Raw genomic sequence first — 115343 nt, 5'->3', positions numbered from 1 at the left:
GCTGGGCTTTTTCGTCAACAAGGACGCACTCGAAGGCAAGCCCGTGCCGCGCTCGTGGGCCGACCTGCTGAAGCCCGAGTACAAGGGCATGATCGGCTACCTCGATCCGTCGAGCGCCTTCGTCGGCTATGCGGGCGCCGTTGCCGTGAATCAGGCGCTGGGCGGCAGCTTCGACAACTTCAAGCCAGGCCTCGACTGGTTCGCGAAGCTGAAGGCCAACCAGCCGATCGTGCCGAAGCAGACGGCCTATGCCCGCGTGCTGTCGGGTGAGATTCCCATCCTGCTCGACTACGACTTCGACGCGTACCGCGCGAAGTACAAGGATCACGCGAACGTCGAGTTCGTGATTCCGAAAGAAGGCACGATCGAAGTGCCCTACGTGATGAGCCTCGTGAAGGGTGCGCCGCACGACGCGAACGGCAGGAAGGTGCTTGATTTCGTGTTGTCGGACGAAGGCCAGAAGCTGTGGGCGAACGCGTATCTGCGCCCCGTGCGCGCCGGCACGATGACGGCCGATGCCGCTTCGAAGTTCCTGCCCGCCAGCGACTATGCGCGCGCGCGTGCCGTCGACTTCGCAAAGATGGCCGAGAAGCAGCAGGCCTTCGGCGAGCAGTATCTGCAGGTGATGCATTGAACGACATCACGTTCCCGCTGCGCTGGCGCATCGCGTTGATCGCGCCGGCGCTCGCCGTGTTCATCGCCTTCTGGCTGCTGCCGATGACGGCGCTCGTGCAGGTCAGCGCCGACGGTCATCTGCTGAAGACGTACGGCGCGATGCTCGCCAACGCGCGCTACATGAAGAGCCTGTTCGCGACGGTCGTGCTGTCGACGGCCGTGACGGCGACGACGCTAGCGCTCTCGGTGATCTCGGGTCTGCTGCTCGCGCGCCGCGAGTTTCACGGCAAGCGCACGCTGCTCGCGCTACTGACGTTTCCACTCGCGTTTCCGGGCGTGGTGGTCGGCTTCATGGTGATCATGCTGGCGGGCCGTCAGGGTTTGATCGGCGCGCTGTCGCTCAAGCTCACGGGCGACAAGTGGGTCTTCGCGTATTCGATGACGGGTCTCTTTATCGGCTACCTGTATTTCTCGATCCCGCGCGTGATCGTCACGGTGATGGCGTCGGCGACCAAGCTGGATGCGTCGCTCGAAGAAGCCGCGCGCTCGCTCGGCGCGTCGCCGTGGCGGATCATGCGCGACATCGTGCTGCCCGCGCTCTCGCCCGGTCTGATCGCGGCGGGCGCCGTGTGCTTCGCGACGGCGATGGGCGCGTTCGGCACCGCGTTCACGCTCGCCACCGACATCGACGTGCTGCCCATGACCATCTACACCGAGTTCACGCTCAACGCGAACATGGTGACGGCGGCGGGACTGTCGATCGTGCTCGGGGCCGTCACGTGGGGCGTGCTGTACGTCGCGCGCAGCGTTACCGGCTCGGCCGTGGCCGCGACGGCATGATCGGACTGATCGTGCCGATTCCTTTCCATGTCGAATGAAGACACTCGCATGAATTCCGTTGCTCAAACCACGAACACGCCTCAGATGCAGCACAAGCGCGTGTTCACCCTGCCTTCGCTGCGCGCGTGGCTCGCGGCGGGTCAATGGCTCGTCACGCTGCTGTTGTGCGCGTTTCTGATCGTGCCCGTCGTGATGTCGATTGTCGCGGGCCTGACGGTGAACTATTTTCAGGGCATCGCAAGCGGTCTCACGTTGCGCTGGCTCGGCGAAGTGTGGACGCAGTATCACGGGTCCGTGTTCCTGTCGCTCGAAATCGCCCTCGCGACGCTCGTCATCACGCTGCTGACGGGCGTGCCCGCCGGCTACGTGCTGGCGCGCAGCGAGACGCGTCTCTCGCGCATCATCGAAGAATTTCTCGTGCTGCCGATCGCCTTGCCCGGCCTCGCGTCCGCGCTCGCGCTGCTGGTCGTGTATGGCGGCTTCACGATGTTCCGCACGAGCGCCGCGTTCATCGTCGTCGGGCATGTGGTGTTCACGCTGCCGTTCATGGTGCGCGCCGTCGCCGCCGTGTGCGCGAGTGCCGGGCTGCGCACGCTCGAAGAAGGCGCCGCGAGCCTCGGCGCGAGCTTCTTTCAGCGCTTCATCACGATCGTGCTGCCGAACGTGCGGCCCGGCATCGTGGCGGGCGCGCTGGCTGTGGTCACGCTGTCGATCGGCGAATTCAATCTCACGTGGATGCTGCACACGCCCGAGACGAAAACGCTGCCCGTGGGTCTCGCCGATACCTATGCTTCGCTGCGCATCGAGATCGGCAGCGCTTACACCATTCTCTTTTTCATCATGACGATGCCGCTGCTCGTCGCGATGCAATGGCTCGGCGTCGATGCGACGGGTCAGCGCAACACGCGGCAGAAGAAGGCACGCGCCGTCGATACCTCGTCATCCTCAGAAGACCAGCCATGAAACTCGCTTCCATTCCCATCACACTGACGCGCTGCGCGAAGACGTTTCGCGGCACGCGCGTGCTCGAGCCGCTCGATCTGTCGATTGGCGCGGGCGAGACGCTGGTCTTGCTTGGACCTTCGGGTTGCGGCAAGACGACGACGTTACGCATGATTGCCGGTCTCGAACAGCCGGATACAGGCGGGCGCGTTGCGTTTGGCGACGAGGATGTCACGGCGCTGCCCATCGAGAAACGCCAGGTCGGCATGGTGTTCCAGAGTTACGCGCTGTTTCCGAATCTGACCGTGCGCGGCAACATTCACTATGGTCTGAAGATCAAGCGCGTGGCGGCGGACGAGGCGCGGCAGCGGGTGGACGAGTTGCTTTCGATGATGCGGCTCACCGGTCATGCTGACAAACCGATCGATCAACTGTCCGGCGGCCAGCGGCAGCGTGTCGCACTGGCGCGGGCGCTTGCGCCGCAGCCGCGGGTGTTGTTGCTCGACGAGCCGCTGACTGCGCTCGATGCGCGTTTGCGCGACACGTTGCGCGGCGAGATGAATGCGCTGCTGCGCGAGCTTGGGATGACGACGATATATGTGACGCACGATCAGGCTGAGGCGATGGAACTGGGCGACCGCATCGTGGTGATGAGCGCGGGGCGCATCGAGCAGATCGGGACGCCGCGGGATATCTATTACCGGCCAGCGAACCGGAATGTTGCGCAGTTTGTGGGGACTATTAATCGCGTGGCGGGGCAGGCGCGGGATGGAATGCTTGCCACGACGGGTGGCGCTATTCCATTGCCGCCGACGTATGCTACGCGCGTCACGCCTGACGGCGATGAGGTGTTTTTCCGGCCTGAAGATGCGTGGATTTCTGAGCTTTCTGCTGCGCAGTTGCGAGGGGTGGTTCAGAGTGCTGCTTTTTTGGGTGAGCGCACGCGGCTCACTATTCGCGATGCGGCGCCTGAGGTGATCGTGGTTGATGTGCCTGGGAGGGTTGAGCTTGCTCGTGGCACGGTTGTTGGGGTTTCTGTCGCGAGGGATGGGTTGATTGCGTTGTCGTAGGTTTGGGTTTGGGTTTGGGTTTGGGTTTGGGCTTGGCTTGGCTTGGTTTGGGCTTCGCGCTGGCATCCGCGTTACGTTAGCTTGCTTCACACGTCGCCCCTGTGCGGGGCGGCACCTACTTTTCTTTGCCGCCGCAAAGAAAAGTAGGCAAAAGAAAGCGGCTCACACCGCCAATCCTTGACGTTTACCCACGGGCCCCCAACGTCCCCACGCTTCACACGGCAACATACCCGTCGATGCCCGTTGCCAACGCTTCAAACAAATGCCTCACCCGCTTCAATTACCCGTACCCGGGCCAGCGGCGGCGAATGGTATGTGCCGCCCAGGTGGCAAACTGTGTGTAGGGTGTCGCGTCGTATAGGTTAGAGCTCTTACAGGGTGGGACGCGTGCGCTATCGGTCCGGAGTGAAGCATGCGAAGCTCTACGGCCTACACACAGTTTGCCACCTGGGCGGCCGTGGACTGTCTGGCGCGGCATGCTGCGCTGCGGGTGCGTGAAGTGGGTGAGGCGCACCGCAAGAGCGTTGGCAACTGACGTCGGTCACGTGGTTGCCGTGTGAAGCGTAAGAACCTTTGGGGGCCCTCAGGCAAACACAAGAACTGGCGGTGTGAGCCGCTTTCTTTTGCCTACTTTTCTTTGCGGCGGCAAAGAAAAGTAGGTGCCGCCCCGCACAGGGGCGACGTGTGAAGCAAGCTAACGTAACGCGGATGCCAGCGAAAAGCACAAAGCACAAAGCACAAAGCACAAAGCACAAAGCAAACCCCAACAGCGTCGCAGACACAAACATCAAAGAGGAACCTCATGTTAATAGCCCAGATCAGCGATCTCCACATCAAACGCCCGGGCGCGCTGGCCTACCGCCGCGTGGACACGGCAGCGTATCTATCGCGCTGCGTAGAACGCCTGAACGCACTCGCCCCAGCGCCGGACGCGATCATCATCACCGGCGATCTCGTCGACCAGGGCGAGCCCGAGCAATACGAACATCTGAAGTCCCTGCTAGCACCGCTAAAAATCCCCTACTACCTGCTAGTAGGCAACCACGACGACCGCACGGCGCTGCGCGCCACCTTCATCGACCACAAAGAACTCCACACCAACAGCGAATTCATCCAATACACAGTCGACATCGGCCCGCTCCGCCTGATCGCACTCGACTCAATGGTCCCCGGCCAAAGCGCCGGCCTGCTCTGCGACGCGCGCCTCGCCTGGCTCGAAGCGCAACTACAGACAGCCCACGATAAACCCGTGATCGTCGCGCTGCATCATCCCCCCTTCGTGTCCGGCATCGGCCACATGGACGCGCTGCGGCTCGACCCGGCCTCGGCAAAAAAACTCGCAGCCCTCATCGCACGTCATCCGAACGTCGAACGCGTCATCTGCGGCCACGTACATCGCCCGATGTTCGTCCGCTTCGGCGGCACCATCGCATCGGCGGTGCCCGCGCCCGCGCATCAGGTCGCGCTCGATCTGCGCGACGACGCGCCATCCGCCTTCATGATGGAGCCGCCCGCGTTCGCGCTACACCGCTACGACAGCGTGAACGGCCTCATCACGCATCACGCCTATGTCGATGCAGCCGACGGCCCCTATCCCTTCTATGAACCGGAAGGATCGTTGATCGATTGAGTCCGCGCCGGGCGTGCCATCCAGCAGAATCCGCCCCACTCCGGTATCATCGGCACGCTCGACTCTCTCGCGCCGGCGCTACGCCGGCCGCCGCATCATGTCCACACCCGCCTCCGACGACACCGCCACCGGCAGATCGCTGAGCGGCCTTCTGCTGCTGCTCGCAACGATCGCAGGCGTCTCCGTCGCGAACATCTACTACAACCAGCCGTTGCTCGACGACTTCCGCCTGTCGTTTCCGCACAGCGCATCGTGGATCGGCGTGGTGCCGACCATGACCCAGTTCGGCTACGCGGCAGGCATGCTGCTGCTCGCGCCGCTCGGCGACCGCTTCGACCGTCGCAGGCTGATCCTGCTGCAGATCGCCGCCCTCTGCATCGCACTGCTGTTCGCGGCCGCCGCGCCGAATCTGTCGGTGCTCGTGGTCGCGAGTCTCGCGATCGGCATTCTCGCGACCATCGCGCAGCAAGCCGTGCCGTTCGCCGCCGAACTCGCACCACCATCGCAACGCGGCCATGCAGTCGGCACGGTCATGAGCGGACTGCTGCTGGGCATTCTGCTCGCGCGCACGGCGGCCGGCTTCGTCGGCCAGTACCTCGGCTGGCGCGCCGTGTTCGGTGCGTCCATCGCCGCGCTGCTGGTGCTCGCCGCCGTCATCATCGCAAGGCTGCCGCGCAGCAGGCCGACCTCGACGCTTGCCTACGGAAAGCTGCTCGCCTCCATGTGGCATCTCGCCGTCGAACTGCGCGGCCTGCGTGAAGCGTCGATCACGGGCGCCGCACTGTTCGCCGCGTTCAGTCTGTTCTGGTCGACCCTCGCGCTGTTGCTGGCGGGCGCGCCGTTTCACTACGGGCCGCAAGCCGCGGGTCTGTTCGGGATCGTCGGCGCGGCGGGTGCCATGGCCGCGCCGCTCGCAGGCAAATTCGCCGACCGGCGCGGGGCGCGCGCGATCGTCTCGCTGTCGATCGCGCTCGCGGCACTGTCGTTCGTCGTGTTCGCGCTGTCGGGCACGAGCCTCATCGGCCTCGTGATCGGCGTGATCGTGCTCGACGTCGGCGTGCAGGCAGCGCAGATCTCCAACCAGTCCCGCATCTATGCACTGAAACCCGAAGCGCGCAGCCGCGTGAACACGGTGTACATGGTCTGCTATTTCATCGGCGGCGCGGTCGGTTCGGGCGTCGGCGCATTCGTGTGGCCGCTGTTCGGTTGGGTTGGCGTGAGTATCGCCGGCCTGCTGTTTACCGCGCTTGCCGGACTCAATCACCTGCGTGGGCGTCCCGAGCCGCTGGGCGCTTCAGGTGCGACGGAGTGACGGCGAACTGAAATCGCCGCGCCGAAGCCGCTATCGCTCTTCCAGCCGCCCCTGCGCATAGTCGTGCAGCGCGTCGATCACGCGATCGAACTCGAACGACTTGTCGTAGAAATGCCGCACGCCGTATTGCTGGCAGCGCTCGCGGTAAGCGGGCAGCGCGTGGTTGGTCAGCACGGCGGCGAACGTCGACTCGATCAGCCCTTCCTTCTGCATATACGCAAGCACGGGCACGCTCGATCCACCCTTCAACTGCAGATCGACGATCACCGCGTCGAACGCTTCGCCATCCAGCAGCGCGATCGCCTCGTCGGCAGACTCGGCCTGCGCGGCTACCTGCATCACGCCCGAAGCGTCGATCGCTTCGACGATGCTGCGCCGGATCAGCGGCGAATCCTCGATCAGCAGCACACGCAACGGCGCGCGGCCGGGATCGGTGTGTGCGGTGACGGAGTCGGCGTTCATCGGTTGCGTTCCATGCTCGCGGGGAATCACAGGTTCATTCGATCAGGCCGTTCTTGATCGCGTAGTACGTCATGTCCGCGTTATTCGTCATGTGCATCTTGTCGAGCACGCGCGCGCGATACGTGCTGACCGTCTTCACCGACAGATTGAGTTCGTCGGCGATGTCGGTCGGAATCTGCCCTGACGCGAGCTTGCAGAAGATCTGAAACTCGCGCTCCGACAACTGTTCATGCGGATGCGTCGCAGCGGGTTTGTCGAGACTGTTCGCGAGCGTATCGGCGACGGCTTCCGACAGATACCGATGCCCGCGCGCGACCGAGCGGATCGCGCGCACGATCTCGTCGGGCTCGCAATCCTTGTTCAGATAGCCGTTCGCGCCCGCGCGCAGCAGGTTGATCGCATACTGGCTCTCGGGATAGCCGGACAGGATCAGCACGCCCTGCCCGGGCCGCATCTGCCGGATTACGCGCAACGTGTCGATGCCGTTCTTGTCGGGCATCGCGATGTCGAGCAGCACGACATCGAAGGGCTCGTCGTCCGGCTGCTCGCGCACGAGGCGGATCGTCTCGTCGCCCGTCGATGCTTCCGCCGCGACGCACATGTCCGGCTCGTCCGCGACGAACTGCCTGAATCCGCCCCGGACGATCGCGTGATCGTCCGCTATCAGCACTCGAATCATGGATGTGGTTTTCCGCCGTGCAAGTGCATCTGTATGTGCATGTGCTTCATGGCCCGCAGGACCGGCCGCAGCGGCGCGAACCGCACGCTACCCGTATTCGCGCCGCGCCGCCCGCCGCCCTCACTCCCGGCCCGACAGCAGGTCGGCCATATCGTCCGCGTGCTCCTCCTCGACAGCCAGAATCTCTTCGAACATCCGGCGCGTCGTGACGTCGCCGTCACCCAGATAGCGGATGATCTCGCGGTAGGTGTCGATCGCAATGCGCTCCGCGACCAGATTCTCGCGAATCATGTCAGTCAGGTTGTTGCCTTCCTTGTATTCCGAGTGCGAGCGTTTCGACAGGCTGTCCGGCGCGAAGTCCGGCTCGCCGCCCAGTTGCACGATACGCGCGGCGAGCGTGTCGGCATGGCCCTGCTCCTCGTTCGCGTGCTCGAGGAACTCCTGCGCGACCGCTTCCGAATTGATGCCCTTCGCCATGAAGTAGTGGCGCTTGTAGCGCAGCACGCAGACCAGTTCCGTCGCGAGCGCGCCGTTGAGCAGCTTGAGCACCGTCTCGCGGTTCGCGCCATAGGTCTGCGTGACGGGACCGTCGTCCATATCCTTGCGCGCCTGCTCACGAATGCGCTTGAGGTCCATCACGAATTCGCCTTTCGTTTCGTTCGACATTGATCGACTCCTTGTTCCGGTATTGTGGGAAACGCACACGCGGCCGTCGTCCGTTCAGATGCGGCGGCGCAGCGTGCGCCATGCGGGCTTTGCGTCAGGTTCGGAACACGCCGAGCAGCAGCGTGACGACGAACACCACCAGGAAGATGTAAAACAGGATCTTCGCTATTTCGGCGGCGCCGGCGGCAATGCCCGTGAAGCCGAACACAGCGGCGATGATCGCGATCACGAAGAACACGAGTGCGTAATGCAGCATGACAACGCTCCTTCCTGTTAAGCGATGAATGGAGGCGAACCGTCAAGGCGGTCCGCCGTTTTATCCTGACTGGTCTGGGTTGCCTCTACGGCTTCGCTAATCGACGATCTTCTTCGTGATGACGAAGCCGAGCACGAGGAACACGACGCACAGGACCAAGAACACCACGAACAGGAACTTCGCGATAGCCGCCGCGCCCGCCGCGACGCCTGTGAATCCGAGCAGCCCCGCGATCACGGCAATCACGGCGAAGAACAATGCCCACTTGAGCATGATGGCAACCTCCCTGACTAATGTGGCTAATGTGGCAAATGGATCTCCTGCACTCATCGTACGGAGCACGTTGCGTACCCGCATTCGGGCGCAGGCTGTTTTTCATGTGGGAATCCGCCGACATCCGCTTTCGGGGAGGCTTCTGACGGCCCGCCGCCACGCCCAGGCAAACGCGTGCTCAAGCGCAAACGCGCCGCGCGACGCTACACTGTCGATGACTTCATCGCATGGAGACGGCAGTGTCGGACGGGGCGCAAGCGGGACTCACTACCAGGCTGACGGACTGGATGCATCAGCGCAGCTGGGCCATCGCGATGACGGTCGCGATCGTCATCACGTGCGGTGGCCTCGTCATTCTGGAATCGGCGCGGCAACGCATCGCGTCGGAATACGAAGCGGCGCTCGAAGCCCGCAACGCGAGCGTGCAGCTCAGCGACCTCGCCGGGCAACTCGCGCTGTTGCAAGCAGATGAAAGCCGCTTTCTTCTGACACGGGACGATGCCCAGGCGCGCAGCTATTGCGCGCGCGCCGCCGGCATCCGCCGCGGCATCCGTTCGCTCGACACGTATTTCAAACGCGCCGCCGACAGCGCGGAACTGTCCAGCTTCACGCAGATCGCCGCGCTCATCGGCGCGCGCATCGGCAGCGGCGCGCTTGCGCTTCAACAGGCTGCGCAGCAGCCACTCGATCTCGCCGCATGCGGCGGCGCGGCGGCCAGCAGCAACGTCGATGCGGCGCTCGTGACGGGCACGTTATCGTTACTGCGCGACAACGAAGAGCGCCGCGCGCAGCGCGCGCTCGACGCAAGCCGCGCCGACCAGCGCGTCTCCACCTTCGTCGCGGCGGGCCTATCCGCGCTCAACATCGTGTTGTTCATTCTGCTGTTCCGCAATCTCGGCATCCAGATCGACAGTCAGGCACGCGTGCAAAAGCAATTGATCACGCAGCAGGAAGAACTCGATCAACTCGTCAACGAGCGCACGCGGCAACTCGAAGCACTCGGCTGGCACTTGCAGGCCGTCAGCGAAAACGAAAAAACCCAGCTGGCGCGCGAACTGCACGACGAACTCGGTGCGATTCTCACGGCGAGCAAGATGGACGTCGCGTGGGCGCGGCGCAAGCTTCAGGGCACCGACCCCGCGATCGCCGAGAAACTGGCGCGCGCGCTCGAGACGCTCGATCAGGGCATCGCGCTCAAGCGGCGCATCATCGAGGACATGCGTCCGACCGTCCTCGCGAACTTCGGCCTCGTCACCGCGCTGCGCACACTCGCCGACGAAGCCGCCCAGCGCAACGGCTGGGCGCTCGACCTGCACCTGCCCGACGACGAACTGCAACTCGACGAGCAAACCGAGATCGCACTTTTTCGCGTCGCGCAGGAGTCGCTGACCAACGCGGCGAAGTACGCTCGCGCGACGCAGGTCACGATCGCGCTGAGCAAGGCCGCTGGCGAGGTGTCGCTGCATATCGCCGACAACGGCGTCGGCATCATGCCCGCCGACCTGACCCGCACGCATACGCATGGGCTGATGGGCATGCGCCAGCGCGTGGCCGCGCGTGGCGGACGTTTCGATATCCGGCGCGGCGAACTGCACGGCACCGACATACGCGTCGTGCTGCCCGTGCCGACTGTCGGCGCGGCCAGGCAAGCAGATCAGGGCATCGATCAGATCGTCGAGCAGGCGCCGCGCCCCGCCCCAGACGACACGAGCGCCCAAGGCCACGCGCCCGTCGATCGCCTTTGATGTCCGCGTAGGATTGCGCCGACAGAAAAATCATGGCGCCGCCGACAGCATCGCGGCCATGCGCCACTTAACATGGAATCAGACCGGATCGGCTGGCGCGACGCCGGTCGGGCGACAGGGCGCGCACGCCGGGCGATGTCGAACGAAATACCTGACCAGACCGGCGCGCGCGAATCGATCGAAGCATCAGTCGAAAGATTCCTGACTATTCCAGATAGGGAGAAAACTCATGACACGACTCATCGCACTTCTGCTGCTCGCGGGCACGACACTGCTTGCCGCCTGCAATACGATGGCCGGCGCCGGCCAGGACATCTCCAAGGGCGGCAACGCGATCACCAATTCAGCTGAGAAGCACTCGGACTGATACCGCACGGCTCATCGCATCCGCTGTCGATTCGATCTTCATCTGTCTTCAATCGCCGCCGCGCACCCACGCGGCGGCTTTTTTTTTGCGCCTGTGCCTGGGCATTCGGGAGGCTCGCGCGGAGGCTCACGAGCAAGCGAGCACGCAAAAACAGAACGGCGGCCCATTCGCATGAGCCGCCGTGCCGTCCCCCCGCTACCGCCTCGTCATCAGGCCATGCCGTCGTTGTTTTATTGGCCGTTCAGCGTATTGGTCAGTTCGATCGCCGGTTGCGTGGTATTGCCGCCCTGCGCGACGAGCAGGTGTATCTGGTTCGGCAGCAACTGGCTGAGCACGCCGCCGATCGGCACCGACGTCACCAGCCAGTCGGCGTTGTTCGCGAGATTGAACGAACTCGACTGGAAGATCGGCGTCTTGCTGCCCGCCGTCGTCGCGATCAGCACATACGTGCCGCCCGATACGTAGACCGAGTCCTGGCCGCTCGCGGGCACCGCGTTCTTGAAGGACACGCCCGCCAGCGTCGGACTGGCGCTCGAAATGTTCGTGTTGTTCGCAGGCACCAGATACAGGTCGAGATTGGATGCGTTCAGCGACGCGTTGAAGCCCCGCAGGCGCGCGCTGTTCGACAGCAGCCCCTTGTCGAACGGATCGTCGATCAGACCGATGTCCGCGCCCGACGAGCCCGGCACCGCGATCACCGTATACTCGTGGCCCTTCGCGACATCGGGGAAGGTGCCGCTCGCCAACGCGGTCGTGGTCCCCGTCGCTGCATACGCAACCGATGTCTGTCCCGTGTTGATGTTCGCGAAGTTCGTCACGTTCTTGTACGAGATGTTCTTCTGCAATGCGCCGCCGTTGACGAGGAAATCGACGGCCGGGCCGCTTGGAATAGCGTGCACGAAGTGGATCAACGGATTCTGCAACCCGAGTTCTTTGCCGACGTCGTTCGAGCCTCCACCGCACGCCGACACGAGCGCGGCCGCTCCGATGAGCGCCGCCATGGTCCTGATAACCTTCATTTGCCACCTCTCCCTGATTGGGCTTGAGCCCGTTGATCTGCGGCTAGCCGCCTGCGCCTTTACCGGCACTCGTGTTGGCGGCGAGCCTTGTTATCCACGATGGCGGGCAGTGCTCGTCGGCACATGCTCTGCGTCGATTGGACGACTGTCGACAGCAATCGCTGTGCCGCGACGCTTATTTCCGACGAATCGCAAATAAAATTGCCGCGAGATTCGAGGGTTGGAGGGCATTTAGAATTTTCCCTCGGAGGTTTTATACGGGCGCGCGTGTATCGTTCGAGCGCGTCCCAACTTTACACGGTGCCTTGCATGTCTTACCCGCGGCTCTTGTCCGAACTCGATCTGGGCTTCACGCGCCTGCGCAACCGCGTCGTGATGGGTTCGATGCACACGGGCATGGAGGACCGCTTCTGGCATTACCCGAAGCTCGCAGAGTATTTTCGGGAGCGGGCAAAGGGCGGCGCGGGCCTCATCATCACGGGCGGCATCTCGCCGAATCGCGAAGGCTGGCTGCTGCCGTTCGGCGGCACGTTGAACTCGGTCTTCGATCTGCACAATCATCGCAAGCTCACCCGGGCCGTCCACGAAGAAGGCGGCAAGATCGCGCTGCAGATCCTGCACGCGGGGCGCTACGGTTATCAGCCGCTCGTCGTGTCGGCGTCGGCGCTGAAGTCGCCCATCTCGATGTTCAGGCCGCGCGCGCTGACGCTGGCGGGCATCGCGCGAACCGTGCGCGCGTACGCCCGTTGCGCGCGGCTCGCGCAGCGCGCCGGCTATGACGGCGTCGAGATCATGGGCAGCGAAGGCTATCTGCTGAACCAGTTTCTATGTCCGCGCACGAACCGGCGCGACGACGCCTACGGCGGCAGCATCGACAACCGGCTGCGGATTGCGCGCGAAGTCGTGCAGGCCGTGCGCGCCGCTTGCGGCGAGCGCTTCATCGTCGTGTACCGGCTGTCGCTGATCGATCTCGTCGAAGGCGGCAACACGTGGGACGAAACCGTGCAGATCGCGAAAGCGCTCGAAGCGGCGGGCGTCACGATCTTCAACACGGGCATCGGCTGGCATGAGGCACGCGTGCCGACCATCGTCACGTCGGTGCCGCGCGCCGCCTTTGCACCGCTGGCGGCACGCCTGAAGACGGCCGTGAGCGTGCCCGTGATCGTATCGAACCGCATCAACACGCCGGAGGTCGCCGAAGACCTGCTCGCGCAAGGCGCGGGCGATCTGGTGTCGATGGCGCGTCCGCTGCTCGCCGACCCCGAGTTCGTCGTGAAGGCAGCCCAAGGACGCGCGGATGAAATCAACACGTGTATCGCGTGCAACCAGGCGTGTCTCGATCACACGTTTCAGAACCAACGCGCGACGTGCCTCGTCAACCCGCGCGCTGGCCGTGAGACGGAACTCGTGTACCGGCCGCTCGCTTCGCATCAGCCGCCGCGCGCCGTGGCCGTGGTAGGCGCGGGACCGGCGGGATTGTCGGCGGCGACGGTGGCGGCCGCGCGGGGCCATCGCGTGACGCTGTTCGATGCGGCGGCAACCATCGGCGGCCAGTTCAATCTCGCGATGCGCGTGCCAGGCAAGGAAGAATTCAGCGAGACGATCCGCTATTTCGGCAGCCAGTTGCGCAGGCATGGCGTCGAGGTGCGCCTCGGCACGCGTGTCGATCCGGCGCTGCTCGCGGCTTGCGCGTTCGACGACGTGATCGTCGCGACGGGCATCGTGCCGCGCCGCCCCGCCATTGCCGGGATCGACGGGCCGAACGTGCTGTCGTATGTCGACGTGTTGCGCGGCGCGCAGGTCGGGCGGCGCGTCGCCGTGATCGGCGCGGGCGGCATCGGCTTCGACGTCAGCGAATTCCTGCTGCATCCGGCGGACGAGCCGCTGCCGTTATCGCGCGAAAGCTGGACGGCCGAATGGGGCGTCGATCTGTCCGTCGCCGGGCGCGGCGGTCTCACGGCGCCGCGCGCCTGCGTGCCCGTGCGCGAGATCTGGCTGTTGCAGCGCAAGGCCGGCAAGCTCGGCGCGAGCCTCGGCAAGACGTCGGGATGGGTGCATCGCGCGGCGCTCGCGCGCAACCAGGTGAAGATGCTCGATGGCGTGACGTATCGGCAGATCACGGAGCGCGGGATGCTGATCGAGCGTGAGGGCAGCGAGCAGTGGCTCGATGTCGATACGATCGTGGTGTGCGCGGGACAGGAGTCGTTACGCGATCTCTATCCTGCTACGCCCCGCTCGTCCGCTGCCGATGGGCCGCGCTTTCATGTGATCGGCGGGGCTGCCCTGGCGGCCGAACTCGACGCGAAACGGGCGATCCGTGACGGCGCCGAGCTTGCCGCGCGGTTGTAGCCGCGGTTGTAGCCGCCGTTTTAGCCGGGCTTTTGACCACGCTTGACCACCCTTCCAGGCGCTGTCATAGCTTGCCGGGCTGGCGCCGCTCACGCGGCGCCGCGCCGCCGGTAATCGAACCAGAACGACAGCCCGACGCTCACCAGAATCACGCCCGTGGCGACGACCGTGGCGCGCGTCACCGGCTCGCCGAGCAGTAGCGCGCCGAGCGCAACCGCGACCACCGGGTTCACGTACATGCAGCTGCTGGCGATGATCGGGCTCGTGTGCCGGATCAGAAAGCCGTACGCGACATACGCGGCCATCGTGCCGATCAGCATCAGATACAGGAACGCGACGACGGGCAGGAAGTGAATGTCCATCATCCGCTCGCCCGAGAGCCAGGCGACCAGCGTCGACATCGCGCCGCCAAGCCCGATCTGCAGCGAAGTCGACAGAAACAGATCCGACGGCAGCTTGAGGCGCGACGCCAGATGCGCCCCACCCGCCCAGAACAGCGCGCCGCACAGAATGGCGAGGCTGCCGCCCGCCGAGCCCGAGCTCTGGTCGCCGTGACTGAGAATCGCGATGCCGACGAGTCCCAGCCCGACCGCGAACCACTCCCCCCTGCCGACCTTGCGCCCCGCGATCGCCGCGATGACCGTGGCGAACAGCGGCACAGTCGCAACCATCACGGCCGCCGTGCCCGTGCCGACGGTGCGCATGCCGTAGGCGAGCATCCCGCTCGACAGGCCGACCAGCATCGTGCCGACCAGCCCCGCATTGCGGATTTCCGTCAGCGGCGGCCAAGCCGGTTTGCGGCGCATGGCGAAGATGAACAGTCCGACGCCCGCGAAAAAATTGCGCAGCCCCGACATCAGCAGCGGCGGAAACGAGCCGAGCGCGACGTGGACGGCAAGGTACGTCGAGCCCCAGACGATATAGACGACGCCGAGCGCGAGCGCGATCTGTCCGCCGTGGGATTGCGGCAGGCGGAACGGGAAACGGTCAGGGAGATTCAGCGCCACGCCTGGCCCGCCCGTGCCGGCGATCGCGCCGCGGCCCCGCTGAACACCCATGAACGGGACGGCAGGCGCCGCATCGGCGACGCGGCAGGAAGGGCAAAGCGGGCGGGCATGGCAGTAGAACGGATGTCGAACGGCAAGGGAAGCACCGGGTCAATGGTGCGAATTGATGGCCTACGCGATGCAGAATGCAACAACAGCAGCCAACGGACGCGAATCGCTCGCGCCGCCGAGCATTATGCAATATCTGGGCAATCCGCCGGCAAGAGAATCGTAACTTTCGTTGCAAGCGGGATGAAAAGGCGAGCGTGGGTGTCAATTGCGACACCACTGGAATTCGCCCCGGTCAGTCGTAGCTCACCAGCACCGTCACGGCATTTTCCGTTGGCGCGCCGCCCATGATCGACAGCGTGCCGCCCGCGCGGCCCACGCTGTACTCCGCGCGCGCTGCCTGCGTGACGCGATTCGCGTTGTCGGTGAATCGTGTCTTGAGCGTGCGCGGCGCGGCGACGCCCGCGTCCGTATTGACGAGCACGGCAATATGCGCGGCCGGCGAGGTATCGGATGCGGGCGTGAACGTCAAATCGATCGTCGATTCATGCTTCACGCTCAAATCTTCCGTATGGAATCCTCGATAATTATCCAGAACATTACGCTCGATAGCGTACGGCGGCGCGACGATCGCCCCCTTGAACGTGATGGTTCCTCCCGGCTCGAACGACGCCGCGGCGAGCGCCATCGGCGGCCAGAGCCCCGCCATCGCGACACAGGCGGCCACCATCCCGGGCGCCCGATTCGATGCTTTCATTGCACGATCCTTTCAAACTGGTTTTATTTAGGCTGACTGATCAATGATTTGCCTCGAAGGGTGTATCGGCCCGGATCGGGCAAACTTGAACAGAGCGGACGAATGTTTGCCCGGGGACAAAAATCCTTTCTCCACCGCATTGATGACATAACCGCCTGAGTGGCACGCGTGCCGCACGCGGGCGATGCAATCGCCAGCACACCGAATGCAGCGCGGCTTTCCCGCCCGCCATGGCACGCGCAAATCGTGCGCGGCGCCTGCGCGTTTCGCCAATTTCGAGACAAGTTGCCAAACCCGGCCCGGCCAGGGTATCGTGTGCGCTGCTAACGCGGGGGTCCTGCGTTGTGCGTCGCCTGAAAGACAACGGGCACCGCATGGCGTGGGTGAGAAATACCCTTTGAACCTGATCTGGATAATGCCAGCGCAGGGAAGCGTTCGGGCTCGCCGCTTCACCTGCTGTAGTGTTTCACCCTCCTCGCGCGAACCCGGTCCACTTCCCCACCGTCTCGTTCTCCTGCGTAGCTGTAACGCCCCACATTTGCATGGAGAGACGCATGAACGCCAACCCGAAATTCATTTCTGCGAACGCCCACGTCGACGAAGCCGCCGTCGCGCCGCTGCCGAACTCGCGCAAGGTCTACGTGACGGGCTCACGACCCGATATCCGCGTGCCGATGCGTGAAATTACGCAATCGGATACGCCGACGGGCTTCGGCGGCGAGAAGAATCCGCCCATCTACGTGTACGACACATCGGGCCCGTATACCGATCCCGACGCAAAGATCGACATCCGCGCCGGCCTGCCCGCGCTGCGTCAGGGCTGGATCGAGGCACGCGGCGACACGCAATCGCTGGACGGTTTGTCGAGCGAATACGGCCGCGAGCGCGCCGCCGATCCCGCCACCGAGCAACTGCGCTTCCCCGGCCTGCATCGCACGCCGCGCCGCGCGCAGCCCGGCAAGAACGTCTCGCAGATGCACTACGCGAAGCAAGGGATCATCACGCCGGAAATGGAATACATCGCGATTCGCGAGAACCAGCGCCGCGCCGAGTATCTGGAGAGCCTGAAGACCAGCGGCCCGACGGGCGCGAAGCTGGCCGCGATGATGGGCCGCCAGCATCCCGGCCAGGCATTCGGCGCCAGCGCGTTCGGCCCGAACGGACTGACGGAAATCACGCCCGAGTTCGTGCGCGAGGAAGTCGCGCGCGGCCGCGCGATCATCCCGGCGAACATCAATCACCCGGAAAGCGAGCCGATGATCATCGGCCGCAACTTCCTCGTGAAGATCAATGCGAACATCGGCAATTCCGCCGTCACGTCGTCGATCGGCGAGGAAGTCGACAAGATGACGTGGGCGATCCGCTGGGGCGGCGACACGGTGATGGATCTGTCCACGGGCAAGCACATTCATGAGACGCGTGAATGGATCATCCGCAATTCGCCCGTGCCGATCGGCACCGTGCCGATCTATCAGGCGCTCGAAAAGGTCAACGGCAAGGCCGAGGACCTGACGTGGGAAATCTTCCGCGACACCCTCATTGAACAGGCCGAACAAGGCGTCGACTACTTCACGATCCATGCGGGCGTGCGTCTGCAGTACGTGCCGCTCACTGCCAACCGGATGACGGGCATCGTGTCGCGCGGCGGCTCGATCATGGCGAAATGGTGTCTCGCGCATCACAAGGAAAGCTTCCTGTACGAGCACTTCGAGGACATCTGCGAAATCATGAAGGCGTACGACGTGAGCTTCTCGCTCGGCGACGGCCTGCGTCCCGGCTCGATCTACGACGCGAACGACGAAGCGCAGCTCGGCGAGCTGAAGACGCTCGGCGAACTCACGCAGATCGCGTGGAAGCACGACGTGCAGGTGATGATCGAAGGTCCCGGCCACGTTCCCATGCAGCTCATCAAGGAGAACATGGACCTGCAGCTGGAATGGTGCGACGAAGCGCCGTTCTACACGCTCGGGCCGCTGACGACGGACATCGCGCCCGGTTACGACCACATTACGTCGGGCATCGGCGCGGCGATGATCGGCTGGTTCGGCACGGCGATGCTGTGCTACGTGACGCCGAAGGAGCACCTGGGCCTGCCCAACAAGGACGACGTGAAGACGGGCATCATCACCTACAAGCTCGCCGCGCACGCCGCCGATCTGGCGAAGGGCCATCCCGGCGCGCAGGTGCGCGACAACGCATTGAGCAAGGCGCGCTTCGAGTTCCGCTGGGAAGACCAGTTCAACATCGGTCTCGATCCCGACAAGGCGCGCGAATTCCATGACGAAACCTTGCCGAAGGATTCCGCGAAGGTGGCGCACTTCTGTTCGATGTGCGGTCCGCACTTCTGCTCGATGAAGATCACGCAGGACGTGCGCGACTACGCGGCGAAAGAAGGCATGAGCGACACCGAGGCGCTGAAGAAGGGTATGGAAGTGAAGGCCGTCGAGTTCATCAAGAACGGGGCGGAGATTTATCAGCGGCAGTGAATGTGAATCAGCGAGCGTTGTGATGCCGCTGGATGTGAAGCCCGCCCGCAGTTCAGGCGGGCTTTTTTGCGCGCGTTTTTTACCGCATCGCATGGCGTCTGCATGTGCTTTTTACGTTATGGCGTGATTGTTCGATGCGTCGAAACATTTGATTACCAAACCGACACTTTGCTGACAAGCCCATACAAACAGAAACGGCCCCCGGCGATACCATCGATTCACCAGATCGGGATCGCGATTTGCGAGTCCCGTCGATAGAAACGTCAGGGAGACGCAATCATGAAAACCTTCCATCGAATCGGTGCGCTGGCTACGCTCGTGGCCGTGGTGGCAAGCCTCTCCGCATGCGACGGCATGACCCGGCGGCAGCGCGACACGGCTATCGGCGCGGGCGTCGGCGGAGCTGCGGGCGCGGCGATCGGCGGCAACGCGCTGTCGACACTGGGTGGCGCGGCCGTCGGCGGCGTGATCGGCAATCAGGTCGGCAAGTGACGCGTGTGACACGTCGAGCCGTTGATTCAAGCGCCGGCTCTTTAACAGCGACGCGCGCATAAGGGATATCAGTAATACGACAAATCGCCGTCGAAGGCGATGCAGGCAAACGGCTTCGAATTCCGAGTCCGCGCGGTTGCGGGCTCGGGATTTCAAGGCCGAAGGGAGATGGGCAAAGTCCGGCGCGCACGTACGCGCCGGACATGTCCTTTGACTGATCGCGCATGAAATACGCGGTTACCACTTTGTGACGTGCGGGTTGAAACGCTGGCGTAAGCTCCATAAATAAAGCGCGCGAAAGGCGCGCCGCGAGATAACGAGGAGCACGTCATGAAACCGCTCGATGCAACGCTGCGCGCCGCCAGCGCCGTTGCAGCGCTGGCACTGTCGGGCGTGCTGTCCGGCTGCTACTACTATGCGCCGTACGGCTACTATCCCGGCTACGGGTACTACCCCGCTTATCCCGCCGTGCCCACGGCGGCAACGCAGCAGGAGATGCCCGTCGGACCTGGCGATCCCGCCCAGGCCGCTGCGCAGACGCAATTCACGATGCCTGGCGACAACGCGTCCTATCCGGCAGCACCCGGCTACGACACCACCGTCGCTTACGCCGCCGCGCCTGCGTACTACCCCGTCGCCTATCCCGTCTATCCCTACGGTTACCCCTACTACGGCTGGCCCGGCTGGTGGGGACCGTCGATCTCGCTGAGCTTCGGCTATTGGGGCGGATGCTGCGGCGGCCACTATGGCTACTGGGGACATCGCGGCTACTGGGGCGGCCATGGCTACTGGGGACACGGGCACGGCTACTACGGCGGAGGTCATGGCGGCTGGGGTGGCGGCCATGGCGGTTGGGGCGGAGGTCACGGCGGCTGGGGCGGCGGCAATGCATGGGCCGGCGGGGGCCACGGGCGCTCGCACTGACCGATCCGAACCGTATCGAATCCGGCAGGCGTTGGCGGTGACGATGACGTTCGCGGTCCTGTCCCGCGAACGCAACCGAACGCGCCGCTACGAATCAGCAGCCACTTCTATTCCCGCAACAACCTTCTTCGTTTTCCCTGCTTGACGGGAATCGCCAGCGCTCTATGCTGGCGGTTGCTTCTGCAACATCTGTTTAATTGCGTGATCCGACGTCGCGCGTACTCCTGCCTCCCTATTTGCGCGCGCTACGCCGCTTTCATCCGTCCAGCCCTGCCGCTTCGCCGCGTAGGTCCAGTCTCCGCGTCGAATCGAACAACGATCATGGAGACGTGATGTTCCACCAGTTTCTGACTCCCATCGGCAATTCGCTGTTGCCCTCGTTCCTCGTTGCCGCATTGCCCATTCTCGTCGTGCTGGTGCTGCTCGGCTGGGCACGTCGTCCGGCGTGGCAGGCTTCGCTGGCCGGCCTCGTCGTCGGATTGCTGATTGCGATCGTCGGCTGGCACTTTCCCGTCGGCCTCGCGCTCGATTCCGTCGCGGCGGGTGCGGTGTTCGCCTGCTGGCCCGTGATGTGGATCGTCGTCACCGCGATCCTGCTCTACAACATCGCGCAGCATTCGGGCCGCTTCGCCGCTTTCCGCATGTGGATGATCGACAATCTGCCCAACGACCGGCGCATCGTGCTGGTCGTGATCGGCTTTTCGTTCGGCGCGCTGTTCGAGGGCATTTCGGGCTTCGGCACGCCGATCGCGATCACCAGTTCGCTGCTGATCCTGCTGGGCTTCCCGCCGCTCGAAGCGCTGACCTTCACGCTGATCTTCAACACGGCGCCCGTGGCATTCGGCGCGCTCGGCGTGCCCATCACGGTGCTCGGCGCAGTCACCCACCTGCCCACCGACGCGCTCGCCAAAATGGTCGGCCGCCAGTTGCCGTTCTTCGCGCTGCTGCTGCCGTTCTACGTGATCGGCGTGTATGCCGGCTTTCGCAACATGCTGCGTGTGTGGCCCGTGCTGCTGGTGTCGGGCGGCAGCTTCGCGCTGACGCAGTTCTTCACGTCGAACTTCATCAACTACAGTTTGACGGACGTGCTGTCGTCGCTGGTTTCGCTGATCCTGACAATTGCCTTCCTGCGCGTCTGGCGCCCCGCCGCCGATCCCGCGTTCGCCGTCAACGTCGATCGCGTGAACGAGACGCGCGGCAAGATCACGGGCGCGGAAGGCTGGTATCCGTGGCTGATCGTGTCGGCTGTCGTAATCATCTGGACGATCGCGAAGATCTTCATGATCGGCGACGTGAAAGTGCCTTGGCCGGGTCTCGACAAGGCTGTCTTCATCACGCTGTACAACGCGCCGTACGGCGCGATCTGGGACTTCCAGCCGCTCGCGACAGGCACCGCGATTCTCGTCGCGGCGATCATCACGGCGTTCGTCGTCAAGCTGAAACCCGGCGACTTCGGCCGGGCGATCGTCGATACATGGGTGCAGACGCGCATCGCCATTCTGACGGTGGCGACCATCGTCGGCCTCGCGTACCTGATGAACTATTCGGGCATGAACTACACGCTGGGTCTCGGCGTGGCATCCGTAGGCGCGTTCTTCCCGCTGGTGTCGGCATTCCTCGGCTGGGTCGCCGTGTTCCTGTCGGGCAGCGATACGTCGGGCAACGCGCTGTTCGGCAACCTGCAGGTGGTCGCAGCGAATCAGCTGAACCTGAACCCGGTGCTGATGGCCGCGACCAACTCGTCGGGCGGCGTGATGGGCAAGATGATCTCGCCGCAAAACATTGCCACAGGCGTCGCGACGACCGATCTCAAGGGCAAGGAAGGCTATGTGTTCGCGAAGACCTTCAAGCATTCGATGCTGCTGACCGTCCTGCTCGGCATTCTCGTGTGGCTGCAGCAGAACGTGCTGCAATGGATGATTCCGCACTGACGCCTGTGTATGGCAACGCGGTCGCGACACGCTTCGCGCCCGCGTGATAGCGCCGATTCCTGACGGCGAATTGTCGATTCTTGCTGTTTCATCTCAACGTGAAACGACGCGCGTAATCCCGGTGTTAGCATGCGTACGCATCGCGACTCAACTGCGCGCGACACCTTCACGATGAATCCAGTCAACATCTTCCAGCTTCTCATCCTCGCCGCACTCTGGGGCGCGTCGTTCCTGTTCATTCGCGTCGGCGTGAGCGACTTCGGCGTCGCGCCGCTGATGGCGCTGCGTGTGGGCATCGGCGCGCTGTTCCTGCTGGCCGTGCTCGTCGCGCGGCGTCCGTTGCGCGAGTCGGCGGCGACGTTGCGCACGCGCGCACTGCCGTTGCTCGTCGTCGGCATTCTCAATTCGGCCGCGCCGTTCTGCCTGTTCGCGTATGCGGAGATCACGCTGTCGGCGGGCGTCACCTCCGTGATCAACGCCACCACGCCGCTGTGGGGCGCGGTCGTCGCCTTCCTGTGGCTCAAGGACCGTCTGAGCGTGCTGCGCACTGTCGGTCTCGCGATCGGCTTCGCGGGCGTGCTGATGCTCGTCTGGGATCAGATCGCCACGCCGGGCGGCGCGAACATTTCGCCTGCGACGACGGCGCTCGCGGCCGCCGCCGCGCTCGGCGCGACGCTGCTATACGGCATCGCCGCCAGCTACACGAAAAAGCATCTGACTGGCGTCGACGCGCTGACGGTCGCGACGGGCACGATGATCGGCGCGACGATCGTGCTGTTGCCGCTCGCCGTGTCGTCGTGGCCCGCCGCTGCGCCGTCCATGAAGGCGTGGGGCTCGGTGATCGCGATGGGCGTCGCGTGCACGGGCATCGCCTACATGCTGTTCTTCCATCTGATCGCCGTCGCCGGTCCCGCGCGTGCGATCACTGTGACGTTCGTGATCCCCATCTTCGGCATCCTGTGGGGCGCACTGTTTCTCAGCGAGCATGTGTCGATGGGCATGCTCACGGGCTGCGCGGTGATTCTCATCGGCACCGCGCTCTCGACGGGTGTCATCAAGCGGATTCCTGGCTTTGGCGGACGCCGCGTGAGCGAGCGCTGCTGATTCGCCGACCTGCCCTGCGTTGGACCTGCTGGTAACGCTAGCGGCAACACAAAAAATGGCCCGCGCTCCAACCATGGAGCGCGGGCGAAACCGCCGCCCTACGAGGATAGGCGACGGGGCCACCGAGACGGGCGCGCCCAGACGCCCGTCCATATCCCGCGATAAGCACATCGATGCGCAGCGGGCGCAAAGCCTGAGCAAGTTCACGGTCAGACTTCCCGCGAATCCCGTTGCCTCAGGCTCAATCTCGGGGCAATTAAAAGCAGCTAGCGTGCCAAACACGCGCGCTGCAGCTTGTCTCGCGCAAACGCTTGATAGGGTGTGGAGAATCGAAATGGATAGCGTTGCCGGCCGCCGTGTGCGGCGCATGTTACGGCGTAACGTCACGTTACGCGCCGGCGCGACGGGTGCGGCCCAGCGTTGTCATGGTCAATGGGTGTTGCGCGGTCCGTGAAGTCCGCGCCGCGCCACGTAGCACATCACAGCAAGCAATCAGGCTCACAATCCACATCCGGCAAGGCATGACGTCGGACCGGCTCATTTTTTGAATGTTGGCCTGATCGACAACGCGACGGCGATAAAAAAGCCCGCGTGACGATATCCGTCACGCGGGCTTTTTTCAGGCGGCCGCGCGCGGGGCGCAGCCATCGGCGTCAATGCAGCTGATCGACCATCAGCGACATGATCTGCTTTGCTTGCGGCGACGAATCGACATCGCCCTTGTCGTCGACGACGGCGACGCGCGTCTGGTTCGGCGTCACCGCGCGCACGTTCACGCGATACTGCTTGGCGACCTTCTCCTTGCGGCCGTGGAACACCTGGCTCCAGAAGCCCTGCTCGGCCGACGTCATGTCCTTCGGGTCGACATAGCGGACAAAGTAGAGGCCGCGCGTGAGATCGCGGTCGTCGACCGTAAAATTGCTGCGGTCGAGTGCGAGACCGACGCGCAGCCATGCGCGGTCATACGGCTCGCCAAGCGTCAGCTCGGTCGACGAGAACTGCGCCGACGTATCCGCCGACGACGGATCGCGCATGGGCGTCTGTCCGGCCAGCGCGACGTTCTGCGCAGCCGTTGCGGCCGCCGCCGATTTCGCGCCGCTCGTCGCCGCATTGGGCGACGTTTGCGAGCCGGCCGGCGATACATCTGCCGCCGCATTCGCAGTACGCGTGCCCGTGTCGTTCTTGGCGAGCGTCGCCATCAGGCGCTTCAGGTATTCGGTTTCGAGCGCGGGATCATTCGGCTTCGGTTCCCACTTGCTGGTGTCGTTGTTCACGCCGCTGAGCGCTTCGCGCAGGCCCTTCTGGCTGATGAACACATACGTGCCGCCGTTCGGCGCCGCTTCCAGACGGGTGCGGTATTTGTTGCGCTCGGCCGTCACGTACGAGTTGCCCATCGCCTTCGACAGCGTGCTGCGGATCAGGCCGTCGTTGATGGACGGATGCGTTTCGTTCCAGTCCGTCTCCATCACGCCCTTGTCGCGCTGGTCGACGACGAGCAGAAAGCCCTGCTCCTGCCAGAAACGGCGGATTTGCGGCCACGCCTTGTCCGGGCTCTGATTGTCGAGGACGAGCCAGCTTTCCGTGCCGTCACGCTGGATGTGCATGCCGGCGACGGCGGGTGCGACCACTGCCGTGTTCGGCGCATCGCTTTGCACCTGCTGCAACGTGGACAACGAGGTCTGACCGCTTTGCGGCGGCAGCGAACGCTGGTCCGCGGTTTCCTCGAGCATGTTCGGCGGAACAGCGAGTGACACTTCCTTCGATTTCGAGTCGCTCTTGTAGTCGATCTTGGTCGGCGACGACGTGCCGCAGCCGGCGACCAGACCGCCTGCCATCAGCAATGCTGCAAACCGCTTGGTAAGACGAAGTTCAGTCATGTTCCAGGAATCCTTCCTATAAGCCACGGAAGCCACGGCAAGTCCGTGGACTAACCCATCATTTTACCGGCCCGGCGACGCGAAGTGCAAAAAGCGCGGCTTACCGCGCCTCATTTAGCCGTTCGGTCGAGGCCCGATTGACCCGTCCGCTCGCTTGCGACAGGAGTTCGAATGACGAACTTTCGCGTAGGGGCCCCGCGCCGCAAAAAAACCGCACGCATCATCTCACAATGAGCCGGGAAGTCTCCATTTTGGCCAGGTCTTCGGCTCGATATTTAACGTTTCGCCACAGTGTTTTGCGCGGCTGGGAGGCTCGATCGCCTTGCGCTATGTCATTGATTTTCATGAATGAAATGTGCGCGGTCGAGAGGTTGTATGGCGAGGCACGCACGTAACGTTTCTGCGCTCGCAAATCGCATCTCAAAACCTCGGTGTTATCTTGAAATAACGATCTCAAAAATAAATCCGAGGGTCCGAGGGAGTTGCACATGTCGTTCACCACTACTCATCCGGCGACCGCCATCGCCGCATCCGTCGTATTCGCCCTGTGCGCTAACGGACTCGCTACCGAGGACGCACGCGCCCAGCTCGGCGGCACGATGCCCGCGTCCCAGGTCACCGGCAATCCGGCACAGCGGGTGTTGCCGGGCAGCGCGGCGCGGGTACGCTCGACCGTCGATGCAGGCGGCACGACCATCAACGAGTATGCAACGGGCGACGGTTTGATCTTCGCCTACGCGTGGCAAGGCCCGACCATGCCGGATCTCACGCGAATGCTAGGCCCGTATTCCGAGCGTTATCGCGCGCGGGCAGCGGCGCAGTTCGACGCGACGGGACATCTTCATGCATCGCGCGTCGAGCAAGCGGACGTCATCGTTGAATCGGGCGGACAGATGCGCAGTTATGTCGGTCGGGCGTGGCTGCCGGCGGCCCTTCCAGCCGACGTTTCGCTCGCCGATCTGCGCTGACGGGATGTCCCATGAATACCGTACTAATAGACGCAGCTCGCTTTGCGCAGGGAACGATCGTCGCGCTCGCCACACTGGTCATAGTAGCGGGATGCGGCGGCGGCGGTTCCAGCACGACGAACACCGCCGCGAATTCGCCCCAGTCGACACCCGCTTCGCCTGGCGCGACGGCCAGCAGCCCGGCATCGGCCAGCGTGCCCGCGCCCGCGAGCGCGCCCGTCGCGACAGTGCCGCAATCGACGATCCCCAATGTTCACCCCGTCGTCGTCACGTCGACGCCCACGCAGACCCGTAACATGCTCACGACGAGCGTGACGGTATGCGTGCCCGGCACGTCGAATTGCGTGACGATCGACAACGTGCAGGTGGATACGGGTTCGCAGGGCCTGCGCGTGCTTGCCTCACAATTGCCGGCGAGCCTGGTGCTGCCAGCCGTGCCCGCCACACCACCGGCGGGCACGGCAAACACGGTCAACGGGGAATGCAGCGTGTTTGGAACGGGCTTCACCTGGGGCGCCGTGCGCACCGCCGATGTCCGCATGGCCAGCCAGCTCGCGCCCGGCATCCCGATCCAGGTGATCGCCGATCCTTCCGTCCCGACGGTGCCCTCCGATTGCGCCGCTTCGGGCCTGCCAATGATGACGCCCAGCGCGCTGCGCGTGAACGGCATTCTTGGCGTCGGCCTATTTTCCGCCGATTGCGGCGGCGGCTGTATCTCGTCGGCCTTGCCCCGTTGGTATTACGCGTGCGACTCGACGGGCTCGTGCACATCGACCAGACAGCCCCTTGCTCAACAGGTGGCCAACCCCATCAGCCAGTTTGCGCTCGACAACAACGGCATCGTGCTCGACCTGCCCGCCGTGGGGCCGAACGGCGCGGCGACGTTGGCTGGATCGATGATCTTCGGCATTGGCACGCAGGCCAACAACACGCTCGGCAACGCGACTGTGCTGAAGGCCAACACGACGAGTGGCTATGTGACAACCTCCCTCAACGGACAACCCTATTCACAAAGCTTTTTCGACAGCGGTTCGAACGGCCTATTCTTCCCGAGCACGACACTCGCGCGTTGCGGCTTCTGGTGGTGCCCCGCGTCGACGCAATCGATGACGGCGACGGTGACGGGCACCAACGGTGCATCGGCTTCACCGGCATTTTCGATTGCCAACGCGCAAGCGCTGTTCGCCACCCAAAACAATGCGTTCAATAACCTTGGCGGCCCCTCGAACGCGTTCGACTGGGGGCTGCCGTTCTTCTTCGGACGGCGGGTCTACACTGCGATCGAATCGCGCCTGACTTCCGCCGGCAAGGGACCGTTCTACGCGTTCTGAACCTTCCGCTCAGGCGCGGTGATGAACGGTCGTGTCGCGGTGGATGGCACGGGTGTCAAAGAAACGGACCCCGTGCCAGATCACCGGCGTCAGTTGCCGAGCACGATGCCGACACCAGCACGCACAATCGTGCTGTTACTGCCCGACGACGCTACGCCAGCATTGAGGTTGATCGTCCCCTTCTCGTTCCAGCGCGACACGCCCAACCCGAATGCGGCCTGGCCGCGATAGCCGGCGACACCAGCGTTGAGCGTCGTGCGTCCGGGCAGATACGGCGTAACGATCTGCAAGGCAGAAGCGGAGGCAATGCCTTTTCGCGTGCTTCGGTCGAGATCGTTGATCGACTGATAGGTCTGGTCGACGGCCGTATTCAACTGGTTCAGGTTGACCGCGTCCGTGCCGAGCGTGCCGGGCGCGACGTTGACGATCTGCCGCTCGCTGCCGGCCTGACCCACCGAGACGGTATTCGCCCGATCCGCAACCGAGCCTGCCCCGAGCGCAACCGAACCGCTGGCGGTGGCCTGGCTCCCCGCGCCAAACGCCGACGCGTTCGCGCCACTGACGACGGCCTGCGCGCCGATGGCCGTCGCCGCGGCGGCATTGGCTCGCGCACCGCCGCCGATCGCAGTTGCCTGAACGCCATTAGCGAGCGCGGCTGCGCCTACCGCCGTAGCATGGGTACCTGTCGCGGAAGCGGCTTCCGTCGCGGCATCTCCATTCGCGCTCACGAATGGCGTGGACGCCGTTTGAACGTTGATGACGCTGTTCAGTGCGTCGTTCAACTGACTGAGGTTGACGGCGTCGCCAGCAAGCACGCCATTCGCCAGATTGTGAATGACAGTGCCGCCCGCCACGCCTTGCCCGAGCGTCACGCTCGCGTAATCGACCTGGCCGCCCGCGTTGTCATAGACCACCGCGCTCGCCATATGACCATTGCCGTCAACCAGCCCCGCCTGCTTCAACTGGGCGACGTTGACTGCGTCGGTGTCGGCCGTACCTGCGGCGACATGCGTGATCTGCCGCTCGTTACCCGCCGATCCCACCGACACCGAATTGGCGCGATCCACCACCGCGTTCGAACCGAGCGCGACCGAATTCGAAAACGCAGCCTGCGCGCCGCCGCCGATCGCGACGGACTCCACGCCTGTTGCCAGCGAGTCGGCAAGTGTCGAATTGGCATGGAAGTAGCGCGGTTCCACGCCGTTGTTGATCACGTTGCCGAGTGCGATGTTGAGGTCATTGATCGCGCTGGTGTTGGTCGTCACCCGGGTATCGAGATTGCCGAGCGCGTCGCCGACATTGCGAAACACGCTGCCGCCGACGCGGTAGGTCGGTGCCACGACCGTGCCATCGGGAGACACCGACGCGCCGCCACCGAGTGCCGACGCAACACTTGCGCTCAGCCCGTACAGTTGGCTACCGTTGATCGCGTCGCGGCTGGCAGCATCGACAGCACCGTTGGCCACGTTGCCGAGCCGCACGGGCGCACTTGCCGTCACGCCGCCCAGCGTGACGGCGTCGTGTGCGGGCGAGTCGTACATGACGGCATCGGCCAGACCCGACGACACAGCATCCCGCAATTGTCCGACGTTGACCGCGTCCGTGGTGGCCGTGCCCGCTGCGACATTGACGATCTGGCGTTGCAGCGTTGCATTGCCCACCGACACCGTGTTCGCCCGGTCAGCCTTCGCGTTCGCGCCCAACGCGACAGCGTTGTCCACGAGGACGACGCTGTTCGCCCCCAGCGCCAGGCTGTCTGTGGCGTTCGAACCGGTGAAGGCGTTGAAGCCGAAAGCGAGCGAGCGCTGCCCCGTCGCAACTGAAAACGAACCGAGCCCGAGCGAGTCGCTGCCGTCCGCCGCCGCCATATAGCCGATCGACACCGCCCGGTCCGCATTGAAGCCTGTCGACGCGCCATAGCCGATCACCGTCGAGTTCATAGCCAATGCTGCCGACAGCGAGCCGACCGCAGTTGATCCGGTGCGCGCCGCGCCCGCCCCTGCTCCGACGGCCAGCGCGTTGTCGCCCCACGCATCCGCGGACGGCCCAACGGCCATTGTGTTCAGGGTGTTCGCGGCCGTGGTGGGCGCGCCCGTCATGACGTTATTGCTCACCGCGATGTAGTCGGTGACGGGGGCAGCGCGCGCCGCCAGCGGCGCCCCTACCATCGTGCCGACACTGATCGCGACGGCCACCCCTGCATACCCGCGGCGGTCGAAGCGCCCTTTCCCGCGGCGAACCGGCGAAGAAGCCCGCTCACGTCCAACATCTGTTCCACTTTGCAAATTGCTCATCCAAAACCTTGGTACGAGTAACAACCTCTCCCCTAGAACGCGGCAACGTACGGGGCGCGGCGCATTTGCTTCGCATACCGAATCAATGTAATTACAGTATTCGAAAAACAGTTGCGCCTACGCGTCCGCAAGGATGCCTCCTACGTACCGCCACTTCTTCGATGTCGGTTACGACAGGCAAATCCTACGGAGACGCTTCATCCGTCAATACAAGAAAACTCCCAAAGTCGGAATTATTCGATGGGGGGACGCGACGCGCGTCGAGCGGCCACGCCAGCCGCACGACGCGCGTCCGATGATGAGCAAGGGAAAGTGAGCAAACCAGCCGGACCAAAACCGGCGAGACAGAAGCGGGGTTACGCGCCCCGATGGCGATGAAACCTAGCCGCGCTACGAGCCGCCGCCCGCCAGCACCTGTTCGAGCGCCATAGAACGTGCGGCTTCCTCGGCTGCTTCAGGGGTATCGAACACGCTGCCGGACACATGGACCTGATGCCATTCGGGTTTATCGGCGGCGTCGCGGAAGATGCGAAAGCGCGCGCAGTAGCCGCGCGGCGTGACGGGCACTACGTCGATATCGACGGATGCGCCTTCAATCTGATGTCTGACGAAGCCGTCCATGCTGCCCTCCTGACATCTGCGTTGCACGCGGAAATCCTAGCATGGCGGGAGTGCGTGCGTTGCAGCATGGCCGAACTGCGGAGGGACCGCCCGCATCACTCGTCGGCGTGCGATCCGTCGTCCGGCGACGTGTCTTTCGCGAGGCGTGCCGGCGCCAGCCAGCGGAACCCGCTCTGCTGGCCGTTGGCGTCGTACGTGCACTCGGCAGCGGCGGGCACCGCTGTCGTTGGCGGCTGAGTCCTGGCGATCGCGGCCACGACGGGCGCGAGCAGCCCGGCTTCCAGGATATTGGTGTTGGGCGGCTTGGCGACGGCGGCTTCCGAAGCCGTCTGCGGATGCACGAGCGTGCCTTCGACGACCACGCGGCTGCCATGAATGCCCGAACCCGCGTGCACCACCTTTAACGTGTCGCTGCCTGAAAGCTCGCTCGCCGACTGCCGCATGGTCTGCTCGCATGCGCTCGTGTTTTTATACACGTCCGCGCAACCCGCGGACAAAGCGGCGGCAACCATGCAGCAGGCGATAACAGGCGTACGGGTCTTCATCGATCTTCCATCATTCGGGGCGACGGCCATTGTAGCGTAGCTGTCCGCAGCCGGCATGAAGCGCGGGCGCCACAACGAAACAAGGGCGCCCGCAGGCGCCCTTGCAGCGATGCATCGAGCCCGCGTTCAGTCTTCCCAGCTATCGGGCAGGCTCTGCGTGAGCGTCGACACGAAGCTCGCAGTTTCCGGCTGCTTCGGCCGCGTGAAGATGTCGCGCGAATGACCCTGCTCGACGATCGAGCCGTTGCTCAGAAACACGACATTGCGCGCGATCGATGCCGCAAGCCGCAAGTCATGCGTCGCCATCAGCATCGTCATGCCTTCCTTCGCGAGCTGGCGCAGCACTTCCACCACTTCGGCGGCAAGGCCCGGATCGAGCGCGGAGGTCGGCTCGTCGCACAGCAGCACTTCCGGCGAAGGCGCAAGCGCCCGCGCAATCGCGACGCGCTGCTGCTGGCCGCCCGACAGCGTGACCGGCCACGCATCGGCCTTATGCGCGATGCCGACCTTTTCCAGCAGTTCGAGCGCGCGCACCCGCGCGCGTTCGCGGTCCCACTTCTGCACGGTGAGCAGCCCTTCCATCACGTTCTCGATCACCGTGCGATGCGGGAACAGCTGGAAGTTCTGGAACACCATGCCCGTGCGGCGGCGAATCGCCAGCACTGCTTCTTTCGACGGCTTCTCCGTGCGGCTGAACTGGATGCGCTGGTCGCCGAGTTCGAGCGAGCCGGCTTCGGGAATTTCGAGCAGGTTCACGCAGCGCAGCAGCGTGCTCTTGCCGCTGCCCGAAGGCCCGATCAGCGCCGTCACGTTGCCTTGCGCGAGCGCGAGATCGACGCTGTTCAGCACGCGATGATCGCCGAAATACTTTTCGATCTTTTCGAGGCGGATCATCGTTCAGTTACCCGATGTGAAAAGCGCGTGACGGCCGAAGCGGCGTTCGAGGCGCACCTGCGCGGACGACAGCACCGAACTGAACACCAGATAGATCAGCGCGGCTTCCGTATAGAGGATCAGCGGCTCGTAAGTCACCGAGGCAATACGCTGCGCGGCCTGGAAAATTTCCGGCACGGTCAGCACGGCGGCCAGCGACGTGTCCTTCACGAGCGCGATAAACGAGTTCGACAGCGGCGGCAACGCGACGCGCGCCGCCTGCGGCAGGATCGCGCGGCGCAGCGCCTGGCCGCGCGTCATGCCCATCGAATACGCGGCTTCCCACTGGCCTTTCGGGATCGACTCGATCACGCCGCGTATCACTTCCGAGTTATACGCGCCGACGTTCAGCGAGAAGCCGATGATGGCCGCCGTCAGCGGATCGAGCACGATCCCCACGTTCGGCAGGCCATAGAAGATGACGAACAGCTGGACCAGCAGCGGCGAGCCGCGAAACAGCCACACGTAGAACCGCACGACCGCCACCGACCAACCCGGCCCGAACAGCCGGATCAGCGCGACGACGAACGCGAGCACGATGCCGATCGCAAACGACACGAGCGTCAACGGCACGGTGAATACGAGGCCCGCGTACAGCAGCGGCCACAGCGATTCACCCATCAGGTGCAACCATGCAGGCATGATTCAGACTCGCCTTGTCGCTTACTTGGAAACGTCTTTGCCGAAGTACTTTTCGGAGATCTTCGCGTACGTGCCGTCGGCCTTGATCTCGGCCAGCGCCTTGTTGATGGCGGCCTGCAGTTCAGGATTGCCCTTGCGGATCAGCACGGCCGAATGGTCCGAACTGTCCGACGAGGTATCGATGGCGGCGATCTTCACCTTCGCATCCGGCTTGTGCTTCTTGAAGTCGAGGAACGACAGCGAGTCGTTGACCGTCGCGTCGACGCGGCCCGATGTCAGCAGGTCGATCGATTCGTTGAAGCCCTGCACGGGGATCACTTCGGCGCCGTGCGAGGCGGCGATCTTGCCGAAATTGCTGGTCAGCGTGTTGGCCGACTTCTTGCCCTTCAGGTCGTCGAAATTCTTGATCGTGGTGTTGTTCGATGCCACGATCAGCGCCGCGTGCGACACGATGTACGGGTCCGAGAAGTCGTACTTCTGCTTGCGCGCGTCGGTCACGGCCACTTCGTTGATGACCGCGTCGTAGCGGTTCGCGTCGAGACCGGCGATCAGGCCGTCCCATTTGCCTTCGACGAACTCTGCCTTCACGCCCAGCTTGGCCGCGATCGCGCGGGCAATATCGACGTCGAAGCCCGTCAACTGGTTCGACGAGTCGTGGTACGTGAACGGCGCGTACGTGCCTTCCGTGCCGACCTTGAAGGCGCCGGCGGACTTGATCCTGGCGAGGTCGTCAGCGGCGAATGCGGCCGTCGCCGTTGCGACTTGCAACAGGCCGATCAGCAGAAGGGATCGAATCGACTTCATAGAGTGTGCTCCGAGGTTCGTTTTGTCCGGTTTTGCGCGTTGTCTGCAGGAACACCCGTCCGGCAGCGTGGGCGGACTGTAGCAAACGGTCCTTATTTCCACAACGCATTTGAAGGCTTATATATATGCCGGACGGGAATAACCGGGCCGAAATATTGGGGTTGGGCAATGCGGGAGTATACGGTGGCAGGCCAAACCCCTGCAGGCCATGGGGCCTTACGCATGCCTGCAACGCGGCGCGAAAGCATACCCGAAAACGAAAACGGCCGCTCCCGCTGCGAAAATGCGGGGCGGCCGCGTGTGCTGCGACGCGAAGAGGCGGCTGCGGCAACGCCGCTACCGCTCGACGGGATGTGGCTCCTTCAGTTTGTTCGCGACCCGCACGGCGTCGTAATAGGCGGCGTTCGGCGGACGCTTCAGATATTGGCCCGCGCCGCGTTGCGCGCGCAGATCGCCGTCGGCCCACGCATGCGCGCCGCGCGTGAACGTGTGCATTGCCACGCCCTGCACCGTCATTCCTTCGAACACGTTGAAGTCGACCTTCTGATGATGCGTCTTCACCGAGATCGTCCTGGTCGCCGCCGGGTCCCAGATGACGAGATCCGCATCCGCGCCGACCTGCACCGCACCCTTGCGCGGGTACAGGTTGAAAATCTGCGCGGCGTTCGCCGACGTGATGCGCACGAACTCGTTCGGCGTGATGCGCCCCTGGTTCACACCCTCATGCCACAACACCGACATCCGGTCCTCGACGCCGCCGCAGCCGTTCGGAATCTTCGTGAAGTCGTCGCGGCCCATCGCTTTCTGCGACGCGCAGAATACGCAGTGGTCGGTGGCCGTGGTGTGCAGCTGGCCTGATTGCAGCCCGCGCCACAATGCCTCGCGATGCTCGCTCGTGCGGAACGGCGGGCTCATCACGTGCGCGGCGGCGCGCGTCCAGTCGGGATCGCGATACACCGATTCGTCGATCACCAGATGCCCCGGCAACACTTCGCCGAACACGCGCTGCCCTTCGTTGCGCGCACGCGAAATCGCCTCGACGGCCTCTTTCGACGACACATGCACGATGTACACGGGCACGCCGAGCACCTGCGCAATACGGATCGCGCGATTCGCGGCCTCCCCTTCCACTTCGGGCGGACGCGACAACGGATGCGCCTCCGGTCCCTTGAAGCCCTTCGCGAGCAACTGTTTCTGCAACTGGAATACGAGCTCTCCGTTTTCCGCATGCACGGTCGGCAGCGCGCCGAGTTCGAGCGAACGCGAGAAGCTGTTCACGAGAACTTCGTCGTCGGCCATGATGGCGTTCTTGTAGGCCATGAAGTGCTTGAAGCTCGACACGCCATGCTCGTGCACGAGCGTACCCATGTCGCGATACACGGAATCGTCCCACCATGTCACGGCCACATGAAAGCCGTAGTCTGACGACGCCTTCTCGGCCCAGCCGCGCCATTCCCTGAACGCATCCATCAGCGGCTGCTTCGGGCTGGGAATCACGAAGTCGATGATGCTCGTCGTGCCGCCCGACAGGCCCGCCGCCGTGCCCGTATAGAAGTCGTCGCTGGCCGTCGTGCCCATGAAGGGCAGCTCCATATGCGTGTGCGGATCGATGCCGCCCGGCATCACGTACTGATCGTGCGCATCGACGATGTTCGCGCCCGCGGGCGGATCGATCGTGCGTTCGATCTGCAGGATCGTGCCGCCGTCCTGCGGGTCCGCGATCAGCACGTCGGCTCTGTGCGTGCGGTCCGAATCGATTACCGTGCCGCCGCGAATCAGGGTTGTCATCGGTTGCCTCCTCTATTAATTCGTCAGAACCGCGTGTTTTACGCGCTCGCCATGCTCGCGCCGGGACTGCGGCGCATCTTCATCCACGTGCCGTACACAATGGATGCGAGCGCCAGTCCCACGAACCATGCGTACGTGTAAAGCGTGTTGAAGAACGCAGGCACGTTCGGGAACGATGCGGGAACCGCGGTATGCAGAAAGCCCGGCAGATTCGGCAGCACGCCGATCACGAGCGCCACGACAGCGGCGATGTTCCAGCCGCCCGTGTAGCTGTATTCGCCGTTCTCGTCGAACAGTTCGCGCTGGTCGAGCCGCGTGCCGCGAATGAAGAAGTAGTCGACCATCAGGATGCCCGCAACAGGCCCGAGCAAGGCCGAATAACCCACTAGCCACGTGAAGATATAGCCCTGCGTAGTTGCGAGAATCTTCCACGGCATCATCACGATGGCGATGGTCGCGGTAATCATCCCGCCCGCGCGATATGAAATACCCTTCGGCCACAGGCTCGAAAAGTCATACGCGGGGCCGACCAGGTTGGCCGCGAGGTTGCAGCACATCGTATCGAGCGTGAGAATGATCAGCGCGACGCCGACGCCGATGCCCGTCATGCGGCTGGTCAGATCGATCGGGTCCCAGATTGCCTTGCCGTAAATCACGACCGTCGCCGACGTGACGACCACCGAGATCACCGACAGCAACGCCATCGGCACAGGCAGCCCGATCGACTGGCCGACGATCTGGTCGCGCTGCGTCTTCGCAAAGCGCGTGAAGTCGGGAATGTTGAGCGCAAGCGTCGCCCAGAAGCCGACCATTGCCGTGAGGCCCGGCCAGAACGTGACCCAGAACAGCCCTTCTTTCTTGCCGCCCGGCGCGAATTGCGAAGGCGCCGACAGCATCGAGCCGACACCGCCCGCTTTCGACGTCGCCCACCAGACCAGCGCGATGCACATCACGACCTTGATCGGCGCGGACCAGCTTTCGAGCCAGCGTATCGAGTCGGTGCCGTGCACGATGAAGTAGATCTGCAGGGCCCAGAACGCGAGGAAGCACGCAAGCTGCCCGATCGAGATGTCGAGAAACGGCAGCGCCGCGCCGTGCAGCGCGTTGCCCGTGAGGATATTGAGCAGCGTATAGATCGCGCTGCCGCCGAGCCATGTCTGGATGCCGTACCAGCCACACGCGACGATCGCGCGCAACATCGCGGGCAGTTTCGCGCCCTGCGTGCCGAACGACGATCTCACCAGCACCGCGTACGGAATGCCGTGCTTCGCGCCCGCGTGGCCGATCAGCAGCATCGGCACCAGCACGATCAGGTTGCCGAGCAATACCGTCAACACCGCCTGCCACGGCGACATGCCCTCTTCCGTCAAACCAGCCGCTAGCATGTACGACGCGATGTTCATCACCATGCCGACCCATAACGCGGCGAAGTGATACCACTTCCACGTGCGCTGCGCGGGGCCCGTCGGCGCAAGGTCTTCGTTGTAGAGACTGCTGCCGGCGTGAGTCGCATCGGCGGATTGCGCTGTCTGCTTCATCGATGGATCTCCACTTGACCGCTCGTTGATTGTTGAAGTTCAGGCCGCTTTGACCGCGTGTTCGTGCGCGTGCGTTTTTTCAGGTGCGTCTGCAACGACTCGCGCCGGATTGTTCGGATGCGTGGTCCAGTTCGCGTACTCGCCGCTGTCGACACGCTCCATCGTGATGCATTGCTCGACGGGACACACATGCATGCAAAGATTGCACCCGACGCATTCCGCATCGACCACTTCGAAATGACGCTTGCCGTCCTTCTCGCGCGTGATCGCCTGATGCGATGTGTCTTCGCAGGCGATGTGACAGAGGCCGCACTGGATGCACTTGTCCTGATCGATGCGGGCCTTAATGTCGTACTTCATGTTCAGATACTTCCAGTCCGTGACATTCGGCACCGCACGGCCGCGAATGTCGTCGAGCGTCGCGTAGCCTTTTTCGTCCATCCAGTTCGACAGGCCGTCCGCGAGATCGGAGACGATGCGAAAGCCATAGTGCATGGCGGCCGTACACACCTGCACGCTGCCCGCGCCGAGCACCATGAACTCGGCCGCGTCGCGCCACGACGAAATGCCGCCGATACCGGAGATCGGCAGATTCGGCGTTTCAGGGTCGCGCGCGATCTCGGCGACCATGTTCAACGCGATCGGCTTCACGGCCGGGCCGCAGTAGCCGCCGTGCGTGCCCTTGCCGTCGACGGTCGGCATCGGCGCCATCTGGTCGAGATCGACGGCGACGATCGAGTTGATCGTGTTGATCAGCGACACGCCGTCCGCGCCGCCCTTGAAGGCCGCGCGCGAGCCCATGCGAATGTCGCTGATGTTCGGCGTGAGCTTGACGAGGCAGGGCAGCTTCGAGCCTTCCTTCACCCAGCGCGTGACCATCTCGATGTACTCCGGCACCTGACCGACTGCGGAGCCCATGCCGCGTTCGCTCATGCCGTGCGGACAGCCGAAGTTGAGTTCGACGGCATCGGCGCCCGTGTCTTCGACGAGCGGCAGAATCCACTTCCAGTCGCGCTCGTTGCACGGCACCATCAGCGAAACGATCATCGCGCGGTCGGGCCAGTCGCGCTTGACCTGCGTGATTTCGCGCAGATTGACGTCGAGCGGCCGGTCGGTGATCAGCTCGATGTTGTTCAGGCCCGCGATACGCTGACCGTTCCATTGCACCGCGCCGTAACGCGAACTGACGTTGACCACATGCGGATCGAGCCCAAGCGTCTTCCATACGACGCCGCCCCAGCCCGCTTCGAATGCGCGGTTCACGTTATAGGCTTTGTCGGTCGGTGGCGCAGACGCGAGCCAGAAAGGATTCGGCGACGTGATGCCGGCAATCGTGCAGCGAAGATCAGCCATGTTCGGCTCCGTGGGGATTCGGTTTTGTCGTTTTCGCGTGATGCGTGCTTGCGTTCTCGCTTCAGGCCGCTTTGACGGCAGCGAGCGCGAATGCGGCGTCGATCGATGCCGCCGCGAGCTTGCCGTCCTGCACCGCCTGCACGGTCAGATCGATGCCGCCCGATGCCGCGCAATCGCCGCCCGCCCAGACCTTGTCCAGCGACGTGCGCAGGTCCGCGTCGACCGCGATGCGGCTTTGATCGAGCGTCAACAGTTCGTGATCGAGCCCGACGCTCACGAGCGTCTGACCGATTGCCTTGAGCACCATGTCGGCTTCGAGCGTGAAACGCTCGGCGCTGCCATCGCTCGCCGTGCGCTCGAACTCGACGCCCGTCACATTTCCGTCGCGGCCCGTCAATCGCACGGGCCGCGCATGCGTGACGAGCGTCACGCCCTGCGTCTGCGCGAAATCGCGCTCGGCCCACGTCGCGCTCATCGACTCGACGCCGCGCCGGTACACCATCGTGACGCTCGTCGCGCCGAGCTTGCGGCTTTGCACGGCAGCATCGACAGCCGTATTGCCGCCGCCGATCACGATCACGCGGCGACCCACGGGCACGGTCGCGAGATCGCTCGCCTGACGTACCTGCTCGATGAAATCGACGGCGTTCATCACGCCGTTCAGCGCTTCGCCTTCGAGTGCGAGCGCGCGCACGCCTGCAAGGCCGATCGAAAGAAACACCGCGTCGTGTTGTTGACGCAGTAAATCGAGCGACATGTCATGTCCCAGCGTCATGCCCGTCTTCAATTCAATGCCGCCTACCGACAACAGCCACTGCACTTCACGCTGCGCGAAGTCATCGACCGTTTTGTATGCGGCAATGCCGTATTCGTTGAGGCCGCCGCCTTTGTCGTGCGCGTCGTAAATCGTCACGCGATGACCCGCCACGGCGAGACGATGCGCGCATGCCAGCCCCGACGGACCCGCGCCGACGACGGCCACATGCCGCCCGCTTTCCGGCGCGCGCGTGAACTTCACGGCATCGCGCGCCATTGCCCAATCAGTTGCATGACGCTGCAATGCGCCAATCGCGACGGGCTTCGCATCCTGGTGATTGCGCACGCATGCGCCTTCGCAAAGAATTTCAGTCGGGCACACGCGCGAGCACATGCCGCCTAGTGGATTCGCCGACAGAATATCGGTGGCGGCGCCCTTCAGATTGCCATTGCCGATCTTGCGGATGAAGCTCGGAATGTCGATTTGCGTGGGACACGCCTGCACGCACGGCGCGTCGTAGCAGTAATGACAGCGGCTCGCGGCCGCGGCCGCGGCAGTGGGATCGAGCAGCGGCGCAATGTCGGCGAATTCGCATGAAAGCTGTTCGGACGACAGGCGCTGTGCCGCGATGTCGCCCGTTTGCCTGATAGCCATAGCTATTCCTTGATCAAAGTGAGGACGTAGCCGTGCCTGCCGGCTTCGCGTGAGCGAAGCCGGGACGGCGTGTTGTGTGGGACCAGCGTTACAGCGCGATCAGCCTCTTACGATGCCGGTTCGCATGCGCGCTCCAGCATCGCGTGCAGCAACACGTTCGCGCCCGCTTCAATCCACTCGGGCGTTGCGTCTTCGATTTCGTTGTGACTGATGCCGTCCACGCACGGCACGAACACCATCGATGTCGGCGCCACCTGCGACAGATAGCACGCGTCGTGGCCCGCGCCCGACACCATGTCGCGATGCGGATAGCCGAAACGCTCGGCGGCGGCGCGCACGGACTTCACGCATGCCGCGTCGAACCTGACGGGCTCGTAATAGAAGATCTGTTCGAGCTGTGTTTCGAGGCCAATGCCGCCCGCGATCTTCGCCACGCCTTCGCGCAGCGCGGCGTCCATCCTGGCGAGCACGGCATCGTCGGGATGACGGAAATCGACGGTGAAAAACACGCGGCCCGGAATCACGTTGCGCGAGTTCGGATGCACCTGCATCATGCCGACCGTCGCGCAGGCGAGCGGCGCATGATCGAGCCCGATACGGTTGACGAGATCCACCACGCGCGCCGCGCCGAGCAACGCATCCTTGCGGCGCGGCATCGGCGTCGGGCCGGCGTGCGCCTCCTGGCCCGTCAGCGTGATTTCGTACCAGCGTTGCCCTTGCGCATCGGTGACGACGCCAATCGTCTTGTCTTCCGCTTCGAGTATCGGCCCCTGTTCGATGTGCAACTCGAACGCGGCATGGAGCGGCCGGCCGCCGCACGGCACATCGCCCGCATAGCCGATGCGCTTCAGTTCCTCGCCGATCGTCTTGCCGTCGACGTCCTTGCGCGACAGACCATAGTCGAGCGTGAACACGCCGGCGAACACGCCGGACGCCACCATCGCAGGCGCGAAGCGCGAGCCTTCTTCGTTGGTCCAGATCACGACTTCGATCGGATGCTCGGTTTCGATGCCGCGATCGTTGAGGCTGCGGATCACTTCGAGACCGCCCAGCACGCCGTAGATGCCGTCGAAGCGGCCGCCTGTCGGTTGCGAGTCCGCGTGCGAGCCCGTCATCACGGGCAGCGCATTCGGGTTCACGCCCGCGCGCCGCATGAACACATTGCCCATCTGATCGACGCTGATCGTGCAACCTGCTTCCTTCGCCCAGCTCACGATCAGGTCGCGCCCCTCCTTGTCGAGATCGGTCAGCGCGAGGCGGCAGACACCGCCCTTCTGCGTCGCGCCGATCTTTGCCATCGTCATCAGGCTGTCCCACAGACGTTTGCCGTTGACGGTGATCGACGTATCGAGTCCTCGCTTCAACGCTTCGGATACCGCATTCATTCGTCTTGCTCCTCTGGATCAACCCGCTTTGCAGTTCAACCGCGAGCGGCTTTGCTTGCGCTCGCGACGAAGTGAAACTGGTGCATCGGCGGTGCGTTCGAATTCGCTTTGGGGCACGCGTGCACAGCTTGCGTGCAGGTCTTTCAAGCCCGCGTTCTAGCGGTAAACCCTCGATACCGGCCGCTTCGCGAATCCTGTCCGATTGGACAGGTTGTAGCCGATTAAAAACATCAAATCAATGTCTTTCGTGCGGACAGGAACAGATGAACCTGAGAGCGAGAACCATGCCATTGCAACGCAGCATGACCTTTCCGCACGCGCAATGAAACGGTGCATACGTTGATGTCGATCGCGACACGAGCGGCTAGAATGAAGCGCGACGCGGCACAAAGGCTAACGATGAGACACGACGACACAATAGTGAGCGAGACCGGAAACGACGAAGCGCCCGCACCTTTGCGGCGGCGCAAGGCTCATATTCGTGAGAGCAATGAAGCGCATCTGCTGGCCTGTGCGGAAGCCGTTTTTGCGGAGCGCGGCTTCGAAGGCGCCAGCACGGCGATGATCGCGGAACGCGCCGGCTTACCGAAAGCCAACGTCCACTACTATTTTCCGACCAAGCTGGCGCTCTACCGGCGCGTGCTCGAAGACCTGTTCGAAGACTGGCATCGGGCGGCGAATACCTTCGAAGGCAGCGACGATCCCGTCGAGGCAATCGGTGGCTATGTGCGCGCGAAGATGGCGTTGTCGCGGCGGCGGCCGCTCGGCTCGAAGGTGTGGGCGAACGAGATCATTCACGGCGCGGACCACATGCTCGACATTCTCGAACAGCGCGTGAAGCCGTGGCTCGATACGCGCGTGACCGTCATCGACGACTGGATCGCACGCGGCCTGCTCGCGAATGTCGACGCGCAAACGCTGATGTATATGATCTGGGCCACGACGCAGCACTACGCGGATTTCGACGCGCAGATACGCGCGCTGGGCGGCAAGCGCGCGTTGTCGCAAAAGGCCTTCGACGCAACCACGGAGCAGGTCGTGCAGCTCGTGATTCGCGCGTGCGGGGCGAGGTCTCCGTCGGAGAAGCGCTGAGGGCCCCGCGCGCTCAGTATGTTTCCAGGTGCAGGCGCCCTTCGCGCTTGAGCCGCTGCCACAGCACGTCCCAGTCGAGACCATGCTGATCGGCGATGTCCTTCAGCGACTGCAACACGCCGTCTTCCATCCCTTTCAGTCCGCACACGTAGAGGTAGGTATTCTCGTCGCGCAGCAGCTGCGCAATGTCGGCGGCACGCTCTCGCATGGCATCCTGCACGTAGCGCTTCGGCTCGCCCGGCGTGCGTGAAAACGCGAGATTCGTGTCGATGAAGTCTTTCGGCAGATTCGTCAACGGTCCGAAATAAGGCAACTCTTCTTTCGTGCGCGCGCCGAAGAACAGCATCAGCTTGCCCGTTGCGCCCTTCAGCCTGCGCCTGCGCCGGTACTCGGTCATCGCGCGCATCGGTGCGGAACCTGTGCCTGTGCAGATCATCAGCAGATGCGAGTTCGGATGGTTGGGCATCAGGAACGTGCTGCCGAACGGGCCGATCACGTTGACCACGTCACCCTTCTTCAGGTCGCACAGATAGTTCGAGCACACGCCGTTCGTTGGGTCGCCCCGATAGTCCTGGGTGACACGCTTCACGGTCAGCGAGACATTGTTGTAGCCGGGCCGCTCGCCGTCGCGCGGACTGGCAATCGAGTACTGCCGCGCATGATGCGTGCGTCCATCGGCGGCGCTGCCCGGCGGCAGAATGCCGATCGACTGCCCCTCCAGTACAGGGAACGGCATCGAGCCGAAATCGAGCACGATGTGATGGATATCGCTTTGCGTCGTCTCGTCCGTCAGCCGGTAGTTGCCGACGACCGTGGCCGTCGTCGGGTTCTTGTGCGTGTACAGATTCACGTAGGGACGCGCGGCCGACCACGGCGGCACCACGGCGCCGCGCACCGTATCGACGTCGATGCCTTGCGCTTCGCTGGTCATGTCGCTGCTCGCGGCGTTTTCTTGCACCGGTGTTTCCGTCGATGACGGCAACGCCATCGTACCCTGCTCCGGCAACACGTCCCACGTGTATTGCTCATCGATGCTGTAGGCGTCTGCCTTCAGCACCGAGCGCCAGTTGTCGATCGCGCCCGTCGGGCACGGCGGCACGCATGCCATGCAGCCGTTGCACACGTCCGGCATCACGACGTAATTCGTGCCGTCGTGCGTGATCGCATCGATCGGACAGGTCTCTTCGCAGGTATTGCAGCGAATGCAGATCTCCGGATCGATCAGGTGCTGCCTGAGAATGTCGACCGGTACGGGCGCGTTCATAATGGTTCCGCCTTTTGCTGACGTTGCGTTCCGTTGCGTTCAGTTGAAGCGCACGTATTCGAAGTCGACGGGCTGGCGATTGATGCCCATCGCGGGCGGCGCGATCCAGTTCGCAAACTTGCCGGCCTCGACGACGCGCCCCATCAACGAGGCGACGAACGCGCGATCTTCCGCACCCGGCAGCCATGTCGCTTCGTTCGCGGCCCATTCGGTTTCGCTGATCACGCGGCCATCGGGCGACACGCGCGTGCCCGCAAACGTGCCGATCTGCCGGTTGAACGCCTTGTGCGGCACAGTCAGGCGAAAATCGATACCGGCCTTCTCGAGCACCTTGTTCCAGCGTCCGACACCCGCCACGGAATCCTTGATGTAGTCGTCGCGCAGCACTTCGTTCATGGCGTTGAGCATCGGCACCTCGCGCTCGACCAGCTTGCCGTCCGCGACGTCGAGCAGCTTGTAGCTCTGGCCGTTCAGTTGATGATCGTCGTCGCGCTTCGTTTCCTCGTAGCGGCCCTTGAGGCCCGAGCTGTAGAACGTCGCGGCATTCGACGAATGATCCGCGCCGAACAGGTCGATCGTCACCGAGTAGTGGAAGTTCAGATAGCGCTGGATGGTGGGCAGATCGATCACGCCCGCTGCGCGAATCCTGCTTGCGTCGTCCGTCTTCAGTTCGTTCATCACCTGCGCGGTGCGCTGCACGACACGCGACACGCCCGATTCGCCGACGAACATGTGATGCGCTTCTTCCGTCAGCATGAACCTGGTGGTGCGCGCGAGGGGATCGAAGCCGGATTCGGCGAGCGCGCTCAACTGGAACTTGCCGTCGCGGTCCGTGAAGTACGTGAACATGTAGAACGCGAGCCAGTCGGGCGTTTTCTCGTTGAACGCGCCGAGAATGCGCGGGTTGTCGTCGTCACCCGAGCGGCGGCCCAGCAGCGCTTCCGCTTCCTCGCGCCCGTCGCGGCCGAAATGGCGATGCAGCAGATACACCATCGCCCACAGATGCCGGCCTTCTTCGACGTTCACCTGAAAGAGGTTGCGCAGGTCGTACATCGACGGCGCCGTCAGACCGAGGTGACGCTGCTGTTCGACGGAAGCAGGCTCCGTATCGCCTTGCGTGACGATGATGCGGCGCAGATTCGCGCGATGCTCGCCGGGCACGTCCTGCCACGCCGCTTCGCCCTTGTGCTCGCCGAAGTTGATCTTGCGATCCTGATCACCAGGCGCGAGAAAAATGCCCCAGCGATAGTCGGGCATTTTCACATAGTCGAAATGCGCCCAGCCGCCGGGATCGACGCTGGTCGCCGTGCGCAGATAGACATCGAAATCATGCGAACCGTCGGGGCCCATGTCACCCCACCATGACAGGAAGTTCGGCTGCCATTGTTCGAGAGCGCGTTGCAGCGTGCGGTCGTCGGCGAGGTTGACGTTGTTCGGAATCTTGTCGGTGTAATTGATCGTGGACATGTCGGTTCCTTGAGCGCGGTGCGATGGTGTGATGCAGGCGTGATATGGGCCTACACGCGTGGGCCTACACGCGCGATACGTCGAATTGCGCCTTGCTGCCCTTGCCGTACACCTTGAGCGCGCCCTTCTCGCCCACCGCGTTCGGCCGGTTGAAAATCCAGTTCTGCCACGCCGTCAGACGGCCGAAAATGCGCGTCTCCATCGTCTCGCGGCCGTTGAAACGCAGATTCGCTTCCATACCCGTCAGCGCATCCGGCGACATCGCCGCGCGTTCTTCGAGCGCGATGCGGATTTCGTCGGCCCAGTCGATGTCATCCGGCGATGCCGTGACGAGACCCAGACGCTCCGCTTCCACGGCTCTCACGGGCTGGCCGATCTTCGCGCGCGCGGCATCGAGCGGTTCCGTCTCTTCGTAGAAGCGCCGCGCGAGCCGCGACTGCTGCGTGATCATCGGATACAAACCGAAATTGACTTCCGACAGCGTGATAGCCGGTTCTTCGTCTTCGTTCGCGGGCAGCGCGGCCATGTAGGTGCGGTCGGCAGCGAACGCGAACTCGGCGAACGTGCCCGCAAAGCACGAACCCGGCTCGATCAGCGCAAACAGCGAACGCGACGACACATCGATGCGTGCGAGCGTGCGGCGCAACAGGCCAATCGTCTCGCGCACCAGCCAATGGTCCTTGTGCTGCAGCAGCGTGGCGTCGACGGCGAGCACCGCGCGTGCATCGCCTTGGGTCTTCAGAATCCACGTGCCGATATCGAGTTCGTTGGTACGCATCGACAGGATCGCGTCGTCGAGTTCTCGCGCGAATTGCAGCGGCCACCAGTTCGCGCCCATCGCGACGATGGCGTCGATGTTCGCCGGTTGCTCAGTCGCGGGCGCTTTGGCCGTGAAAGTGGCTGTGCGCTTCGCCCGGTCGATGGTCACGTCGAGCGTCGCATACGTGAGGCCGTCGTCTCGATCCGTGCGTTCGATGCGTGTCAGCGCCACGCCTTGCGCATCGGCTGGACGATCGCTTTGCTGCGCGAGTTCCAATGCACGTGCAGCGATCGCCTGCTCGAACTGGTTCGGCTTCACGACTTCATCGACGAGACGCCACTCCTTCGCGCGCGCGCCGCGAATACCTTCGACCACGGTGCAGAAAATGTCGGCGCGATCGTGCCGCACCTTGCGTTTGTCGGTGACGCGCGTGAGGCCGCCCGTCCCCGGCAGCACGCCGAGCAAGGGCACTTCCGGCAGCGCCACCGACGACGAACGGTCGTCGACCAGATAGATTTCATCGCACGCGAGTGCCAGTTCATATCCGCCGCCTGCACATGCACCGTTGACGGCTGCAAGAAACTTCAGGCCCGAGTGACGCGACGAGTCTTCGACACCGTTGCGGGTCTCGTTGGTGAACTTACAGAAGTTGACCTTCCATGCATGCGACGACAGGCCGAGCATGAAGATGTTGGCGCCCGAGCAGAACACCCGGTCCTTCAGGCTGGTGAGGACGACCGTCCGCACTTCCGGATGCTCGAAGCGGATGCGCTGGAGTGCATCGTGCAGTTCGATATCGACGCCCAGGTCGTATGAATTCAGCTTCAGTTTGTAGCCGTCGCGGATGCCGCCGTCTTCGGCGATGTCGATACCGAGCGTGGCCACCGGACCATCGAACGAGAGGTTCCAGTGCTTGTAGTGCGAGGGATCGGTGCGGTAATCGACTCGCACGGCGGCGGTCTCTGACGGGAACATGGCGGCGGACATGGGGCGTCTCCTGAGACGAATGCAAATTGTTTGAACGAACAATAGTGCACCGTCACAGCCATGTAAAGCACTTTACTTCATGTTTTCGGGTTATCCCCTACCCCGATCTGCGCCGGCCAGATTTCGACACATGCATCAGGTTTCATCGCCCAGTTCAGCGGCAAGACGCGCGGCGAGGCGGTCGCGCAGTTGCAGATAGGCGTCGGCCAGCGTGCGTTCGCTGGTATCGAAGGTCATGTCGGCGCGGCCGTACAGTTCACTCCGGCCAGCGAGGATGCGCTTCAGGTCCTCCATCGCCTCCTTGTTGCCCGACATCGGCCGCAAGTCGCCTTGCGCGACGACGCGGCGCATGTGCTCTTCCGGCGTGGCCTGCAGCCACACTGTGAAGCAGTGCGCGAGCAGCGCATTGAAGGTGGCGGGCTCCGACACCAGCCCGCCCGGCGAGGCGATCACGGCGCGCTCATGCTCGCCGATCACTGCCTCGAGCGCACGCTGCTCGTAGCGGCGGTACGCGCTCGCGCCGTACAGCGAATGGATTTCTGCCGGCGGGCAGCCCGCCATCTGCTGGATCACCTTCGTAATTTCAATGAACGGCACCTTGCGCTCCTGCGCCAGCATGCGGCCGAGCGTCGATTTCCCCGCGCCGCGCAAGCCGATCAGCGCGATACGGTCCTTGCGATGCGGGTCGCGCGGCGCCTGCGCGAACATCTCCGACAATGCGACGCGCGCGCGTTGCAGCGCGGCCTGATCTCGCCCGTGCAGCAGTTCGCGGATCAGCAGCCATTCGGCGGAAGACGTGGTTTCATCGCCGATCACTTCGGCGAGCGGGCAGTTCAGCGTGGCCGCGATTTGCCGCAGCACCAGCACCGACGCGTTGCCGACACCTGACTCGAGATTCGCGAGGTGCCGCTCGGACAAGCCGGTTTCGGCTGCCAGCGTCTTGCGCGTCATGCCGCGGCGCGCGCGCAGCAGGCGCACGCGCTCGCCCATCGCGGTCAGGAACGGATCGCGCTCTTCGCGCTCGGCTTTCGGCGCCTCGTCGTCTGCGCGCTGGTTTGAAGGCGCGTTCGCCGAAGCGGCGGAGTAAGTTTGGTTCATGTCGCAAAGCCTCATCGACTAGGTATATGTACTATAGTGCTTGACATGCTCAAGGTGAACGGTTAATTTTCGCCGCATATCGATGCAATAACAACGCCGGAAGCCCCTCCACCGGATGGCATAGGCAAAATCGGAGACGGTCGGCGGCACAGCACATGAACTAAGGTGCGTGTCGACCGGCAGCAAAATCATCTTGCGTGAGAGACCTGAGCAAGGCGCGGGCAGGCAAGCACGAAAGCGTCGGCTTCGCTCCATGCGCTGGTTCGGGCTGGTTCGGGTCGACAGGAGGCAAGCATGTCCCCTCAGGATTTTCGGCGTCTGATTGCGGGCGTGACCGCACAACTGGACGGCCGCCCGCTCGACGCGTCGTTGGCCGGGTGGCTCAACGCGACCTGGCCCGCCGGCAGCGCCACTTACTGCGAACTCGCCGATGCCTGCCGCGCGGGTGTCGCCGAAGGCTGGTTGTGCAATCGCGTGCATGGCGGCATCCGCTTCGGCCGGGTGATCAAGCCCACACCCGAGACGAACGGTTTTTCAGTCGACGTCGTCGACATGCAGGACATGGCGGGTCCGCATCACGTACACCCACACGGCGAGATCGATCTGATCATGCCGCTCAGCGACGGTGCGACCTTCGACGGTCATCCGGCTGGCTGGTGCGTATATGGGCCCGGCAGCGCACATCGGCCGACGGTCGCGCACGGTCAGGCGCTCGTGCTGTACCTGCTGCCGCAAGGTGCAATCGAATTCACGCAGGGCGCGAGCGCTGCCTGAAGCGACTTCACGCCCTTTCGCGTCCCCATTACCGTTCCCACGCACTCCGCTTCAACTCGCCGGAGGAAACATGCAAGCCTTGCTGGAATCGCACCCGGGCGAGCCCGCGCCAACCGTCGCAGCGCCGCCCGCGCAGTTCAACTTCGCGTCGCACCTGTTCCGCCTCAACGACGTGCGACCCGACAAGCCCGCCTATATCGACGACGCCGGCGTCACCACCTACGCGCAGCTAGAAGACCGCGCGCGCCGCTTCGCTGGTGCACTGCGCTCGCTCGGCGTGCATTCCGAAGAGCGCATTCTGCTCGTGATGCTCGACACGGCTGAATTGCCCGTCGCGTTTCTCGGCGCGCTTTATGCGGGCGTCGTGCCCGTGGTCGCGAACACGCTGCTGACTTCCGCCGATTATCTGTACATGCTCACGCATAGCCACGCGCGAGCCGTGATCGCATCGGGCGCGTTGCTACCGAACGTCGAAAAAGCGATGAGCGAGGCGGAACACGACGGCTGTCTGTTGATCGTGTCGCAGCCGGTGCAGGTCGATCCGCCACCAACATATGTTCTTGGCCAGTTGATCGACGGTGCCGCGCCGTGGATGAAACCCAATGCATGTAGCGGCGACGATATTGCATTCTGGCTGTATTCATCCGGTTCAACCGGCAAACCGAAAGGCACGGTGCACACGCATGCAAACCTGTACTGGACTGCAGAGCTCTATGCGAAGCCGATTCTCGGCATCAGCGAACGCGACGTGGTGTTCTCAGCCGCCAAGCTTTTCTTCGCCTACGGCCTCGGCAATGCACTGACGTTTCCCCTGTCGGTCGGCGCGTCGGCCGTGCTGATGGCGGAGCGTCCGACACCCGATGCCGTTTTCAGGCGGCTCGTCGAGCATCGGCCAACGATCTTCTACGGCGTACCGACGCTGTACGCGAGCATGCTCGTATCGCCGAATCTGCCGCCGCGCGAGCAGGTCGCGATGCGCGTCTGCGCATCGGCGGGCGAAGCGTTGCCGCGCGAGATCGGCGAGCGCTTCACTGCGCACTTCGGCTGCGAGATTCTCGACGGCATCGGTTCGACAGAGATGCTGCATATCTTTCTGTCGAACCGCCCAGGTGCAGTCGAGTACGGAACAACTGGCCGCCCCGTACCGGGATATGAAGTGGAGTTACGCGACGAGGCGGGCCAGCCTGTGCCCGACGGTGAAGTCGGCGATCTCTTCATCAAGGGGCCGAGCGCCGCGCTGATGTACTGGAGCAACCGCGAGAAGTCCCGCGCGACCTTTCTCGGCGAATGGATCCGCAGCGGCGACAAGTACTGCCGCCTGCCGAACGGCTGCTATCAGTATGCGGGCCGCAGCGATGACATGCTGAAAGTGAGCGGCCAGTATGTGTCGCCCGTCGAAGTGGAAATGGTCCTCGTGCAACATAGTGCCGTGCTCGAGGCCGCCGTCGTCGGAGTCGATCATGGCGGCCTCGTGAAAACGCGTGCATTCGTCGTGCTGAAACGACATGCCGACGCATGCCAGGCACTCGCGGATGAACTCAAGTCGTTCGTCAAGGATAAGCTCGCGCCGCACAAGTATCCGCGCGACATCGTCTTCGTCGACGATCTGCCGAAGACGGCAACAGGTAAGATTCAACGCTTCAAACTGCGGGAACGGCTCAACAGCTGATGAACGGAATGGCCGAAACTCTCACGACCTTACGCGAAGACGCCGCTGGCGCGTCCGTCTCGTTGCGTGCGACCGCGCAACGCGGCGCGCTGGATATCGAATACCGCTGGCTCAACGCACATCTGGCCGATGCGCCGCTTGCTGTGTTCCTGCACGAGGGACTCGGCTCCGTTGCGATGTGGAAGGACTGGCCGCAGAGCGTGTGCGACAGGCTCGGCATGCGCGGCCTCCTGTATTCGCGACCGGGTTATGGGCGCTCGACACCGCGTCCACACCACGTCAAACTACCCGTCGATTTCATGTCGGTGCAGGCGCGCGACATCCTGCCCGCTTTGCTCGATGCACTCGATGTGAGCGCTGAGGAAAGAAAACGCATGTGGGTGATCGGACACAGCGACGGCGGGTCGATCACGCTGCTTTATGCTGCCGCTTTTCCCGATGAACTGGCGGGTGCCGTTGTGGTCGCGCCGCATGTTCTGGTCGAGGACGTCTCCGTGGCGAGCATTGCAGAGGCGAAGACGGCGTACGAGCAGTCCGACCTGCGCAGCAAGCTGGCCCGTCACCACGACGACGTCGATTCGGCCTTCTATGGCTGGAACGACGTATGGCTGAGCGAGGCGTTCCGCTCGTGGAGCATCGTCGATGAACTCGAATGCATTCGCTGCCCGCTGCTGGCCGTGCAGGGATACGACGATCATTACGGCACGATGGTGCAGATCGAAACGATCGCGCAGCGCGCTCCACATGCTCAACTGGCCAGGCTCGACAGCTGCGGGCACTCGCCACATCGCGATGCGCCGCAAGCACTCAACGACGCGATCGTGGATTTCATCAAGAAGCAGGACGGCGCTGCACAAGCTTGAATCGGCGAGCCAGTCCGCGAACCGATCGGCACGCGGTCCTGAGGGAACGATGGCCACTTCACACCCAGCCGTTGACTTTGCACCAAACTTCACATTTGCGCCCTCGCGCGTCCTGGCCGTCGGTAGAGGATGCGCGACAGTGCGCGCGTCAAGGGTTCCGCATCCAAACGGTCAAAGTGGCTGGCTCTATGTTTTTGGCACAGCCGTCAAGGCAGGCCGCCGCTTCCCGGAGAAATACGGCGTCGTTGGCGATTATGTTCCGGATGGCTTCGCACGACAGCAAGCCTTTCCTTTTCGTCGCATCGGGTAGCCGTCGCATCACTGCGGAGTTCTCCACAGAATCCGTTGACAAGCCTGTGGGTAACCTGGGCAGGATCTGCTCAAGTTATTGACGCAATTCGGATTTCACGCGCTGCATCCACCTTGCGTCAATCGCGCACGCATGTTCCGCGTGCAAAGACCCCGCGAGGTTCTCCACAGAATCCGTGACCAACCTTGTGGACAACCTGCCGATAACGCACCCAAGTCATTGAACCGCCACAGGGAATGCGCACTGCATCGAATGCAGCGCATTCCGCTGCACTTCGATGCATACGTGCGCTGTCACGTACCCTTACACGCATCTTTCTGCATTTCCTTCTGCGCTCCCCGGCATTTTTTTTCTGCGCTCCCCCGGCATTTCTTTCGTCGCCTCACGCTTCACAATAGCTACACACACGATGGCTATCTTTACGCGTCTCTCAGCATGGCGCCGGAGGATGACGATGCCCGCTCTGCACAAAACTGCACATAGCCCGCAACGCAAGCGATTGCACTGGATGCTCGTCGTCATCGCTGCATCGACCGCCGTCACGGCGTGCGGCGACGACGCCTCAATGCCGGTGTCGCAAGCACAGAACCCGCCGCAACCTGCACAACGCCCGCAACAACCCGCCCTCGCGACGACGTTCAACGCCACGCCCACGTCATCCACGTCGGCCGCCGTCACCACGCTTCAAGCACCGCAATCCCCTGCCGCGCAGGCACAAACCGCATTTCCCGGCGGCGCCAGCGCAGCCGATTCCGTCGTTCTCGCACCACCCGTGATTCACACCGTCGATTGAGTTCTGCCCGCTCGGGCTCCCTGCCCCCGCATGGATGCCCTCCCTTACCGTTTCTTCCCTCAGGATCAAAGGCAACATGACCTCAAAAAACCGCCGTGATTTTCTGCGAGCCGCCGCTCAGGCAGCCGGCTCCGCCACCGCATTGACGATGCTCCCCCTCGGCATTCGCAATGCGCTCGCGATTCCCGCGAACAACAAGACGGGCAGCATCCGCGATATCGAGCACATCGTTGTGCTGATGCAGGAGAACCGCTCGTTCGATCATTACTTCGGCACGCTGCGCGGCGTGCGCGGCTTCGGCGACACGCGCGCGATCAACCTGCCGAACGGCAAACCGGTATGGCATCAGCCGCTGGCGGGCGGCGCCGGCGAAGTGCTGCCGTTCCGTCCGACGGCGCCGAATCTCGGCCTGCAGTTCCTGCAAGACCTGCCCCATGACTGGCCGACGACGCACGGCGCATGGAACGGCGGCCGCAACGATCAGTGGGTGCCGAACAAGGGCACGACGACGATGGCGTACCTCACGCGCGACGACATCCCGTTCCACTATCAGCTGGCCGACTCGTTCACGATCTGCGACGCTTACCACTGCTCGCTGATGGGCGCGACCGACCCGAACCGTTACTACATGTGGACGGGCTGGGTCGGAAACGACGGCTCGGGCGGCGGCCCTGTCGTGGACAACTCGGAACTGGGCTACGGCTGGTCGACGTATCCCGAAGTGCTGGAAACAGCGGGCATTTCATGGAAGATCTATCAGGACATCGGCACGGGCCTGGATGCAAACGGATCGTGGGGCTGGACGGACAATCCGTACATCGGCAACTACGGCGACAACTCGCTGCTCTACTTCAACCAGTATCGCCACGCGCAGCCAGGCAATCCGCTGTACGAAAAGGCGCGCACGGGCACCAACGTGTCAGCGGGCGGCACGTATTTCGACGTTCTGCGCAAGGACGTGCAGAGCAACCAGTTGCCGCAGGTGTCGTGGATCGTCGCGCCGGAAGCCTACTCCGAGCATCCGAACTGGCCCGCGAACTACGGCGCGTGGTACGTCGATCAGGTGCTGCAGATTCTCACTTCGAACCCCGAGGTGTGGAGCAAGACCGCGCTGCTCATCAACTATGACGAAAACGACGGCTTCTTCGATCACATGTCGCCGCCGTTTGCGCCGACGTCGAGTGCGAATGGCCTTTCAACCGTCGACACCACCCACGAAATCTATCCCGGCGGCAACAACGGCAAATACGCGGCCGGTCCCTATGGGCTCGGACCGCGTGTGCCAATGCTGGTCGTATCGCCGTGGTCGAAAGGCGGTTGGGTGTGTTCGGAGGTGTTCGATCACACGTCCGTGATCCAGTTCATCGAAGCGCGTTTCGGTCATGGGCACAAGCTGTCGGAGTCGAACATCACGCCGTGGCGTCGCACGGTGTGCGGCGATCTGACGTCGGCGTTCAACTTCAAGAATCCGAACGATGCATTCCCGACGCTGCCGTCCACCGCGTCGTACAAGCCGCAGGATCAAAACCGTCACCCCGACTACGTGCCGCTGCCGCCTGCCGTCGGCTCCGTGCCGAAGCAGGAGCCCGGCGTGCGTCCGGCGCGTGCAGTGCCGTATGAGCTGTTCGTCCGCATCAATGACGACAGTAGCGGCAAGCTCTCGATGCGCTTCGTCAACACTGGCGACGCTGGCGCGAACTTCCTCGTGTTCGAAGCGCTGAGCGCCGATGCGCCCCGCACATACACGGTCGAAGCGGGCAAGCGTCTCGTCGATCAGTTGCCCGTGAAGGCGGATGGTTCGTACGATTTCACGGTGCACGGGCCGAATGGCTTCCTGCGGCGCTTTGCCGGCAAGCAGGTCGCACGGCATGTCTGGAATAGCCACGATCGCGCGAACCCGGAAGTCGCGGAGGGCTACGACGTGGCGAACGGCAATCTGCAGTTGCGTCTGAAGAACGACGGCAACACGCGCTGCCAGTTCAAGATCGTCAATGCGTACGACTCGGGCAAGCCGCTCACGCACACGGTGCGCGGTGGCGACAGCGACACGGTGAATCTCGATCTGCGTCACGTGTACGGCTGGTACGACCTGACGATCACCGTCGATAGCGACGCGTCGTTCACGCGCCGTTTTGCAGGTCACGTCGAGACGGGCAAGCCGAGCATGAGCGACCCGGCGCTGGGCGGACAGTAAGTGGGTTACGAGGTGAACGCCCGTGCCGTCGTGCAGACGGCACGGGTTTTTTATTGGCGGCCGTTACGCGCGCTTCGGAATCTCCAACCCTCGTGCAACAGCGGGACGCGCCAGAAATGCGTCGAGCGCGCGCTTCACATGCGGGAAGTCGTCAAAGCCGACAAGGTCGGAAGCTTCGTAGAAGCCGACCAGATTGCGCACCCACGGGAAGGTCGCGATATCGGCAATCGTGTAGTCGTCGCCCATGATCCACTTGCGCGTCGCGAGGCGCTCGTTCAACACGCTGAGCAACCGCTTCGACTCGTTGACGTAGCGCTCACGCGGACGCTTGTCCTCGTAGTCCTTGCCCGCGAATTTGTGGAAGAAGCCAACCTGACCGAACATCGGTCCGATCCCTCCCATCTGGAACATCACCCATTGAATCGTCTCGTAGCGGACCGACGCGCGCTGCGACATCAGTTGCCCCGTCTTGTCCGCGAGATAGATCAGGATCGCGCCCGACTCGAAGAGCGGCAGCGGCTCGCCATCGGGGCCGTTCGGATCGATGATCGCGGGAATCTTGTTGTTCGGATTGAGCGACATGAATTCCGGCGACAGCTGATCGTTCGTATCGAAGCGCACCAGATGCGGTTCATACGCGAGACCGGTTTCTTCCAGCATGATCGACACCTTGACGCCGTTGGGCGTCGGCAGCGAGTACAGCTGGATGCGCTCGGGATGCGCAGCGGGCCACTTCTTCGCGATCGGGAAAACGGATGGGTCAGGCATGAAAGGTCCTTGTGAACTTGAGTCGGAAAACAGGGACAAATATAGACCGGTTGAGTGCGCTTTGCTTGCTGTTGAACGGACAGCGCTCGCGGACGGAGCTCGCGGACGCACCGTAGCCAGGTCTGTACAGGCTCGACCGAGCATTCGCTCCACCCCTATCGCATCGGCCCGTTTACCGATTACCCGATGGCCTGATCCCGGTGCGGCAGTCGTTGCGGCAACGTGTCAGAGACCTGTTTCCGCCGCACCCGGTTTCGAGCGCGATCGCCTCGCGCGCAGGACCAGGCGCACGCAAGCGGCGGTACGTCAGCGCGTCAGGACTACGGGAGAGCGCTCGACGATCTCCCCCTGACCCGCGGTCAACGATGTCGTACCGCTGCCGTGCCGCTCACCCTACACTCACGCGCGCCCCCGCTGCGGTCTCGCCAGATTCGCCTGCCGACCTTGCGAGCACCGGCTCCAGCGCCCGCCCGGTATGGCTCGCCGCGACGCGCACCAGGCCTTCGGGATCTGTCGAAGCCACGATCGAACCGCCACCCACGCCCCCCTCGGGTCCGAGATCGATGATCCAGTCCGCTTCGGCGATCACATCGAGGTCGTGTTCGATCACCACCACGCTGTGCCCCGCGTCAGCGAGCCGATGCAGCACGCGAATCAGCTTCGCAACGTCGGCCATATGCAGGCCGACAGTCGGCTCGTCGAGCACGTACAGCGTGTGCGGCGCCTTTTGTCCGCGGCGTGTGATGTCATCCCGCACCTTACTCAGCTCGGTGACCAACTTGATGCGCTGCGCTTCACCGCCCGACAGCGTAGGCGACGGCTGGCCGAGCGTCAGGTAGCCAAGGCCGACGTCCTTCATCAGCTGCAGCGGATGGGCGATGTTCGACATCGACGCGAAGAAGTCGACGGCTTCGTCGATTTCCATCGTCAGCACGTCGCCGATATTCTTGCCGCGCCATGTCACCGCAAGCGTTTCCGGATTGAAGCGTTGACCATGGCACACGTCGCACGGCACCTTGACGTCGGGCAGGAAGCTCATGCCGATCGTGCGTACGCCTTGTCCTTCGCACGTCGGGCAACGGCCGTCGCCTGTGTTGAACGAGAAACGCGATGCTGTGTAGCCGCGCGCCCTCGCTTCGAGCGTGTCGGCGAACAGACGTCTGATGGTGTCCCATACGCCGATGTACGTGGCCGGACACGAGCGCGGCGTCTTGCCAATCGGCGTCTGATCGACTTCGAGCACGCGGTCGATCGACTCGAAGCCGCTAACCGATTCGCAGCCCTGCCACGCGTGCGAAACGTTTAGCGACGGCCGGGGCGCGCTGCGTGCGAGCACGCTCGAACGACGGTTCGCGGCGGGCGCCGCTTCCGTTTGCGCGGCCTTGCGCGCGCGGCGCACGGCGGGCGACGACAGCACCGACCGGCCGACGGCATCGAGCAGATTCGTCATTAGCACGTCGCGCGCGAGCGTCGACTTGCCCGACCCGCTCACCCCCGTCACGGCGACCAGACGCCCGAGCGGAATGCCGACGGTCACATCGCGCAGATTATGCAGCGTTGCGCCATGCACGGTGAGCCACCTTTCCGGCACGGCGGGCGCGCGCTTCGTTGCGAGCGAAACGGGACGCCGCGCTTGCAACGGATGCAGGATCGGCTGCGCAAGAAACTGACCTGTCAGCGAACTCGACTGTGCAGAGAGATCGTCGACGCGTCCCTGCGCGACCAGCGTGCCGCCGCGCTTGCCCGCGCCCGGACCAATATCGATGATGTGATCGGCGCGGCGTATGGTGTCTTCGTCATGCTCGACGACGACCAGCGTATTGCCCTTGTCGCCGAGCTTGCGCAGCGCGTTCAGCAGAATCTGGTTGTCGCGCGGATGCAAACCGATGGTCGGCTCGTCGAGCACATAGCACACGCCCTGCAGATTGCTGCCAAGCTGCGCCGCGAGACGGATGCGTTGCGCTTCGCCGCCCGACAGGCTCGGCGCTGCCCGGTCGAGGCTCAGATAACCGAGGCCCACTTCCTCGAGGAACTGCAGGCGGCTGCCGATTTCACTGATCACGTCGCGTGCGATTTCCGCATCGCGCCCAGTCAGTTCGAGTTCATCGATCCAGCGTCGTGTATCCGATACGGTCCACTGCGCGACATCGACGATAGACGTTTCGCTGAACGACACGGCGCGAGCGGAGGGATTCAGACGCGTGCCGTGACAATCCGGACACGGCTCGTCGACGACGCCTTCCGGTTCCTGCTCGTCCGACGGCAAGGTCTGTTCGCGGCCACGGTTGTCGTCGACGAGAACGGTATCGTCATAGGCGGCGCGCTGTTCGCGGGTCAGCGAGAGACCCGTGCCGACGCAGGTCGTGCACCACCCGTGCTTGCTGTTGTACGAGAACATGCGCGGGTCCAGTTCGGGATAACTGGTGCCGCACACAGGACACGCGCGCTTGACCGACAGCACCTTCACTTCGCCGACATGCGCGGTCGGCCCGTTGCGGGTCATCGCGTGTTCGAGGCCGTCGAGCGGCGCAAGCAGATGGATCACGCCCTTGCCCGCTTCGAGCGTTGCATCGAGCAGGCGGCGCAGTTCGGTTTCCTTGTCCGCCGACACGACGATGTCGCCCACAGGCAGTTCGATCGTATGCTCGCGGAAACGATCGAGCTTCGGCCACGGATCGACGGACACGAATTCGCCATCGACACGCAAGTGCGAGTTGCCCCGCGCCTTCGCCCACTTTGCGAGGTCGGTATAAACGCCTTTGCGGTTCACGACGAGTGGCGCAAGCAGTCCGACATGATCGCCTTTGTGATCGCGCAACAATTGCGCAACGATCGACTCGACGCTTTGCGACGTGACGGGCGCGCCGTCGTGAGTGCAATGCTGGATGCCCAGCTTCACATACAGCAGACGCAAAAAGTGCCATACCTCCGATGTCGTCGCGACCGTGCTCTTGCGTCCACCACGCGACAAGCGCTGCTCGATCGCGACAGTGGGCGGGATGCCATACACAGCATCGACTTCAGGACGGCCGGCGGGCTGCACGATAGAGCGCGCATACGCGTTCAGCGATTCCAGATACCGGCGTTGCCCTTCATGGAACAGAATGTCGAAGGCGAGCGTCGACTTGCCCGAACCGGAGACACCCGTGATGACGTTGAACTTCCCGTGCGGAATATCGACGTCGAGTGATTTCAGGTTGTGCTCGCGCGCGTTGACGATGCGCACGACATCCACGCCTTCTACCGCGCGCCGCGCGCGCGCCGCGTTCAGCGCCGTCTGCAGCGGCATGCCATGCGCAGCGGCTTCCGCCTTCTCGGCCGCCTCGGTCGGCTCGATTGCGAGCCCCATTGCGCGGTCGTATTGGACGAGCGCTTCACCTGTGTGCGAATCCGTGCATTGCTTGACTTCTTCCGGCGTGCCCGCGCATACGACGAGGCCGCCGGCGTCGCCGCCCTCGGGGCCGAGATCGATCAGCCAGTCAGCCGCACGGATCACGTCAAGATTGTGCTCGATCACGATCAACGAATGACCGCCCGCCAGCAACTTGCCGAACGCCTGCATCAGCTTGGCGATGTCGTCGAAGTGAAGACCGGTGGTCGGCTCGTCGAACATGAAGAGGCGCGCCGCCGGCGCCTGCTTCGCGCTGCGCGCCGTCTTCGCCTGGGCGGTTTCTGCGAGGAAGCCCGCGAGCTTCAGACGCTGTGCCTCGCCACCCGACAGCGTCGGCACGGGCTGGCCCAGCTTCACGTATTCGAGACCGACATCGACGATAGGCTGCAGCACACGCAGCACTTCGCCATCCGCGGCGAACAGGGTGACCGCCTCGTGCACGGTCAGTTCCAGCACGTCAGCAATGCTCAGTGCGCGACCTGCCCGCTCGATCTTCACCTCGAGCACTTCGGGCCGGTAACGACTGCCGTCACAGTCCGGACAACGCAAATAGACGTCGCTCAGGAACTGCATTTCGATATGTTCGAAGCCGGAGCCGCCGCAGGTGGGGCACCGACCGTCGCCCGAGTTGAAGCTGAATACGCCCGCGCCATAGCCGCGTTGCAGCGCGAGCGGCGCCTTCGCGAACAGCTTGCGGATTTCGTCGAATGCGCCGACGTAGCTAGCGGGATTCGAGCGCGTGGTTTTGCCGATCGGCGACTGGTCGACGAATATCGCGTCACTGATCTGCTCGACGCCCGTCAGACTGCGGTGCGCGCCCGGCGATTCCGTCGCCTTGCCGAGCTGCCGCGCCAGCGCCGGGTACAGCACATCCTGGATTAGCGTGGACTTGCCGGAGCCCGAGACGCCCGTTACGCACACGAGACGTTGCAACGGAATGTCGACCGTCACGTCGCGCAGATTGTGCTGGCGCGCGCCTTCGAGCACGATACGCGGCGTGCTTGCGTCGACCGGCCGGCGCTCCCAGTGCGCCGCATCCGCGACATGCTTGCGTCCGCCGAGATACTCGCCCGTCAGCGTGCCCGCCGAACGGATCTTGTCCGGCGCGCCGTCGTAGATGATCGTGCCGCCGCGCTCGCCTGGCCCGGGGCCCATGTCGATCAGACGATCGGCGGCGAGCATCACGGACGGATCGTGTTCGACGACGACGAGCGTATTGCCCGCATCGCGCAAGCGCTGCATCGCTTCGACGATCCTGTTCAGGTCGCGCGGATGCAGGCCGATGCTTGGCTCGTCGAGCACGAACAGTGTCTTGGTCAGCGATGTGCCGAGCGCCGTGGTCAGGTTGATCCGCTGCACTTCGCCGCCCGACAGCGTGCGGCTCTGGCGGTCGAGCGTGAGGTAGCCGAGGCCGACGTCACACAGATACTTGAGGCGCGTGCGCACTTCGGCGAGCAACAGCTTCAACGCGTCGTCCAGCAGCGCGCTCGGCAACGTGATCTCGTCGAAGAAGCGCCGGATGCGCTCGATGGGCAGCAGCATCAGATCGTGCACCGTCAGCCCCGCCAGTGCTTCCAGCTGCGCGCGGTTCCAGTCGACGCCGCGCGGCATGAAACGCTGCGCCGGCTCCAGCACCTCGTCGGCATTCTGTTTCGAACCGAGCCGCCACAGCAGCGATTCTGTCTTCAGGCGCGCGCCGCCGCAGGTCTCGCACGGCGTGTAGCTACGGTACTTCGACAGCAGCACGCGAATATGCATCTTGTACGCCTTCGACTCCAGATAGCCGAAGAAGCGCTTCACCCCATACCACTGTTTCTGCCACTCCCCGTCCCAGTCCGGCGAGCCGTTGATGACCCAGTCGCGCTCGGCTTCCGTGAGCTCGGACCAGCGTGTGTCGCGGCGAATATTGGTCTTCGCCGCGTAGCGCATCAGGTCGTCCTGGCACTCTTTCCACGCGGGCGTCTGCATCGGCTTGATTGCGCCACCACGCAGCGTCTTGCGTTCGTCCGGAATCACGAGGCCGAGATCGACGCCGATCACCCGTCCGAAGCCTCGACATGTATCGCACGCGCCATAGGCCGAATTAAACGAGAACAACGCGGGCTGCGGATCGGCATAGCGAAGATCGCTGTCCGGGTTGTGCAGCCCAGTGGAGAAGCGCCAGATCTGCGGCTCGGCTTCTTCGCCCTCTTGCGCCTGCGGCAGCACATAGACATTCACGCGCCCGCCGCCGCGCTTGAGCGACGCCTCGATCGCCTCGACGACCCGCGCTTTCTCGACCTGATGCAGGCGAAAACGGTCGGCCACGACGTCGAGCACCTTGCGCATGCCCGTGGGCGACGCGACTTCGCGCTGCGCCTGAACACGCGTATAGCCGCTCGCGGAAAGCCATTGCTGGACTTCCGCCTCGCTCGTCGATTCCGGCAGCTCGACCGGAAATGTCACGACGATGCGTGCATCGTCAGCGGCCGTGCGGGCGTCCAGGTCGGCATAGATCGTCTCCGGCGAGTCGTGCCGGACCGGCTGTGCGGTCTTGCGGTCGAACAGTTCCGCCGCGCGCGCGTAAAGCAGCTTCAGATGATCGTTCAGCTCCGTCATCGTGCCGACGGTCGAGCGGGAACTGCGCACCGGATTGGTCTGGTCGATGGCGATGGCGGGCGGCACACCGTCGACGCGGTCGACTTGCGGCCGGTCCATCCGGTCGAGAAACTGCCGGGCGTATGCGCTGAACGTTTCGACGTAGCGCCGCTGCCCCTCGGCATACAGCGTGTCGAACACGAGACTCGACTTGCCCGAGCCCGATGGCCCCGTCACGACGGTCATTTCGCCCGTGTGAAGGTCGAGGTCGACGTTCTTCAGGTTGTGCTGGCGTGCGCCGCGAATTCGGATCGTTCCGTTAGATGACAATTTGCCTGTCCGTCTGAATGAGTTGGCCGGGGCATGATGGCAGGCCGGTCGGGCCCGCGCGTGCTCGTGCGGCGAGTTTCTTGCCGCGCGTGGAGCCGAAATAGCGGGAGGCCGCCGCGCCGGATAGGTGGATACTATACTGTATGTTTATACAGTTTTGCACGCCGATTGCACGACGATAACGCTGCGAACGGCGTAAGCCAATTGGCCAGTGTGTGACGCGGCGAACTTCGTGCAGTTCAGCGTGGAATCGAGTCAATCCTGCCGCAGACTCCCGTCGCTCGCGTCACGTGTCGGCACGCAACGCAAAAGAAAAACCCGGTGGAACACCGGGTTCGAATGGCCGTCCCCCACAGCCTTCGGGCGAAGGCCGCGCGGCCGCTTACCACACGCCATCTGTCACCTTGCGGCGGTCGAATGCGCATCGACGACGGTCTTCGTCTGGTTCGCCCCCCGGCGGACCACGAAGCGTCGGACGACTCCTCGCAGCACCTCATGCATCGTCCGAACGCCCGAACAATGTATGAGCGCAGGCTTAACGGAAACTTAAAGCGATTGCGCTCGCTGGCCGGGATGCGGTAAGGGGCACACAACCCGCCAGAATGCTCCGTACTCGCCGCTGGAAGTTCGATGCGGGGTGCCTATCATTCTTTGAAACGCCGAGGTGGCGGCATCGGATTGTGGATTCTGTAGGATGAATCTGCATGCGGTGCAGGCTCCCGAGCGCTGCAATCCGCAGCGCCCGTCACGGTGACGGCTCGCCACTGGCCGGCATCGCCGCGACTGAAGTGGAGGTGCGCAATGAAGTTCATTGTTCAGTGGAACGGGCTGCCGACAGCACAGCCATCGGCCGTCGAGCGCTTCATGAAAACGGGCGGCGCCCTGCCACCCGATGGCATCAAGATGCTTGGACGCTGGCATGCGATCGGCGAATTGAGCGGATGCGCGATCATCGAGTCCGACAGCACGGGGCCAATGGCCGCGTGGATGCTGCAATGGGGCGATATTTTCACGTTCAGAATCTCGCCGGCCGTCACCGACGAGGAACTTGGCGCAGCGTTGGGTGCGTTTCTGGCGCAGAAGTGAGTTGGTGCTGCGTTCGGCGACTGCGTTGTGCCCGCTGGAAATCGATTAATCAGGATGACGATGCAGTTCGATGTGCATCCGGGGCGCACACACAACCGTCGCGCAAAAGAAAAAAGGACTTACGGCATGACACCGTAAGTCCTTTTTGTCTTTCTGGTCGGGGCGAGAGGATTTGAACCTCCGACCACCTGCACCCCATGCAGGTACGCTACCAGGCTGCGCTACGCCCCGAAAGCATGAAAGTATAACAGACCCTTCGCGCGAATAGAACTGCAACAACCAAACTTGATACAACTAAATCGTTCAATGCCCAAGCAGGTCGATCACTTGCAGCAACTCCTTGCGCAACTGATCGACATCGACCGTCGCCGTAGTCGCGGCCGGTTGCACAACCGTACCTTCGACCACTTCCCCCTCACCTTCCGCCGCTTGACCGGCGCCATGTGAATCGAGCCGGTTGCGCGCACCGTTGATCGTGAAGCCCTGCTCGTACAGCAATTCGCGGATCCGCCGGATCAGCAGCACCTCATGATGCTGGTAGTACCGGCGATTGCCCCTGCGCTTCACCGGACGCAACTGCGTGAACTCCTGCTCCCAATACCGCAACACATGCGGCTTCACACCGCATAGTTCGCTGACTTCACCGATCGTGAAGTAGCGCTTCGCGGGAATCGGAGGCAAGACGACTTTTTCGATCGTCGCTGTCATCGTCAGTTAGCGGTCGGATGACCGTCGTAGTGGTTGCGCGGGCGCGCGAATCGGTCAGCGCGCGAAGCTTTCTTCAGCGCCGTTCTCGACCAGCGCCTTCAGCTTTTGACTTGCGTGGAACGTCACGACGCGGCGCGCGGCGATAGGAATCGCCTCGCCCGTTTTCGGATTTCTGCCCGGACGCTGTGGCTTGTCGCGCAACTGGAAGTTGCCGAAGCCGGACAGCTTGACGCTGTCGCCACTCTCCAATGCGTCGCGAATCACCTCGAAGAACGCTTCGACCATGTCCTTCGCTTCCCGCTTGTTGAGCCCGACATTGTCGAACAGCAGCTCGGCAAGCTCAGCCTTGGTGAGCGTCGGCGCTTCGCCCGACGCGCTGGCGGTTGAGGTAGGGATATCGCGGATCATGGCGCTACGCTGCGCCGTAAGAAGGGCTTCGAAATCACTCGAGTTCATTTCATTCATATCTGTCAAATGGCGCGTCAACCAGAACGGAACTTGCGGAACAGCCGTTATCAGTTATCCGCGCAACCGGGCGCCATATACTCGAGCAAGACGATCCACCAGAGTCTGAATGGCCAGATCGACCGTTTCATCCTGAAGGGTGCCACCAGTATCTTGCAAGGTTACACGGAACGCAAGGCTTTTCTCGTGCGCTGCCAGCCCGCCGGAAGTATTTGATTTTGCACGAAATTCGTCGAAAAGCGCAACCCTTTGAATGGTCTTGCAAGCCTCGTCCGAAAGCGCCTTTTGCATCTCGTCGAAGAGCGCCTGAACTTCGATTTTCTGATCGACGACGATCGCGATATCGCGCCGCACGGGCGGGAATTTCGACACTTCCGTCGGCGTCGGCAGCGCGCGCTGCATCAGCGCCTCTGCTTCGACTTCGAACAGGATCGGCGCATGCGGCAGGTCGTACTTCTGCATCCAGCGCGGATGCAGTTCGCCGATCCAGCCGACCGCGCGGCCATCGAGCTCGATGCGCGCGCTGCGCCCCGGATGCAGCGCCGGATGTTCAGCCTTCACGAAGCGCGCGACGGCAGGCGCCAGCAATGCTTCGAGATCGCCCTTCACGTCGAAGAAGTCTACGGCACGCGTTTGCGCGCCCCACTGCTCTTCGATGACGGGACCATACGCGAGCGCGCCGAACATTTTCGGCTGCGCAAAGCCTTCGACCGTCAGTTCACCCGCCTTCACCGATGCGTCCTGCAGGAACACGCGACCCGCTTCGAAGACGCGAATGCGTTCCGCGCGACGGTTCAGGTTGTGGCGCAGGACGTTGATCAGGCTACCGAACAGCGTCGTGCGCATGACGGACAACTGGCTCGCGATCGGATTGAGCAGCTTTACCGGCTTGTCGTTGCCCGCGAAATCCAGCTCCCATTCGGCATCGACGAAACTGAAGTTCACCGTCTCCGCGTAGTCGCGTGCGGCGAGTGCGTGACGCAACGCGTGAATGGAGCGCTGCGTTTCGTTCGTGCGGCGCATCTCGCTGCGCGCCACGGGCGGACGCGCCGGAATCTTCTCGAAGCCGTAGATGCGCGCGACTTCTTCGATCAGGTCCTCTTCGATTTCGATATCGAAGCGATACGGCGGCGGCGTCACGAGGAAGTCGTCGCCTTCGCGTTCGAACGGCAGGCCGAGGCGCGTGAAAATCTGCGCGATTTCCTCGCCGCTGATCGCCACGCCGATGATGCGGTTGGCGCGCGCGACGCGCATCTTGACGGGCGCGCGCTTCGGCACGTTGACGATCTGGTCGTCGACGGGACCTGCCTCACCACCGCAGATGTCGAGAATCAGCTGCGTGATGCGTTCGATATGCTCGACCGTCGTCGAGTAATCGACGCCCCGTTCGAAGCGATGGCCCGCGTCCGTCGAGAAGTTATAACGGCGCGAACGGCCACGAATGCTATCGGGCCACCAGAACGCGGCTTCGAGATAGATGTGGGTCGTATCGAGCGTGACGGCCGTGCTGTCGCCGCCCATGATGCCCGCGAGGCTTTCGATGTGGTGATCGTCGGCAATCACGCCAACCGTTTCATCCACTTCGACGGTGTTGCCGTTCAGCAGCTTCAGCGACTCGCCGGGCTTGCCCCAGCGCACGTCCATGCTGCCGTGAATCTTGTCCAGATCGAACACGTGCGACGGACGGCCGAGCTCGAGCATCACATAGTTCGAAATATCGACCAGTGCCGAGATGCTTCGTTGACCGGAACGTTCGAGGCGCTCGACCATCCACGCCGGCGACTTTGCGCGCGCGTTGACGCCACGGATCACGCGGCCCGAGAAGCGGCCGCACAGGTCGGGCGCCGAAATCTTCACGGGCAGCGTTTCGTCGAGCTTGACCTCGACGGGCTTGATCTCGAGCGGACGCAGCGGCGCGCCCGTGATCGCGGCCGTCTCGCGCGCGACGCCAAACACCGACAGGCAATCCGCCTTGTTCGGCGTCAGCTTGATTTCGAACACGGTGTCGTCGAGATTCAGCGTTTCGCGGATATCCTGGCCGATCGGCGTATCTTCCGGCAGGATCAGCAGCCCGCTATGATCTTCGGACAGCTTCAGTTCACGCGCCGAGCACAGCATGCCTTCGCTCTGCACGCCGCGCAGCTTCGACAGCTTGATCTCGAACGGCGCGCCGCCCTCTTCGGCGGGCGGCAGTTGCGCGCCCACCAAGGCGACGGGCACCTTAATGCCGGGCGCCACGTTCGGCGCGCCGCACACGATGTTCAATGTCGCGCCTGTACCGGCGTCGACCTGACACACGTTGAGCTTGTCCGCGTCCGGGTGCTTGACCACTTCGAGCACGCGGCCCACCACGATCTTCGACGTGGGCGGCGCTGCGGGACGCAGGTCTTCCACTTCGAGACCAGCCATCGTCAGGGCGTGCGAGAGCTCTTCCGTGGTCAGTTGCGGATCGACAAAGGTTCTGAGCCAGGATTCCGGGAATTGCATGGTTCTGTACGTTCTAAACAGGTTGTGTCCGCATCCGGCTAATGCGTTGGCATTAGGCCGGAGGCGCTGTTTGCGGCGGGGCACTCAGGTTGCCGAATGCCGTGCCGCTCTCGTCGCGTGCTTAAAGCCTGTTGGCTCGCGCCCTACGCGTTCGCTCGCCTCAGGCGAACTGGCGCAGGAAGCGCAGGTCGTTTTCAAAGAACAGACGCAGGTCCTGAACGCCGTAACGCAGCATCGTCAGACGCTCGAGGCCGCTGCCGAATGCAAAGCCGATATAGCGCTCGGGGTCGAGGCCCATGTTGCGGATCACCGTTGGGTGAACCTGGCCCGAGCCCGAAATTTCGAGCCACTTACCGGCGTTCTTGCCATGCTCGAACATCATGTCGATCTCGGCTGACGGCTCGGTGAACGGGAAGTACGACGGACGGAAGCGCACGAGAATATCGTCGCGCTCGAAGAACTTCTTGAGGAAGTCCGTGTAGACGCCCTTCAGGTCGGCAAAGCTGATGTTCTCGTCGATCCACAGGCCTTCGACCTGGTTGAACATTGGCGAATGCGTCGCGTCGCTGTCCACGCGGTACGTGCGGCCGGGCACGATCACCTTGATAGGCGGCGTGTTGGTGCGCGCGTAGCGGACCTGCATTGGGCTGGTGTGAGTGCGAAGCAGCAGCGGACGGCCTTCTGCGTCCTTGCCGTCCATGTAGAACGTGTCCTGCATGGAACGCGCCGGATGGTTTTCCGGGCTGTTCAGCGATGTGAAGTTGTACCAGTCGGTTTCGATCTCCGGGCCGTCGGCCACGTCAAAACCGATTGTGCGGAAGATCTGCTCGACGCGCTCCCACGTGTGCATCACGGGGTGCAGACTGCCCGTACCGGCGCCGCGTCCGGGCAAGGTGACGTCGATCGCTTCGGCGGCGAGACGCTGGTTCAGCAGCGCGTCGGCAAGCGCCTGGCGGCGCGCCGTCAGCGCGGCTTCGACCTGCTGCTTGACGATGTTGATCCGCGCGCCTTCCGTCTTGCGCGTCTCGGGATCGAGCTTGCCGAGCCCCTTCAACAGTTCCGTCAAGGCACCCGACTTGCCGAGAAAACGAGCCTTCTCGTTTTCGAGCGTGGTGACGTCGGAGGCTTGTTCAAAGGCGCTTTTTGCGTCGGCGACAATCTGGTCCAGATCCATTGATCCCATCTTTTCAACGTCAGTATTCAATCGAAGTAAAACTGGCTCGACCAACAAAAAAGGGGCTCGGTGAGGAGCCCCGTTTTTGTTGCAGCGTCACCGAGACTACCGGACTGTTCGCTGCAACGAACCACGCAGTACTAGATGCTAACAGCGCACTCAGGCTGCAACGGCGGCTTTCACCTGCTTGACGATCGCAGCAAAAGCAGCCTTGTCGAACACAGCCATGTCGGCCAGCACCTTGCGGTCGAGTTCGATCGACGCCTTCTTCAGGCCGTTGATGAACACGCTGTACGTCATGTCGTGCTGACGCACCGCCGCGTTGATACGCGTGATCCACAGTGCGCGGAACACACGCTTCTTGTTGCGGCGATCGCGGTAGGCGTATTGGCCTGCGCGCATGACCGCCTGCTTGGCGATGCGATAGACGTTATTGCGGCGGCCGCGGTAACCCTTGGCCAGGTTGATGATCTTCTTGTGGCGGGCCCGTGCGGTAACCCCACGTTTGACTCGAGGCATGTTTCGCTCCTATGAGTGTCGGTTAAGGGTTAGGCGAACGGCAGCATCGCGCGTACGGAGTTCAGATCGGAATCATGAACTGCCGTGGCGCCGCGCAGGTGACGCTTGTTCTTGGTGGTCTTCTTGGTAAGAATGTGGCGCTTGAAGGCTTGACCGCGCTTGACGGTACCGCCCGGACGAACCACGAAGCGCTTTGCAGCGCTCTTCTTGGTCTTCATCTTCGGCATGACAACAACTCCATTATTTGATGGACATGGGTGTGCGGTTGGCTCAGAAAGCCCTCATCCGCCCTTTGAAACCCACTCCACTTGGTATGCAGACGGCTTGAACTGCTTGCCGCTGCTTTTCAGGAAGAGCGCGCGCTGTACAACTGCGAGCGCATTCCGAAACCTGCTTGCACACGCCGCCTTTCGACGGCGCGCGACTCAAACTTTCCGACAAACGCGCTGCGCACATTGAGATGCGCAGCGAACGTCTGCTTACTTCTTTTTCTTCGGCGCCAGCACCATGATCATCTGGCGGCCTTCCATCTTCGGCATCTGCTCGACCTGACCGACTTCATCCAGATCGGTGCGCAGACGCTCGAGCATGCGCATGCCGATTTCCTGGTGAGCCATTTCGCGGCCACGGAAACGCAACGTGATCTTCGTCTTGTCGCCATCTTCAAGGAAGCGGACGAGATTGCGCAGCTTGACGTTGTAGTCACCGTCATCCGTGCCCGGCCGGAACTTGACTTCCTTGACCTGGATGACCTTCTGCTTGAGCTTGGCCTCGTGCTGCTTCTTCGCTTCCTGGTACTTGAACTTGCCGTAGTCCATCAGGCGGCAGACGGGCGGAACCGCTTGCGGCGCGATTTCAACCAGATCCACGTCCTGCTGTTCCGACAGGCGGAAAGCATCAGCGAGTTTTACGATGCCGAGCGGTTCGTTGTCGATTCCGACCAGACGCACCTCGGGTGCAGTAATTTCACCGTTGATGCGATGCGACGACTTATCAGTAGCGATGTTACGTTTCCTCTAAAGATTAAAAAAACGAGCCGCGCTGCCTGGTGGTTACTGGAACGTCTGCACGTCCTGGCGCAGACGCTCGCTGAAGGCATCGAGGGACATCACGCCCAGATCGACACCGCCACGGGCACGCACGGCTACCGTTTGTGCATCACGCTCCTTATCGCCGACGACCAGCAGATACGGCACCTTTTCAAGCGTGTGCTCGCGTATTTTATAGCTAATCTTCTCGTTGCGCAAATCGGCCTCTACTCTAACCCCTTGTTTTTGCAACGATTGGGCCAGAGACTGTGCGTATTCCGCCTGACTTTCTGCGATATTCATCACAACGACCTGCATCGGCGCCAGCCAGGCAGGCATTGCACCGGCATGGTGCTCGATCAAAATACCGAGGAACCGCTCCATTGATCCGACGATTGCCCGGTGCAGCATGATCGGGCGGCGGCGGCTATTGTCCTCCGCCACGTACTCCGCGCCAAGGCGCTCCGGCAGCACCATATCGAGCTGCAGCGTGCCGCACTGCCACGACCGGCCGAGCGCATCCTTGATGTGATATTCGACCTTCGGACCATAGAACGCACCCTCGCCCGGCAATTCTTCCCAGCTCACGCCGCATGCCGTCAGCGCGTCACGCAGACCCTGCTCGGCGCGATCCCAGGTTTCATCCGTACCCGCGCGCGCGTCGGGGCGCAGCGAAAGCTTGATCTCGACGTTATCGAAGCCGAAATCCTTATAAACGCTCATCGCCAGCGTATTGAACGCGATCGATTCGCTGATGAACTGGTCTTCGGTACAGAAAATATGCGCATCGTCCTGGACGAAGCCGCGCACACGCATCAGGCCGTGCAGCGCACCCGACGATTCGTTCCGATGGCAAGAGCCGAACTCCGCATAACGCAGCGGCAGGTCGCGGTACGAGCGCAGGCCGTGATTGAACACCTGCACGTGACCCGGGCAGTTCATCGGCTTGATCGCGTAGTCGCGCTTTTCCGACTCCGTCGTGAACATGTTTTCACGATAGTTCTGCCAGTGACCGGACGCCTCCCACAGCGAGCGGTCCATGATCATCGGCGTCTTGATTTCGAGGTAGCCCGCATCGTTCACGCGACGGCGCATGTACTGCTCGACCTGCTGCCACAACGTCCAGCCGCGCGGATGCCAGAACACCATGCCCGGCGACTCGTCCTGCATGTGAAACAGGTCGAGCTGCTTGCCGAGCTTGCGGTGATCGCGCTTTTCCGCCTCTTCGAGCATGTGCAGGTACGCATCCTGGTCTTCCTTCTTCGTCCAGGCCGTGCCGTAGATACGCTGCAACTGCTCATTCTTCGAATCGCCGCGCCAGTATGCGCCCGCGAGCTTCATCAGCTTGAAGACTTTCAATTTGCCCGTCGACGGGACGTGCGGACCACGGCACAGATCCGTGAAACCGCCGTGCGAGTACAGCTTGATCTCGTCGCTGGCGGGGATCGATTCGATGATCTCGGCCTTGTACCTTTCGCCGATGCTCTTGAAATACTCGACCGCTTCATCGCGCGACACCACGCGGCGCGACACCGGCTCATCCTTCTTCGCGAGCTCCTGCATGCGCTTTTCGATCTTCTCGAGATCTTCGGGCGTGAAGGGACGGCTATACGAGAAGTCGTAGTAGAAGCCGTTGTCGATCACCGGCCCGATCGTCACCTGCGCCTCGGGAAACAGGTCCTTCACCGCGTACGCGAGCAAATGGGCCGTCGAGTGGCGAATGATGTCGAGGCCATCGGCGTCCTTGTCCGTGACGATCGCGAGCGAGACATCGCGATCGATCAGCGCGGACGTATCGACCAGCTCACCGTCGATCTTGCCGCCAAGCGCCGCCTTCGCGAGACCGGGGCCGATCGAGGCCGCCACTTCAGCGACGGTGACGGGATGCTCGTACTGTCGAACAGAACCATCGGGCAGTCGTATCGAAACCATTGCGTTCTCCGTAATGCCGGCCGGCGGCACAGGCAACAAGACTTAAAGACAAAAAAGCACGACAAAAAAAATGCGGCCCCGCTTTCGAGGGGCCGCATTCACATTTCCGCAAAACTGCTGCAAACAACAAGGGCGAAAGTGGTCCTCGACTAGCGTCGCTCCGAAACAGTTCCGGTCAACGTTCGCGGTGTCATAACCATGTTCGCTTGGTTCGCCATTTACGCCGAAGCGCTTATTGCTACTTGCGTTTGCGAAACATCGGCAAGCCGAAGTTTCAGATTCGTTGGTAGGCTCGATTGGACTCGAACCAACGACCCCCACCATGTCAAGGTGGTGCTCTAACCAGCTGAGCTACGAGCCTAGAGAAACGAGATTATATGGAGCGCAGAGAAAGTTGGCAAGCGTTTTTATGCGGCGACATCAAAATCCCGATGCCGCTTTCGCGAATGGCCAACGCCATCACTTGCGCGTCGCGCTAACGACGCCCGCTACTTCCCCCAACATTGCGCACGCGCGCTGGATCTGCGCCGCACTCGACACTTCCACCGTGAACTGCATGAACGCCGCGTTGCGCCGCGACTGCGTCTTTACACCGACCACGTTCATCTTCTCGCGCGCGAAGACTTCGGAGATATCGCGCAGCAGACCTTGCCGGTCGCTGGCTTCGATCGAAAGATCGACGGGATAGACCGACTTGCCGCGCCCGCTCATCACGTCCGCGGACCATGCCGTTTGCAGCACACGCTCCGGCGCACGCTCGGCCATCCGCAGGAACGTCGGGCAGTCGCTGCGATGGATCGACATGCCCTTGCCGCGCGTGACAAAACCCGCGATGTCATCTGGCGGCGCCGGGCGGCAGCAGCGCGCGAGCTGCGTGAGCAACGCATCGACGCCGACGACCAGCACCCCCGTCGACGCGCCATGCGCAACGCTCGCGCCACTGCTGCGCTTCTCGAACTGCTCAGGCGCTTCGACGACGGGCTCGGCGGTCGGCGCGTCGTTCAGCGCCTGCTCGACGAGCCGCAAGCTGAACTCTTCCTTGCCGACGACCGAGAAGAGATCGTCGGTGGACTTGAAACCCAGCTTCGCGGCAAGCTGATCGAGATTGACGGACGTCTTGCCTTCGCGCTGCAAGGTCTTTTCGACCATCGCGCGCCCCGTCGCGATGTTCTCCTGCACTTCGACCGCGTTGAACCACGCCCGCACTTTCTGGCGCGCGCGGTGGCTTTGCAGATAGCCAAGCTGCGGATTGAGCCAGTCGCGCGACGGACCGCCTTCTTTCACCGCGATGATCTCGACGGTCTGCCCGTTCTGCAACGGCGTGTTCAACGGCACCATCGCGCCGTCGACGCGCGCGCCGCGGCAACGATGTCCGAGTTCGCTATGCAGGTGATACGCGAAATCGAGCGGCGTCGCGCCTTGGGGCAGCGGAATCACACGCGCCTGCGGTGTGAGCGTGTAGATATGGTCGTCGTCGAGCGTCGCCTGGCGAAGCTGCTCCCACGGCCGGGCCGCGCCCTTTTCACCGGGCTTGCCTTCGGACACATCGTCCTTCCACGCAAGCAGCTGACGCAGCCATGCGATCTTCTCGTCGTATTTCTCGCTAGCACTGAACTGGCCGCCGTAGCCGCGCGTGCCCGCTTCCTTGTAGCGCCAGTGGGCAGCCACGCCATACTCGGCGAACTGATGCATTTCCTGGGTACGGATCTGCACTTCGAACGCGCGGCCGTCATCGCCGATCACGACCGTGTGCAGCGACTTGTAGCCGTTCGGCTTGGGCCGCGAGATGTAGTCGTCGAACTCCCTGGGCACCGGCTGCCACAGGTTGTGCACGATGCCGAGCACCGTATAGCAATCCTTGATGTCCGGCACGATGACGCGAAACGCACGCACATCGTACAGCTCGGAAAAGTCCAGTTCCTTGCCTCGCATCTTGCGCCAGATGCTGTAGATATGCTTTGGCCGGCCGCTCACCTCGGCGTTGATATGCGCCGCAGCCAGCTCTTGTTGCAACCGCTCGATCGCCTCGGCCACATACGTTTCGCGCTCGACGCGCTTCTCGTCGAGCAGCTTCGCGATGCGCTTGTAGGTTTGTGGCTCCTCGAAGCGAAATGCGAGGTCTTCGAGTTCCCACTTCAACTGCCAGATGCCGAGCCGGTTCGCGAGCGGCGCGTAGATGTCGAGCGTCTCGCGCGCCACGTCCGGCGTAGGCGTGATCTTCGCCGCAGCGTAGTAGCGTAGCGATTGCAGCCGTGAAGCGAGCCGGATCAGCACGACGCGGATGTCCTGCGCGAACGCGAGCAGCATCTTGCGCAACGCTTCGACCTGCGCGCGGCGCGCGGCCTGCGCATCGCGGCCCGCTTCGGGCATCGCGTTCTGCGCCGCTCGCATGCTCACGGTGCCGAGCCGCAGCAGCTTGCGCACGTCGCCGACCAGTTGCGCGACTTCCTCGCCGAAATTGTCGGCGATGGTCTGCTCGGGGTTCGTCAGATGCGGCGTCAGCGAGAACAGCGCCGCCGCCAGCACTGCAGGCGGATCGACGTTGAGCGTGCGCATGATGGCCGCCGTGCCGGCGGCATGATCGGCGAGCGGCTCGCCCGACGACAGGCGCGCATCGCCCGCGTGCTCGCGCACGAACGCGAGCGCGTCGTCGAAAGACGGCGTTGGGTTCGGAGCGGTCGTGACGGTGTCGGTGTTCATCGTGCGGCGGCCCGCGGCATACGCGGGCACTCAGGCGAATGCTTGAAACGTGATGGCTGGCTTAGCTGCGCTGCGCGGCGACGACGACCACTTCGACGAGGCACTTCGGGTTGGCGAGCTTCGCCTCGACGGTGGCGCGCGGCGGTGTGTTGCCTTGCGCGACCCACTCGTCCCACGCCGCGTTCATGCCGGCGAAATGCACCATGTCCGAGATATAAATCTGCACCGACAGCAGCAGCGACTTGTCGCTGTTGACCTCGCCGAGCAGGCGGTCGATGTGGCCGAGCACTTCGCGCGTCTGACCGACGATGTCCTGATCGGTGTCCTCGGCGATCTGGCCGGCAAGATAGACCGTGCCGTTGTGCACGGCGGTTTCCGAAAGACGCTTGCCGACGTGATGACGAATGACTGCCATGAAATGTCCTGTCCGTTGAGAATAAAAAACGATGCTGCGCGGCGATGCGTTTTGCGTTCCCCGATTCTTTGTGATCGGTCAACGACGCCGCGCCAATCTCATATTATGACGCGTCAGCGCCGTCCCCGATAAAGAACCGTTTCACGATATCGATCTGATCAGCGGAGAGAAAGGCTGGCGCGTGGCCCACACCGGGAATTTCGACGCTCGACACATTGCGCCCCTTCTCGATCATCTGCGCGACGGTTTCGCGCGACAGCAGATCCGACTGCTCGCCGCGTACCACGAGCACGGGTCCCTCGATCGCCGCAAACGACTGCCACAGCGCCGCCTCGCCGAGCGCCGCCAGTTCGGGCGTGGTCTTGGTGAACGGCTCCGCGATGCGCGGGTCGTAGCGAAAACGCCATGCGCCGTCACGCTCATGCACGAGCGGCGAATTGATCTCGCGCCACTCTTCGGGCGTCAACGGCCCGAACGATTGCGCGAGCAACGCCGCATGATCGATCACTTCCTGCTGCGTGGCGAACGACACCGGCTGCCCCAGATAGCTGCCGATACGCTCGAGCGCGACCGGCTCGACATGCGGGCCGACGTCGTTGACGATCATCTTGCGGATGGGCGAATCCTTCAGCCCGGCGAAGGCCATGCCGATCAGCCCGCCCATCGACGTGCCGAACCAGTCCACCGACTCCACGCCAAGCCGCGCAACGAGCGTGACCATGTCGCCGACATACTGCGGAATGGTGTAGTAAGCGGGATTGGCGAGCCACGACGACAAGCCGCGCCCGACCACGTCAGGACACACCACGCGATACACCGACGACAACGCCGCCGCGACCCGGTCGAAGTCACGACCCGAGCGCGTGAGACCATGCACGCAGACCAGCACGCGCGGGTTGTCGGGCGCACCCCATTCTGTGTATGCGGTGCGATGCAGGCCAACGGGGCTTGCGCATTGCACGTAACGTTGACGGGGCACGGCGGGACTGATTGCGGGCGAAACGGCGAAGGGCGTGGCGGTCATCAGAATTCCCTCGATCGAAACAGGCAGCGCGCAAAAGGCGCACGGAACACGATCGATTCTAAACCGCTTCGCCCTCGTCTCTCATCGGTGAAACGGCATAGGACAAAAGCACAAACGCCAAAATGAAAAAGCGGGTGCGACCTGCATCGCACCCGCTTCCCATCAATCTTTACGTCAACCCGATCCGGCGCGGAGCCGGACGAACAAAATCAGCCCACTGCGCTCGTGTCGAGCGGCGCGCCCGTCTTCGCCTTGATCTCGTCGACGGTGACGCCGTCGGCCAGTTCGACCAGCTTCAAGCCGCCGTCGACCACGTCGATCACGCCGAGGTCGGTGATGATGCGGTCGACCACGCCCACGCCGGTCAACGGCAGCGTGCATTCCTCGAGAATCTTGTGCTGGTCGCCCTTCGCGACGTGCTCCATCAGCACGACGACCTTCTTCACGCCCGCCACGAGGTCCATCGCGCCGCCCATGCCCTTGATCATCTTGCCCGGGATCATCCAGTTCGCCAGATCGCCCTTCTTGCTGATCTGCATGGCACCCAGAATGGCCAGGTTGATGTGTCCGCCGCGAATCATCGCGAACGAATCGGCCGACGAGAAAATCGACGAGCCCGGCAGCGTCGTCACCGTCTGCTTGCCGGCGTTGATGAGGTCGGCGTCCACTTCGTCTTCGTACGGCGACGGACCGATGCCGAGCAGGCCGTTTTCCGACTGCAGCCACACTTCCATGCCGGCGGGCACGTGGTTGGCGACGAGCGTCGGCAAGCCGATGCCGAGGTTCACGTAGAAGCCGTCCTGCAGTTCCTTCGCCGCGCGCGCGGCCATCTGGTCACGATTCCAAGCCATGATTACTCTCCTTTCGCGCGGACGATGCGTTGTTCAATGCGTTTTTCCGGGTTCGCGTTCAGCACGAGGCGCTGCACGAAGATACCCGGCGTGTGGATTGCGTCCGGATCGAGTTCGCCCGTCTCGACGATCTCTTCGACTTCCGCGACCGTGATCTTCCCCGCCATGGCGCACATCGGGTTGAAGTTGCGCGCGGTGCGGCGATAGATCAGGTTGCCCGACTTGTCGGCCTTCCATGCCTTGACGAGCGCGACGTCGGCCGTCAGCGAATGTTCGAGCACGTAGTGGTTTTCGCCGAACTGGCGCGTTTCCTTGCCGTCCGCGATGATCGTGCCGTAGCCCGTGTTCGTGAAGAACGCCGGAATGCCCGAGCCGCCTGCGCGCAGCTTTTCGGCGAGCGTGCCTTGCGGTGTGAATTCCAGCTCGAGTTCGCCCGCCAGATACTGGCGCTCGAATTCCTTGTTCTCGCCCACATACGACGAAATCATTTTCTTGATCTGGCGCGTTTCCAGCAGCAAACCGAGGCCGAAGCCGTCCACACCCGCGTTGTTGCTGATGCAGGTGATGCCCTTGACGCCCGAATCGCGCAGGGCGGCGATCAGCGCTTCGGGAATGCCGCACAGGCCAAAGCCGCCGACAGCGAATGTCTGGCCGTCCTTGACGATGCCTTCGAGCGCGGACGCCGCGCTTGCGTAGACTTTGTTCATCAGTGTGTCCCTTCCTTGATTGGATACCCGAAAATCCGGATCGATGCGACGCCGTTCTTATGTCGACTGGCAGCTCGTCCCGGCGCGCTTTCGCACGGCCTGACAGATTGCCGGGGCGCTGCGGGCATGGCCCGAAACGCCATTCTAGTCACCTGCGGCGAACGGTGGCGTGACTCGTGCAAAACTTGATGGAGAACTGCTCGGGCACGCCAGCCGCGCATCTTGTGATGTGCCGAAAGGGTACGATGCGGCGGCCTTGCGGCACAATACGCAAAAATACATAAGTACTCGTCCCGCATCCTTCGCTGATTTCATGCCCGCTCTGGATTACCAAACCGCTTTTCATCTCGCGCCGATTGGTCTCGTGCTGTCGCGCGAACGGATCATCGAAGACTGCAACGACCAGCTCGCCTCGATCTTCGGCCGCTCGCGCGAATCGTTGCTGGGGCAATCGTTCGCGGTGCTGTATCCGTCGCCCGACGAGTTCGAGCGCATCGGCGAGCGCATTCCGCCCATCATGACGGCGCAAGGCAGCTACGCCGACGACCGCATCATGAAGCGCGCCAACGGCGAGCTATTCTGGTGCCACGTGACGGGCCGCTCGCTCGACCGCGCGACACCGCACGCAGCGGGCGTCTGGACTTTCGAGGATCTGAGCGCGACGCGGCGCGTCGCCGTGGAACTGACGCCGCGCGAGCGTGAAATCGCCGCGCAACTGGTGACGGGGAAAACGAGCAAGCAGATTGGCCGGATTCTCGACATCAGTTCGCGTACCGTCGACGTCTACCGCGCGAGGCTGATGCGCAAATATGACACGGGCAACGCGACCGAGCTGTTGCAGCGCCTGCTCGGGAACTGACTTCCGCTTGCGTAGCGGGAGCGGGGAGCGGCGCCGGCCGTGACAGCCGGCGCGCGAGGATGACGCTCAGGCCTTCACGAGCTGAGCGTTTTCGATGGTCGAGCGCAGCAGGTCGGGAATCGGCACCGACTTGCCCGCCGCGTAGTCGATCCACACGCACTTCGCATTGCCGCGCGCGTACAGCGTGTCAGGATCGTCAGCGCGATACAGTTCGAAGCCCGTATCGAAGCTGCTGCGCCCCGGCACGCCGACTGTCATGCGGCCGATCACGTCGCCCGGATAGTGCAGCTGCTTCAGAAATTCCATCGATGCATTGACGATCACGGGCCCCTGCCCTTCGCCATTGCCGCCGGCAATGCCGAGCTGCTCGAACCAGGAAATCCGCACCTGCTCCATGTAGCGGAAATAGACCGTGTTGTTCACATGGCCGAACGCGTCCATGTCGCCCCAACGGATCGGCATCGACAACTCAAAAACTGGGTGGTAATCGCTCATTGCACTTCTTCTTCGGTTCAAATCGGGGGAACGGAACGGCTGGGCCGCACTCGGCTGGGCCGCATTCGGCTGCGGCCGCATTCGGCTGGCCCGCACCCGGCTGCGGCCGCACCGCAAAGCATGGCGGCCAGACTGCGCCGCGCGATGCGGACGTTGCACAAGGGTGTCAATGATCGCGCGTTTCGCGTTTTTCTGCTCCGAGCGTCGCGAAACGCGTGGTTGTCAGCGCAGCCGCGCCCGTCACGACAGGGCGAAGCCGTCGTCGGCGGCGATCACCGAGCCGTTGATGAACTGCGATTCGTCAGCGGCGAGCAGCAGCAACAACCCATCGAGATCTTCCGGTTTACCGACGCGGTGCCGCGGCAGCATCGAAATCAGCTTTTGCCCCTGATCGGTGGACCAGTGATGGTGATTGATCTCGGTATCGATATACCCAGGGCAGATCGCGTTCACATTGATGCCATGCCGGCCCCACTCCTGCGCCATCGCCTTCGTCATGTGCACGACGGCCGCCTTGCTCATCGAGTAAAGGCCGATCTGCGGCAGCACGCGCAAGCCCGCCACGGATGCAATATTGATGATCCGGTACGACGGCTTGTTAGTGGCGCCGCAGCGCATGATCATCCGCTTGGCCACTTCCTGCGCGACGAAAAAGGCGCCGCGCGTGTTCGTGTCGAACACGTATTCGAAATCGGCGGGCGTCACTTCCGTCAGCTTTTGCGTGGTCGAGACGCCCGAGTTGTTGACGAGAATATCGATCGTCCCCGCCTCGGTCTCGGCATGCGCGACGGCCGACTTGATGCTCTGATAATCCGTCACGTCGAGCGAAACGACGTGCGCCGCGCCGCCCGACGCCTCGATCTCGGCACGCAATTCCTTCAGGCGTTCGATACGTCGGCTCGCCAGCACGACCTTCGCGCCTGCTTGCGACAGCACCATGGCAAACCGCTTGCCGAGTCCACTCGACGCGCCGGTAATCAGCGCCACCTTGCCTTCCAGATTGATCGAACGGCCCATTGTCGTTTTCCTTGGAACGTGGATGTGATGGGAATGCCTGGCCCGCGTGCTGCGCAGCGCATGGCGTAAATCCCAGTTCACAATAATAGAACGATCGTGCTAATCTTGCCTCATTGTGTTGCAGTGCAGGGATCGTTCGCTGACAATACGATCCCGAAAAAAGCATTCTAACGGTAAGAGGAGCATCAATGACCCCCGCAAGTCTGATCGAGCAATACGGCCCGCGCGAGTCGATGGAATATGACGTGGTGATCGTCGGCGGCGGCCCGGCGGGCCTGTCGGCGGCCATTCGCCTGAAGCAGCGTGCCGCGGAGAAAGGCGTCGAGATCGGCGTCTGCGTGCTCGAAAAAGGCTCGGAAATTGGGGCGCATATCCTCTCGGGTGCCGTGATGGACCCGCGCGCGCTGAACGAACTCATTCCGGACTGGAAGGAAAAAGGCGCGCCGCTGGACGTCGAAGTGACGGAAGACCGCTTTTTGTTTCTCTCCGAAACGGGCGCGAAAGCGGTGCCGAACTGGGCGTTGCCGGACAATTTCAAGAATCACGGCAACTACGTGATCAGCCTCGCGAACGTCACGCGCTGGCTCGGGCAGCAGGCCGAAGCGCTGGGCGTCGAGATTTTTCCGGGCTTTCCGGCCGCTGAAGTGCTTTACAACGACGACGGCTCCGTCAAAGGCGTCGCGACGGGCAATCTCGGCATCGGCAAGGACGGTGAGCCGACCGAAAACTTCCAGCTCGGCATGGAACTGCATGCCAAGTACACGCTGTTCTGCGAAGGCGCGCGCGGGCATCTCGGACGCCAGCTGTCGGACAGGTTCAAGCTGCGCGACGGCGCCGATCCGCAGGTGTACGGCATCGGCATCAAGGAACTGTGGGAAATCGATCCGGCCAAGCACAAGCCGGGTCTGGTGATCCACACGGCTGGCTGGCCGCTCGATACGCAGACCTACGGCGGCTCGTTCCTGTATCACATCGACAATAACCAGGTGATGGTGGGTTTTGTCGTCGGCTTGGGCTACTCGAATCCGTATCTGTCGCCGTTCGAGGAATTTCAGCGCTACAAGACGCATCCGTCGATTCGTGCGTTCCTCGAAGGCGGCAAGCGCGTGTCGTACGGCGCACGGGCGATTACGGCGGGCGGCTTGCTGTCGCTGCCGAAGCTCGCTTTCCCGGGCGGCGCGCTCGTGGGCGACGACGCAGGTTTCCTGAACGCATCGCGGATCAAGGGTTCGCACGCGGCGATCAAGACCGGCATGCTCGCCGCCGACGCCGCATTCGACGCCGTACAGGCAGGACGCCAGAGCGACGAACTGACGGCTTATCCCGAGTCGTTCAAGACCTCGTGGCTGCACACCGAACTCTACCGCGCCCGCAACTTCAAGCAGTGGATGAGCAAGGGCCTGTATCTCGGCACGCTGATGGTCGGCATCGAACAGAAGCTGCTGGGCGGCAACGTGCCGTGGACGCTGCATCACCAGCACTGGGATCACGAGATGCTGAAACCGGCCTCGCAGTGCAAGCCAATCGAGTATCCGAAGCCAGATGGCAAGCTCACGTTCGATCGTCTTTCTTCGGTGTTCATCTCGAACACGAATCACGAAGAGAATCAGCCTGCGCATCTGACGCTGAAAGACCCGTCGGTGCCGGTGAAGGTCAACCTGCAGACCTACGCGGGCCCCGAAAGCCGCTACTGCCCCGCCGCCGTCTACGAGTTCGTGAAGAACGACGACGGCAGCGAGCGGCTCGTCATCAATGCGCAAAACTGCGTCCACTGCAAGACCTGCGATATCAAGGACCCGACGCAGAATATCGTGTGGGTGACGCCCGAAGGCGGCGGCGGTCCGAACTATCCGAACATGTGACGCAAATCGCGTCGTCCGCAGAACAAAACGCCGCTCGATGAGCGGCGTTTTCGCATGACGATGCGGAAATTTTCCGGCTCACTGGGCCAGCGCTTCAAGCCGACCACGCACGCGCTCCAGCACGGCCGCCCACGCACTGGTTGACGGCTGGCGAAACAGCTCGACGGTCTGATACCACGGCGTGCGTTCCGTCTCCTCGCCCCAAAACCATGCGGACACGTGATCGAGCATCAACCACGTGGGCACGCCGAGCGCGCCCGCCAGATGCGCGGGTCCGCTGTCGATGGTGATAAGCGCGTCGAGATTGACCAGCAGCGCGGCGACGTCGTCGAAGCCGGCCGTGAACTCCGGCGTCAGATCGACGATATCGATGCCTTGCGCGCGCCATTGCCCGACCGTCTGCTCGCGCCCCGGCGAAATCGCGAAGAACGTCACGCCCGGCACATCCAGAATCCGCGCGATCTCATCAGCCGGCACCGAGCGCCGCCTGTCGCGGATGTGATCGGGATTGCCGTTCCAGACAAGGCCTACCTTGCGATTCTCCGCCGTCGTGGCGCCGGCGACGCGCTCTCGCCACGCGTCGGCACGCGCGGGATCGGCGCTGAGATATGGCCGCCCCCACACCGACGGATCGTTGATGCCCAGACGCAGCGGCAGACTCATCAACCCGCAATGGAAGTCGGGCTTCGTGTCGAGGCTCGTTTCGATCTTGATGCCGTCCGGCAGCATGCGCTCGAACAGAGGCTGCATCGGCCCCGCGTAACCAAAAATCACGCGGCCGCCTTCACGTTGCGCACGCTCGGCGAGCAGCGGCAGAAAGCGCACCGACCACAGGCAGTCGCCGTTGCCCTGCTCGCCATAGACGACGAGCGTCTTCCCCGCCAGCGACTCGCCCCGCCAGTTCGGACTGATGGCGGAGAGGGCCGCCCGCGCAACGTTCGAATCATGTGCGAAAGCGATGCGCGCTTCGTAGTCGAGCCAGCCTTGCGCGTAATGCCCCGCGCGCACTTCCAGTTCCGACAGATCGAACAGCGCGTGCGCGTTGTTCGGCGTCAACTCAAGCACGCGACGCAGCAGCGCTTCCGCTTCGCTAAAGCGGCCCTGCTCCTTGATGCACAACGCGAGTTTGTGCAAGACGATGTGATTGCCGGGGGCCGCGCGCGCCGCTTCATGCAGCAGACGCTGCGCTTCGGTGAAATCGTCACGTTCCTGGACGGCGGCTGCGCGCCAGACGAGCGCGTTCGCATCGTTGGCATCGCGCGCCAGCAACAGTGCGGTGGACGATTCGACGAGCGCCCAGTCGCGCAGGATGAACGCCGTCTGCGCGATGTCGTGCAACAGCCTGGTGTCGCAATTCGCGTCCAGCCGGTGAGCCCGCATCAGCGCGTCCACGGCTTCGCGCAGCTGCGCCTTGTCGCCGTTTGCACGTTCGAGGAGCGCGTTGCCGAGCGCCAGCCAGTCGGTCGCGACGGCGTCGGGCAAGGCCGTGCGCGCGCGCAGCGGCGCGAGCGGATTGGCGGCGGTGGAATCGGAAGTGTTCATGTTGACCGCCCCGTCGGGAACCGGCAACTCTGCCGAATGGCGTACGACGCTGCGTCAGACGCGCATGCCAGATTACGGCGCGCTGGCTGCGATCTTCGGCGTGTCGACGGCGACGTCGCCGCATTGCGCACGGTTGCGCAGCGCGTGGTCGATCAGCACCAGCGCGAGCATCGCCTCGGCAATCGGCGTCGCGCGAATGCCGACGCACGGATCGTGCCGCCCGAACGTTTCGACGATGGCGGGCTGGCCGTTCTTGTCGATCGACCGGCGCGGCGTGCGGATGCTCGACGTCGGCTTGATGGCGATCGACACGGTGATGTCCTGTCCCGTCGAAATGCCGCCGAGCACGCCGCCCGCATGATTGCCGACGAAGCCTTCCGGCGTCAGTTCGTCGCCATGCACGGAGCCGCGCTGCCGCACGCTTTCGAAGCCCGCGCCGATCTCGACGCCCTTCACCGCGTTGATACCCATCATTGCGTGCGCGATGTCGGCGTCGAGGCGGTCGAACAGCGGTTCGCCAAGGCCGACAGGCACACCCGACGCCACCACGTTGATGCGCGCGCCGATCGAATCGCCGTCCTTGCGCAGTTCGTCCATATACGTTTCGAGCTGCGGCACGATATCCGCATTCGGCACGAAGAACGGATTTTCGCGCACGTATTGCCAGTCGACGAACGGCACGTCGATTTCGCCGAGCGCCGCCATATAGCCGCGAATCTCGGCGCCGAACTTCTCGCGCAGCCATTTCTTCGCGACGGCCCCCGCCGCCACTGTCGGCGCCGTCAGGCGGGCCGACGAGCGGCCGCCGCCACGATGGTCGCGAATGCCGTACTTCTGCCAGTAGGTGTAGTCGGCGTGGCCCGGGCGGAACGTTTCGACGATGTTGCCGTAGTCCTTGCTGCGCTGGTCCGTGTTGCGGATCAGCAGCGCAATGGGCGCGCCCGTCGTTTTGCCCTCGAAGACGCCCGAGAGAATCTCGACCTTGTCTTCTTCCTGGCGCTGCGTCACATGGCGCGACGTGCCGGGACGGCGGCGATCGAGTTCGAACTGGATGTCGGCTTCGACGAGCGACATGCCCGGCGGGCAGCCGTCGATCACACAGCCAATGGCCGGGCCGTGCGATTCGCCAAAGGTCGTGACGGTGAAGAGCGTACCGAGGGTATTGCCGGACATGAGCGTCGTCCAAAGAGATGCGGGGAGACCGTCATTATGCCAGCCCGGCCGCGCTGGCGTGGCACGCGGCGGCCCGGCTAGCTGTTATAGGACAAATGGACGAAGGGTTGCGCCTTCCGCTGGACGGTTCAGGTGCGCAGTCTCACTTGCGCGCGCCGCGCAACTCGGTGACGACCTGCTGCAGCCGTTCCGGCGTCGCGTCCGCCGGCTCGAGCGGTTCGCCGACGGCCAGCGTCAGGCGGCTCATCACACCCTTCTGCAGCGGCCGGGGAAAACGCGCATCGGTGCTGCGCGACCAGAAACTGCCCCATAGCCCGCGCAGCGCCATCGGTACGACGGGCACGGCCTTGCGCCGCAGAATTTCCGCCACGCCATGGCGGAACGGATTCATCTCGCCGGTTCGTGTCAGCTTCCCTTCGGGAAAAATACAGACGAGATCGCCGTCATCCAGTGCTTTCGCGCAGGCCTCATAGGCACGTTTCAGCATTTCCGGGTCCTCATGCGCCGGTGCGATCGGAATCGCCTTAGCGTGTCTGAAGAGCCAGCCGACAAGCGGCGTGCGGAAAATCCGGTGATCCATCACGAAGCGGATCGGCCGCGGGCTCTCGGCCATGATGACAATGGCGTCGACATAGCTCACGTGATTGCACACCAGCACGGCCGCGCCCTCTTCGGGGATGCGCTCCGCGTGCACGAGGCGAATCCGGTAGAACGTGTGCACCATCAGCCACGCAAAGAAGCGCAGCAGGAACTCGGGCACGAGAGAATAGATATAGATCGCGACGACCACGTTGAGCAGCGCCGTCACGAGGAACAACCCCGGAATGCCGACGCCCGCCGACGTCAGCGCGACGGCCATCAGCGCCGACACGATCATGAACAGCGAGTTGAGAATATTGTTCGCCGCGATGATCCGCGCGCGGTGGCTCGGCTGGCTGCGGCTCTGGATCAGCGCGTAGAGCGGCACGCTGTAGAAGCCGCCGAACATCGCCAGCAGGAACAGATCGGCAAGCACGCGCCAGTGCGCGGGCAATGCGATGAATTCGCCGACCGTCAGCAGATGCGTGACGCCCGGCAGCGCGTGGCTTGCGAAGAACAGGTCGATCGCGAACACGCTGATGCCGATCGAGCCGAGCGGCACGAGCCCGATTTCGATGCGTTTCTTCGACAGCCGCTCGCACAGCAGCGACCCGGTGCCGATACCGATCGAAAAGGTTGCGAGCAGGACGGTCACGACATCGGGATTGGCGGACAGCACGTCCTTCGCGAACCGAAAGAACGACGACAGGAACGTCGCGCCAACGAACCACAGCCAGGAAATGCCAAGCAGACTCAAAAACACCGTCCGGTTCTGACGCGCCAGTTTCAGATTGCGCCAGGTCTCGCTGATCGGATTCCAGTTGATGCGCAGGTCCGGTTGAGAGGGCATCGAAGGCGGCACGAAACCCGACGCGACACGTCCAATCAGCGCAATCGCCACGCAGCCGAACGCGAGAATCGCCGCACCATGCGCCTCCGAGCCCGCCGCCGCGCCGCCGAGGATCGTGCCGAACAGAATCGCGACGAAGGTGCCCATCTCGACCATGCCGTTGCCGCCGACCAGCTCCGACTTGTCGAGATGCTGCGGCAGGTAAGCGTATTTGACGGGGCCGAAGACCGTCGAATGGACGCCCATCAGGAACGTGCAGAGATAAAGCAGCACGGCGTTGTGCAGCCAGAAGCCCGCGCCGCCCACCAGCATGACGCCGATCTCGAACGTCTTTACGAAGCGCGTGAGCATCGCCTTGTCGTACTTGTCGGCGATCTGACCCGAGGTCGCCGAGAATAGGACGAACGGCAGAATGAAGATCGCGGAAATCAGAAAGGCCGCGGTATCCGCATTGACGCCTGAGAAACGCGCGGCCTGATACGTGACGAGCGACGTGAAGCCGATCTTGAACACGTTGTCGTTCATCGCGCCGAGGAATTGCGTCCAGAAAAACGGCGCGAAACGGCGCTCGCGCAACAGCCGGAATTGTGAACCGTGCTCACGCGCGGCGCGCCTTTGCTGTTGGGCGGTGGACAACGGACGATCGTTCATTGCGTGACGGATAGAGGGCGGTTTCTGCCCGGATTCACAACCCGCTTTGCGGAACTGGCGGACACAAAAAAAGCGCACGCTGATCGCGCGCGCATCGAGGATAGTTCAGTCATGCGACAGCGGCATGCCGGCAGGCCTCATCACCAAACCGGGCCGGCATCGAGCCCGGCTCAGCGCGACGGCTGCTCCGGTTGCGGCTCGTCTTCCGCGGGCCAGTCGCGGATATAGGCCTTCAGCATCCGGTTCTCGAAGCCCTGCTCTTCGACGACGGCCTTCGCGACGTCGTAGAACGAAATCACGCCCATCAGCTTGCGGCTCTCCATGACAGGCAGATAACGCACGTGATGTTCGAGCATCATGCGGCGAACTTCGTTGACGTCCGTTTCGGGCGTGCAGGTGAGCGGGTGATCGTCCATGATCTTGCGGATCGTGCTGCCGCCGACGCTGCCGCCATTGCGGCTCAGGACGAGAATGATCTCGCGGAACGTCAGCATGCCGACCAGATCGCCGTACTCCATCACGACGAGCGAGCCGATATCGTGCTCGGCCATCGTATTGACGGCTTCGTTAAGCGGGCTATCGGGCGTGACGGTAAAAAGGGTGTTGCCCTTGAGCTTGAGAATGTCGCTGACGCGCATGATTTGTCTCCTGATTAAGCCTTCTGAAGCAAAAAAAGGCTTCACTGACTTTCGATCGTAGCGGAAAGGTCCACAAAAAGAAAGCGCACAACCACCGCCGGGAGCGCGCCGGCGAACGCCCGGCAGGCGGCGCTCGCGGACCTGCCGGCGGCCGCGGCGGGCGCACCGGTCGGCCGGTTTGCGGCAATCCCGCACACCTTTCCATACCGACGTCATACGGGCGATAACCGAGTGGTTCGCGCGCGGCACGATGATACGATGGCCCCCACTCTCACCTTCGCCGGGCTGTCGAGGTCCGGCCGTCCACGATGTCCGCCAACCGTTTCGACACGCTTGCGCTGCACGCGGGCGCCGCCCCCGACCCCGCGACGGGCGCGCGCGCGACACCCATCTACCAGACCACGTCGTTCACGTTCCGCGACTCCGACCACGCCGCCGCGCTCTTCAACATGGAGCGCGCGGGCCATGTTTACTCGCGCATCTCGAACCCGACCGTCGCCGTGTTCGAAGAGCGCGTGGCCGCGCTCGAGAACGGCGCGGGCGCGATCGGCACGGCGAGCGGCCAGGCCGCGCTGCACCTCGCGATCGCAACGCTGATGGGCGCGGGCTCGCACATCGTCGCCTCGAGTGCGCTCTATGGCGGCTCGCACAACCTGCTCAACTACACGCTGCGCCGCTTCGGCATAGAAACGACGTTCGTGAAGCCGGGCGACATCGACGCGTGGCGCGCCGCGCTGCGGCCGAACACGAAGCTGCTGTTCGGCGAAACGCTCGGCAACCCGGGCCTCGACGTGCTCGATATTTCCACGGTCGCACAGATCGCGCACGAGCATCGCGTGCCTTTGCTGGTCGATTCGACCTTCACGACGCCGTACCTGCTCAAGCCGTTCGACCACGGCGCGGATTTCGTCTACCACTCTGCGACCAAGTTCCTCGGGGGCCACGGCACGACGATCGGCGGCGTACTCGTCGACGGCGGCACGTTCGACTTCGACGCGTCCGGGCGTTTCCCGGAATTCACCGAGCCGTACGAAGGCTTTCACGGCATGGTGTTCGCCGAGGAAAGCACCGTCGCGCCGTTCCTGCTGCGCGCCCGCCGCGAAGGGTTGCGCGACTTCGGCGCATGCCTGCATCCACAAGCGGCGTGGCAACTGCTGCAAGGGATCGAAACGCTGCCGCTGCGCATGGAACGCCACGTCGCGAACACGCGCAAGGTGGTCGAATTCCTCGCCGCCCATGCCGCCGTCGAATCCGTCGCCTATCCCGAACTGCCGACCCACCCGGATCACGCGCTCGCGCAGCGCCTGCTGCCGCGCGGCGCGGGCGCCGTGTTCAGCTTCGATCTACGCGGCGACCGCGCCGCTGGCCGCGCGTTCATCGAAGCGCTGTCGCTGTTCTCGCATCTTGCGAACGTCGGCGACGCCCGCTCGCTGGTCATTCATCCCGCGTCGACGACGCACTTCCGCATGGACGCCGCCGCGCTAGTCGCCGCGGGCATAGCGGAAGGCACGATACGTCTTTCGATCGGCCTGGAAGACCCCGACGACCTGATCGACGATCTCAAGCGCGCGCTCAAGGCCGCGCAGAAATCCGCGGGTGGCGCTGCGCAACAGGCCGCCTCGAAGCCCGCCCGTCCGGCGCGCAAGGAGTCCGCATGATCGTCGACGTCAACGGCAAACCGGCTTATGTCTACACGGGCGGCAAGACATTCGACGCCGCCCTGCCCACCGCCGTCTTCATTCATGGCGCCGAGCACGATCACAGCGTCTGGGCGCTGCAAACGCGCTATTTCGCGCATCACGGTTTCGGCGTGCTGGCCGTCGACCTGCCCGGCCACCATCGCAGCGCCGGCCCGGCGCTGACCAGCATCGCCGGGATGGCCGACTGGCTCGCCGCGTTGCTCGACGCAATGGGCGTGGCGCGTGCGTTCGTCGCCGGGCACAGCATGGGCTCGCTCGTCGCACTCGACTTCGCGGCCCGCTATGCGTCACGCGCGACGCATCTGGCGCTCGTCGCGACGGCTGTGCCGATGGCTGTGTCCGACGCGCTGCTCGACGCGGCGCGCGAGCGCGAGCCGGAAGCCATCGACATGGTCAACCAGTGGTCGCATTCGACCCTCGCCGCGAAACCCTCCTGCCCTGCGCCCGGCTTCTGGCTGCACGGCATGAACCAGCGGCTGATGGAGCGCGTCTCGGCGACGGGCGAACCCCGACTCTTTCACACCGACTTCAGCGCCTGCAACGCGTACACGGACGGCCTCGCGCGCGCCACGCAGGTGAGCTGCCCCACGCGCCTGATTGTCGGCAGGCGCGACATGATGACGCCGCCGCGCGCCGCCAAAGCCCTAGCCGACGCGCTGCGCGGCGCGAACGTGCCCGTCGACACGATCACGCTCGACGCCGGCCACGCGCTGATGTCCGAGCAGCCCGACGCGACGCTCGATGCGCTTTACGCGTTTGCGACGGCCCGCGTTCCTGGCCGCTGAAGAAACGTCACATTAACCGTCCCGAAGCGCGCGCAACATATGCCGAATGGCCAGGTTGCGCGCGTCTGACGATAGCAGCACAATTAATCCATGCCTGAGCGGATTGCGCAGCGCGACGGCGCTCGCGCAGGCAGGCAATGGAGCCGATCATGAGCCATCAGACAACGCACGACGAGCACTTCGCCAGCTTCGCGGCGTTCTATCCGTACTATCTGACCGAGCATCGCAACACGGTGTCGCGCCGGCTGCATTTCGTCGGATCGCTGGGCGTGATCGGCTTCGTCGCGATGGCGCTCGCAACGGGTGACTGGCTATGGCTGCCAGCCGCCGTGATATGCGGGTATGGGTTTGCGTGGGTCGGCCATTTCTTCTTCGAGAAGAACCGGCCGGCGACGTTCCGACATCCCATTTACAGCCTGATGGGCGACTGGGTGATGTTCAAGGACATCTGCACGGGGCGCATTCCGCTGTAGCGGCGAGCGGCGAGCGGAGCAACGCGCAACGTGGCTCGGGCGTCACCACGCGCGAGTGCCCGGGCGCTCAAGCCGTTTGTCGTGGCAGCGCAGCCGCGTCGCCCACTCCCGCGTGATCCGCTTGCCCGGCGCCGCGTGATGCAGCGCGCGCCGCCAGCAAGGTCGAGAGGCTCACCTTGAGCGCGTCGTTATCGAGCGCGGCAAGCAGCATGGCGCTATCCACGCGCGTCGAATCGAGATTCAGCTGATACGCGAGTTCCGCGCGGTCGATCACGAACTGGTCGAATAGCCGCTCCACGGTGATCTGGCTCGGGTTCGCGATCAGCAGAAAGCGCGGGCGCTGGCCGTTTTCGTCGAGTTGCACGATCCAGTCGATCGCTTCTAGCCGCTGCAACAGGCGCACCGTCGTTTCCATATCGCGGCGCAGTGCGCGCGCCAGTTCCGGCACCGTGTAGCCGTGTGTGCCTGCATCGCGCGCTTCGGCGAGCCGCGCGAGCAATTCGAGCGAGTCGAGCAGATCGCTGCCCGGAAAATCGGGACGGTGGAATTGCCCGGTGCGGATCGCCGGCAGCGCCGACGCGATCATCGCGCCCGCGAGGGTGATGAACCAGCTCAGGTACATCCACAGGAGAAAGAGCGGCACGACGGCGAACGCGCCATACACGGCCGTATAGGTCGGAATGCGCCGGATGTAGAAACCGAAGCCGCGCTTGGCGAGTTCGAACGCGATGGCGGCCGTCACACCGCCTACGATGGCATCGCGCCATTCCACCCGGCAGTTCGGCACGAACACATACATCAGCGTGAACGCGAGCACCGTCAGCGGCAACGCAGCGCCCGCCAGCGCCCATTCGATCAGCGGCGTGATGCGCTGCGCAGCCGTGTAAGTCATGGACTGCGTGAACAGATAGGAAGAGATCGACAGGCTCACGCCGATCAGAATCGGCCCGAGAGTCAGGATCGACCAGTAGACCAGCACGCGCTGCGCGAACGGGCGCGCCTTGCGCACGCGCCAGATCACGTTGAACGCGGATTCGATCGTCATCATCGTCATCACGGACGTGACGAACAAAATGATCATGCCGACCGTGGTCAGCCCCTTCGCCTTCGATGCGAACTGATTCAGGTATTTGAAGATCTGGCTGCTGACCTGGTCGGGCATCAGATGGTCGGCGAGAAAGGTCTGCAGGGACATCTGGAATTGCGCGAAGATCGGAAACGCGGTGAACAGCGCAAACGCGACCGTCGCGAGCGGCACCAGCGAAAGCATCGTCGTGAAGGTGAGACTGCCCGCCACCTGAGGAATGCGATCCTCGCCGCTGCGCTTCGCGGCAAACTCCGCGAGGCGCTTGAGCGCGTCGAGATCGAGACGCAACCTGGACAACAAACCGACCTCCTCCACTTCAATGCACGCGCCGGCATCGGGCGCGTCGCCAATCTCGCGGCACCGCCAGCGAACCCACCCCTATAATACCCGTTCACTGCCAATGCCTATGAAAGACATCCTCGTGCTTTACTACAGCCGGCACGGCGCCACGCGCGAACTCGCGCTGGCCATCGCGCACGGCGTCGACAGCGTTTCCGGCATGCAAGCGCGTGTGCGCACGGTGCCACCCGTTTCGACGGTTTGCGAAGCCACGCAACCCGACATTCCCGCAGAAGGCCCACCGTACGTGGAACTGCGCGATCTCGAAGAGTGCGCGGGCCTCGCGCTCGGCTCGCCGACCCGCTTCGGCAACATGGCCGCGCCGCTCAAGTACTTCCTCGACGGCACGACGCCCCAGTGGCTGTCGGGCGCGCTCGCCGGGAAGCCGGCCTGCGTGTTCACGTCGACGGGCAGCCTGCACGGCGGCCAGGAAACGACGCTGCTGTCCATGATGCTGCCGCTCCTGCATCACGGCATGCTGATCCTCGGCATTCCTTACACCGAAACCACGCTCACCACGACGCAAACAGGCGGCACGCCGTATGGCGCGTCCCACTTCGCGCGTGCGGACTCGGCGGGCCACGGCATTTCCGCCGACGAGAAAACGCTCGCCGTTGCGCTTGGCGCGCGGATTGCGCGCACGGCGGCGTCGATGAGCGAGCGCCCATGAATCCAGCGCGCGACGCATCGGGCCGTGACAGCGCGCAAGGCAACCGCGCCGCCGCAACGGGCGCGCTGGTTGCGCTCGTTGCGCTGATTGCGCTGTGCGTCGCGTGGGAATGGTGGCTCGCGCCGTTACGCGCGGGCGGCTCGCTGTTCGTGCTCAAGGCCGCGCCGCTGCTGCTCGCGCTGCCCGGCGTGTGGCGCAAGCGCCTCTATACGCTGCAATGGGCGTCGATGCTGAGCCTGCTGTATCTGATGGAAGGCATCGTGCGCGGCATGTCGGATCGCGGCCCGAGCGCCCGGCTCGGCTGGTGCGAGGCGGTCCTCGCCGCCGCGTTCTTCGTCTGCGCGCTCGTCTATGTCGCGCCGTTCAAGCGTGCAGCGAAGCGCCGTGCGCGCAGCGAAAGCGGCGCAGCCAGCGGCCCCGTCTGATCGACAGGCGCAGCGCGGTCACAGCCCCGGCCGCGCTGCGCATCCCATGCATCGCAACCTGCGTCAACCGTCAGCGTCGAATCAACCACGCACCATTCGAACACGCCCTACCCGCTCTGACCGACCATTCATGAACTCCGCCGCTTCATCGAACTTCATCGCCGCGTGCGTCGACGCGATCGGCGCCGCGCACGTCCTTACCGATCCGCACGACACCACGCCCTACCTCACCGACTGGCGCCGCCGCTACACAGGCAGCGCATGCGCGGTGCTATGCCCGTCGACGGCTGAAGAAGTCGCCGCGATCGTGCGGCTTGCGAACCAACATCGTGTCTCGATCGTGCCGCAAGGCGGCAATACAGGCCTCGCGGGCGGCGCCACGCCCGATACCAGCGGCGCGCAAGCGGTGCTGAGCCTCCGGCGGCTCAATCGCGTGCGCGACGTCGACCCGCACAACAACACGATCACCGTCGAAGCCGGCGTCGTGCTGGCCGACGTACAGGCGCGCGCCGAAGCGGCGGCACGCCTGTTCCCGCTGAGCCTCGCGGCGCAAGGCAGTTGCACGATCGGCGGCAATCTGTCGACGAACGCGGGCGGCACAGGCGTATTGCGCTATGGCAACACGCGCGAACTGTGCCTCGGGCTGGAAGTGGTGACGCCACAAGGCGAACTGTGGGACGGACTGCGCGGCCTGCGCAAGGACAACACGGGCTACGATCTGCGCGACCTCTTCATCGGCGCGGAAGGCACGCTCGGCATCATCACGGCGGCCGTGATGAAACTGCATCCGCAGCCGGCCGCACGCGTGACCGCGCTCGCCGCGCTGCCTTCGGCGCATGCTGCGCTGGACTTTCTGTCGCTCGCGCAGCGTCACGCCGGACCGCTTCTGACGGGCTTCGAGCTGATGTCGGATTTCTGCCTGCGTCTCGTGAACCGGCACTTCCCGCAGATGCGCTATCCGTTCGCCGAACCGCACGCGCAGATCGTGCTGCTCGAACTATCGGATAGCGAAAGCGAAGAGCACGCGCGCGCACTCTTCGAGCGGATGATGGAAGCCGCGCTCGAAAGCGGTCACGTCGAAGACGCCGTGGTCGCGGAAAATCTCGCGCAGACGCAGGCATTCTGGAATCTGCGCGAGCATATTCCGCTGGCGCAGGCCGAGGAAGGGCTGAACATCAAGCACGATATCGCCGTGCCGATTTCGCGGATCGGCCATTTCATCGAAGAAACGGATGCGCTGATCGCGAAGGCCGCGCCCGGCGCGCGGATGGTGACGTTCGGTCATCTCGGCGACGGCAATCTGCATTACAACGTGCAGGCGCCCGAAGGCGGCAATCCGAAGCAGTTTCTCGCCCAGTACCAGAGCACGATGAATCAGATCGTCTACGACAGCGTGCATCGGCATCGCGGCAGCATCAGCGCGGAGCATGGCATCGGCCAGTTGAAGATCGACGAATCGGCGCATTACAAATCGGATGTCGAAGTGCGTCTGATGAAGACCCTGAAAGCCGCATTCGATCCGCTGAACCTGATGAATCCCGGCAAGGTGCTACGCTAACAGCATTGGTATCGAAGAGAGGCGTCCATGAAAATTCGCGTGCTGTCCGATCTGCATCTCGAATCCGACCAGCCGGAAATCATTCCGCACGCGGACGCCGATCTGGTCGTGCTGGCAGGCGACATTCACAACCACGCCGAAGGGCTGCGCTGGGCCGCCGAAACTTTCGACGGCGCGGTGCCCGTCGTCTACGTGCCGGGCAACCACGAGTATTACGACGGCGAGTTCGGCGCGCTCGAAGCGGCGATGCACGACGCCGCCGCGAGCGTCGACAACGTGCACTTTCTCAACAACGCGACGCTCGTCGATCCGCTCGGACAGTGGCGCGTGCTCGGCACGACGCTGTGGACCGACTTCGACCTTTACGGCAACGATGAAGCATCGCACGCGGCGTCGATCGCGGCGGCTGAGCGCGTGATGCTCGATTATCGCGGGCTGATTCAGGTGACGTGGACAGCGGGAAACGATCTGGGTGTGCAAGGCACGCTGCAGGACAACACGCCGCGCAACCTGACGCCCGCCGATACGATCGCGCTTCACCGTCGCGCGCGCGCGTGGCTGGAAGCGGAACTGACGAAGCCGTTCGCGGGCCGGACGATCGTCGTCACACACCACGCGCCGCACCGGCGCAGTCTCGCCGAGCGTTATGCGGACGATGTCGTGTCAGCGGGGTTCGTCAACGATCTGCCGTCGCTGGTACGCGCGCCCGTGACGCTGTGGGTGCACGGCCATACGCATACGGCATTCGATTACGTCGAAAACAGCACGCGCGTCGTGTGCAATCCGCGCGGCTATCTCGACCGGCGCACGCGCGCGCTCGAAAACGCGGCGTTCGCGTGGGACAAGGTGGTCGAGGTCTGAGGCGTGAAAGCGGAGAATCAACGCCCGCGCATATCTTGCGAGCGACGCTGCCGCTCGTCGATCCGGATCGGCACGAGACGCGGCTGCGGCCGCAGGCGTCGCAGCAGATCGCGTGACGCCGCGACGCCGATCAGTCCGAGCATGACGGCGACGCCGATCATCAGCAGGTTGGTATCCATGGTGTCCTCTTCGATTCCAGATGTGCTTGCGTGCCGAAAGATGCCGGCCTGAATGACACGTTAGCAAACCCGATGCCGCGAGAAAGTAAGGAAGTGTTGCGACGCGGCAGCGGGATGTAACAGTCCGTCAAAAGGCTGCTCCATCCATATCGCGCCGGGCGCGCACTATTTCAAGTGCGCGCGAACTTGCGCAGTTCGGCCTGATCGGCGGCGAGCGTCGGCGGCAGTTCGTCGCGCAGAAACTCGACCCACGTGCGGATCTTCGCGTCCAGATACTGCCGCGACGGGTACAACGCGTACACGTTCATTTCCTGCGAGATATATTCGGGAAGAATCCACACGAGTTCGCCGCTGCGCAGGCCGGCAATGGCCGAATAGATCGGCAACACGGCAACGCCCATGCCTTCGCGCACCGCCACGGCCATCGCTTCCGCGACGTTGATCTGGAAAGTGGACGCGCCCAGATGCAGCGTCTCCTGTCCGTTCGGGCCGTCGAAGGTCCATTCGTCGGCGGGCATCACGGGCGTGATCATCTGCAGGCAGGTGTGGCCGCGCAAATCGGACAGCGTCTGCGGCACGCCGTTGCGCTCCAGGTAATCCGGCGACGCAACCACCACGCTGAACGCGCTGCCAAGGCGCTGCGAGACAAGCCCCGAATCGGGCAAGCTCTGCGCAAGCACGACGGCGACGTCGTAGCCTTCGTCGAGCAGATCGGGCATGCGCTGCGCGAGTGTCAGTTCGAGATGCACATCGGGATAACGCTGCTGATAGCGGCTCACGGCAGGCACCACGTAGTGCTGGCCGAAGCTCGTCATGGCGTGGACCTTCAGCTTGCCCGACGGACGCGCGTGCGCGTCGCTGGCCTCGGCTTCAGCCTGGTCGACGTAGGCAAGAATCTGCTCGCAGCGTTGCAGATAGCGCTCGCCCGCCTCCGTGAGCGCGATGCGGCGCGTCGTGCGATTCAACAGACGCGTGCGCAAATGCGCCTCCAGATCGGACACGGCGCGCGACGCGTAAGCCGTCGTCGTGTTCAGATGCTGGGCCGCGCCCGTGAAGCTGCCCGCCTCGACGACACGGACAAATACGCGCATGTTCTGAAGCGTATCCATGATTTACACCCAAATCTTTCAGTACGGGAAGGATTGTTGCACGATTTGGAAAGGCGATTATCTCATTCTCCGTAAGTATGCGTTACACCCTTACGGGTTATTCGCTAATTGATCGAAAAATATAATCCCCTACAAGGTTCTATAGCCAATTGGGGAGCAAATCGTGCAGTTTCCGGTAACGAAAGGGATCACCGCGCTGTCGGTTCTTACGATCTCGTTGATAATCGCCGGCTGCGCGAGCACGGGACACATCGCGCCCCAATCGACCAGTACGGAGCCCGCCTCGCTGGACGTCGGCGCCGCGATCCGCGCGGCCAATACCGATGCGCAATGGCCCGCCGCCGACTGGTGGCGCGCCTATAACGATCCGCAACTGAACGCGTGGATCGAACAGGCGCAAGCGGGCAGTCCGACGCTCGCGGCGGCGCAGGCGCGCGTACGCGAGGCACAGTCGTTCGCGGGCGTCGCGAAGTCCGCGCTGCTGCCGCAGGTGAACGGCAGCATGCAGATCCAGCGCAAGCAGTGGCCGGACAACGTCTTCTATGGTCCGGGCGAACTGGCCGGCCAGCAGTCGTGGAACAACACGGCTGAACTCGGCCTGTCGTATCACCTCGATCTGTGGGGCAAGGACAAGAACGCCGCTGAGGAAGCACTCGATATCGCGCACGCACGTGCCGCCGATTACCGGGCCGCGCAGCTGGAGCTTCAGGCGAATATCGTGCGCGCCTATATCGAAATGTCGCTGAACTACGCGCTGCTCGATATCGCGAAACAGACGCTCGAACAGCAGGAACAGGTCGCCGCGCTGGCCAACCGGCGGCTGAAAGGCGGCATCGGCACGCAGCTCGAAGTCGCGCAGGCGGAAACGCCGCTGCCCGAGTACGAACGCCAGATCGACGCGCTCGAAGAAGAAATCGCGCTCGGCCGCAACCAGTTGGCCGCGCTCGCGGGCAAAGGCCCCGGCGCGGGCGATTCGATCGCGCGCCCGCAGCTTGCGCTGTCCGCCTTCGCGGGTCTGCCGTCGACGATGCCCGCCGAGCTGATCGGCCATCGCCCCGATATCGTCGCGGCGCGCTGGACGGTCGCTGCGCAGGCGCGCGGCATCGATGTCGCAAAGGCGGACTTCTATCCGAATATCGATCTGCTCGCGTCCGTCGGCGGCTATGCGGCGATGGGGCCGCTGTTCGGCTTCCTGAAATCGCAGGCAGGCGGCTGGACGGCGGGCCCGGCGCTGTCGCTGCCCATCTTCACGGGCGGACGCCTGCGCTCGCAACTCGGCGCGGCGGCGGCGGGCTACGACGTGGCCGTCGAGCAGTACAACCAGTCGATCGTCGGTGCGCTGAAGGAAATCGCCGACCAGGTCGTGCGGATGCGCTCACTCGATACCCAGCTGAAGGACGCGCAGCGATCCGTCGCGACGGCGAACAAGACCTATCAGCTCGCGCGCGAAGGCTATCGACGCGGCCTGACCGACTACGTGAACGTGCTGATCGCGCAAACGCAGCTGTTGCGCGCGCAGGAAGGCGTCGCGAAGGTGCAGGCCGGACAGTTGCAGGCGCACGCGACGCTCGTGACGGCGTTGGGCGGCGGCGTGATCGACCCGTCGGACGGCCCTTCGCAAAAGGATGTGTTGCCCGCGCATGGCAAGGGCAAGAAGAGCGACAGCGTGAAACCGGACGACAAAGCCACCGCCAGCGCAATGAACGGCGCCTCGACCGGCACGCCGGCCGCCCACTGACAGGAGCGCCGCCGATGTCCTCGAACCCTTCCACGCCCCGTACGCGGCCGACGCCCAGCGCGCTCTACGCCGCGTTCGCCGACTGGGCGCGCACGGACGGCCGCACCTGGATTTACCTGTTCAAGGCGCTCGCCGCGTGCTTCCTCGCACTCGGCATCGCGATGAAACTCGACCTGCCGCAGCCGCGCACCGCGATGACGACCGTCTTCATCGTGATGCAGCCGCAAAGCGGCATGGTGTTCGCGAAGAGCTTCTACCGGATCTGCGGCACGCTGATCGGCCTCGTCGTGATGATGGCGCTGATCGGCCTGTTTTCGCAGCAACCGGAACTGTTCATCATCTCGACGGCGATCTGGGTCGGCATCTGCACGGCGGGCGCGGCGCGTAACCGCAACTTCCGCTCGTACGGTTTCGTGCTCGCGGGCTACACGGCAGCGCTGATCGGCATCCCCGCTTCGCAGCATCCCGACGGCGCGTTCATGACGGCGCTCACGCGGGTCGCCGAAGTGGTGGTCGGCATTCTGTGCTCGGGTGTCGTGAGCGCGCTCGTGTTTCCGCAGCACGCGGGCGAGGAGATGCGCAGCACGGTGCGCGCGCGCTTCTCGTCATTCGTCGATTACGTGAGCGCCGCGCTCTCGGGCAAGGCCGATCGTGCGCGCATCGAGGACACCAACGCGAAGTTCGTCGCCGATATCGTCGGCTTCGAGGCCGTGCGCAGTGTGGCCGTGTTCGAAAGCCCCGATTCGCGGATGCGCAACGGCCGGCTGTCGCGCCTGAACAGCGAGTTCATGACGGTATCGACGCGCTTTCACGCGCTGCATCAGCTGATGAACCGTCTGCGTGTGTCGGGCGCAGCGGGCGCGACGGCCGCCGTCGCTACGCTCGAGCCGTACTTCCGCGAGATTTCGCCGCTGCTGAGCAAGTCGGGCGAACCGGTGTTGACGGCCGCCGATGCATCGCACGCGGCCGCGCAACTCGAAGCGTTCAAGGCAGCGTTGCCAAAACGCGTGCGCGCGAGCCGCGCCGCGCTCGAAAGCGACGCCGACGTGCCGCTGCTCGATTTCGACACGGGCGCGGAGCTGCTCTACCGCTTCGTCGACGATCTGCACGCGTACGCGGCGACATATGCGTCGCTCGCCGTCGCGACGCACGAGCGCGAACGCTGGATCGAACGCTACGAGCCGAAGACCAACGGCATCGCGGCGGGCGTCGCGGGCTTGCGCGCGGCGATCGTGATGGCGATCCTCGGCGCGTTCTGGATCGCGACCGCGTGGCCGAGCGGCTCGACGCTGACGCTGAACGCAGCTGCCGTGTGTGCGCTCGCGTCGTCGTCGCCGAACCCGACGCGCACCGCGTTCCAGATGGCGGCGGGCACGATCCTGTCGTCGACGCTCGCGCTGTTGCTGACGTTCGGCATCTATCCGCATATCGACGGCTTTGCGTTGCTGTGCGCCGCGCTCACACCGTTCCTCGCGCTCGGCGTATGGATGACCACGCGTCCGAAGCTCGCGGGCTACGGCGTCGGCTACTGCATTTTCTTCTGCTTCCTCGCGGGTCCGGACAATGTGATTCACTACGATCCGAGCGGCTTCATGAACGATGCCATTGCGCTCGCGCTGTCGATGCTGGTCGCGTCGATCGCCTTCGCGGTGCTGTTGCCGCCGTCGACGCCGTGGTTGCGCAACCGCCTGCTCGTCGATCTGCGCGCACAGGTGGTGCTGGCGTGCCGCGGCCGGCTCGGGCGCTTCTGGCGTCCGACGCGGCTACGGACGCGCTTCGAGAGCGGCGCGCGGGACCTGATGCATCAGATCAACGCGCTGGCGGCCAGCGAGCCCGGCGTGAAGCGTGACACGATGCGCTGGATGTTCGCGGTGCTGGAGATCGGCCATGCCGTGATCGACCTGCGCAGCGAAGTCGCGACGCTGCCGCGCGATGCGCGCTATGCGTCCTCGATGCCCTGGCGCGTCAGTCTGCGCGCGGCCTGTGCCGCCGTGGGCCGCCTGTTCGAGCGCCCGCGCGCCGTGCGGGTCGATCAGGCGCTGGCTGCGACGGCCGCTGCGATCGCCGCGCTCCAGCAGACGCTGTCCACGTTCACCCCGCCGCGCGACGAGCGACATCAGTTGCAACGCATTTTGAGTCATCTGCATTTCATCCGGAGCGCGCTGCTCGATCCGCAATCGCCGCTGGCGCAAGCCGGCGACGGGAGCGATTCGAACCGTGACGCGCCACAAGGAGTTCGCCATGCCACGTGAGATTGCCGTTCTCGACGCGTACGTGCCCGCGATCGTGCTGCTGTTCGTTGCGGGCGCCGCGATCACCTGGCTGCTCGACCGCGCGTTAGCGTGGACGGGCCTGTATCGGGTCGTGTGGCACCCGTCCCTGTTCCGCGCGAGTTTGCTCGTGTGTGTGTGCGGCGTGCTGGGCCTCGCCGTTTATCGTTGATACGAGTCGAATCATGACAATCAGAAACATCATTGGGTTTATCGCGACGGCCATCGTGTTCGTCGTCGCGATCTTGATCGGGCGTGCGCTGTGGGTGCACTACATGGACGAGCCGTGGACGCGCGACGGCCGCGTGCGCGCCGAAGTCGTCAACATTGCGCCCGATGTGTCGGGAGCCGTGGTCGAGTTGCCCGTGCGCGACAACCAGTTCGTGCACAAGGGCGATCTGCTGATGCAGATCGATCCATCGCACTATCAGATTGCCGTCGAGCAGGCGCAGGCTGCCGTTGCCGCGCGCAAGGCCGAGCTGCAGATGCGGCGGGACGACGCGCAGCGGCGTGCGGATATGGATAGTCTCGTGGTGTCGAAGGAAAACCGCGAGAACGCGACGCATACGGCGTCTGCAGCCGAGGCGCAGTATCAGCAGGCGCTTGCCGCGCTGGATGCGGCGAAGCTCAACCTGGAGCGTACGCGTGTTGTGTCGCCCGTCGACGGGTATGTGACGAATCTGAACGTGTATCGCGGGGATTATGCGATTTCAGGTTCAGCGAAGCTGGCTGTCGTGGATAGCAACTCGTTCTGGGTGTATGGGTATTTCGAGGAGACGAAGTTGCCGCATGTGCGGGTTGGGGATAAGGCGGATATCAGGTTGATGAGCGGTGGGACGTTGAAGGGGCACGTGGAGAGCATCTCACGCGGGATCTATGATCGCGATAATCCCCAGAGCCGGGAGCTTCTGGCTGATGTGAATCCTACGTTCAATTGGGTGAGGTTGGCGCAGCGCGTGCCTGTGAGGGTGAAGATTGATTCGGTGCCTGATGGGGTGGTGCTGTCGGCGGGGACGACTTGTACGGTTGTTGTTACGCCTTCCTGATTTTTTGTTTTTGGTTTTGGTTTTGGTTTGGTTGTGGTTGTGTTTTCGCTGGCATCCGCGATTCGTTAGCTCGCTTCAAGCGTCGCCCCTGTGCGGGGCGGCACCTACTTTTCTTTGCCGCCGCAAAGAAAAGTAGGCAAAAGAAAGCGGCTCACACCGCCAACATTTTTTCCTGCCTGAGGGCCCCCAAAGGGTCTTACGCTTCACACGGCAATCACGTGACCCACGTTCGTTGCCAGCGCTCTTGCTGAGCGCCTCACCCGCTTCACGCACCCGCGTTTCCGCATGCCTCACCAGACAGTCCACGGCCGCCCAGGTGGCAAACTGTGTGTCGGCCGTAGCGCCTCGCACGCATCACTTCGGACCGACTACGCACGCGCCCCACCTTGTAAGAGCGCCACCCTATACGACGCGACAACCTACACACAGTTTGCCACCTGGGCGGCATATGCCATTCGCTGCCGCTTATACGGGTACGGGTATTCGAAGCGGGTGAGGCGCGCATTCAGCGCGCTGGCAACGCACACGAACAAGGGCGTTGCCGTGCGAAGTGTGGGGACGTTGGGGGCCCGTGGGTAAACGTCAAGAATTGGCGGTGTGAGCCGCTTTCTTTTGCCTACTTTTCTTTGCGGCGGCAAAGAAAAGTAGGTGCCGCCCCGCACAGGGGCAACGCGTGAAGCGCGCTAACGTAGAGCGGATGCCAGCGCAAAGGCTAAAACACCAAACCACAACGCGTGAAGCACGCAAACGCATCGCGGACGCCAGCGCAAAGGCAAAAACCCCCAAAGCGTCGCAGACAAAAAAAACCCTTCACCGTAAAGAAAACTTCGCCACCGCCACCTTAAGCGCCTGCGCCTGATCATCCAACGCCCGCGCAGCGGCAGTAGCCTGCTCAACGAGTGCAGCATTCTGCTGCGTCCCCGCATCCATCTGCGACACCGCGAGATTAATCTCCTCGATCCCCGAACTCTGCTCGGCGGAAGCCGCCGAAATCTCACCCATAATATCCGTCACGCGCTTCACGGCCTTGACGACTTCGTCCATCGTCTGCCCCGCGTCCTGCGCAAGTTGCGAGCCGTTGCTCGCCCGCTCGACCGACGCGCTGATCAGCGTCTTGATCTCCTTGGCAGCCGCCGCGCTACGTTGCGCGAGATTGCGCACCTCACCCGCCACCACCGAGAACCCACGCCCCTCCTCGCCCGCGCGCGCCGCCTCGACGGCGGCGTTCAAAGCAAGGATATTGGTCTGGAAAGCGATCCCCTCGATCACGCCAATGATGTCGCCAATGCTCTTCGCGCTGTCGTTGATCTGGCCCATCGTCGCGACCACGCGGCCAACCACGTCGCCGCCCTTCTCCGCTATCGACGACGCATTGTCGGCGAGCGTGCGCGCCTGCTTCGCGTTGTCCGCGTTCTGGCGCACCGTCGACGTCAACTCCTCCATGCTGCTCGCCGTCCGCTCGAGCGCCATCGCCTGCTGTTCGGTGCGCTGCGACAGGTCCAGATTGCCCATCGAAATCTGCCCCGACGCGGCCGCAATCGCCTCGGCACTCGCCGCGATATGCGAAACCGTCGACGACAGGCCGTTCTGCATGTCGCGCAGCGCGGACAGCATGCTGCCGTTGTCGCGCTTGCCGAGCACGATGTCGTTCGACAGATCGCCCGCTGCAATACGGCTCGCGATCTCCTTCGCGTACACCGGCTCGCCGCCCAGTTGCCGCGCGAGACGCCGCACCACCCACTCGCTGATCACGAACGCGAGCACGATCAGCGCGATCGTCATCACGGCCATCATCACGAACGACGATTGATAGATAAACGACGACGCGTCGATCGTCGCCTTCGCGGCCGTGCCGCGCTGCGCGACCAGCTCATCGACGAGCTTCTCGAGCTTGCCCGTTTCGACGAGCAGCGACACATCCGACGTGCCGACCTGCCAGTTCATCTGCGACAGATCGAGCGGCTGCGCCTTCACGAGCGTGACGAAATCGCGCATATGCCCGCTCCACACGCCGATCGCGGCAGCGAACTTCTTCTGCTGCGCGGTGGCGACGGCCGAATCGGCGTATTGCTGGAGCGTATTGAGTTCGGCCGACAGTCCGGTCAGCCCCTTGTCGATATCGGCGCCCAGTTCGTCGCGTTCCTTTGCGGTCGTCGCCGTCAGCAGCATCTTCTGAGCGCGGCTCGAGCGCAGCAGGTAGCCGCGCGCCTCCTCGGCAGCCCGGCTCGCGATATGGCCTTGCTCGTAGATCGAGCGCATCTGGCCGTTCAGGCGGCTCATCTGCGCGAGCGAAAACACGCCGATCGCCAGCGTCCCCGCCAGCAGCACCGCGAACGCAAACCGCAAGGTCGTCTTCACCGACCAGCCGCGCATCCTGCCGCCTGCCGCCCGTTTGCCCGCGCGCGCTTGCCCTCCGGCCGCTTCCCCATCCGGCACGAAACCCGCGCCCGTCCGGCCACCCAGCGAAACTGCTTTCATATTTCTCGTCCCCGCTTGTCGTACTGCCGGAAAGGTCTGTTCCGGCATTGCTGCTTTTCTCTCCGGGTTGACGGCATCGCCGGCGGCGTTCTTGAGGCCGACCGTCCGGCAATTTTCCCGGTCCTGCGCGCGCCGCCTCGTGGGCAGCGCGCCGCGTCGGATTTATACATTGGCCAAAATTCATTTGGCGCGTTTTCCCACGTTTTGCGCTGTGCGTTTCACTCTAATTTGGCCCGACGGCGCGCCATCCCGGTGCCGACGATGTTTCCGCCGCACAAAAAACAGGCACGACGGCCCATTTGACGGGACGACAGATGTCCGAATCGCGACAAAAGTTGGCCGGACATTTGATGGGAGACACACTACACTTCATCAAACGCTAAAAACATCTGCTGTCGCCGACGGTCTTGCCGCAACTGCCGGCGTCTGCTTCCGAGCCACCCTCTCCTGACCGACCTCATGGAAACCAGCCTCGACAAAGGCGCCCTGGCTGGCGCCGCTGCTTCAGCTTCTGCTCCTGCCGCCCCCCGGCCGCAAGCGAAGACCGTCTACTCGATCCTTGGCGCAATCAGCTTTTCGCATCTGATGAACGACATGATCCAGTCGTTGATCCTTGCGATCTATCCGATGCTGAAGGCGAACTTCGCGCTGTCATTCGGGCAGATCGGCCTGATTACGCTGACGTATCAGATCACGGCTTCGCTGCTGCAGCCGCTGGTCGGCGTCTACACGGACAAGCATCCGAAGCCCTACTCGCTGCCCGTCGGCATGGGCTTTACGCTGTCGGGTCTGCTGTTGATGTCGGTGGCGCCGAGCTTCGGCGTGCTGCTGATCGCGGCGGCGCTGGTTGGCTGCGGGTCGTCGGTATTTCACCCGGAGTCGTCGCGTGTGGCGCGCATGGCGTCGGGCGGCAAGCATGGTCTTGCGCAGTCGCTGTTTCAGGTGGGCGGCAATGCCGGCTCGTCGCTCGGGCCGCTGCTTGCGGCGCTGATCGTGATTCCGCACGGCCAGCGCAGCATTGCGTGGTTTTCGGTGGCGGCGCTGGTGGGGATTCTCGTGCTCACGCATATCAGCCGCTGGTACAAGCATCATCCTGCGACGAAGAGGGCGCGCGCCGGGCAGGTTGTGCATGCGGCGCTGCCACGTGGCAAGGTGGCGTTCGCGATGAGCATTCTCGTGCTGCTGGTGTTCTCGAAGTACTTCTACCTGACCAGCATCAATAGCTATTTCACGTTCTATCTGATCGACAAGTTCCATCTGCCTGTGCAGGCCGCGCAGGTGCATCTGTTCGTGTTCCTTGCGGCTGTCGCGGCGGGGACTGTGATCGGTGGGCCGGTTGGCGACCGGATTGGCCGTAAATATGTGATCTGGGTGTCGATTCTTGGGGTTGCGCCGTTCACTCTTCTGCTGCCGTATGCGAATCTGTTCTGGACGGGGGTGTTGACCGTCATTATCGGCATCGTGCTGGCGTCGGCGTTTTCGGCGATTCTCGTTTATGCCCAGGAGCTCATTCCGGGTAAGGTCGGGATGGTTGCGGGGTTGTTCTTTGGGTTTGCCTTCGGGCTTGGCGGGATCGGCGCCGCCGTGCTTGGGCAATTGGCTGACGCGACGAGCATCGCCTATGTGTATAAGGTGTGCTCGTTCTTGCCGTTGCTCGGGATATTGACTGTGTTTTTGCCGGATGTTGAGGGGAAGATGGTTAAGGGCTGAATTGCTGGTCCGGGGTTTGGGTTTGGGTTTGGGTTTGGGTCTTTGCGCGGGCATTCGCGATTTGATTTGCCTATGCGCGAGCATCCGCGAATTGCTTTGCCTTTTCGCGGGCATCCGCGAATTGCTTTCGTGCTTCACGCGTCGCCCCTGTGCGGGGCGGCACCTACTTTTCTTTGCCGCCGCAAAGAAAAGTAGGCAAAAGAAAGCGGCTCACACCGCGAATTCTTGACGTTTGCCCACGGGCCCCCACCGTCCCCGCACTTCACATGGCAACGCACCGGTTCGCGTGCGTTGCCAACGTTCTCTCTGTACGTCTCAGCCGCCTCATATACCCGCGTCACTGCACGCCGTTCCAGACAGTCTGCCGCCGCACAGGTGGCAAACTGTGTGTCGGCCTTCGCGCCATACGCGCATCACTCCGGACTGGGTAGCAGGATTGGTGTTTCTGGTAAGAGCGGCAACGTATGTGGTGCGACAACCTACACACAGTTTGCCACCTGGGCGGCATGTACCATTCGCTGCCGCTGGCCCGAGTACGGGTGTTCGAAGCGGGTGAGGCGTTCATTCGAAGCGCGGGCAACGGGCACCGACGAGGGCACTGGTGTGTGAAGGATGGGGACGCTGGGGGCCCGTGGATAAGAACACGGGCTGGCGGTGTGAGCCGCTTTCTTTTGCCTACTTTTCTTTGCGGCGGCAAAGAAAAGTAGGTGCCGCCCCGCACAGGGGCGACGCGTGAAGCTAGATAACAATGCGCGGATGCCAGCGCAAAACCCAAAACCGCGGATGCCAGCGAAAAGCCCAAAACCACCCCCAAGCGTCGCAGACAAAATCAAACCCCTCGTCTACCCGCGTTGCCGCCAACACACCCCCTGCTCTATCCTGTGCAAACCCGCGCCAGCGAACGCCGCAACGAAAGCCGCAACGAACTCCAACCCGGGGCCACGCCAAATGACCACCTACCGCGAATTCCACCGCCGCTCGATCGAAGCCCCGGACGACTTCTGGCGCGAAGAAGCCACCCGTATCCACTGGCAAACACCATTCCACACCGTCCTCGACCGCTCGAACCCGCCCTTCGCGCGCTGGTTCGTCGGCGGTAAAACGAACCTTTGCCACAACGCCGTGGACCGGCATCTCGCGCAGCGCGCACAGCAGAACGCACTCGTCTACGTATCGACGGAAACAGGCATCGAGCGTCGCTACACCTACGCCGAACTGCACGCCGAAGTGAACCGGATGGCAGCCGTGATGCGCTCGCTCGGCGTCAATCGCAGCGACCGCGTGCTCATCTATCTCCCGATGATCCCCGAAGCCGTGTTCGCGATGCTCGCATGCGCGCGTCTCGGCGCGATCCACTCGGTGGTGTTCGGCGGCTTCGCCGCGCCGAATCTCGCCGCGCGCATCGACGACGCCAAACCCGCGCTGATCGTCACAGCCGACGCCGGCGCGCGCGCAGGCAAAGTGATCGACTACACGCCCCTCGTCGATGAAGCGCTGTCGCGCGCGACACACAAGACGCCCAAGGTGCTGCTGATCGACCGGCAACTGGCGCCCGAGCGCCTGAACGCGCCGTATCTCGTCGCCTACGAGCCACTGCGCGAGCAATTCTTCGACGCGCACGTGCAGTGCGAATGGCTCGAATCGACGGAGCCGTCTTACGTGCTCTACACGTCCGGCACCACAGGCAAGCCGAAAGGCGTGCAGCGCGATGTCGGCGGCTATGCGGTCGCGCTCGCGGCATCGATGGAATACATCTTCCAGGGCAAGGCGGGCGACACCATGTTCACCGCGTCCGACGTCGGCTGGGTAGTCGGCCACAGCTACATCGTCTACGCGCCGCTGATCGCGGGCCTCACCACCGTCATGTACGAAGGCACGCCCATTCGTCCCGACGGCGGCATCTGGTGGCGGCTCGTCGAGCAGCACAGGATCAATCTGATGTTCACGGCGCCGACCGCCATCCGCGTGCTGAAAAAGCAGGACCCGGCGCTTCTGAAACAGGCCGATCTGTCGAGCCTGCGCACCCTCTTCCTCGCCGGCGAGCCGCTCGACGAGCCAACGGCTGCGTGGATCGCCGATGCGCTCGGTAAGCCCGTCGTCGACAACTTCTGGCAGACGGAAACCGGCTGGCCCATTCTCGCGATCCAGCGCGGCGTCGAAGCGCTGCCGCAAAAGCTCGGCTCGCCGGGCGTGCCCTGCTACGGCTACGACCTGACGCTGCGCAACGAGCACACGGGCGAGCCGTGCGCGCCCGGCGAAAAAGGCGTGATCACGCTCGGCTATCCATTGCCGCCGGGCTGCATGTCCACCGTGTGGGGCGACGACGCGCGCTTCGTCAAAACGTATTGGGAAAGCGTGCCGAACCAGCAGCTCTATTCGACATTCGACTGGGGCATTCAGGACGAAGACGGCTACGTGACGATCCTCGGCCGCACCGACGACGTGATCAACGTCGCGGGCCATCGCCTCGGTACGCGTGAAATCGAAGAGGCGCTGTCGGCGCACAAGGCCGTCGCGGAAGTCGCCGTGGTCGGCGTGACCGATCAGGTGAAGGGACAGGCAGCCGTGGCGTTCGTCGTCGTGCGCGACGCCGGCGCGTATGAGTCCGATGAAGCGCGCGCAAAACTCTCCGGCGAACTGTGCGCGACCGTCGACCGCCATCTCGGCGCAATCGCGCGGCCCGCGCATGTCGTACTGGTGTCGATGCTGCCGAAGACACGCTCCGGCAAACTCTTGCGCCGCGCGATCGCGGCGCTCGCCGAAGGCCGCGACCCCGGCGATCTGCCGACTATCGAAGACCCGTCGGCATTGCAGCAGATTCGCGACGCCGTCGCAGCCGCGCTCGGCGCGAAGTAAGTCTTCTGAACAAAGGCGCGCGTCTCAACCGCGCGCCGACAAGAACCGCCTGAGAATTCCGCTCGAATACGTGCCCGCCAGTTCGGTCAGAAACGTGACGAACGATGCGGGCGCATGTGCGTCCGCCGTATCGGAAATGGTCCGCACGATCGCGCAAGGCACGCCGTACTCGTAACAGACCTGCGCGATCGCCGCGCCTTCCATCTCGACGGCGAGCGCATCGGGCAACGCGGCGCGCAGGAGATCGACGGACGTGGCGCTCGCCACGAACTGGTCGCCGCTGATGATCAGGCCGCGATGCACCGTCGGCGCCGCCTCCGTCAGAAACCGCTGTGACAGCGCCGCGCCCTCTTCTTCGACAAAACGCTCGCACGCGTTGGCCAACGCGGCCGTCAACGGCACGTCGGCGGCAAAGCGCGAGATGCCGAGCAGCGGCACTTCGAAACGCGGGAACAGCGGTGACGCGTCGAGATCGTGCTGCATCAACGTTTCGGCCACGACGATATCGCCGATTCGCACCGTCGGCCCGACGCCGCCCGCCACGCCCGTGAACACCACGGCCTCGACATCGAACGCATGGATCAGCGCGCTCACGGTCGCCGCCGCCGCGACCTTGCCGACCCGGCCCAGCGTCACGACGCATGGCGCGCCGTGCACCGTGCCGATGTGATAGTCGCGCTTGCCGTGCGTGATCGTTTCGACTGCACCCTCGGCGCGCATCGCCGCGACGAGATCGCCCAGCTCCTCGGGCAGCGCCGCCATCACGCCGAGCGGACGGCGCGGAATCGTCGCTTCGGACGGCAGCGCGCTCATTCGACTGCCTGCAACTTCGCGACGGCCAGCGCAAGCCATTTCTCGCCGTGGCGCTTGAACTTGACCTGCGCCTTGGCGTCGGCGCCACCGCCTTCGAGCGCGGTGACCGTGCCTTCGCCGAACTTGGTGTGGAACACCTGCTGGCCGACGCGGAAGCCCGTGTCCGCGGCGCGCTGCTCGTTCGCGAACGCGGGCAAAGGCGCGCTCGCCACCGTCGACGCGCCGCCGCCATAACCCTGCTGACGGTCCGGCCGCGAAAACCAGTCGCGGCCCCAGCCCGCGTTATCGGCACGGCCGCCCCAACGCGCGCCCGCTTCGACCTTTGGCGTCAGCCATTTGAGCGTTTCCTGCGGCAATTCGTCGAAGAAGCGCGAGCGGATGTTGTAGCGCGTCTGGCCATGCAACATCCGACTCTGCGCAAACGACAGATACAGCCGCTCCTTCGCGCGCGTGATCGCGACATACATCAGGCGGCGCTCTTCTTCCAGGCCGTCGGCTTCCATCGCGCTGTTCTCGTGCGGGAACAACCCTTCCTCGAGGCCGGTGATGAACACCGCCGTGAATTCGAGGCCCTTGGCCGCGTGCACCGTCATCAGCTGCACGGCTTCCTGGCCGGCCTGCGCCTGGTTGTCGCCCGCTTCCAGCGATGCGTGCGACAGGAAGCCCGCAAGCGGTGTCATCGTGTCCGGATTCTGTGCCGGGTCGGCGGGATTCGCGGCGTCGAGCACGTCGACGCCGGAATCGTCCGTCGCGACGACCAGTTCGGGCGCCGCCGTCGCGCCCGGGCGCAGCGGAATCGAGCGTGCGGGCGTATCGAGGCCGTAGCCTTCCTCACTGACGAAAGCCGTCGCCGCGTTCACCAGTTCCTGCAAGTTCTCGAGCCGGTCCTGCCCTTCGCGCTCGTTCTGATAGAACTCGGACAGGCCGCTTGCGCGCACCACGTACTCGACCGTTTCAGGCAGGCTCATCTGTGCCGTTTCGGCGCGCATCTTCGCGATCAGGTTCGCGAAGCCGCCGAGGCTCGTGCCCGCCTTGCCCGTCACGTACGGAATCGCCACCGCCATCGACGTGTTGTAGAGACGCGCCGCATCCGCCAGCTGTTCGATCGAGCGCGCGCCGATGCCGCGCGTCGGGAAATTGACCACGCGCGCGAAGGCCGTGTCGTCGTTCGGATTGTCGATCAGGCGCAGATACGCGAGCGCATGCTTCACCTCCTGACGCTCGAAAAAGCGCAAGCCGCCATACACGCGATACGGAATGCCGGCGTTCACCAGCGTATGTTCGATCGTCCGCGACTGCGCGTTGCTCCGGTACAGCACGGCGATCTCGCTGCGCGACGCGCCCGTGCTGATCAGCGCGCGAATCTCCTCGACAATCCAGCCGGCTTCCTGCGAATCCGTCGCAGCCTCGTAGACGCGCACGGGCTCGCCGTGGCCCGCGTCGGTGCGCAGGTTCTTGCCGAGCCGCCGCGAATTGTTCGCGATCAGATGATTCGCGGCATCGAGAATATGGCCGTGCGAGCGGTAGTTCTGCTCCAGCTTGATCAGGTTGCGAACCTTGAATTCCTGCTCGAAGTCACGCATATTGCCGACGTTCGCGCCGCGAAACGCATAGATGGACTGGTCGTCGTCGCCGACCGCGAAGATCGCGTTGTGCTCGCCCGCCAGCAGCTTGAGCCACGCGTATTGAAGCTTGTTCGTGTCCTGAAACTCGTCCACCAGAATATGACGGAAGCGCGCCTGGTAATGCGCGCGCAGCGGCGGGTTGTACGACAGCAGTTCGTAGCAGCGCAGCAGCAGTTCCGGAAAATCGACGACGCCTTCGCGCTGGCACTGCTGGTCGTACGCTTCATACAGTTCGACGAACTTGCGGTTGAAGTTGTCGGACGCGTCGACGTCCTTCGCGCGCAGCCCCTGCTCCTTCGCGTTGTTGATGAAGTACTGCAGGTTCTTCGCCGGATATTTCTCGTCGTCGATATTCAGGCCCTTCATCAGGCGCTTGATCGCGGAGAGCTGGTCCGCGGTATCGAGAATCTGGAAGGTCTGCGGCAGGCCGGCGTCGCGGTAATGCGCGCGCAGCATCCGGTTGCACAGGCCGTGGAACGTGCCGATCCACATGCCGCGTGTGTCGATGGGCAGCAGCGCCGACAGGCGCGACATCATTTCGCGCGCGGCCTTGTTCGTGAAGGTGACGCCGAGAATGGTCGGCGGCGATGCCAGGCCTTGCTGGATCAGCCATGCGATCCGTGTGATCAGCACGCGCGTCTTGCCGCTGCCTGCGCCAGCCAGAATGAGCGCCGGTTCGTTCGGCAGCGTGACGGCGGCGTGTTGTTCGGGGTTCAGGTTCGCGAGCAGTTCGGGCATGGATGAGAGAAGAAACAACGGTTGCGGCGGGTGGTCCGTCATTATAAGACCGTGAGACATTGCTGCCCGCCGCGCGATTTCCGCCCCCGATTCCAGCGCCGCTCGCGCCCGCGATGCGCGGGCGCGCAGGCAAGCGCGGCCCGCCGCTGCCGCATCCCTTTATAATTCAAGGTTTCAGGCATCTTTCCACGCATTTTCCGGCAGATTTTGACGATGACGACAAGCGACAGCACGCTGGCCAAGAGTTTCGAGCCGCAGACGATCGAGGCCCAATGGGGCCCCGAATGGGAAAAACGCGGCTACGCCGCTCCGACCATGGAGCCGGGCCGCAAGAATTTCTCGATCCAGTTGCCGCCGCCCAACGTCACGGGCACGCTGCACATGGGTCACGCGTTCAACCAGACGATCATGGACGGCCTGACGCGCTACCACCGCATGTTGGGCGAAAACACGCTGTGGGTGCCGGGCACGGACCACGCGGGCATCGCGACGCAGATCGTCGTCGAGCGTCAACTGGACGCGCAGGGCGTGTCGCGCCACGACCTCGGCCGCGAAAAATTCACCGAACGCGTGTGGGAATGGAAGCAGCAGTCCGGCTCGATCATCACCAGCCAGGTGCGGCGCCTGGGCGCATCGATCGACTGGTCGCGCGAATACTTCACGATGGACGACAAGATGTCGGCTGCCGTGCGCGAAGTGTTCGTGCGCCTTTACGAACAGGGCCTGATCTACCGCGGCAAGCGCCTCGTGAACTGGGACCCGGTGCTGCTCACGGCCGTGTCCGATCTCGAAGTGGTCAGCGAGGAGGAGAACGGCCACCTGTGGCACATCCAGTACCCGCTCGCGGACGGCTCGGGCCATCTGACAGTCGCCACGACGCGCCCTGAAACCATGCTCGGCGACGTCGCCGTGATGGTTCACCCGGAAGACGAGCGCTACGCGCATCTGATCGGCAAGACCGTCAAGCTGCCGCTCACGGATCGCGAAATCCCCATCATCGCCGACGACTACGTGGATCGCGAATTCGGCACGGGTGTCGTGAAGGTCACGCCCGCGCACGATTTCAACGACTATCAGGTCGGCCAGCGCCACAAGCTGCCGCAGATCGAAATCCTCACGCTCGACGCGAAGATCAACGACAACGCGCCGGAAAAATATCGCGGCCTGGACCGCTTCGAAGCGCGCAAGCAGGTCGTCGCGGATCTCGAAGCGCTCGGGCTGCTCGAATCCGTCAAGCCGCACAAGCTCATGGTGCCGCGCGGCGACCGTACGAACGTGGTCATCGAGCCGATGCTCACGGACCAATGGTTCGTCGCCATGACCAAGCCCGCGCCGGAAGGCACCTTCAATCCGGGCAAGTCGATCACGGAAACATCGCTCGACGTGGTGCGCAACGGCCAGATCAAATTCGTGCCGGAAAACTGGACGACCACTTACTACCAGTGGCTCGAAAACATCCAGGACTGGTGCATTTCGCGTCAATTGTGGTGGGGCCATCAGATTCCCGCGTGGTATGGCGAGAACGGCGAAATCTTCGTCGCGAAGACGGAAGACGAAGCCCGCGCCAAGGCTGACGCTGCAGGCTACAAGGGCTCGCTCAAGCGCGATGAAGACGTGCTCGACACGTGGTTCTCGTCGGCGCTCGTGCCGTTCTCGTCGCTCGGCTGGCCGAACGAGACGCCCGAACTGAAGGCGTTTCTGCCTTCGTCGGTGCTGGTGACGGGTTTCGACATCATCTTCTTCTGGGTCGCGCGCATGGTCATGATGACCACGCACTTCACCGGCAAGGTGCCGTTCGACACCGTCTACGTGCACGGTCTGGTGCGCGACGCCGAAGGCCAGAAGATGTCGAAGAGCAAGGGCAATACGCTCGACCCGATCGATATCGTCGACGGCATCGGCCTCGATGCGCTGGTCGCGAAGCGCACCACGGGGCTGATGAATCCGAAGCAGGCCGCGACCATCGAAAAGAAAACGCGCAAGGAATTCCCCGAAGGCATTCCCGCGTTCGGCACGGATGCGCTGCGCTTCACGATGGCGTCGATGGCGACGCTCGGCCGCAACGTCAACTTCGACCTCGCGCGCTGCGAAGGCTATCGCAACTTCTGCAACAAGCTGTGGAACGCGACGCGCTTCGTGCTGATGAACTGCGAAGGCCACGACTGCGGCTTCTCGAAGCCGGGCGCGTGCCAGCCGGGCGATTGCGGCCCGGGCGGCTACACGGACTTCTCGCAGGCGGACCGCTGGATCGTGTCGCTGCTTCAGCGCGTCGAAGCCGAAGTCGAAAAGGGCTTTGCCGACTATCGTTTCGACAATGTGGCAAACGCCCTATACAAGTTCGTGTGGGACGAATACTGTGACTGGTATCTCGAACTGGCAAAGGTGCAGATCCAGACGGGCACGCCCGAGCAGCAGCGCGCCACGCGCCGCACGCTGTTGCGGGTGCTCGAAACGGTGCTGCGTCTCGCGCACCCGGTGATTCCTTTCATTACGGAAGCGTTGTGGCAAAAGGTGGCGCCGCTCGCGGCGAAGTACCCGGAAGGTTGTGCGGAAGGCGAAGCGTCGATCATGACGCAGCCCTATCCGATCGCCGAGCCGGGCAAGATCGACGAATCGGCCGAGCAATGGGCCGCCGATCTGAAAGCCGTGGTCGACGCGTGCCGGAACCTGCGCGGCGAGATGAACCTGTCGCCGGCGACCAGGGTGCCGCTGCTGGCGACGGGCAATGCGGAGCGTCTGGCGTCGTTCGCGGCTTATGCCCAGGCGTTGGCGCGTTTGTCCGAAGTGCAGATCATCGCCGACGAGGCAACGCTGGATGCGCAGGCACATGGCGCGCCGATTGCTATCGTAGGGACAGACAAGCTGGTGCTGAAGGTGGAGATCGACGTCGCCGCCGAGCGCGAGCGCCTGTCAAAAGAGATTGCGAGACTGAACGCAGAGGTTTCGAAATGTAACGCCAAGCTGCAGAACGAGAGTTTTGTTGCAAAAGCGCCGCCGGCGGTCGTTGAGCAGGAGCAGAAAAGGCTGGCAGAATACCAGACCACGATTGGCAAGCTGACGGCACAACTGTCGCGCTTGCCTGCCTGATTGACGCTGCATGCGCACCGGGCCACCTGGCGCCGGCGCGCATCCCAAACCAGAGGACGCAGGGTACACACATGCTAAAAGTTACAAAGGCGGTCTTTCCGGTCGCGGGTCTCGGCACCCGCTTCCTCCCTGCCACCAAGGCCAGCCCGAAGGAAATGCTGCCTATCGTCGACAAGCCGCTGATCCAGTATGCCGTTGAGGAAGCGATGGCGGCCGGCATCACCGAGATGATCTTCGTGACGGGCCGCAGCAAGCGTGCGATCGAGGACCATTTCGACAAGTCGTATGAAATCGAGGCGGAGCTGGAAGCGCGCGGCAAGGCGAAGCTGCTGGAGCTGGTGCGCAGCATCAAGCCGAGCCATGTGGACTGTTTTTATGTGCGTCAGCCTGAGGCACTGGGTCTGGGCCACGCGGTGCTGTGCGCGGAGAAGCTGGTTGGCGACAATCCGTTCGCGGTGATTCTTGCGGATGACTTGCTGTACGGCAAGCCGCCTGTGATGCAGCAGATGATCGAGGTGTTCGATCACTATCACAGCTCGGTGATCGGTGTTGAAGAGATTCCGGCGTCGGAGACGCGGTCGTATGGGATTGTTGATGGCAAGGAGTGGGAAGACGCCATTATCAAGATGTCAGGCATTGTGGAGAAGCCGGCGCCTGAGGTTGCGCCTTCTAACCTGGGCGTGGTTGGGCGGTATGTTTTGAAGCCGCGTATCTTCGATCATATTCGTGCGTTGAAGCCGGGTGCGGGTGGTGAGCTGCAGCTCACGGATGCGATTCAGTCTTTGCTCGCTGATGAGCAGGTGCTCGCTTATAAGTACCACGGGACGCGATTTGATTGCGGTAGCAAGCTTGGGTATCTGAAGGCGACTGTTGAGTTTGCGCTGCGGCATCCGGAAGTGGCTGCTGATTTTGAAGAGTATTTGCGGACTCGGTCGCCAGTGCTGGAAGGGTGATTTTTGTTGTCTGCGACGCTGGGGTGGTTTGCGTCGCGGCATCATGCAATTCGCGCTCGGCGTTTGCCTATTCACTGGCATCCGCGATTCGTTAGCGTGCTTCAGACGTCGCCCCTGTGCGGGGCGGCACCTACTTTTCTTTGCCGCCGCAAAGAAAAGTAGGCAAAAGAAAGCGGCTCACACCGCCAGCCCGTGTTCTTATCCACGGGCCCCCAGCGTCCCCATCCTTCACACACCAGTGCCCTCGTCGGTGCCCGTTGCCCGCGCTTCGAATGAACGCCTCACCCGCTTCGAACACCCGTACTCGGGCCAGCGGCAGCGAATGGTACATGCCGCCCAGGTGGCAAACTGTGTGTAGGTTGTCGCACCACATACGTTGCCGCTCTTACCAGAAACACCAATCCTGCTACCCAGTCCGGAGTGATGCGCGTATGGCGCGAAGGCCGACACACAGTTTGCCACCTGTGCGGCGGCAGACTGTCTGGAACGGCGTGCAGTGACGCGGGTATATGAGGCGGCTGAGACGTACAGAGAGAACGTTGGCAACGCACGCGAACCGGTGCGTTGCCATGTGAAGTGCGGGGACGGTGGGGGCCCGTGGGCAAACGTCAAGAATTCGCGGTGTGAGCCGCTTTCTTTTGCCTACTTTTCTTTGCGGCGGCAAAGAAAAGTAGGTGCCGCCCCGCACAGGGGCGACGCGTGAAGCACGCTAACGTAACGCGGATGCCGGCGAAAAGGCAAACGCACAGGCGGGACGCGTGAAGCAAGACAACAAAGCGCCGCAGGCAAAAAGCCAAAAAAACCCCTACCGCCTCCGCATTAAAAACACAAAAACCTTATCCGACGTAGTCGTCACCTCAACAATCTCATTCCCAGTCTGCTTAGAAAACGCAGCAAAATCCCGCTGCGAGCCGGGATCGGTAGCCAGCACCTTAAGAATCTGACCACTTTCCATATCAGCCAGCGCCTTCTTGGCGCGCAGAATGGGCAGCGGACAGTTCAGACCGCGCGCATCCACTTCCTTGTGAATCTGAATTTCCATCGGAGTCGACCTTCGTGAGGTGGCGCTCGTGCTCGATTTACGGCGCTCATGCAGAAGCGCCAAATTTTAACGCAAGCGCCACATCCACGCCCGAGCCGTACAGAAGACCCGGGCACCCACCCTTAAAGATCGACCGCCCGCCCGCTCGTCAGCGACTCGCGCAACGCGTACCCAATCCGCGTCGCTTCCATCGCATCCGCCAGCGTGGCGCCACTTTGCCGCCCTCCCCGGACAGCCG

Annotated in this window: 94 protein-coding genes, 2 tRNA genes and 1 pseudogene (2 of these 97 only partly in view); 42 read left to right on the top strand and 55 right to left on the bottom strand. The window is 63.5% G+C overall.

The window, feature by feature from the left end; all coding sequences use genetic code 11:
* From C2L66_RS05630 to C2L66_RS05605, 7 genes are all read left to right on the top strand, one after another.
* Positions 1–634 carry the 3' portion of an ABC transporter substrate-binding protein gene (locus C2L66_RS05630; protein WP_060601450.1) on the top strand. 413 nt of this gene lie to the left of the window's left edge, so the window shows 634 of its 1047 coding nt (coding positions 414–1047); its start codon lies off the left edge, out of view; it ends in the stop codon at positions 632–634.
* Positions 631–1455, top strand: a complete 825-nt coding sequence (locus tag C2L66_RS05625) for an ABC transporter permease (protein WP_060601452.1) — start codon at positions 631–633, stop codon at positions 1453–1455. Before C2L66_RS05630 ends, C2L66_RS05625 begins: the two co-directional genes overlap by 4 nt.
* A 48-nt stretch (positions 1456–1503) precedes the next feature.
* Positions 1504–2418, top strand: coding sequence for an ABC transporter permease (locus C2L66_RS05620; protein ID WP_060601455.1), 915 nt, complete (start codon positions 1504–1506; stop codon positions 2416–2418).
* Complete coding sequence (locus C2L66_RS05615) at positions 2415–3467, top strand: ABC transporter ATP-binding protein (RefSeq protein WP_060601457.1); 1053 nt, start codon at positions 2415–2417, stop codon at positions 3465–3467. The genes C2L66_RS05620 and C2L66_RS05615 overlap by 4 nt, the downstream gene beginning before the upstream one ends.
* 412 nt (positions 3468–3879) lie before the next feature.
* Positions 3880–4002: a hypothetical protein gene (locus tag C2L66_RS42125; RefSeq protein ID WP_257722137.1), complete on the top strand. Its 123-nt coding sequence runs from the start codon at positions 3880–3882 to the stop codon at positions 4000–4002.
* Positions 4003–4269: 267 nt separating this feature from the next.
* On the top strand, positions 4270–5097 hold the full coding sequence (locus C2L66_RS05610; RefSeq protein WP_060601459.1) for a phosphodiesterase: 828 nt from the start codon (positions 4270–4272) through the stop codon (positions 5095–5097).
* A 97-nt stretch (positions 5098–5194) separates the two neighbouring features.
* Positions 5195–6409, top strand: a complete 1215-nt coding sequence (locus tag C2L66_RS05605; protein WP_060601462.1) for an MFS transporter — start codon at positions 5195–5197, stop codon at positions 6407–6409.
* A gap of 30 nt (positions 6410–6439) precedes the next feature.
* On the opposite strand, the gene C2L66_RS05600 is transcribed toward C2L66_RS05605, so the two are convergent.
* The 5 genes from C2L66_RS05600 to C2L66_RS05580 form a co-directional block, all read right to left on the bottom strand.
* Positions 6440–6871 carry a response regulator gene (locus C2L66_RS05600; protein ID WP_060601466.1) on the bottom strand — a complete coding sequence of 144 codons (432 nt, stop codon included), beginning with the start codon at positions 6869–6871 and terminating at the stop codon, positions 6440–6442.
* A 34-nt stretch (positions 6872–6905) separates the two neighbouring features.
* The gene (locus C2L66_RS05595) at positions 6906–7550 is read right to left on the bottom strand and encodes a response regulator (protein ID WP_060601468.1); all 645 of its coding nucleotides are present in this window, start codon (positions 7548–7550) and stop codon (positions 6906–6908) included.
* Positions 7551–7670: 120 nt separating this feature from the next.
* Positions 7671–8216: a ferritin-like domain-containing protein gene (locus C2L66_RS05590; protein WP_054934330.1), complete on the bottom strand. Its 546-nt coding sequence runs from the start codon at positions 8214–8216 to the stop codon at positions 7671–7673.
* Between the two features lie 94 nt (positions 8217–8310).
* Positions 8311–8472, bottom strand: coding sequence for a DUF1328 domain-containing protein (locus C2L66_RS05585; protein WP_012400904.1), 162 nt, complete (start codon positions 8470–8472; stop codon positions 8311–8313).
* A gap of 96 nt (positions 8473–8568) precedes the next feature.
* Positions 8569–8745, bottom strand: a complete 177-nt coding sequence (locus C2L66_RS05580; RefSeq protein WP_082434027.1) for a DUF1328 family protein — start codon at positions 8743–8745, stop codon at positions 8569–8571.
* 227 nt (positions 8746–8972) lie between these two features.
* On the opposite strand from C2L66_RS05580, the gene C2L66_RS05575 reads away from it, so the two are divergent.
* Both C2L66_RS05575 and C2L66_RS05570 read left to right on the top strand, forming a co-directional pair.
* On the top strand, positions 8973–10490 hold the full coding sequence (locus C2L66_RS05575; protein WP_060601470.1) for a sensor histidine kinase: 1518 nt from the start codon (positions 8973–8975) through the stop codon (positions 10488–10490).
* A gap of 229 nt (positions 10491–10719) precedes the next feature.
* A complete protein-coding gene (locus C2L66_RS05570) occupies positions 10720–10857 on the top strand; it encodes an entericidin A/B family lipoprotein (RefSeq protein ID WP_007585547.1) in 138 nt (45 codons plus the stop codon).
* A gap of 230 nt (positions 10858–11087) precedes the next feature.
* Here the strand turns inward: C2L66_RS05570 and C2L66_RS05565 are convergent, their stop codons facing one another.
* The gene (locus C2L66_RS05565; protein WP_054934328.1) at positions 11088–11876 is read right to left on the bottom strand and encodes a DUF4397 domain-containing protein; all 789 of its coding nucleotides are present in this window, start codon (positions 11874–11876) and stop codon (positions 11088–11090) included.
* Between the two features lie 309 nt (positions 11877–12185).
* On the opposite strand from C2L66_RS05565, the gene C2L66_RS05560 reads away from it, so the two are divergent.
* Positions 12186–14225: an NADPH-dependent 2,4-dienoyl-CoA reductase gene (locus C2L66_RS05560; protein ID WP_060601472.1), complete on the top strand. Its 2040-nt coding sequence runs from the start codon at positions 12186–12188 to the stop codon at positions 14223–14225.
* 89 nt (positions 14226–14314) lie between these two features.
* On the opposite strand, the gene C2L66_RS05555 is transcribed toward C2L66_RS05560, so the two are convergent.
* Together C2L66_RS05555 and C2L66_RS05550 are read right to left on the bottom strand one after the other, a co-directional pair.
* The gene (locus C2L66_RS05555; protein ID WP_054934326.1) at positions 14315–15283 is read right to left on the bottom strand and encodes an EamA family transporter; all 969 of its coding nucleotides are present in this window, start codon (positions 15281–15283) and stop codon (positions 14315–14317) included.
* 292 nt (positions 15284–15575) lie between these two features.
* Entirely contained in the window at positions 15576–16037 is a 462-nt protein-coding gene (locus C2L66_RS05550; RefSeq protein ID WP_060601474.1) for a hypothetical protein, read from the bottom strand.
* Between the two features lie 554 nt (positions 16038–16591).
* Here C2L66_RS05550 and thiC point away from each other — a divergent pair.
* The 5 genes from thiC to C2L66_RS05525 all read left to right on the top strand — a co-directional run bounded on the left by thiC (position 16592) and on the right by C2L66_RS05525 (position 22974).
* A complete protein-coding gene (gene thiC / locus C2L66_RS05545) occupies positions 16592–18523 on the top strand; it encodes a phosphomethylpyrimidine synthase ThiC (RefSeq protein ID WP_054934324.1) in 1932 nt (643 codons plus the stop codon).
* 279 nt (positions 18524–18802) lie between these two features.
* Complete coding sequence (locus C2L66_RS05540; RefSeq protein ID WP_012400913.1) at positions 18803–19015, top strand: glycine zipper 2TM domain-containing protein; 213 nt, start codon at positions 18803–18805, stop codon at positions 19013–19015.
* Between the two features lie 330 nt (positions 19016–19345).
* Positions 19346–19939, top strand: coding sequence for a hypothetical protein (locus tag C2L66_RS05535; protein WP_060601476.1), 594 nt, complete (start codon positions 19346–19348; stop codon positions 19937–19939).
* A gap of 332 nt (positions 19940–20271) precedes the next feature.
* Positions 20272–21870 carry an L-lactate permease gene (locus C2L66_RS05530; protein ID WP_060601479.1) on the top strand — a complete coding sequence of 533 codons (1599 nt, stop codon included), beginning with the start codon at positions 20272–20274 and terminating at the stop codon, positions 21868–21870.
* Between the two features lie 129 nt (positions 21871–21999).
* Positions 22000–22974 carry a DMT family transporter gene (locus C2L66_RS05525; protein WP_060601482.1) on the top strand — a complete coding sequence of 325 codons (975 nt, stop codon included), beginning with the start codon at positions 22000–22002 and terminating at the stop codon, positions 22972–22974.
* 653 nt (positions 22975–23627) lie between these two features.
* Here C2L66_RS05525 and bamC read toward each other — a convergent pair.
* Positions 23628–24851, bottom strand: a complete 1224-nt coding sequence (gene bamC, locus C2L66_RS05520; protein ID WP_060601485.1) for an outer membrane protein assembly factor BamC — start codon at positions 24849–24851, stop codon at positions 23628–23630.
* A 488-nt stretch (positions 24852–25339) separates the two neighbouring features.
* Here bamC and C2L66_RS05515 point away from each other — a divergent pair, with 488 nt between their 5' ends.
* Positions 25340–25819 (top strand): DUF2844 domain-containing protein, encoded by a 480-nt coding sequence (locus tag C2L66_RS05515; protein WP_060601488.1) that lies wholly within the window; start codon positions 25340–25342, stop codon positions 25817–25819.
* An 11-nt stretch (positions 25820–25830) separates the two neighbouring features.
* Entirely contained in the window at positions 25831–27150 is a 1320-nt protein-coding gene (locus C2L66_RS05510) for a DUF3443 domain-containing protein (protein ID WP_060601491.1), read from the top strand.
* Positions 27151–27239: 89 nt separating this feature from the next.
* Here C2L66_RS05510 and C2L66_RS05505 read toward each other — a convergent pair whose 3' ends face one another.
* The 11 genes from C2L66_RS05505 to C2L66_RS05455 all read right to left on the bottom strand — a co-directional run bounded on the left by C2L66_RS05505 (position 27240) and on the right by C2L66_RS05455 (position 40464).
* Entirely contained in the window at positions 27240–29345 is a 2106-nt protein-coding gene (locus C2L66_RS05505; protein WP_060601494.1) for a YadA family autotransporter adhesin, read from the bottom strand.
* 489 nt (positions 29346–29834) lie between these two features.
* Positions 29835–30065 carry a hypothetical protein gene (locus tag C2L66_RS05500; RefSeq protein WP_035990479.1) on the bottom strand — a complete coding sequence of 77 codons (231 nt, stop codon included), beginning with the start codon at positions 30063–30065 and terminating at the stop codon, positions 29835–29837.
* A 95-nt stretch (positions 30066–30160) separates the two neighbouring features.
* Positions 30161–30610 (bottom strand): hypothetical protein, encoded by a 450-nt coding sequence (locus tag C2L66_RS05495; protein ID WP_054934333.1) that lies wholly within the window; start codon positions 30608–30610, stop codon positions 30161–30163.
* A 126-nt stretch (positions 30611–30736) separates the two neighbouring features.
* Positions 30737–31504 carry an amino acid ABC transporter ATP-binding protein gene (locus C2L66_RS05490; protein WP_035990474.1) on the bottom strand — a complete coding sequence of 256 codons (768 nt, stop codon included), beginning with the start codon at positions 31502–31504 and terminating at the stop codon, positions 30737–30739.
* A 3-nt stretch (positions 31505–31507) separates the two neighbouring features.
* Positions 31508–32185 carry an amino acid ABC transporter permease gene (locus C2L66_RS05485; RefSeq protein ID WP_054934313.1) on the bottom strand — a complete coding sequence of 226 codons (678 nt, stop codon included), beginning with the start codon at positions 32183–32185 and terminating at the stop codon, positions 31508–31510.
* A gap of 21 nt (positions 32186–32206) precedes the next feature.
* The gene (locus C2L66_RS05480; RefSeq protein WP_054934312.1) at positions 32207–32989 is read right to left on the bottom strand and encodes an amino acid ABC transporter substrate-binding protein; all 783 of its coding nucleotides are present in this window, start codon (positions 32987–32989) and stop codon (positions 32207–32209) included.
* Between the two features lie 336 nt (positions 32990–33325).
* Positions 33326–34777 (bottom strand): dihydropyrimidinase, encoded by a 1452-nt coding sequence (hydA, locus tag C2L66_RS05475; RefSeq protein WP_054934311.1) that lies wholly within the window; start codon positions 34775–34777, stop codon positions 33326–33328.
* Between the two features lie 38 nt (positions 34778–34815).
* Complete coding sequence (locus tag C2L66_RS05470) at positions 34816–36315, bottom strand: NCS1 family nucleobase:cation symporter-1 (protein ID WP_060601497.1); 1500 nt, start codon at positions 36313–36315, stop codon at positions 34816–34818.
* A gap of 39 nt (positions 36316–36354) precedes the next feature.
* Positions 36355–37668, bottom strand: a complete 1314-nt coding sequence (gene preA, locus C2L66_RS05465; protein WP_060601500.1) for an NAD-dependent dihydropyrimidine dehydrogenase subunit PreA — start codon at positions 37666–37668, stop codon at positions 36355–36357.
* A 61-nt stretch (positions 37669–37729) separates the two neighbouring features.
* Positions 37730–39079, bottom strand: a complete 1350-nt coding sequence (locus C2L66_RS05460; RefSeq protein ID WP_060601503.1) for an NAD(P)-dependent oxidoreductase — start codon at positions 39077–39079, stop codon at positions 37730–37732.
* A 107-nt stretch (positions 39080–39186) separates the two neighbouring features.
* Complete coding sequence (locus C2L66_RS05455; RefSeq protein WP_060601504.1) at positions 39187–40464, bottom strand: Zn-dependent hydrolase; 1278 nt, start codon at positions 40462–40464, stop codon at positions 39187–39189.
* A 369-nt stretch (positions 40465–40833) separates the two neighbouring features.
* Between C2L66_RS05455 and C2L66_RS05450 the strand changes: the two genes are divergently transcribed.
* Entirely contained in the window at positions 40834–41556 is a 723-nt protein-coding gene (locus C2L66_RS05450; protein WP_054934306.1) for a TetR/AcrR family transcriptional regulator, read from the top strand.
* A gap of 13 nt (positions 41557–41569) precedes the next feature.
* Here C2L66_RS05450 and boxA read toward each other — a convergent pair whose 3' ends face one another.
* From boxA to C2L66_RS05430, 4 genes are all read right to left on the bottom strand, one after another.
* Positions 41570–42820, bottom strand: a complete 1251-nt coding sequence (gene boxA / locus C2L66_RS05445) for a benzoyl-CoA 2,3-epoxidase subunit BoxA (protein ID WP_060601506.1) — start codon at positions 42818–42820, stop codon at positions 41570–41572.
* Positions 42821–42859: 39 nt separating this feature from the next.
* Positions 42860–44287: a benzoyl-CoA 2,3-epoxidase subunit BoxB gene (boxB, locus tag C2L66_RS05440; protein WP_060601509.1), complete on the bottom strand. Its 1428-nt coding sequence runs from the start codon at positions 44285–44287 to the stop codon at positions 42860–42862.
* Between the two features lie 64 nt (positions 44288–44351).
* The gene (gene boxC / locus C2L66_RS05435) at positions 44352–46022 is read right to left on the bottom strand and encodes a 2,3-epoxybenzoyl-CoA dihydrolase (protein WP_176056914.1); all 1671 of its coding nucleotides are present in this window, start codon (positions 46020–46022) and stop codon (positions 44352–44354) included.
* Between the two features lie 147 nt (positions 46023–46169).
* Positions 46170–47132 (bottom strand): helix-turn-helix transcriptional regulator, encoded by a 963-nt coding sequence (locus tag C2L66_RS05430; RefSeq protein ID WP_054934302.1) that lies wholly within the window; start codon positions 47130–47132, stop codon positions 46170–46172.
* Between the two features lie 294 nt (positions 47133–47426).
* Between C2L66_RS05430 and C2L66_RS05425 the strand changes: the two genes are divergently transcribed.
* The 6 genes and pseudogenes from C2L66_RS05425 to C2L66_RS05400 all read left to right on the top strand — a co-directional run bounded on the left by C2L66_RS05425 (position 47427) and on the right by C2L66_RS05400 (position 53735).
* Positions 47427–47906 carry a DUF4863 family protein gene (locus C2L66_RS05425; protein ID WP_060601515.1) on the top strand — a complete coding sequence of 160 codons (480 nt, stop codon included), beginning with the start codon at positions 47427–47429 and terminating at the stop codon, positions 47904–47906.
* 70 nt (positions 47907–47976) lie between these two features.
* Positions 47977–49575, top strand: a complete 1599-nt coding sequence (locus C2L66_RS05420) for a benzoate-CoA ligase family protein (protein WP_060601518.1) — start codon at positions 47977–47979, stop codon at positions 49573–49575.
* 8 nt (positions 49576–49583) lie between these two features.
* Entirely contained in the window at positions 49584–50438 is an 855-nt protein-coding gene (locus C2L66_RS05415) for an alpha/beta fold hydrolase (RefSeq protein WP_176056912.1), read from the top strand.
* Between the two features lie 187 nt (positions 50439–50625).
* Positions 50626–50748, top strand: a pseudogene (locus C2L66_RS41575) (sterol desaturase family protein); the annotation flags it as partial.
* Positions 50749–51202: 454 nt separating this feature from the next.
* Complete coding sequence (locus C2L66_RS05405; RefSeq protein WP_054934314.1) at positions 51203–51541, top strand: hypothetical protein; 339 nt, start codon at positions 51203–51205, stop codon at positions 51539–51541.
* 76 nt (positions 51542–51617) lie between these two features.
* On the top strand, positions 51618–53735 hold the full coding sequence (locus C2L66_RS05400) for a phosphocholine-specific phospholipase C (RefSeq protein ID WP_060601523.1): 2118 nt from the start codon (positions 51618–51620) through the stop codon (positions 53733–53735).
* Positions 53736–53798: 63 nt separating this feature from the next.
* Here the strand turns inward: C2L66_RS05400 and C2L66_RS05395 are convergent, their stop codons facing one another.
* Both C2L66_RS05395 and uvrA read right to left on the bottom strand, forming a co-directional pair.
* Positions 53799–54503 (bottom strand): glutathione binding-like protein, encoded by a 705-nt coding sequence (locus C2L66_RS05395; protein WP_054934297.1) that lies wholly within the window; start codon positions 54501–54503, stop codon positions 53799–53801.
* 388 nt (positions 54504–54891) lie between these two features.
* On the bottom strand, positions 54892–60801 hold the full coding sequence (gene uvrA / locus C2L66_RS05390) for an excinuclease ABC subunit UvrA (protein ID WP_060601526.1): 5910 nt from the start codon (positions 60799–60801) through the stop codon (positions 54892–54894).
* Between the two features lie 801 nt (positions 60802–61602).
* Here uvrA and C2L66_RS05385 point away from each other — a divergent pair.
* On the top strand, positions 61603–61887 hold the full coding sequence (locus tag C2L66_RS05385) for a DUF3303 domain-containing protein (protein ID WP_054934295.1): 285 nt from the start codon (positions 61603–61605) through the stop codon (positions 61885–61887).
* Between the two features lie 154 nt (positions 61888–62041).
* Here the strand turns inward: C2L66_RS05385 and C2L66_RS05380 are convergent.
* The 15 genes from C2L66_RS05380 to C2L66_RS05305 all read right to left on the bottom strand — a co-directional run bounded on the left by C2L66_RS05380 (position 62042) and on the right by C2L66_RS05305 (position 75897).
* Positions 62042–62118 (bottom strand) — tRNA-Pro (locus C2L66_RS05380).
* A gap of 72 nt (positions 62119–62190) precedes the next feature.
* On the bottom strand, positions 62191–62595 hold the full coding sequence (locus tag C2L66_RS05375) for a MerR family transcriptional regulator (RefSeq protein ID WP_035990413.1): 405 nt from the start codon (positions 62593–62595) through the stop codon (positions 62191–62193).
* Positions 62596–62649: 54 nt separating this feature from the next.
* Entirely contained in the window at positions 62650–63060 is a 411-nt protein-coding gene (locus tag C2L66_RS05370; protein WP_007585478.1) for an integration host factor subunit alpha, read from the bottom strand.
* 54 nt (positions 63061–63114) lie between these two features.
* Positions 63115–65547 (bottom strand): phenylalanine--tRNA ligase subunit beta, encoded by a 2433-nt coding sequence (gene pheT, locus C2L66_RS05365; protein WP_060601529.1) that lies wholly within the window; start codon positions 65545–65547, stop codon positions 63115–63117.
* Between the two features lie 160 nt (positions 65548–65707).
* Positions 65708–66721, bottom strand: coding sequence for a phenylalanine--tRNA ligase subunit alpha (gene pheS / locus C2L66_RS05360; protein WP_060601532.1), 1014 nt, complete (start codon positions 66719–66721; stop codon positions 65708–65710).
* A 159-nt stretch (positions 66722–66880) separates the two neighbouring features.
* Positions 66881–67240: a 50S ribosomal protein L20 gene (gene rplT / locus C2L66_RS05355; protein ID WP_004192938.1), complete on the bottom strand. Its 360-nt coding sequence runs from the start codon at positions 67238–67240 to the stop codon at positions 66881–66883.
* 29 nt (positions 67241–67269) lie between these two features.
* The gene (rpmI, locus tag C2L66_RS05350) at positions 67270–67467 is read right to left on the bottom strand and encodes a 50S ribosomal protein L35 (RefSeq protein ID WP_004191477.1); all 198 of its coding nucleotides are present in this window, start codon (positions 67465–67467) and stop codon (positions 67270–67272) included.
* A gap of 252 nt (positions 67468–67719) precedes the next feature.
* Positions 67720–68244, bottom strand: coding sequence for a translation initiation factor IF-3 (gene infC, locus C2L66_RS05345; protein ID WP_079482295.1), 525 nt, complete (start codon positions 68242–68244; stop codon positions 67720–67722).
* Between the two features lie 48 nt (positions 68245–68292).
* Complete coding sequence (gene thrS / locus C2L66_RS05340) at positions 68293–70200, bottom strand: threonine--tRNA ligase (protein ID WP_060601540.1); 1908 nt, start codon at positions 70198–70200, stop codon at positions 68293–68295.
* 284 nt (positions 70201–70484) lie between these two features.
* A tRNA-Val gene (locus C2L66_RS05330) sits at positions 70485–70561 on the bottom strand.
* 98 nt (positions 70562–70659) lie between these two features.
* Complete coding sequence (locus C2L66_RS05325) at positions 70660–72900, bottom strand: RelA/SpoT family protein (RefSeq protein WP_060602733.1); 2241 nt, start codon at positions 72898–72900, stop codon at positions 70660–70662.
* Between the two features lie 61 nt (positions 72901–72961).
* Positions 72962–73315 (bottom strand): RidA family protein, encoded by a 354-nt coding sequence (locus tag C2L66_RS05320; protein ID WP_035990403.1) that lies wholly within the window; start codon positions 73313–73315, stop codon positions 72962–72964.
* Between the two features lie 103 nt (positions 73316–73418).
* Positions 73419–74339, bottom strand: a complete 921-nt coding sequence (locus C2L66_RS05315) for an alpha/beta fold hydrolase (protein WP_060601543.1) — start codon at positions 74337–74339, stop codon at positions 73419–73421.
* Positions 74340–74548: 209 nt separating this feature from the next.
* A complete protein-coding gene (locus C2L66_RS05310; RefSeq protein ID WP_035990398.1) occupies positions 74549–75190 on the bottom strand; it encodes a CoA transferase subunit B in 642 nt (213 codons plus the stop codon).
* Between the two features lie 2 nt (positions 75191–75192).
* Entirely contained in the window at positions 75193–75897 is a 705-nt protein-coding gene (locus tag C2L66_RS05305; RefSeq protein ID WP_054934291.1) for a CoA transferase subunit A, read from the bottom strand.
* Between the two features lie 313 nt (positions 75898–76210).
* On the opposite strand from C2L66_RS05305, the gene C2L66_RS05300 reads away from it, so the two are divergent.
* Positions 76211–76756, top strand: coding sequence for a PAS and helix-turn-helix domain-containing protein (locus C2L66_RS05300; protein WP_054934290.1), 546 nt, complete (start codon positions 76211–76213; stop codon positions 76754–76756).
* 66 nt (positions 76757–76822) lie between these two features.
* On the opposite strand, the gene C2L66_RS05295 is transcribed toward C2L66_RS05300, so the two are convergent.
* Positions 76823–77251 (bottom strand): acyl-CoA thioesterase, encoded by a 429-nt coding sequence (locus tag C2L66_RS05295; protein WP_054934289.1) that lies wholly within the window; start codon positions 77249–77251, stop codon positions 76823–76825.
* Between the two features lie 240 nt (positions 77252–77491).
* Positions 77492–78268 carry an SDR family oxidoreductase gene (locus tag C2L66_RS05290; RefSeq protein WP_054934288.1) on the bottom strand — a complete coding sequence of 259 codons (777 nt, stop codon included), beginning with the start codon at positions 78266–78268 and terminating at the stop codon, positions 77492–77494.
* A 188-nt stretch (positions 78269–78456) separates the two neighbouring features.
* Here C2L66_RS05290 and C2L66_RS05285 point away from each other — a divergent pair, with 188 nt between their 5' ends.
* Entirely contained in the window at positions 78457–80130 is a 1674-nt protein-coding gene (locus C2L66_RS05285; RefSeq protein WP_060601545.1) for an electron transfer flavoprotein-ubiquinone oxidoreductase, read from the top strand.
* 78 nt (positions 80131–80208) lie between these two features.
* Here the strand turns inward: C2L66_RS05285 and C2L66_RS05280 are convergent, their stop codons facing one another.
* The 4 genes from C2L66_RS05280 to C2L66_RS05265 all read right to left on the bottom strand — a co-directional run bounded on the left by C2L66_RS05280 (position 80209) and on the right by C2L66_RS05265 (position 85563).
* The gene (locus C2L66_RS05280) at positions 80209–81672 is read right to left on the bottom strand and encodes a tetratricopeptide repeat protein (RefSeq protein WP_060601548.1); all 1464 of its coding nucleotides are present in this window, start codon (positions 81670–81672) and stop codon (positions 80209–80211) included.
* Positions 81673–81744: 72 nt separating this feature from the next.
* The gene (gene aroC, locus C2L66_RS05275; RefSeq protein WP_054934284.1) at positions 81745–82845 is read right to left on the bottom strand and encodes a chorismate synthase; all 1101 of its coding nucleotides are present in this window, start codon (positions 82843–82845) and stop codon (positions 81745–81747) included.
* Between the two features lie 142 nt (positions 82846–82987).
* Entirely contained in the window at positions 82988–84925 is a 1938-nt protein-coding gene (locus C2L66_RS05270; RefSeq protein ID WP_060601551.1) for an MFS transporter, read from the bottom strand.
* A 170-nt stretch (positions 84926–85095) separates the two neighbouring features.
* Complete coding sequence (locus tag C2L66_RS05265; RefSeq protein WP_054934282.1) at positions 85096–85563, bottom strand: CBS domain-containing protein; 468 nt, start codon at positions 85561–85563, stop codon at positions 85096–85098.
* A 308-nt stretch (positions 85564–85871) separates the two neighbouring features.
* Between C2L66_RS05265 and C2L66_RS05260 the strand changes: the two genes are divergently transcribed.
* From C2L66_RS05260 to C2L66_RS05250, 3 genes are all read left to right on the top strand, one after another.
* Positions 85872–87221: an O-acetylhomoserine aminocarboxypropyltransferase gene (locus C2L66_RS05260; RefSeq protein WP_060601554.1), complete on the top strand. Its 1350-nt coding sequence runs from the start codon at positions 85872–85874 to the stop codon at positions 87219–87221.
* Positions 87218–88048 carry an alpha/beta fold hydrolase gene (locus C2L66_RS05255; RefSeq protein WP_054934280.1) on the top strand — a complete coding sequence of 277 codons (831 nt, stop codon included), beginning with the start codon at positions 87218–87220 and terminating at the stop codon, positions 88046–88048. Before C2L66_RS05260 ends, C2L66_RS05255 begins: the two co-directional genes overlap by 4 nt.
* Positions 88049–88197: 149 nt before the next feature.
* Positions 88198–88521, top strand: coding sequence for an Mpo1-like protein (locus C2L66_RS05250; protein ID WP_054934287.1), 324 nt, complete (start codon positions 88198–88200; stop codon positions 88519–88521).
* Between the two features lie 67 nt (positions 88522–88588).
* Here the strand turns inward: C2L66_RS05250 and C2L66_RS05245 are convergent, their stop codons facing one another.
* Positions 88589–89905: a YihY family inner membrane protein gene (locus C2L66_RS05245; RefSeq protein WP_054934286.1), complete on the bottom strand. Its 1317-nt coding sequence runs from the start codon at positions 89903–89905 to the stop codon at positions 88589–88591.
* Between the two features lie 109 nt (positions 89906–90014).
* Here C2L66_RS05245 and wrbA point away from each other — a divergent pair, with 109 nt between their 5' ends.
* The 4 genes from wrbA to C2L66_RS05225 all read left to right on the top strand — a co-directional run bounded on the left by wrbA (position 90015) and on the right by C2L66_RS05225 (position 93461).
* Positions 90015–90617, top strand: a complete 603-nt coding sequence (gene wrbA / locus C2L66_RS05240) for an NAD(P)H:quinone oxidoreductase (protein ID WP_054934279.1) — start codon at positions 90015–90017, stop codon at positions 90615–90617.
* Positions 90614–91042, top strand: a complete 429-nt coding sequence (locus C2L66_RS05235) for a DUF2069 domain-containing protein (protein ID WP_060601557.1) — start codon at positions 90614–90616, stop codon at positions 91040–91042. Before wrbA ends, C2L66_RS05235 begins: the two co-directional genes overlap by 4 nt.
* A 130-nt stretch (positions 91043–91172) precedes the next feature.
* Positions 91173–92600, top strand: a complete 1428-nt coding sequence (locus tag C2L66_RS05230; RefSeq protein ID WP_060601558.1) for an FAD-binding oxidoreductase — start codon at positions 91173–91175, stop codon at positions 92598–92600.
* 27 nt (positions 92601–92627) lie between these two features.
* A complete protein-coding gene (locus C2L66_RS05225) occupies positions 92628–93461 on the top strand; it encodes a metallophosphoesterase (protein ID WP_060601561.1) in 834 nt (277 codons plus the stop codon).
* Between the two features lie 17 nt (positions 93462–93478).
* On the opposite strand, the gene C2L66_RS41180 is transcribed toward C2L66_RS05225, so the two are convergent.
* Both C2L66_RS41180 and C2L66_RS05220 read right to left on the bottom strand, forming a co-directional pair.
* The gene (locus C2L66_RS41180) at positions 93479–93640 is read right to left on the bottom strand and encodes a hypothetical protein (protein ID WP_167352349.1); all 162 of its coding nucleotides are present in this window, start codon (positions 93638–93640) and stop codon (positions 93479–93481) included.
* Positions 93641–93810: 170 nt separating this feature from the next.
* Positions 93811–94749, bottom strand: a complete 939-nt coding sequence (locus C2L66_RS05220) for a LysR family transcriptional regulator (RefSeq protein ID WP_054934275.1) — start codon at positions 94747–94749, stop codon at positions 93811–93813.
* Positions 94750–94912: 163 nt separating this feature from the next.
* On the opposite strand from C2L66_RS05220, the gene C2L66_RS05215 reads away from it, so the two are divergent.
* The 4 genes from C2L66_RS05215 to C2L66_RS05200 are packed head-to-tail and all read left to right on the top strand — an operon-like array spanning position 94913 to position 99803.
* Positions 94913–96487, top strand: a complete 1575-nt coding sequence (locus C2L66_RS05215) for an efflux transporter outer membrane subunit (RefSeq protein WP_060601564.1) — start codon at positions 94913–94915, stop codon at positions 96485–96487.
* A 14-nt stretch (positions 96488–96501) separates the two neighbouring features.
* Positions 96502–98739, top strand: coding sequence for an FUSC family protein (locus C2L66_RS05210; RefSeq protein WP_060601566.1), 2238 nt, complete (start codon positions 96502–96504; stop codon positions 98737–98739).
* A complete protein-coding gene (locus tag C2L66_RS05205; protein WP_054934272.1) occupies positions 98729–98929 on the top strand; it encodes a DUF1656 domain-containing protein in 201 nt (66 codons plus the stop codon). The genes C2L66_RS05210 and C2L66_RS05205 overlap by 11 nt, the downstream gene beginning before the upstream one ends.
* 13 nt (positions 98930–98942) lie before the next feature.
* A complete protein-coding gene (locus C2L66_RS05200; protein WP_054934271.1) occupies positions 98943–99803 on the top strand; it encodes an efflux RND transporter periplasmic adaptor subunit in 861 nt (286 codons plus the stop codon).
* Between the two features lie 810 nt (positions 99804–100613).
* Here C2L66_RS05200 and C2L66_RS05195 read toward each other — a convergent pair.
* Positions 100614–102281 (bottom strand): methyl-accepting chemotaxis protein, encoded by a 1668-nt coding sequence (locus C2L66_RS05195; RefSeq protein WP_060601570.1) that lies wholly within the window; start codon positions 102279–102281, stop codon positions 100614–100616.
* 459 nt (positions 102282–102740) lie between these two features.
* Between C2L66_RS05195 and C2L66_RS05190 the strand changes: the two genes are divergently transcribed.
* Both C2L66_RS05190 and C2L66_RS05185 read left to right on the top strand, forming a co-directional pair.
* Positions 102741–103991, top strand: a complete 1251-nt coding sequence (locus tag C2L66_RS05190) for an MFS transporter (protein ID WP_060601573.1) — start codon at positions 102741–102743, stop codon at positions 103989–103991.
* A 948-nt stretch (positions 103992–104939) separates the two neighbouring features.
* Positions 104940–106847, top strand: a complete 1908-nt coding sequence (locus tag C2L66_RS05185; protein WP_060601576.1) for a propionate--CoA ligase — start codon at positions 104940–104942, stop codon at positions 106845–106847.
* Between the two features lie 24 nt (positions 106848–106871).
* On the opposite strand, the gene C2L66_RS05180 is transcribed toward C2L66_RS05185, so the two are convergent.
* Entirely contained in the window at positions 106872–107660 is a 789-nt protein-coding gene (locus C2L66_RS05180) for a 5'-methylthioadenosine/adenosylhomocysteine nucleosidase (RefSeq protein ID WP_054934268.1), read from the bottom strand.
* On the bottom strand, positions 107657–110023 hold the full coding sequence (locus C2L66_RS05175; RefSeq protein ID WP_060602736.1) for a UvrD-helicase domain-containing protein: 2367 nt from the start codon (positions 110021–110023) through the stop codon (positions 107657–107659). The genes C2L66_RS05180 and C2L66_RS05175 overlap by 4 nt, the downstream gene beginning before the upstream one ends.
* Before the next feature lie 213 nt (positions 110024–110236).
* Between C2L66_RS05175 and C2L66_RS05170 the strand changes: the two genes are divergently transcribed.
* Positions 110237–113110 (top strand): valine--tRNA ligase, encoded by a 2874-nt coding sequence (locus C2L66_RS05170; protein ID WP_060601578.1) that lies wholly within the window; start codon positions 110237–110239, stop codon positions 113108–113110.
* A gap of 71 nt (positions 113111–113181) precedes the next feature.
* Positions 113182–114063, top strand: coding sequence for a UTP--glucose-1-phosphate uridylyltransferase GalU (gene galU / locus C2L66_RS05165; RefSeq protein ID WP_035990323.1), 882 nt, complete (start codon positions 113182–113184; stop codon positions 114061–114063).
* Positions 114064–114868: 805 nt separating this feature from the next.
* Here galU and C2L66_RS05160 read toward each other — a convergent pair.
* Complete coding sequence (locus C2L66_RS05160; RefSeq protein WP_035537843.1) at positions 114869–115099, bottom strand: sulfurtransferase TusA family protein; 231 nt, start codon at positions 115097–115099, stop codon at positions 114869–114871.
* Between the two features lie 128 nt (positions 115100–115227).
* Positions 115228–115343 carry the 3' end of a Gfo/Idh/MocA family oxidoreductase gene (locus C2L66_RS05155; protein ID WP_060601581.1) on the bottom strand. It continues 904 nt past the right edge of the window, so only the last 116 of its 1020 coding nucleotides appear in the window; its start codon lies beyond the right edge, outside the window; its stop codon occupies positions 115228–115230.

The organism is Paraburkholderia caribensis, from assembly GCF_002902945.1.
Lineage (GTDB): Bacteria > Pseudomonadota > Gammaproteobacteria > Burkholderiales > Burkholderiaceae > Paraburkholderia > Paraburkholderia caribensis.
The sequence above is the reverse complement of the archived record's forward strand: the minus strand, read 5'-3'. Positions and strand labels throughout refer to the sequence as shown.

Coding starts and splice junctions, on each gene's coding strand:
- C2L66_RS05255 (WP_054934280.1), top strand. CDS start 87,218: ATGATCGTCGACGTCAACGGCAAACCGGCTTATGTCTACACGGGCGGC.
- C2L66_RS05555 (WP_054934326.1), bottom strand. CDS start 15,283: ATGGGTGTTCAGCGGGGCCGCGGCGCGATCGCCGGCACGGGCGGGCCA.
- C2L66_RS05270 (WP_060601551.1), bottom strand. CDS start 84,925: ATGAACGATCGTCCGTTGTCCACCGCCCAACAGCAAAGGCGCGCCGCG.
- C2L66_RS05190 (WP_060601573.1), top strand. CDS start 102,741: ATGGAAACCAGCCTCGACAAAGGCGCCCTGGCTGGCGCCGCTGCTTCA.
- C2L66_RS05460 (WP_060601503.1), bottom strand. CDS start 39,079: ATGGCTATCAGGCAAACGGGCGACATCGCGGCACAGCGCCTGTCGTCC.
- C2L66_RS05510 (WP_060601491.1), top strand. CDS start 25,831: ATGAATACCGTACTAATAGACGCAGCTCGCTTTGCGCAGGGAACGATC.
- aroC (WP_054934284.1), bottom strand. CDS start 82,845: ATGTCCGGCAATACCCTCGGTACGCTCTTCACCGTCACGACCTTTGGC.
- C2L66_RS05280 (WP_060601548.1), bottom strand. CDS start 81,672: ATGAACACTTCCGATTCCACCGCCGCCAATCCGCTCGCGCCGCTGCGC.
- C2L66_RS05530 (WP_060601479.1), top strand. CDS start 20,272: ATGTTCCACCAGTTTCTGACTCCCATCGGCAATTCGCTGTTGCCCTCG.
- C2L66_RS05170 (WP_060601578.1), top strand. CDS start 110,237: ATGACGACAAGCGACAGCACGCTGGCCAAGAGTTTCGAGCCGCAGACG.
- C2L66_RS05415 (WP_176056912.1), top strand. CDS start 49,584: ATGGCCGAAACTCTCACGACCTTACGCGAAGACGCCGCTGGCGCGTCC.
- C2L66_RS05450 (WP_054934306.1), top strand. CDS start 40,834: ATGAAGCGCGACGCGGCACAAAGGCTAACGATGAGACACGACGACACA.
- C2L66_RS05175 (WP_060602736.1), bottom strand. CDS start 110,023: ATGCCCGAACTGCTCGCGAACCTGAACCCCGAACAACACGCCGCCGTC.
- C2L66_RS05200 (WP_054934271.1), top strand. CDS start 98,943: ATGACAATCAGAAACATCATTGGGTTTATCGCGACGGCCATCGTGTTC.
- C2L66_RS05455 (WP_060601504.1), bottom strand. CDS start 40,464: ATGAATGCGGTATCCGAAGCGTTGAAGCGAGGACTCGATACGTCGATC.
- hydA (WP_054934311.1), bottom strand. CDS start 34,777: ATGACAACCCTGATTCGCGGCGGCACGGTAATCGATTCGGACCGCACG.
- C2L66_RS05310 (WP_035990398.1), bottom strand. CDS start 75,190: ATGGCTTGGAATCGTGACCAGATGGCCGCGCGCGCGGCGAAGGAACTG.
- C2L66_RS05250 (WP_054934287.1), top strand. CDS start 88,198: ATGAGCCATCAGACAACGCACGACGAGCACTTCGCCAGCTTCGCGGCG.
- C2L66_RS05425 (WP_060601515.1), top strand. CDS start 47,427: ATGTCCCCTCAGGATTTTCGGCGTCTGATTGCGGGCGTGACCGCACAA.
- boxB (WP_060601509.1), bottom strand. CDS start 44,287: ATGTCCACGATCAATTACACCGACAAGATTCCGAACAACGTCAACCTC.
- C2L66_RS05300 (WP_054934290.1), top strand. CDS start 76,211: ATGCCCGCTCTGGATTACCAAACCGCTTTTCATCTCGCGCCGATTGGT.
- C2L66_RS05515 (WP_060601488.1), top strand. CDS start 25,340: ATGTCGTTCACCACTACTCATCCGGCGACCGCCATCGCCGCATCCGTC.
- boxA (WP_060601506.1), bottom strand. CDS start 42,820: ATGAACGCGCCCGTACCGGTCGACATTCTCAGGCAGCACCTGATCGAT.
- C2L66_RS05610 (WP_060601459.1), top strand. CDS start 4,270: ATGTTAATAGCCCAGATCAGCGATCTCCACATCAAACGCCCGGGCGCG.
- C2L66_RS05395 (WP_054934297.1), bottom strand. CDS start 54,503: ATGCCTGACCCATCCGTTTTCCCGATCGCGAAGAAGTGGCCCGCTGCG.
- C2L66_RS05585 (WP_012400904.1), bottom strand. CDS start 8,472: ATGCTGCATTACGCACTCGTGTTCTTCGTGATCGCGATCATCGCCGCT.
- C2L66_RS05370 (WP_007585478.1), bottom strand. CDS start 63,060: ATGAATGAAATGAACTCGAGTGATTTCGAAGCCCTTCTTACGGCGCAG.
- thiC (WP_054934324.1), top strand. CDS start 16,592: ATGAACGCCAACCCGAAATTCATTTCTGCGAACGCCCACGTCGACGAA.
- C2L66_RS05600 (WP_060601466.1), bottom strand. CDS start 6,871: ATGAACGCCGACTCCGTCACCGCACACACCGATCCCGGCCGCGCGCCG.
- C2L66_RS05205 (WP_054934272.1), top strand. CDS start 98,729: ATGCCACGTGAGATTGCCGTTCTCGACGCGTACGTGCCCGCGATCGTG.
- C2L66_RS41180 (WP_167352349.1), bottom strand. CDS start 93,640: ATGGATACCAACCTGCTGATGATCGGCGTCGCCGTCATGCTCGGACTG.
- C2L66_RS05570 (WP_007585547.1), top strand. CDS start 10,720: ATGACACGACTCATCGCACTTCTGCTGCTCGCGGGCACGACACTGCTT.
- C2L66_RS05225 (WP_060601561.1), top strand. CDS start 92,628: ATGAAAATTCGCGTGCTGTCCGATCTGCATCTCGAATCCGACCAGCCG.
- C2L66_RS05485 (WP_054934313.1), bottom strand. CDS start 32,185: ATGCCTGCATGGTTGCACCTGATGGGTGAATCGCTGTGGCCGCTGCTG.
- C2L66_RS05620 (WP_060601455.1), top strand. CDS start 1,504: ATGAATTCCGTTGCTCAAACCACGAACACGCCTCAGATGCAGCACAAG.
- C2L66_RS05285 (WP_060601545.1), top strand. CDS start 78,457: ATGACCCCCGCAAGTCTGATCGAGCAATACGGCCCGCGCGAGTCGATG.
- C2L66_RS05305 (WP_054934291.1), bottom strand. CDS start 75,897: ATGAACAAAGTCTACGCAAGCGCGGCGTCCGCGCTCGAAGGCATCGTC.
- galU (WP_035990323.1), top strand. CDS start 113,182: ATGCTAAAAGTTACAAAGGCGGTCTTTCCGGTCGCGGGTCTCGGCACC.
- C2L66_RS05590 (WP_054934330.1), bottom strand. CDS start 8,216: ATGTCGAACGAAACGAAAGGCGAATTCGTGATGGACCTCAAGCGCATT.
- C2L66_RS05295 (WP_054934289.1), bottom strand. CDS start 77,251: ATGAGCGATTACCACCCAGTTTTTGAGTTGTCGATGCCGATCCGTTGG.
- bamC (WP_060601485.1), bottom strand. CDS start 24,851: ATGACTGAACTTCGTCTTACCAAGCGGTTTGCAGCATTGCTGATGGCA.
- C2L66_RS05490 (WP_035990474.1), bottom strand. CDS start 31,504: ATGATCCGCCTCGAAAAGATCGAAAAGTATTTCGGCGATCATCGCGTG.
- C2L66_RS05260 (WP_060601554.1), top strand. CDS start 85,872: ATGTCCGCCAACCGTTTCGACACGCTTGCGCTGCACGCGGGCGCCGCC.
- C2L66_RS05560 (WP_060601472.1), top strand. CDS start 12,186: ATGTCTTACCCGCGGCTCTTGTCCGAACTCGATCTGGGCTTCACGCGC.
- C2L66_RS05420 (WP_060601518.1), top strand. CDS start 47,977: ATGCAAGCCTTGCTGGAATCGCACCCGGGCGAGCCCGCGCCAACCGTC.
- C2L66_RS05580 (WP_082434027.1), bottom strand. CDS start 8,745: ATGCTCAAGTGGGCATTGTTCTTCGCCGTGATTGCCGTGATCGCGGGG.
- C2L66_RS05220 (WP_054934275.1), bottom strand. CDS start 94,749: ATGGATACGCTTCAGAACATGCGCGTATTTGTCCGTGTCGTCGAGGCG.
- boxC (WP_176056914.1), bottom strand. CDS start 46,022: ATGTTCCCGTCAGAGACCGCCGCCGTGCGAGTCGATTACCGCACCGAT.
- C2L66_RS05185 (WP_060601576.1), top strand. CDS start 104,940: ATGACCACCTACCGCGAATTCCACCGCCGCTCGATCGAAGCCCCGGAC.
- C2L66_RS05210 (WP_060601566.1), top strand. CDS start 96,502: ATGTCCTCGAACCCTTCCACGCCCCGTACGCGGCCGACGCCCAGCGCG.
- C2L66_RS05315 (WP_060601543.1), bottom strand. CDS start 74,339: ATGACCGCCACGCCCTTCGCCGTTTCGCCCGCAATCAGTCCCGCCGTG.
- C2L66_RS05615 (WP_060601457.1), top strand. CDS start 2,415: ATGAAACTCGCTTCCATTCCCATCACACTGACGCGCTGCGCGAAGACG.
- pheS (WP_060601532.1), bottom strand. CDS start 66,721: ATGGATCTGGACCAGATTGTCGCCGACGCAAAAAGCGCCTTTGAACAA.
- C2L66_RS05235 (WP_060601557.1), top strand. CDS start 90,614: ATGAATCCAGCGCGCGACGCATCGGGCCGTGACAGCGCGCAAGGCAAC.
- C2L66_RS05385 (WP_054934295.1), top strand. CDS start 61,603: ATGAAGTTCATTGTTCAGTGGAACGGGCTGCCGACAGCACAGCCATCG.
- C2L66_RS05500 (WP_035990479.1), bottom strand. CDS start 30,065: ATGGACGGCTTCGTCAGACATCAGATTGAAGGCGCATCCGTCGATATC.
- C2L66_RS05290 (WP_054934288.1), bottom strand. CDS start 78,268: ATGGGCCGTTCGATCAATCTGGAAGGCAAGGTGGCGCTGATTACCGGC.
- pheT (WP_060601529.1), bottom strand. CDS start 65,547: ATGCAATTCCCGGAATCCTGGCTCAGAACCTTTGTCGATCCGCAACTG.
- C2L66_RS05540 (WP_012400913.1), top strand. CDS start 18,803: ATGAAAACCTTCCATCGAATCGGTGCGCTGGCTACGCTCGTGGCCGTG.
- wrbA (WP_054934279.1), top strand. CDS start 90,015: ATGAAAGACATCCTCGTGCTTTACTACAGCCGGCACGGCGCCACGCGC.
- C2L66_RS05180 (WP_054934268.1), bottom strand. CDS start 107,660: ATGAGCGCGCTGCCGTCCGAAGCGACGATTCCGCGCCGTCCGCTCGGC.
- C2L66_RS05550 (WP_060601474.1), bottom strand. CDS start 16,037: ATGAAAGCATCGAATCGGGCGCCCGGGATGGTGGCCGCCTGTGTCGCG.
- C2L66_RS05595 (WP_060601468.1), bottom strand. CDS start 7,550: ATGATTCGAGTGCTGATAGCGGACGATCACGCGATCGTCCGGGGCGGA.
- C2L66_RS05400 (WP_060601523.1), top strand. CDS start 51,618: ATGACCTCAAAAAACCGCCGTGATTTTCTGCGAGCCGCCGCTCAGGCA.
- C2L66_RS05605 (WP_060601462.1), top strand. CDS start 5,195: ATGTCCACACCCGCCTCCGACGACACCGCCACCGGCAGATCGCTGAGC.
- rpmI (WP_004191477.1), bottom strand. CDS start 67,467: ATGCCGAAGATGAAGACCAAGAAGAGCGCTGCAAAGCGCTTCGTGGTT.
- rplT (WP_004192938.1), bottom strand. CDS start 67,240: ATGCCTCGAGTCAAACGTGGGGTTACCGCACGGGCCCGCCACAAGAAG.
- C2L66_RS05575 (WP_060601470.1), top strand. CDS start 8,973: ATGGAGACGGCAGTGTCGGACGGGGCGCAAGCGGGACTCACTACCAGG.
- C2L66_RS05565 (WP_054934328.1), bottom strand. CDS start 11,876: ATGAAGGTTATCAGGACCATGGCGGCGCTCATCGGAGCGGCCGCGCTC.
- C2L66_RS05525 (WP_060601482.1), top strand. CDS start 22,000: ATGCGTACGCATCGCGACTCAACTGCGCGCGACACCTTCACGATGAAT.
- C2L66_RS05195 (WP_060601570.1), bottom strand. CDS start 102,281: ATGAAAGCAGTTTCGCTGGGTGGCCGGACGGGCGCGGGTTTCGTGCCG.
- thrS (WP_060601540.1), bottom strand. CDS start 70,200: ATGGTTTCGATACGACTGCCCGATGGTTCTGTTCGACAGTACGAGCAT.
- C2L66_RS05480 (WP_054934312.1), bottom strand. CDS start 32,989: ATGAAGTCGATTCGATCCCTTCTGCTGATCGGCCTGTTGCAAGTCGCA.
- C2L66_RS05495 (WP_054934333.1), bottom strand. CDS start 30,610: ATGAAGACCCGTACGCCTGTTATCGCCTGCTGCATGGTTGCCGCCGCT.
- C2L66_RS05325 (WP_060602733.1), bottom strand. CDS start 72,900: ATGAACACCGACACCGTCACGACCGCTCCGAACCCAACGCCGTCTTTC.
- C2L66_RS05535 (WP_060601476.1), top strand. CDS start 19,346: ATGAAACCGCTCGATGCAACGCTGCGCGCCGCCAGCGCCGTTGCAGCG.
- C2L66_RS05470 (WP_060601497.1), bottom strand. CDS start 36,315: ATGAAGCAGACAGCGCAATCCGCCGATGCGACTCACGCCGGCAGCAGT.
- C2L66_RS05265 (WP_054934282.1), bottom strand. CDS start 85,563: ATGCGCGTCAGCGACATTCTCAAGCTCAAGGGCAACACCCTTTTTACC.
- C2L66_RS05405 (WP_054934314.1), top strand. CDS start 51,203: ATGCCCGCTCTGCACAAAACTGCACATAGCCCGCAACGCAAGCGATTG.
- C2L66_RS42125 (WP_257722137.1), top strand. CDS start 3,880: ATGCGAAGCTCTACGGCCTACACACAGTTTGCCACCTGGGCGGCCGTG.
- C2L66_RS05320 (WP_035990403.1), bottom strand. CDS start 73,315: ATGGCAGTCATTCGTCATCACGTCGGCAAGCGTCTTTCGGAAACCGCC.
- C2L66_RS05430 (WP_054934302.1), bottom strand. CDS start 47,132: ATGAACCAAACTTACTCCGCCGCTTCGGCGAACGCGCCTTCAAACCAG.
- preA (WP_060601500.1), bottom strand. CDS start 37,668: ATGGCTGATCTTCGCTGCACGATTGCCGGCATCACGTCGCCGAATCCT.
- C2L66_RS05230 (WP_060601558.1), top strand. CDS start 91,173: ATGAACTCCGCCGCTTCATCGAACTTCATCGCCGCGTGCGTCGACGCG.
- C2L66_RS05375 (WP_035990413.1), bottom strand. CDS start 62,595: ATGACAGCGACGATCGAAAAAGTCGTCTTGCCTCCGATTCCCGCGAAG.